The 115343-nt window shown below is 37.2% G+C and carries 98 protein-coding genes, 1 tRNA gene and 4 pseudogenes (2 of these 103 cut by a window edge); 45 read left to right on the forward strand and 58 right to left on the reverse strand.

The window, feature by feature from the left end; translation table 11 throughout:
* The 26 genes from H0S70_RS02875 to H0S70_RS03000 form a co-directional block, all read right to left on the reverse strand.
* On the reverse strand, window positions 1-391 hold the 5' portion of the coding sequence (locus H0S70_RS02875) for a response regulator (protein ID WP_055133018.1). 59 nt of this gene lie to the left of the window's left edge; the window shows 391 of its 450 coding nt (coding positions 1-391); it begins with the start codon at window positions 389-391; the stop codon falls past the left edge of the window.
* A gap of 274 nt (window positions 392-665) precedes the next feature.
* Window positions 666-965, reverse strand: coding sequence for a helix-turn-helix domain-containing protein (locus H0S70_RS02880; RefSeq protein WP_019974910.1), 300 nt, complete (start codon window positions 963-965; stop codon window positions 666-668).
* The gene (locus tag H0S70_RS02885; protein WP_188321641.1) at window positions 946-1257 is read right to left on the reverse strand and encodes a helix-turn-helix domain-containing protein; all 312 of its coding nucleotides are present in this window, start codon (window positions 1255-1257) and stop codon (window positions 946-948) included. The genes H0S70_RS02880 and H0S70_RS02885 overlap by 20 nt, the downstream gene beginning before the upstream one ends.
* A 170-nt stretch (window positions 1258-1427) precedes the next feature.
* Entirely contained in the window at window positions 1428-2717 is a 1290-nt protein-coding gene (locus H0S70_RS02890) for a hypothetical protein (protein WP_055133017.1), read from the reverse strand.
* An 84-nt stretch (window positions 2718-2801) separates the two neighbouring features.
* A complete protein-coding gene (locus H0S70_RS02895) occupies window positions 2802-3083 on the reverse strand; it encodes a hypothetical protein (protein ID WP_019974907.1) in 282 nt (93 codons plus the stop codon).
* 111 nt (window positions 3084-3194) lie between these two features.
* A complete protein-coding gene (locus H0S70_RS02900; RefSeq protein WP_034727225.1) occupies window positions 3195-3644 on the reverse strand; it encodes a DUF3872 domain-containing protein in 450 nt (149 codons plus the stop codon).
* A 12-nt stretch (window positions 3645-3656) separates the two neighbouring features.
* Window positions 3657-4217 (reverse strand): conjugal transfer protein TraO, encoded by a 561-nt coding sequence (locus H0S70_RS02905; protein ID WP_188321642.1) that lies wholly within the window; start codon window positions 4215-4217, stop codon window positions 3657-3659.
* Between the two features lie 21 nt (window positions 4218-4238).
* Window positions 4239-5132, reverse strand: a complete 894-nt coding sequence (gene traN, locus H0S70_RS02910; protein WP_055133015.1) for a conjugative transposon protein TraN — start codon at window positions 5130-5132, stop codon at window positions 4239-4241.
* 24 nt (window positions 5133-5156) lie between these two features.
* Window positions 5157-6491: a conjugative transposon protein TraM gene (gene traM, locus H0S70_RS02915; RefSeq protein ID WP_188321643.1), complete on the reverse strand. Its 1335-nt coding sequence runs from the start codon at window positions 6489-6491 to the stop codon at window positions 5157-5159.
* A complete protein-coding gene (locus H0S70_RS02920) occupies window positions 6478-6765 on the reverse strand; it encodes a hypothetical protein (RefSeq protein WP_019974903.1) in 288 nt (95 codons plus the stop codon). Before H0S70_RS02920 ends, traM begins: the two co-directional genes overlap by 14 nt.
* Before the next feature lie 19 nt (window positions 6766-6784).
* Entirely contained in the window at window positions 6785-7213 is a 429-nt protein-coding gene (locus H0S70_RS02925; RefSeq protein WP_188321644.1) for a hypothetical protein, read from the reverse strand.
* Between the two features lie 12 nt (window positions 7214-7225).
* Complete coding sequence (gene traK / locus H0S70_RS02930; protein WP_026357463.1) at window positions 7226-7849, reverse strand: conjugative transposon protein TraK; 624 nt, start codon at window positions 7847-7849, stop codon at window positions 7226-7228.
* Window positions 7850-7870: 21 nt separating this feature from the next.
* The gene (gene traJ, locus H0S70_RS02935) at window positions 7871-8866 is read right to left on the reverse strand and encodes a conjugative transposon protein TraJ (RefSeq protein ID WP_055133012.1); all 996 of its coding nucleotides are present in this window, start codon (window positions 8864-8866) and stop codon (window positions 7871-7873) included.
* 2 nt (window positions 8867-8868) lie between these two features.
* Window positions 8869-9501, reverse strand: a complete 633-nt coding sequence (locus H0S70_RS02940; RefSeq protein ID WP_019974899.1) for a DUF4141 domain-containing protein — start codon at window positions 9499-9501, stop codon at window positions 8869-8871.
* Between the two features lie 26 nt (window positions 9502-9527).
* Window positions 9528-12032, reverse strand: a complete 2505-nt coding sequence (locus H0S70_RS02945) for a TraG family conjugative transposon ATPase (protein ID WP_188321645.1) — start codon at window positions 12030-12032, stop codon at window positions 9528-9530.
* Window positions 12029-12358: a DUF4133 domain-containing protein gene (locus H0S70_RS02950; protein ID WP_072885918.1), complete on the reverse strand. Its 330-nt coding sequence runs from the start codon at window positions 12356-12358 to the stop codon at window positions 12029-12031. The genes H0S70_RS02945 and H0S70_RS02950 overlap by 4 nt, the downstream gene beginning before the upstream one ends.
* An 11-nt stretch (window positions 12359-12369) precedes the next feature.
* Window positions 12370-12675 carry a DUF4134 domain-containing protein gene (locus tag H0S70_RS02955; protein ID WP_002979435.1) on the reverse strand — a complete coding sequence of 102 codons (306 nt, stop codon included), beginning with the start codon at window positions 12673-12675 and terminating at the stop codon, window positions 12370-12372.
* Between the two features lie 225 nt (window positions 12676-12900).
* Window positions 12901-14742 (reverse strand): Eco57I restriction-modification methylase domain-containing protein, encoded by a 1842-nt coding sequence (locus H0S70_RS02960; RefSeq protein WP_188321646.1) that lies wholly within the window; start codon window positions 14740-14742, stop codon window positions 12901-12903.
* Between the two features lie 2 nt (window positions 14743-14744).
* The gene (locus tag H0S70_RS02965) at window positions 14745-15311 is read right to left on the reverse strand and encodes an HNH endonuclease family protein (protein WP_188321647.1); all 567 of its coding nucleotides are present in this window, start codon (window positions 15309-15311) and stop codon (window positions 14745-14747) included.
* A complete protein-coding gene (locus tag H0S70_RS02970) occupies window positions 15301-15969 on the reverse strand; it encodes a response regulator (protein ID WP_188321648.1) in 669 nt (222 codons plus the stop codon). The genes H0S70_RS02965 and H0S70_RS02970 overlap by 11 nt, the downstream gene beginning before the upstream one ends.
* A 3-nt stretch (window positions 15970-15972) precedes the next feature.
* A complete protein-coding gene (locus tag H0S70_RS02975; protein WP_188321649.1) occupies window positions 15973-18585 on the reverse strand; it encodes an ATP-binding protein in 2613 nt (870 codons plus the stop codon).
* A gap of 4 nt (window positions 18586-18589) precedes the next feature.
* A complete protein-coding gene (locus H0S70_RS02980) occupies window positions 18590-18790 on the reverse strand; it encodes a helix-turn-helix transcriptional regulator (protein ID WP_026712923.1) in 201 nt (66 codons plus the stop codon).
* Between the two features lie 211 nt (window positions 18791-19001).
* Window positions 19002-20357: a hypothetical protein gene (locus tag H0S70_RS02985; RefSeq protein WP_188321650.1), complete on the reverse strand. Its 1356-nt coding sequence runs from the start codon at window positions 20355-20357 to the stop codon at window positions 19002-19004.
* Between the two features lie 30 nt (window positions 20358-20387).
* Window positions 20388-21023 (reverse strand): conjugal transfer protein TraD, encoded by a 636-nt coding sequence (locus H0S70_RS02990; protein ID WP_188321651.1) that lies wholly within the window; start codon window positions 21021-21023, stop codon window positions 20388-20390.
* Between the two features lie 10 nt (window positions 21024-21033).
* The gene (locus tag H0S70_RS02995) at window positions 21034-21471 is read right to left on the reverse strand and encodes a DUF3408 domain-containing protein (RefSeq protein ID WP_188321652.1); all 438 of its coding nucleotides are present in this window, start codon (window positions 21469-21471) and stop codon (window positions 21034-21036) included.
* A 4-nt stretch (window positions 21472-21475) separates the two neighbouring features.
* On the reverse strand, window positions 21476-22243 hold the full coding sequence (locus H0S70_RS03000; protein WP_188321653.1) for a ParA family protein: 768 nt from the start codon (window positions 22241-22243) through the stop codon (window positions 21476-21478).
* A 14-nt stretch (window positions 22244-22257) separates the two neighbouring features.
* Here H0S70_RS03000 and H0S70_RS14415 point away from each other — a divergent pair, with 14 nt between their 5' ends.
* The 5 genes from H0S70_RS14415 to H0S70_RS03020 all read left to right on the forward strand — a co-directional run bounded on the left by H0S70_RS14415 (window position 22258) and on the right by H0S70_RS03020 (window position 28297).
* Window positions 22258-22386, forward strand: a complete 129-nt coding sequence (locus tag H0S70_RS14415) for a hypothetical protein (protein ID WP_262891127.1) — start codon at window positions 22258-22260, stop codon at window positions 22384-22386.
* 588 nt (window positions 22387-22974) lie between these two features.
* Window positions 22975-23412, forward strand: coding sequence for a conjugal transfer protein MobA (mobA, locus tag H0S70_RS03005; RefSeq protein WP_115046945.1), 438 nt, complete (start codon window positions 22975-22977; stop codon window positions 23410-23412).
* A gap of 2 nt (window positions 23413-23414) precedes the next feature.
* Entirely contained in the window at window positions 23415-24701 is a 1287-nt protein-coding gene (gene mobB, locus H0S70_RS03010) for a conjugal transfer protein MobB (RefSeq protein ID WP_188321654.1), read from the forward strand.
* A 102-nt stretch (window positions 24702-24803) separates the two neighbouring features.
* The gene (mobC, locus tag H0S70_RS03015; RefSeq protein ID WP_188321655.1) at window positions 24804-26804 is read left to right on the forward strand and encodes a conjugal transfer protein MobC; all 2001 of its coding nucleotides are present in this window, start codon (window positions 24804-24806) and stop codon (window positions 26802-26804) included.
* 155 nt (window positions 26805-26959) lie between these two features.
* Window positions 26960-28297: a sigma-54-dependent transcriptional regulator gene (locus H0S70_RS03020; RefSeq protein WP_123247850.1), complete on the forward strand. Its 1338-nt coding sequence runs from the start codon at window positions 26960-26962 to the stop codon at window positions 28295-28297.
* A 4-nt stretch (window positions 28298-28301) separates the two neighbouring features.
* On the opposite strand, the gene H0S70_RS03025 is transcribed toward H0S70_RS03020, so the two are convergent.
* The 3 genes and pseudogenes from H0S70_RS03025 to nhaA form a co-directional block, all read right to left on the reverse strand.
* The gene (locus tag H0S70_RS03025; protein ID WP_123247849.1) at window positions 28302-28994 is read right to left on the reverse strand and encodes a potassium channel family protein; all 693 of its coding nucleotides are present in this window, start codon (window positions 28992-28994) and stop codon (window positions 28302-28304) included.
* Window positions 28995-29008: 14 nt separating this feature from the next.
* Window positions 29009-30748 (reverse strand): TrkH family potassium uptake protein, encoded by a 1740-nt coding sequence (locus tag H0S70_RS03030; protein WP_207895652.1) that lies wholly within the window; start codon window positions 30746-30748, stop codon window positions 29009-29011.
* Between the two features lie 26 nt (window positions 30749-30774).
* Window positions 30775-32098: pseudogene (gene nhaA, locus H0S70_RS03035) on the reverse strand (Na+/H+ antiporter NhaA).
* A gap of 564 nt (window positions 32099-32662) precedes the next feature.
* Between nhaA and H0S70_RS03040 the strand changes: the two are divergent.
* The 12 genes from H0S70_RS03040 to H0S70_RS03095 all read left to right on the forward strand — a co-directional run bounded on the left by H0S70_RS03040 (window position 32663) and on the right by H0S70_RS03095 (window position 43412).
* Entirely contained in the window at window positions 32663-33022 is a 360-nt protein-coding gene (locus tag H0S70_RS03040; protein WP_123247948.1) for a DUF7674 family protein, read from the forward strand.
* 7 nt (window positions 33023-33029) lie between these two features.
* Window positions 33030-33197: a hypothetical protein gene (locus tag H0S70_RS03045; protein ID WP_165352998.1), complete on the forward strand. Its 168-nt coding sequence runs from the start codon at window positions 33030-33032 to the stop codon at window positions 33195-33197.
* A 125-nt stretch (window positions 33198-33322) separates the two neighbouring features.
* Complete coding sequence (locus tag H0S70_RS03050; protein ID WP_129758660.1) at window positions 33323-33706, forward strand: DUF7674 family protein; 384 nt, start codon at window positions 33323-33325, stop codon at window positions 33704-33706.
* On the forward strand, window positions 33703-33780 hold the full coding sequence (gene kdpF, locus H0S70_RS14595; RefSeq protein WP_081623247.1) for a K(+)-transporting ATPase subunit F: 78 nt from the start codon (window positions 33703-33705) through the stop codon (window positions 33778-33780). Before H0S70_RS03050 ends, kdpF begins: the two co-directional genes overlap by 4 nt.
* Window positions 33781-33825: 45 nt before the next feature.
* The gene (locus tag H0S70_RS03060) at window positions 33826-34017 is read left to right on the forward strand and encodes a hypothetical protein (protein WP_188321656.1); all 192 of its coding nucleotides are present in this window, start codon (window positions 33826-33828) and stop codon (window positions 34015-34017) included.
* A 5-nt stretch (window positions 34018-34022) separates the two neighbouring features.
* Window positions 34023-35711 carry a potassium-transporting ATPase subunit KdpA gene (gene kdpA / locus H0S70_RS03065; protein WP_188321657.1) on the forward strand — a complete coding sequence of 563 codons (1689 nt, stop codon included), beginning with the start codon at window positions 34023-34025 and terminating at the stop codon, window positions 35709-35711.
* Window positions 35712-35731: 20 nt separating this feature from the next.
* Entirely contained in the window at window positions 35732-37741 is a 2010-nt protein-coding gene (gene kdpB / locus H0S70_RS03070) for a potassium-transporting ATPase subunit KdpB (protein ID WP_188321658.1), read from the forward strand.
* Window positions 37742-37763: 22 nt separating this feature from the next.
* Window positions 37764-38324, forward strand: a complete 561-nt coding sequence (locus tag H0S70_RS03075; protein ID WP_055041566.1) for a K(+)-transporting ATPase subunit C — start codon at window positions 37764-37766, stop codon at window positions 38322-38324.
* 183 nt (window positions 38325-38507) lie between these two features.
* Window positions 38508-39590 (forward strand): porin, encoded by a 1083-nt coding sequence (locus H0S70_RS03080; protein WP_188321659.1) that lies wholly within the window; start codon window positions 38508-38510, stop codon window positions 39588-39590.
* A 78-nt stretch (window positions 39591-39668) separates the two neighbouring features.
* Entirely contained in the window at window positions 39669-40790 is a 1122-nt protein-coding gene (locus H0S70_RS03085; RefSeq protein WP_123247943.1) for a sensor protein KdpD, read from the forward strand.
* Window position 40791: 1 nt separating this feature from the next.
* The gene (locus H0S70_RS03090) at window positions 40792-42528 is read left to right on the forward strand and encodes an ATP-binding protein (protein WP_188321660.1); all 1737 of its coding nucleotides are present in this window, start codon (window positions 40792-40794) and stop codon (window positions 42526-42528) included.
* A 38-nt stretch (window positions 42529-42566) separates the two neighbouring features.
* Window positions 42567-43412, forward strand: coding sequence for an RteC domain-containing protein (locus tag H0S70_RS03095; RefSeq protein ID WP_449506263.1), 846 nt, complete (start codon window positions 42567-42569; stop codon window positions 43410-43412).
* 16 nt (window positions 43413-43428) lie between these two features.
* On the opposite strand, the gene H0S70_RS03100 is transcribed toward H0S70_RS03095, so the two are convergent.
* Both H0S70_RS03100 and H0S70_RS03105 read right to left on the reverse strand, forming a co-directional pair.
* Window positions 43429-48840: an N-6 DNA methylase gene (locus tag H0S70_RS03100; protein WP_188321661.1), complete on the reverse strand. Its 5412-nt coding sequence runs from the start codon at window positions 48838-48840 to the stop codon at window positions 43429-43431.
* Window positions 48827-49264 carry a DUF1896 domain-containing protein gene (locus H0S70_RS03105; RefSeq protein WP_188321662.1) on the reverse strand — a complete coding sequence of 146 codons (438 nt, stop codon included), beginning with the start codon at window positions 49262-49264 and terminating at the stop codon, window positions 48827-48829. Before H0S70_RS03105 ends, H0S70_RS03100 begins: the two co-directional genes overlap by 14 nt.
* Window positions 49265-49446: 182 nt before the next feature.
* On the opposite strand from H0S70_RS03105, the gene H0S70_RS03110 reads away from it, so the two are divergent.
* Window positions 49447-51579 (forward strand): DUF262 domain-containing protein, encoded by a 2133-nt coding sequence (locus tag H0S70_RS03110; protein WP_112376288.1) that lies wholly within the window; start codon window positions 49447-49449, stop codon window positions 51577-51579.
* A gap of 21 nt (window positions 51580-51600) precedes the next feature.
* Window positions 51601-52359, forward strand: coding sequence for a Swt1 family HEPN domain-containing protein (locus H0S70_RS03115; RefSeq protein WP_188321663.1), 759 nt, complete (start codon window positions 51601-51603; stop codon window positions 52357-52359).
* Between the two features lie 80 nt (window positions 52360-52439).
* Here H0S70_RS03115 and H0S70_RS03120 read toward each other — a convergent pair whose 3' ends face one another.
* The 6 genes from H0S70_RS03120 to H0S70_RS03145 all read right to left on the reverse strand — a co-directional run bounded on the left by H0S70_RS03120 (window position 52440) and on the right by H0S70_RS03145 (window position 58587).
* A complete protein-coding gene (locus H0S70_RS03120) occupies window positions 52440-53153 on the reverse strand; it encodes an ORF6N domain-containing protein (protein ID WP_449506264.1) in 714 nt (237 codons plus the stop codon).
* Entirely contained in the window at window positions 53153-55237 is a 2085-nt protein-coding gene (locus tag H0S70_RS03125) for a type IA DNA topoisomerase (protein ID WP_188321664.1), read from the reverse strand. Before H0S70_RS03125 ends, H0S70_RS03120 begins: the two co-directional genes overlap by 1 nt.
* A gap of 6 nt (window positions 55238-55243) precedes the next feature.
* Window positions 55244-56719, reverse strand: a complete 1476-nt coding sequence (locus tag H0S70_RS03130) for a DUF3945 domain-containing protein (protein WP_188321665.1) — start codon at window positions 56717-56719, stop codon at window positions 55244-55246.
* Between the two features lie 84 nt (window positions 56720-56803).
* Window positions 56804-57112 (reverse strand): helix-turn-helix domain-containing protein, encoded by a 309-nt coding sequence (locus tag H0S70_RS03135; RefSeq protein ID WP_034871390.1) that lies wholly within the window; start codon window positions 57110-57112, stop codon window positions 56804-56806.
* 24 nt (window positions 57113-57136) lie between these two features.
* Window positions 57137-57490, reverse strand: a complete 354-nt coding sequence (locus tag H0S70_RS03140) for a helix-turn-helix domain-containing protein (protein WP_034871389.1) — start codon at window positions 57488-57490, stop codon at window positions 57137-57139.
* A 251-nt stretch (window positions 57491-57741) separates the two neighbouring features.
* Window positions 57742-58587 carry an RteC domain-containing protein gene (locus H0S70_RS03145; protein WP_188321666.1) on the reverse strand — a complete coding sequence of 282 codons (846 nt, stop codon included), beginning with the start codon at window positions 58585-58587 and terminating at the stop codon, window positions 57742-57744.
* 343 nt (window positions 58588-58930) lie between these two features.
* Here H0S70_RS03145 and prmA point away from each other — a divergent pair, with 343 nt between their 5' ends.
* Both prmA and H0S70_RS14420 read left to right on the forward strand, forming a co-directional pair.
* Window positions 58931-59758: a 50S ribosomal protein L11 methyltransferase gene (gene prmA / locus H0S70_RS03150; protein ID WP_123247896.1), complete on the forward strand. Its 828-nt coding sequence runs from the start codon at window positions 58931-58933 to the stop codon at window positions 59756-59758.
* Window positions 59759-59996: 238 nt separating this feature from the next.
* Window positions 59997-60122 (forward strand): hypothetical protein, encoded by a 126-nt coding sequence (locus H0S70_RS14420; RefSeq protein ID WP_262891128.1) that lies wholly within the window; start codon window positions 59997-59999, stop codon window positions 60120-60122.
* Window positions 60123-60129: 7 nt separating this feature from the next.
* Here the strand turns inward: H0S70_RS14420 and H0S70_RS03155 are convergent, their stop codons facing one another.
* Window positions 60130-61476: an IS5 family transposase gene (locus tag H0S70_RS03155; RefSeq protein ID WP_088263474.1), complete on the reverse strand. Its 1347-nt coding sequence runs from the start codon at window positions 61474-61476 to the stop codon at window positions 60130-60132.
* Window positions 61477-61595: 119 nt separating this feature from the next.
* On the opposite strand from H0S70_RS03155, the pseudogene H0S70_RS03160 reads away from it, so the two are divergent.
* The 6 genes and pseudogenes from H0S70_RS03160 to H0S70_RS14560 all read left to right on the forward strand — a co-directional run.
* Window positions 61596-62006 (forward strand): annotated as a pseudogene (locus H0S70_RS03160) (lipocalin family protein); the annotation flags it as partial.
* Between the two features lie 390 nt (window positions 62007-62396).
* Window positions 62397-63302: an IS1595 family transposase gene (locus H0S70_RS03165; protein ID WP_188321667.1), complete on the forward strand. Its 906-nt coding sequence runs from the start codon at window positions 62397-62399 to the stop codon at window positions 63300-63302.
* A 348-nt stretch (window positions 63303-63650) separates the two neighbouring features.
* Window positions 63651-64202 (forward strand): hypothetical protein, encoded by a 552-nt coding sequence (locus tag H0S70_RS03170; RefSeq protein WP_188321668.1) that lies wholly within the window; start codon window positions 63651-63653, stop codon window positions 64200-64202.
* Between the two features lie 3 nt (window positions 64203-64205).
* Window positions 64206-65564, forward strand: coding sequence for a Dyp-type peroxidase (locus tag H0S70_RS03175; RefSeq protein WP_188321669.1), 1359 nt, complete (start codon window positions 64206-64208; stop codon window positions 65562-65564).
* Between the two features lie 10 nt (window positions 65565-65574).
* Window positions 65575-66711 (forward strand): catalase family protein, encoded by a 1137-nt coding sequence (locus H0S70_RS03180; protein WP_188321670.1) that lies wholly within the window; start codon window positions 65575-65577, stop codon window positions 66709-66711.
* A 63-nt stretch (window positions 66712-66774) separates the two neighbouring features.
* Window positions 66775-68580 (forward strand): 3-hydroxyacyl-CoA dehydrogenase, encoded by a 1806-nt coding sequence (locus H0S70_RS14560; protein WP_188321671.1) that lies wholly within the window; start codon window positions 66775-66777, stop codon window positions 68578-68580.
* Window positions 68581-68655: 75 nt separating this feature from the next.
* Here H0S70_RS14560 and H0S70_RS03190 read toward each other — a convergent pair whose 3' ends face one another.
* Window positions 68656-69603, reverse strand: a complete 948-nt coding sequence (locus H0S70_RS03190) for an alpha/beta fold hydrolase (RefSeq protein WP_188321672.1) — start codon at window positions 69601-69603, stop codon at window positions 68656-68658.
* A gap of 179 nt (window positions 69604-69782) precedes the next feature.
* On the opposite strand from H0S70_RS03190, the gene H0S70_RS03195 reads away from it, so the two are divergent.
* Window positions 69783-69929: a hypothetical protein gene (locus H0S70_RS03195; protein WP_188321673.1), complete on the forward strand. Its 147-nt coding sequence runs from the start codon at window positions 69783-69785 to the stop codon at window positions 69927-69929.
* A 185-nt stretch (window positions 69930-70114) separates the two neighbouring features.
* Here H0S70_RS03195 and H0S70_RS03200 read toward each other — a convergent pair.
* Window positions 70115-70188 (reverse strand) — tRNA-Arg (locus tag H0S70_RS03200).
* A gap of 45 nt (window positions 70189-70233) precedes the next feature.
* Between H0S70_RS03200 and H0S70_RS03205 the strand changes: the two genes are divergently transcribed.
* Genes H0S70_RS03205 through H0S70_RS03215 form a run of 3 tightly spaced genes read left to right on the forward strand, consistent with a single transcriptional unit; the run spans window position 70234 to window position 74032 of the window.
* Window positions 70234-71280, forward strand: coding sequence for an ABC transporter substrate-binding protein (locus H0S70_RS03205; protein ID WP_188321674.1), 1047 nt, complete (start codon window positions 70234-70236; stop codon window positions 71278-71280).
* 52 nt (window positions 71281-71332) lie between these two features.
* Window positions 71333-71977, forward strand: a complete 645-nt coding sequence (gene mtgA, locus H0S70_RS03210) for a monofunctional biosynthetic peptidoglycan transglycosylase (RefSeq protein ID WP_031501899.1) — start codon at window positions 71333-71335, stop codon at window positions 71975-71977.
* Between the two features lie 18 nt (window positions 71978-71995).
* Window positions 71996-74032, forward strand: coding sequence for a recombinase (locus H0S70_RS03215; protein ID WP_123247517.1), 2037 nt, complete (start codon window positions 71996-71998; stop codon window positions 74030-74032).
* Here the strand turns inward: H0S70_RS03215 and H0S70_RS03220 are convergent.
* Genes H0S70_RS03220 through H0S70_RS03230 form a run of 3 tightly spaced genes read right to left on the reverse strand, consistent with a single transcriptional unit; the run spans window position 74010 to window position 76165 of the window.
* Window positions 74010-74300, reverse strand: a complete 291-nt coding sequence (locus H0S70_RS03220) for a hypothetical protein (protein WP_188321675.1) — start codon at window positions 74298-74300, stop codon at window positions 74010-74012. The genes H0S70_RS03215 and H0S70_RS03220 overlap by 23 nt on opposite strands.
* A 2-nt stretch (window positions 74301-74302) precedes the next feature.
* Complete coding sequence (gene recF, locus H0S70_RS03225) at window positions 74303-75406, reverse strand: DNA replication/repair protein RecF (RefSeq protein ID WP_188321676.1); 1104 nt, start codon at window positions 75404-75406, stop codon at window positions 74303-74305.
* Window positions 75407-75409: 3 nt separating this feature from the next.
* A complete protein-coding gene (locus H0S70_RS03230; RefSeq protein ID WP_188321677.1) occupies window positions 75410-76165 on the reverse strand; it encodes a UbiA prenyltransferase family protein in 756 nt (251 codons plus the stop codon).
* Window positions 76166-76226: 61 nt separating this feature from the next.
* On the opposite strand from H0S70_RS03230, the gene H0S70_RS03235 reads away from it, so the two are divergent.
* The 10 genes from H0S70_RS03235 (at window position 76227) to H0S70_RS03270 (ending at window position 89644) form a co-directional block, all read left to right on the forward strand.
* Complete coding sequence (locus H0S70_RS03235; RefSeq protein ID WP_188321678.1) at window positions 76227-82160, forward strand: alpha-2-macroglobulin family protein; 5934 nt, start codon at window positions 76227-76229, stop codon at window positions 82158-82160.
* A gap of 178 nt (window positions 82161-82338) precedes the next feature.
* Complete coding sequence (locus H0S70_RS03240) at window positions 82339-83985, forward strand: hypothetical protein (protein ID WP_188321679.1); 1647 nt, start codon at window positions 82339-82341, stop codon at window positions 83983-83985.
* 192 nt (window positions 83986-84177) lie between these two features.
* Window positions 84178-84870 (forward strand): TolC family protein, encoded by a 693-nt coding sequence (locus H0S70_RS14085; RefSeq protein WP_228453775.1) that lies wholly within the window; start codon window positions 84178-84180, stop codon window positions 84868-84870.
* Complete coding sequence (locus H0S70_RS14090) at window positions 84864-85586, forward strand: TolC family protein (protein WP_228453776.1); 723 nt, start codon at window positions 84864-84866, stop codon at window positions 85584-85586. The genes H0S70_RS14085 and H0S70_RS14090 overlap by 7 nt, the downstream gene beginning before the upstream one ends.
* Before the next feature lie 36 nt (window positions 85587-85622).
* Window positions 85623-86045 carry a biotin/lipoyl-binding protein gene (locus tag H0S70_RS14565; RefSeq protein WP_317173166.1) on the forward strand — a complete coding sequence of 141 codons (423 nt, stop codon included), beginning with the start codon at window positions 85623-85625 and terminating at the stop codon, window positions 86043-86045.
* Window positions 86046-86105: 60 nt separating this feature from the next.
* Window positions 86106-86582 (forward strand): HlyD family secretion protein, encoded by a 477-nt coding sequence (locus H0S70_RS14570; RefSeq protein ID WP_317173167.1) that lies wholly within the window; start codon window positions 86106-86108, stop codon window positions 86580-86582.
* Between the two features lie 146 nt (window positions 86583-86728).
* Window positions 86729-87934 carry an ABC transporter permease gene (locus tag H0S70_RS03255; RefSeq protein WP_188321680.1) on the forward strand — a complete coding sequence of 402 codons (1206 nt, stop codon included), beginning with the start codon at window positions 86729-86731 and terminating at the stop codon, window positions 87932-87934.
* Window positions 87935-88016: 82 nt separating this feature from the next.
* Window positions 88017-88577 (forward strand): Crp/Fnr family transcriptional regulator, encoded by a 561-nt coding sequence (locus H0S70_RS03260; RefSeq protein ID WP_188321681.1) that lies wholly within the window; start codon window positions 88017-88019, stop codon window positions 88575-88577.
* A gap of 107 nt (window positions 88578-88684) precedes the next feature.
* Window positions 88685-89140 (forward strand): DUF1569 domain-containing protein, encoded by a 456-nt coding sequence (locus tag H0S70_RS03265; RefSeq protein WP_188321682.1) that lies wholly within the window; start codon window positions 88685-88687, stop codon window positions 89138-89140.
* A gap of 36 nt (window positions 89141-89176) precedes the next feature.
* A complete protein-coding gene (locus tag H0S70_RS03270) occupies window positions 89177-89644 on the forward strand; it encodes a hypothetical protein (protein WP_188321683.1) in 468 nt (155 codons plus the stop codon).
* A 238-nt stretch (window positions 89645-89882) separates the two neighbouring features.
* Here the strand turns inward: H0S70_RS03270 and pcaF are convergent, their stop codons facing one another.
* From pcaF to H0S70_RS03285, 3 genes and pseudogenes are all read right to left on the reverse strand, one after another.
* Window positions 89883-91100: a 3-oxoadipyl-CoA thiolase gene (gene pcaF, locus H0S70_RS03275; RefSeq protein ID WP_188321684.1), complete on the reverse strand. Its 1218-nt coding sequence runs from the start codon at window positions 91098-91100 to the stop codon at window positions 89883-89885.
* Window positions 91101-91398: 298 nt separating this feature from the next.
* A pseudogene (locus H0S70_RS03280) lies at window positions 91399-92401 on the reverse strand (alpha/beta fold hydrolase).
* A 69-nt stretch (window positions 92402-92470) separates the two neighbouring features.
* The gene (locus H0S70_RS03285; protein WP_188321685.1) at window positions 92471-93583 is read right to left on the reverse strand and encodes an MBL fold metallo-hydrolase; all 1113 of its coding nucleotides are present in this window, start codon (window positions 93581-93583) and stop codon (window positions 92471-92473) included.
* A gap of 210 nt (window positions 93584-93793) precedes the next feature.
* Here H0S70_RS03285 and H0S70_RS03290 point away from each other — a divergent pair, with 210 nt between their 5' ends.
* The 3 genes from H0S70_RS03290 to H0S70_RS03300 all read left to right on the forward strand — a co-directional run bounded on the left by H0S70_RS03290 (window position 93794) and on the right by H0S70_RS03300 (window position 99458).
* Entirely contained in the window at window positions 93794-94177 is a 384-nt protein-coding gene (locus tag H0S70_RS03290; RefSeq protein WP_228453827.1) for an SRPBCC family protein, read from the forward strand.
* Between the two features lie 163 nt (window positions 94178-94340).
* Entirely contained in the window at window positions 94341-98993 is a 4653-nt protein-coding gene (dnaE, locus tag H0S70_RS03295) for a DNA polymerase III subunit alpha (protein WP_188321686.1), read from the forward strand.
* 105 nt (window positions 98994-99098) lie between these two features.
* The gene (locus H0S70_RS03300) at window positions 99099-99458 is read left to right on the forward strand and encodes a hypothetical protein (protein ID WP_228453778.1); all 360 of its coding nucleotides are present in this window, start codon (window positions 99099-99101) and stop codon (window positions 99456-99458) included.
* A 99-nt stretch (window positions 99459-99557) separates the two neighbouring features.
* Here the strand turns inward: H0S70_RS03300 and H0S70_RS03305 are convergent, their stop codons facing one another.
* Window positions 99558-100460, reverse strand: coding sequence for a magnesium transporter CorA family protein (locus tag H0S70_RS03305; RefSeq protein WP_188321687.1), 903 nt, complete (start codon window positions 100458-100460; stop codon window positions 99558-99560).
* 92 nt (window positions 100461-100552) lie between these two features.
* Between H0S70_RS03305 and H0S70_RS03310 the strand changes: the two genes are divergently transcribed.
* A complete protein-coding gene (locus H0S70_RS03310; protein WP_188321688.1) occupies window positions 100553-101575 on the forward strand; it encodes a 3-oxoacyl-ACP synthase III family protein in 1023 nt (340 codons plus the stop codon).
* 77 nt (window positions 101576-101652) lie between these two features.
* Here H0S70_RS03310 and H0S70_RS03315 read toward each other — a convergent pair whose 3' ends face one another.
* From H0S70_RS03315 to H0S70_RS03365, 11 genes and pseudogenes are all read right to left on the reverse strand, one after another.
* Window positions 101653-102495, reverse strand: a complete 843-nt coding sequence (locus H0S70_RS03315; protein WP_188321689.1) for an isoaspartyl peptidase/L-asparaginase — start codon at window positions 102493-102495, stop codon at window positions 101653-101655.
* Between the two features lie 15 nt (window positions 102496-102510).
* Complete coding sequence (locus tag H0S70_RS03320; protein WP_188321690.1) at window positions 102511-103395, reverse strand: cyanophycinase; 885 nt, start codon at window positions 103393-103395, stop codon at window positions 102511-102513.
* Window positions 103396-103962: 567 nt separating this feature from the next.
* Entirely contained in the window at window positions 103963-104232 is a 270-nt protein-coding gene (gene rpsO / locus H0S70_RS03325; protein WP_123247884.1) for a 30S ribosomal protein S15, read from the reverse strand.
* 85 nt (window positions 104233-104317) lie between these two features.
* The gene (gene thrC, locus H0S70_RS03330) at window positions 104318-105625 is read right to left on the reverse strand and encodes a threonine synthase (protein WP_188321691.1); all 1308 of its coding nucleotides are present in this window, start codon (window positions 105623-105625) and stop codon (window positions 104318-104320) included.
* A gap of 62 nt (window positions 105626-105687) precedes the next feature.
* On the reverse strand, window positions 105688-106614 hold the full coding sequence (locus H0S70_RS03335) for a homoserine kinase (RefSeq protein WP_188321692.1): 927 nt from the start codon (window positions 106612-106614) through the stop codon (window positions 105688-105690).
* A gap of 82 nt (window positions 106615-106696) precedes the next feature.
* Complete coding sequence (gene thrA / locus H0S70_RS03340; RefSeq protein ID WP_188321693.1) at window positions 106697-109141, reverse strand: bifunctional aspartate kinase/homoserine dehydrogenase I; 2445 nt, start codon at window positions 109139-109141, stop codon at window positions 106697-106699.
* Window positions 109142-109270: 129 nt separating this feature from the next.
* Window positions 109271-110504 (reverse strand): annotated as a pseudogene (locus H0S70_RS03345) (IS3 family transposase).
* A gap of 131 nt (window positions 110505-110635) precedes the next feature.
* The gene (typA, locus tag H0S70_RS03350) at window positions 110636-112441 is read right to left on the reverse strand and encodes a translational GTPase TypA (protein ID WP_188321694.1); all 1806 of its coding nucleotides are present in this window, start codon (window positions 112439-112441) and stop codon (window positions 110636-110638) included.
* Between the two features lie 308 nt (window positions 112442-112749).
* Entirely contained in the window at window positions 112750-112986 is a 237-nt protein-coding gene (locus tag H0S70_RS03355) for a YdcH family protein (RefSeq protein WP_031502583.1), read from the reverse strand.
* An 89-nt stretch (window positions 112987-113075) separates the two neighbouring features.
* Entirely contained in the window at window positions 113076-113939 is an 864-nt protein-coding gene (locus tag H0S70_RS03360) for a GLPGLI family protein (RefSeq protein ID WP_188321695.1), read from the reverse strand.
* A 67-nt stretch (window positions 113940-114006) separates the two neighbouring features.
* On the reverse strand, window positions 114007-115343 hold the 3' portion of the coding sequence (locus H0S70_RS03365; RefSeq protein ID WP_188321696.1) for a M56 family metallopeptidase. 481 nt of this gene lie beyond the right edge of the window; only the last 1337 of its 1818 coding nucleotides appear in the window; the start codon falls outside the window, past its right edge; it ends in the stop codon at window positions 114007-114009.

Below are 115343 nucleotides of genomic sequence, written 5' to 3' on the forward strand. Positions count from 1 at the left end.
CGCCATTGGTAACAACATCAATAGCTTTTTTAAAATCGTCCGTATCGCTACCAATGAGCAAATAACCTGTAAAACCAATTTCCAAAAGAGGTTTTACGGCTTTTTCTGCATCAATATCATTATGTGCAATCAGGTTAATGGTTGGATATTGTGTTCTCAATTCTTGAAGCTGTGCCAGCACATTCTTATTGTAAAAATCAAGGTCAATAATACAAACGTTGGGGAGTGTTTTTAATGCTGATAATTGGGATAGTCCGTCTTCAATGTTTTCAGAGCGGAACGATACTTCAATTCCTGAAGCAGCGAGGTCGTTGCAGGTCAAATCCAAAATCGGGCTTTTATCATTGATAAAGGCGAGGGTAATTTTTTTTTGTGCTGTACCAGTTTCCATATCATTACTTTTTTGAGTTGATGTAGCCCTGCACAAAAAAAAGAAGCGCAGGCAACCACACTTACCGATACTGAGGCACTGGTACGCCTTAATCCCCGAATAAGCGAGCGCCCACGCCTATGACGTGAGCGTTCTTACTTATTGTCTTGGGGATACAAAAAATTACCAGTTTTCAGTACCAAGACCTAAAGCAAAAACACTTTAAGTATTGTTATATTTTACATAGCAAATATACTAAAGTCCTTCCGTTGAAACATAGTCAGAACAAAATTAATTACAAGCAATGTCTGTCATTGGCTATATAGTTCTGTTCTAAGACGGTCAGAATATCACTTTCCTTATAGATTATCTTGCCCCCAATTTGTATAAACGGCAGGATATTATCGTCACGGTATTGCTGTAAAGTCCGTTTGCTGATATGGAGCAGCTTGCATACATCTTCGCCCGACAAGTATATTTCTCCGTTCATTACAGGACGGTAGTTTTTCAATATTTCTTCAATACGGTTTCTCAACTGCATTATCATTTCCTGATGGGCGATGATTTCTTCCGTTTCATTCGTCAGTAAATCTATTGTCGTTGGTATTGTACGGCTGTCCGGCTTCGAGTAAAGCCTGTACGTCCGAGCGTTTATAATAATTCTTGCGGTTCAGTATGGAATATGGCAATAAGCCTTTGTCCTTATAGGTCTGCAAAGTCCGTTTGGTAATGTTCATCATCAAACACACTTCCTGGTTGTCGAGCCATTGCTCTTCTTTGAAAATCGGCGTGTATTTCCGTACAGCATTTTCGGTCATTTCCAAAATTTCCCTTAGCTCATTTTTCATTCCGTCCAATGCGGATTTTTGTATTGCGATAACTTCCATTTTTTGCTCATTTTTTCTGTGGAAGTCGAAGATATTAAGGGGTGTTACAGGGTTGGAAAATGTAGTATTGATTGGCGTTGAAAGGTAGTGTTTGGCGGTTTACTACCTCAGTAAACAAAAAATCGGATAACCTTTTGGCTATCCGATTTGATATTGCTTATTCACAATATTTAAGCAAAGTATTTTTTTAATTTCTCTGGTATCTCTACATTATCAGTTTGCAAAATATTTTTATATTCAATGGTAATGGTACTACCATCAATAAATATATTATTAAATCTTTCCAATAACCAATCAGAATTATCTCGTTGATTATAGTGCTCAACTAATCTCATAATTATATCCTTATCGGACGGGCAATTTTTGATTATTCCGGAAATAATATCAGCTCTATCGTTTACCCATAAATATGACTTATACCCAATAAAACTAATGTTGTTTAAAATCACTTGTTTAAAAGTATCTAAGATGCCATTTCCTGATAATATCTGATGCTCATTGATGGTTGGAGAATATTCTCTTATAGCATTTAATATAGTTTTATTTGCTTCTGCTATTTCATTTTGTGGGATTAAACCATTTCTTAAAAAAGAAGTATATAATCCTAAAATGTTGTTGCAAGAAGTTAATTGTGTTTTCCAAAATTTTCGGACTTCTTCCTCATTAAAATTAAAGCTCAAAATTTTATCAGGATGGTTCGACAGAAAGTCTTTTAAATAATACTTATTGGCTTTGACAATAGCAATCAAACTATCGTTTACAAAACCTTTATTTACCTCTAAACTTTTACTAATTAGTTCCTGTTTCCTTATAGATAAGTCGAAATCCCATTCTCCATTATTTAATAATGCTTCCCAAAAATGTTTCAATTTTGACCTTTCTACTGAAAATTCAATCTCTTGAATTAATGGAGAAATGTCTTTATCCGGTGGAGTAATAGTTGGGTCAAAATGTTTATGAATTTTATTTATCAGAGATTGCATTCCACCCTCTATTGTTATTTTGGACATATTACTCTCTATAAATGCCCAAAAAGCCTCAATATGAAAAGTGTCTATAATATTATCCTTGTAATGAGCGCAGTCATTCCTTCTATCTTTCCAATATTTTATTTGTAATCGTAGATTGTCATTAAGGTTAAATATTGGGTCTTTAGTGCGTTCTTTTGTAGTCTGGTCAGTTTTTTCTTGTTGTTGAGTTGCATCAAATACACTTGCTTCCCACAAGTCTTCATTTTGTAATTTTGAGATTATTTTGTCCCATTCCCCTTGGGGAAATAAGTTTGGTTTAGTTCCTCCAATTATTCTTTCCTTCAGTATCGTCAGAAAAGCCAAATATGAAAATAATAATGAGGCTCTATTCGCTCCAGCTTTATAGCAAGTAACGGCATCTGTAAATAGTACATTTACATCTTCTGAAAAATTATTATTATCAATCCAATTTTCAATTCGTAGTTTCATTCAAATTATATTTTGCCTAAAGCTGTTTAAGATACTACAAAATTATACAAATATCTTAAGTGGCAACTTGAATGAGCAGATTGATTATCGAGGGTTTTGTATCTCCACTTTTTGCAGTTCCTTTTCCTTTTTCATTTGGCTGTAAGTCCATATACAGACAATACCGACAACAATTAAAGCATAGGCAATCCATTTGCCGATACGTTCTATAAAACGGGTAAATACAGATGCTTCAAAACTCGAAAATCCCTCTGCACCCATACCATTACGCCTGTAAAATTTCCTGCGGTTTATCCAATAAATAAGCACTATCGCAATAACGATAACAATAATACCAAACACCAATTGAGCCGTAACTGTATCCATACCCGTTAAGATTATAATTCAAGTAAATTTAAACAAAAAACAACGTACACCGAAAGCTGAAAAGCAAAAAACCGACCTGTAACAGTCGGTTTTGCTTTTATATAAGTAGCATTAATCACTACTGTTGAACTGAAAGCTCAACTGCTTTTCGTTACCGAAGTTATCCGAAATCCAAACCTCAAAGGATTGTGATACGGTAGATGACGAAGTGTAATACAACCGGAACTGCTCCGTTGGCAACGAATACAAATCGTTTGGCAAATACGGTGGTTCGTCATAATACCGCAATGTGCCTTGACCGTCAAATTGGAAGTAGCGGAGAAAATATTGCGTATTGCTGTAATTGCCTGTTCGCTGTATGGTAATCCGTATCTCTACGGTCTGCCCACTGGCAACATCTTTGGGTACAGGCATTACTTTGACCTCAAAAGGGAAATCGTTCTGTATTTCGAGTTCATCGTCTTTGCTACAAGATACCAACGTAACCGAAGCTGTGAGGATTGCCAAGAGTACATATATTGAGCTTAATCCTATCCTGAATTTATTGAATATTGCTATCATTGTTTTTACGTTTTAAAAATTAAACCTTAATCCCACGCCTGCGGACGGTCGGAACTGTTCCAAGTCTGTACCCCACAAAACCTTTGTACGCCCTTGCAGGACTAACACAAAACGGTCGGACAGGTACGTTTCAAATGTGAGCCGTCCACCAGCTCCGTAGATAAAATTATCCTCGCTCAAAATTTTTGCTCCGTCATACAACATTGCTTCGCCACGGTTGATACTTTCGTAACCGACTACACCTGTTATTCCGAAGTTCAGCGTGATGTTCTTACGGGCATCGCCCAAGAGGAAGAAGCTGTAACCGCCCTCTGCGGTATAAGTTTCCTGCGGTATGCGGAGGTCTTTATAATCGTGGTATTGATGAGTGTATTCCAACGCCCAAAGCTGATAGTTACCATTTTTGCCGTTTACGGTCATTGCTACATTGATATAATAATCGTTACCGATTTTATCATTGGACAGCACACCCGTACTCACTTCCAATCCTTTCTGTTTAGGTAACATTCTTTGTGCCTGTGTGACCGTGATGGCCATAAAGATGAGCATCACGGTATAGATATACTTTTTCATATTATTTACTTTAAAAGGTTATTAAAATTTCAGGTGCATATCGTTAATCAAACGGGCTTTGATTAAGTCGGAATTTTCTATCTGGAGCGTTTGATGCCTGCCTCCGTTTTTCTCGAAAATCTCAATCAGCAGTACCTTGTCATCGGCAATGGTAAATTGGTCTAACAGGAAGACGTTTTGTTCGATTGTTTTTCCGGCAATGTCGTCCAGTGGCTTGTAAGTCCTAAGCGGTATCATCGGGCGTTCCTGTACTACGGTACGTTTGGCTACCTTTTTATCCACTACCTTGAAATTCACAAAATCAATCTGAAATGGCACATTGGTACGGTTTCTCAATTCCGTATGGAAATAGTATTTGCCGTTGTGTATGTAAATGCCTTTGAGGATAAACTGAATACCGAAGCTCTTAGCCCCGATATGCTTTACAATACGTTTGTCTTTCTTGTAAATCGTTTCCAACAGCAAGCCTGCCAATGACGGAGAATTGTTGCCCAATTCTTCAAAAAGCACATCGTTACCATTGGCTTTATCTACTGCCTTTTGCATCGTGAGCAGGTCATAGCTCATTGCCTCCGGATAGGAACTGTAATACACATTGAAGCTGTAAAAACGCCCGTCATTGGTAATGACAGAAAAATTGGTTTCGGGTTCAAAATCCCTTACCGATGCTTTTACACGCAACACGTTTTCCGCATCTTCCGCTTTCCCTGCAATCAGGTATTCGCTACCCAAATCCACGTAACGAATGGCAGTCGGGAAAATCAGGTGCGAAGTTTTATCGTAGGTCACTTCCATTTTATACGGTTCTATCTTGCCCAATGCAAGTTTAGTTCTTGCACTATCCTGTGCGTAAGACTGTACGGCAAAGCCGAGTATCAGGGCAAATGCCCAAAAGATTTTTAAATGATTTTTCATTGTTTTATTTATTTGAGTTCAACATTATTTTTTAGATACAAGGAAGACCTGATGCCCTGCTTTCAGCGTAACTTTCGGTGTGCGTACCTTTTTAGCGAAATAGCCCGAAATGCCTTGTACCACGCCACGGCTTAAATCAGCAGCAACCTGTTGTCCGGCATTCTGCGTGAGCATTATGCTTGTTCCCGATTGCTGGCTCATATTGCCAGCCATTTCAGTAAGGGCATTCATTTCGGGCGAATACGGAACGTACAAGCCTTGTTGTCCGTCCAAATCATAAATGGTTATATCAACCGGAATGATGTTGCCCTCTAATTCTACGGAGGTAATCTTTAGCTGTAATCGACCTCCCTGAAATTTGGCATTAGCCGTTACGATAGTTCCCTTTGGAATGGTACGTTGAGGCGTTTGGGCAGGCTCTAATAAACGCAACCTTACCCCTGTTTCGCCGATAACCGTTTGCGCATCATGTACACAGGCTTTGATACTGTTTTTCGGTTGTACCACCTGCTCAACAGAACCAGCAGTATAAAACCCTCGGTTTCTTGTTTCGCTCCAATCGGCTAAAAAGGCACTGTCCGTAGGCTCACGATACAAAGCGGAAACGGTGTTCTTTCTTGTAGGTGTGAATGCCACAAAATGCTCCTTTTGAGTTGAACCTGCGGTAGCCGTACCTGCATCCTTAGCAGGTGGAACTTCTGTCGAATTTGTACCCGTTGGCAGATACTTTGCCGCCATCTGGTAGGATTTCTCCATTAGGGCAAGCTGGTCATCAACGGTTACAGATTTAGGCACATCTTTCTCGGCTAATTGTTCTTTTAGTTCGTCCAATTGCCTGCGGAGTTCTGTTGTTTCAGAGTTGTTATCCTGATAAAATGAACCCAATGTGCTTTGTGCATTGCGGTAACTGCTCAATGCCGGATTGCCGTTTCTGCCCGAACCTCTGCCACCGCCATAGCTGTTGCTTTCGTCTTCTTCGGGAAATTCATCATTAGGCTCTTTTTTGTCTTCAGTATTCCAATAGTCAGAAAGCGTGGTAAGTGCATTGCGTTTTTCTTGCTCTTTGCGTTCCAGCATTTCCAACTCATAAGCCTTGCCTTTGTCGGCAGGCATTCCTGCTCCGGTAGCCTCTGGTACTGCATCGTTCAGCCCGATGTTCTCGATTTCCTTTTTGTCTGCGGATGGTTTAAATATGAGGTACATACAACCTACGAAGACAATTCCCATTAAGCCAAAGATGAGCGGCTTTTTGAGCTTTTCGGCTTTGTTCTGTGTACCGTCTTGCGGTACATCAGCGGTTGCTGCCTGGTTCCCTTCCGTTACCCGAACAACCGACTTTTTGTTCTCATTTTCTTTCATAAATCTTGTTTTTTAGAATTGTTGATAATGTGTCCTGCAATCTTGCAGGGCTTTCACTTTTTTTGAGGACAGGGTTTTCGATATGCTCAATGACCATATCGTTACCCGACTTTGAGGTATCGTACCATACTTTGCAAATGACCCCTGCCGTAAGCAGTAGATACCCCACAAAAAAGTAAAGTGTGTATTGGTGCTGTTTCCGCAAGGGCAATGCCCGCCAGCGTTCGTCCAGCTTGTCAAAGTACCTGTCCATATTTGCTCTTAGTTTTTTCATAACCTTACTGTTTCTGTTGTTATAGCTTGAAACGCTTAGGACTTTGACCTGCCTTTTGCTTCGGTTCTTCATTGACCAAAGCGACTGCCTCAACCTCTTTGGGTGCGGATATTACAGACAGGTTTGTCAGTTCCGATTTTTTCAGCAGTTGCCCAAATTGGTCTTTCCTTGTAACCTCCATTCTGTTGAGCGAGAATTTGCCGTTCAGGTATTTTACCCACATACTGCATTCTACACTTGGCTTGTCTTCGCCCGACCATTGCAGGTAGCCCGTCAGCAACAAGTCCTGTTTAGGCAAACTATCTGTACCTTTTTGGCAGTTTTCGAGGTATTCGCCGATACTTTTCTTCAACTTTCCGGCATACGCTCCCTGCGTATGGAAATAGCCGTTATATCCTTTATCGGTAAGGATTTTTGCAAACGTGTTTAAATCTGATAATGCTTCCATAAGATTGTTTTTTTAGCGTTCGATAACTTCTATATCCCTGTTTTCTATCACTGCAAACTTTTCGATGTTGAAGCCTTGCGGGTTGTTGTCCGAACGGACAGAGTTCACGAGATAGCAGGAAGTAATCAGGTTACGCCTGGTCACGTTGCTCGAACGGATAATGAATTGTTTGGCGTAAGTACGCACCGCATACGGATAGGTGTCGAAATTGCACACGACACTATCCACCTCAATGCGTTGCTGTACATTCCCCGAAATAATCCTGCTGTAATAACCCTTTTCCGACAGGTCTTTGTAATAATCAAAAGCTGATTTATCGGCAAGGTTGAATGCCCTGCTCATATTGCTTTCGATAGCGTTCTTGTCGGGAGCAAGCGTAAAAAAGAGCTCGTGAAAACGTCTGACGTGCTCCCTTGCTTCCACAGGTCGGTTGATACTTGCATCTTGCGATAAGGCAAGCATCAACGATTTTCCATTATCCAGCACATAGATTTTTTGGCGTTGTTCGTCTGCAAAGCTGTAAGATTTCCAAAGTGAAAATCCTACCACGCTTAGGCAGAGAACGGCAAATACAATGGCATACAGCCGTATTTGCCTAAAACTGTTTTCGATATTTCTTAATGTTTTAAATTCCATTTTTAAATGATTTGATTGTTTTTATTTCCCCATTAACCTGCCACCGATATTTCCAACAGCCGAACCTGTTCCTGCTCCGGCGATATTTCCGGTTTTCATTGCCGCTTGGTTTACGTTACGGGTAAAGTTTCCTGCACCGCCTGCCTGAATAATCCAGCCTGTTACCGTTGGGATAGTGAAGTAACCCACGATACCGATTATCATAAAGATGATGTACACGGTATTGGATGTGTCGGGTATATAGGTCGGGTCGGCAAGCATTGCTATATCCTTTTCGATAATGAGGGATTGTATTTTGGCAAGCATAGAGCTGAACAGGTCTGCCACGGGCAACCACAGGTAAACGCTGACGTATCGGGTCAGCCATTGCGTGAGCGTGGACTGAAAACCGTCCCACACGCTTATCGCAAAGGCTATCGGCCCGAGTATGGACAGGACGATGAGAAAGAACGTCCTTATGGTATCAATAACCAAAGCTGCCGCCTGAAACAGTACCTCTAACAGATTGCGAAACCAATTCTTAATAGCTTGTTCGGTTTGGTAGGCAAACCTATCCATATACATTCCCGACATCGTAATCAAATCGCCGGGCGACCAGCCCAATTCTTCGAGCTTTTTATCAAATTCCTCATTTGATACGAGATAGGCTGTTTCAGGATTTCGTAGCATAGCTTCCCGTTCCAACAGGTCTTTTTTCGCCTGCAAATCGTTGAGGTCAAGCACCTGATTTTCGAGGATTGTGTGAGTACCCTGTACCACCGGACTTAACACGGCATTGATTGTTCCCAATACGATAGTTGGGAAAAACATAATGCAAAGCCCCAAAGCGAAAGGACGGAGCAAGGGGTACATATCAATGGGTTCAGCCCTGCTCAAAGCCTGCCATACTTTTATGGCAACATAGAACAAAGCCCCCAATCCGGCTATCCCTTTAGCCACTGCCGCCATATCGGCGGACAGTGGGAGCATCTCATCATATAATGAGCGTAGGACTTCGTGAAGATTTTGAAATTCCATAACTACCAGTATTTTTGGTTAGGAGTTCCATAGAGGTCAAGCACTCTTTTGGTATTGTTCTGCTTTTTTGCTCTTAGAATACTTACAGAGATATTCTTATTGGTATAGTAGCGTACCAAGCTGTGGTATTCCTTTACTTCTTTGTACACTCTATCAATAATATCCATACGCTCTTTGTCGTTCAGCGAAAGGCTTGATGAGGTTACAATCTGTTTGAGTTCTTTCAGCAGTTCGGTACTTTCATTCAGCAATGCCGAATAACCATTGCTGATAGCTGCCAATTCCTGTGCAGAAAAATTCGGGTCGTTCATCATCTTACCGAAGTTGGTAACATACATTTCGGATACGTCACCGACAAGCAATACAGTCTGCTGTACCTTACGTGCATCTTTTACAAGATTATTTACAGCTTGTAGCTTGTCGTAATACTCCTTACCCTGTTTATACACCTTTTCCACTTCCTTGAAATTTTTAATTACATTGGATACCGTGGAAGAAGTCTGTACGATTTCATTCGCACTGTTGAGAATACCCGATGCCAGATTTGTGGGGTCGGTTACTACCCATTGTGCTTTTGCGGACGGTGCTACGGCGAGCATTAGTGCCGTACACACCATAAAAAGGAACTTTTTCATTTTTATGAATTTTAAAATGTTAATGACTATTGATTTGCTTTGTCACGCCTTTGCATTGCGATATGCTTAATGGCGAGTTCTACGTTACCGTCCAATTCGGAAGCTAATTGCATTACCTCCATTTTTTCGGTTTCTTCTGTCGTGTATGCGAGGTATTCCTCCAAACTAACTTCGGTGGCATAGACTGCCGAGTTCGTACCACCTAAGCCAATCCAAACCTCTTTGTACAGTCGGCTTGCATCGTTGTTCATATTGATTGAAAGTACCTGACCTTTTTCCTTATCTGTAAGCCCCAACATTGCCTGTATGTCATCGAATTTATTCATATACTTACGCTGGTCTAAGAGGATTTTACAGTCGGAATTGTTGATGATACTTTCTTTTACAATGGGCGACTGGATAATATCATCTACCTCTTGCGTAACGACAATCGCCTCTCCGAAGAATTTGCGGACGGTTTTAAATAAATATTTTATATATTCCGCCATTCCTTCTTTGGCAATCGCTTTCCACGCTTCTTCAATCAGGATGAGTTTTCGGATACCTTTCAGCCTCCGCATCTTGTTGATAAAAACTTCCATAATGATGATTGTGACTATGGGAAAGAGGATTTTGTGGTCTTTAATCGCATCAATTTCAAACACGATAAAGCGTTTGGAAAGCAGGTCTAACTGCTTATCGGAGTTCAACAGATAATCGTACTCTCCGCCTTTATAGTAGGGTTCGAGAACGTTTAAAAAATTTGCTATGTCAAAGTCTTTTTCCCTTACCTGTTTTTCTTCGAGTACCTTGCGGTAATCGCCTTTGACATACTCGTAGAAACCGTTAAATGATGGGTAAACATCGTCCGTTTTGATACGTTCGATATAGCCGCTTACGGCATTGGAAAGAGCAACCTCTTCAGAACGGGTTGGCGGTTCATCATCACGTTTCCAGAGTGTCAGTATCAAAGTCTTGACACTTTCCCGCTTCTCAATGTCGAACACGCCATCATCGGTATAGAAAGGGTTAAAGGCAATGGGATTGTCTTCGGTGTATGTAAAATACACGCCGTCTTCGCCTTTGGTCTTTCCTTTGATGAGTTCGCATAAGCCCTGATAACTATTCCCTGTATCCACCAACAGGACGTGAGCACCCTGTTCGTAGTATTGCCTTACCATATGATTTGTGAAGAACGATTTTCCCGAACCCGATGGCCCCAAAATGAATTTGTTGCGGTTCGTGATGATACCACGCTTCATAGGCAGGTCGGAAATATCCAAATGGATAGGTTTTCCTGTAAGCCTGTCAGCCATCTTGATACCGAACGGCGAGGGCGAATTGTGGTAGTTGGTTTCTTCCGTAAAGAAGCACAATGCAGGCTCAATGAACGTGTAAAAACTTTCTTCGCTCGGAAAGTCGCCTGCATTGCCCGGCATTCCTGCCCAGTACAAGGTAGCCACATCCGTAGTGTTGTGCCGGGGTTTACACTCCATCAGTGCCAATGCACTACCGCAATCGTTCTTTAGCTGTTTCAGTTCCGCAGGGTCTTCCGACCACGCCATAATGTTGAAGTGCGCACGGATGGAGGACAGCCCGAAGCTGTGGGCTTCGTTCAGGTACTTTTCTATCCACTCTTTGTTGATTTGATTGGCACGGCTGTACCTTGCCAGTGAGTGCATATTCCGTGCGGACTTCTCGAACTTTTGAAGGTTGTCTTCGCTGTTATCCAAAAAAATGTACTGGTTGTAGATGTGGTTGCAGCTTAACAGCAAACCCACAGGTGCAGCGAATGACAGGCGACAGTCGCTACGGTCGGTTGATAGCTTTTCAAAACGGGTATCTGCTGATACTGTTCCGGGCAGGTCGTCCGTATCGGAAAGCGTGTGCAGGCTTAACCTTTTGTTGCCGATGCGTACCTCTTCGTTTCCGAGTGCGATGTCCTGCATTGGTGTTGCGGCTCCCTTCGATAACGTGAGGTACTGTTCCAGTAATCCCTGTGTATTGTCCGTTCCGATAATGTCCTCTTCGGTCAAACGTTGCAGGCTTACAAAACCGCTATCGTTTACGATACGTTCAAACTGGGCGACCGCCTCCATAAAGCGGTGTATCGTTTCCTTGTTCCTGATTTCCTTTGGTATCAGCGTACCTTTGCAAAGCGAACTGAAGTTGCTTTGCATCCGTATTCTTTCCTTAGTGGTCTTCGTAAGGAACAGGTAGCAATAATGGTTCAGGAACGGTCGCTCGTTGAAATGGCGTTGATAAGACTTTGATAAAAAGCTCTGGTCTTCCTTTGCCAAATCGGGCGCATAGCTTTCCTTGATGTACCAATCCTGTTTGTGAATGACCGTAAAATCAGGCAGGGTTTTAATCGCTTTATGCCAGGCGGAATGTATGGCTTCGTATTCCGCAGAAGCGACTGTGAACAGTTCCGGCAAACGCACTTCAAAGCAAGCGGTAATGTCCGCATCTTTGGATAAGATGCAGTTGTTCTCTACTGCCAGCAACGGAAATTTGTTTTCCAGTGTGGTGGTCTTTGCTACATTTCTCATACGGCATTCTGTTTAGGTGTGAATTTTAAATAGCGGTGTACAGGCTTGCGGCAGATGATGTAGCGGGGATGCCTTTTATTGCCTGCAATTTTCATCAGCCCGTGTTCGCCGTACTTCCTGTTCAGCGAAAAGGTCTGCCATACGATGAGCGAAGCACCGCCTGCTCCGAGGAACAGGCAGATGTAAGAGTTTACGCCTGCCATATACAGTATCATCACGAGGATAAGCGTACCGAGCAGCCCGCCTGCGAAAATGAACAGGTATTGTGCTTTCAGCCCTTTAAATTCCACCGTCCTGCCGATGCCTTTGTTGATATTGTAATTCATAAGGCAAAGGATTAAAGGAAGAATGAACGCAGGATAGTAGCGGCAACAATCAGGAAGATACACGCACCGAACCACGAAGCTGCGGTCTTACTCGTGTCGGGGTCGCCGGAACTGAATTTGTTGTACACCTTAACGCCCCCGATTAACCCGACGACTGCACCGATGGCGTAGATTAACTGCGTTGCGGGGTCGAAATAACTTGTTACCATTTGGGTAGCCTCGTTGATACCTGCCGAGCCGTTTCCCTGTGCGAACGCACCAATTCCTGACAGCATTGCCACGGCTGCCAGTAAAACTTTTTTTCTCTGTTTTTCCATAATTGAAACACATTAATTTGTTACTGTTTATCCCGCACTTTGCGAGCTTTCGGGACAAATGTCTTATGGAAAAAGAGGCGTTACCGTAAAGTGGCAGTCAAAGGAAGTGTTTGGCTGTGAGTGGCGTGGTTGAGGATGCTTAAGCATAAAAAAAACGCCAAACATTTTACTGTTTGGCGTTTAAATATTTTTGAAATTACATTGAATATTCTTCTGTAAATCTATTTACAATCTGATGTCGTAATAATCTTCTAAAAATTCATCAATATTTATTTGATTCTGCTCATTTATTAAAAAGTCAACCTCATCTTGGCTAAAATCTGGAATTCCAAAATTTTTAATGTAAGTTCCATTTAAAGAATAATAATCTGAGGAATACGGTTTGCTGGTGGTCTTAATGTAATACCAAAACAAACGTGATTCTAAAATTTTCTTAACAAATTGCATTTCTTCCTCTGAATGTCCTATGATCGCTTGACCATTGTAAAACATCAAGTCATCATCATTACTAATTAAGTAGCTTGGTATTCTGTCTGAAAATTTAGGAAAAAATAATTTATTTCCAACTTTTTCCAAGGATTGCGTCCTTCCAAAAGCAAACCATTTCTCGTATTTTCCTTTCCCTTTATCTCTCTCAGCTAAAATTTTCTTTTTTACTTGAAGATATTCAAAAGCTTTGGGAAATTGTTCTCTTAATAAATCTTCCTCAATGGCTTTCGGTTTTATATCGTTATTATACGGAAATAAGACTTTTTCTCTTACAGCATCAAAATTGATATCTCTGCTCAATTTATTTGAATTCAAAATATCTTTACATAAGGCTTTTTCAATTGGATAAAGACTTCCGTTCTGAAGATAAAAAAAATCATCATCTTCTGCTACAGGCTTAAAAATATAAATATCATTTTTCAAGGTGGCAATACCATGTCTTGTTTTAAATCTCTCTCCAAACGGAGTTCCAATTGCTTCAATACGAGATATTAGTTCATTGTCATTGAGATTCCAGCCCTTTTTAGCATCAAGATTTCCGTAGTTGATCCTACTGTATTGATTTCTGTTGGTTGGTAATTCTTTATTAGCAGATTTATAATATTCGATGTAGTTCTGTTCTGCTTTTTCTAGAAAGCAGACGCAAGTGTAAGTACTCTTAGATTTAAAAACCTGTAGAGTCCCAAAGTCGATAATTCTTATTTTGGCTCTATTTTCTTCAAAATAAGTCCTTAAAGCTCTACCATTTAAACTTTTGAAAAAAGTGTTCATTGTAATATATCCAAGAATACCATTTTCTGCAAGGTTTTCATAACCAATTTGAAAGAAAGGAATATATAAATCGGGATTACCCGAAGTACTAACTATCCAATTTTTAATATTCTCTTTAGCTTCTATATCTAAGTTGCGTGCTGACACATACGGAGGATTTCCAACAATAATTTCAAATCCCTGAAAATCTTCATATATGTTGTTCCAATTAAAAACTAGAGCATCTCCAGTATGTATATTAAATTGAAACTCTTCCACATCTTCACCTTCTGACAAAGCCAATAAACTTAATAGGAGTTTACTTCGCGTAACTGAATATTCTTGTATGTCTAAGCCAAAAATTTGATTTTGAAAAATATGTTGATAGCTATTACCTGTTCGTCTTTTTAGTTCTCTTGCAGCTGTATATAAAAACCCAGAGCAACCACAGGAGATGTCTGCTATTTTAGCGTTCTCAATTCTATTACCTTCTCTACGGAAAGATTGAGCAATAATGTATTCTCTGATTTCGGAAGGTGTATATATTGCACCGTTGATTACTCTGTCAGAAGGGGAAATAACAAATTCAAAAAGCTCTATTAATGCCTCATTATCAAAATTTTGAATTTCTTTTTGTAGTACAATTATGAATTCATTTAGATTTTTGAATTCATTTTCCCTATCATCATTTATTACATAGTTATTAATGAAACGATTATTTAAAACTCGAATATTATTAATACTCAAGTATGCAGAAATGATAAGCCTATCCACATCAAACGGTAGGGTGGAGTAAGATTTTAGATATTTAAATATTTGCGTTTTCAATACTATTGGGCAGATTTTAAATATTTTAAGTAGATAGTAAATTCTTCGGCTAATTCGCTGTGAACAATTCTTAAATCATTTTTTATTTTGATATTCTTTGGATTATTAATCTGTTCTTGGAGTTTCAACAGCCTTTCCCAAATTTCATCCAATTTCCAAATGAACTTATATCTAGACAAATTCAACTGTAACTTTGAAAACATATATTTTGCTTCCTTGGAAGTGTCTTTTGGTATAATCGAACCGTCAACATCTCTTTCGAAGTGATCGTTAAAATCTATATTACATGGATCTATGTAATCTCCTTCATCATCTGATTTGAGAATGTTTACATAAGAACAGCAGTAAACCAGGTTTGAATAATCTGTCGCTAATGCAGGATTTTTTGAAAATGGCTTAAAGTGATCAATATGAAATGTATTCTTACCACCAAACCAAAAATCTGGACAATCTGTATAACCACATCTTGAATTAAAATCAATTGCCAAATAGGATTTAAAGCTTCTATAACTTGCATAAGTTTTTGTACAAGTTCTTTTAGGACTGAGCTGTCTAAAATTACTTGCCATCTTCATCTAACTTTTTTAATAGTTGGTCAACCTTATTCAAAATATTGTCAAGCCTATTAGAATTTGAAAGAGTTTTAAATTCAGAGGGAATTACACTTCTGCCATCAATCGACTTTTCTAAAAAGTCATCGAGTTCTATGATTCTACTTTCAATTGTAATATCTGCATCACCTTTTTTCATAACTTCTATTAGTCCAGCTAATTCTCTCTTGTAACTTTCAATTCGATTTCTGTAATGTTCAATTTGACTTATAACTCTATCAAGAAATTTTGCTTTTGCATTACCTTCTTCTTTATTGTAAAGTATATTTTTGACATAAACAATATTTACATCATTACTATTGTTAACTGCTTCGTCATCTAAGGCTGTCAAAACAAAGCTTGGAAAGTAATTGCGAATGCTTTGAAATTCTTCAACTAAATCAACGCCATTGTAAGGCACATTATATTTAATATCTGTTTTAAGTTCATTAAGCCTGTAGTCTGAGATTATGGCGTCTGGAGCAGTTTTAATTATTTTCTCAATCATTTCCTCTAAATCAGCTAAAGGGAACATTGTTATAGGTTCCAGTTTAGCTTTTAAAGGAGATTTTTCAACAAACTCTTCGAAGTCTTCCAGTGTATCTTTTTCTTCGTCGATAAACAATATTTTGTACATATTTTATCTTTTATATTTAATCGGAAAGGTGATTTTTAACCCAAAACCTATTTCTGGATATAACTGGGTTACCTTTCCGTCATTTTCATCTACAATAGATTTGACCAACCACATACCTAATCCGGTACCTTCTTCTTCCCCAGTTTGTTTATTTCTTCTTGTTGTGAAAAGTGGCTCGAAAATTTTTTCAGGATCAGAAATGTCTGGAGATAATCCAGGGCCATTATCATGATAATCAATAACTATCTCTTTAGAATTGCTAAAAACTTTTATTTTAACAATTCTTTCTCTTTCATCTTTTGAAATAATAAAAGCATCAATAGAATTAACCAATATATTGTTAAAAATGCTATCGATATCTATTTCAAATACCCTCATGTCTAATTCTTCAATTTCAGAAGTATCTAACAATATACCTCTATCATCAAATACCGTACTCCAGTCATTTTTTAGATTTTCAAAGTATGGTTTTAAAAATAATTGTTTTCTTTTTCTTTTGTCTTTTCTAGTAGCACCTAACGAAAAATTTAACCAATTTTGAAGTTTAGTATCTTGTTTTTTTATCCGCTCCAATTGTTTGAAGGGATTTTTACTATCTCTTAAATTTGCATATTCTTCTTCTGTTATTTTTTCAAGCATCAAGTCTTTCAGCTTATCTGTTCTTGAAGCTAAAACATCATTTAACTTGCTTAAGTCATGGCTGAAGGATGCTAGAACAATCCCGCTACTTGCTAAAGCTCGAAGCATCTTCTGTTCTTCTTTCAGCTTTTCAATTTCTTCATCTTTTCTGTCTAACTCACCAGCTAAAATTTCTTTTTCTTTGTCGGATTCGGATTCTTCCCGTGCTTCTTCTCCTTGAGGATTTGCATTATTAGAATCGTTAGTCTTTTGTTCTTTTTTTGCTCTGCTCTTTGCTAAGATATCATTTTTTAATTTTTCAGCTTTTTGACGGTCTCTTTCTGGGCCATAAATAAAATCGTCATACTCTGACATTTCCCTAGCAATGTAAGCTCGATCTTTTTCAAATTCTGCGATTATCTCTGTTATTAACAGTGAGAATATCTGAAATATTTTGTTTTCCTGTAGTCCTTCACGGCTAGACTTATCTTCAAAATTTAGATTGGTCAATCTTGATATATTTATTGCACCTGCAACATTATCAGGTTCTACTCTGTATCCTCCTTCTTTTTTTGCGACACTTGCAGGACTTTGGGTTTTTCGACTACCTAGACCAAGCCAATCAAAAGCAACGTTTTTTACTTCTCCATATGGTCTAACTCTAAAATTATCTCTAACTAACTTAATACCTCCAAATTTATTAAGCCAGTCTTTTCTACTGTTTGACATAAAGTTCTTGTTGAAAAACTTTTTAGCATCAATTGAATTAGATTGTCTTTTTAGAAAGTAGAACGTAAAATTAAATATGCCGATACTCTCAAAAATATTGTCCTCATCTACTGCTCCAAAACCTTTAAGCAACTGGTTAAATGAAGTTTCCTTTTCCCAATACCCCCTTAGGAAATCAGTTCTTCTATAGTTTTCCTTTTGCATAGCTGCTCTCTCAAAGAATGCATTAGGAATTAACTCAACATTATACTCGTTTCTATAAATTTTAATCTTTATATTTTGATTTTCATCAGCTGTAGCGACAAGTTTATAATCAAAATCATCACAAACTGAACCTAAAACTTCTCCATATTTGTGAGGTGTTAAAGAACTGAAAACAAAAATTTCAAAACCGCCTGCTTCTTTTGGCGGAACTAATACTTCTAAATCAGAAAAAACTTGTTCTACAAAAAAATCTTCCCAGTTATCACGTAACTCTGTGATCTTTAAGATTGTACCATATTTAAAATCTTTTTCAGATTCTATTTTATTTAAATCAGTTTCAGGAATCTTTTTTAAAACTTCCTCTTTAATTGAATCCGTTTGTAAGCCTGTCAATATCGCACCAACTTTATCGATGGTTTTAAAATCCCCTTCGAAGTCTTCCCAATTTACAACCCAGTTATATCCTTTGTTATTGGTTTCCTTACCATCAATATCAGTATCTGCTTTGTGAATTTCAGGTGCTGGATTAAATATAGTAGTCATTTCACATTTACTACCTAATTTATCTAATGCAAATCTTCCAATTCCTTTTGCACCTGATTTTACTCTTCCATTTTTTGTAAAGACTTCATTTGCTTTATTATCTGTGCCAATTGTCATCCAGTGATCACGAATGATATTTTGAGTCATTCCTTCACCAAAATCAATAATATAAAGTGCTGACAATTTTGAAATAGAATTTCTGAAAGAAGATTTTTTTTCTTCTGATAATTCTGTTTTTATTGTATATACATCTTCATTTTTTAAATAGATTTCATTTAAAGATTCCGTCGATAATCCTAGTTTAAGTAAACCCCTGAAATGTGTTTCATCTATTTCTGGTAGCAGAGTTGAAAATTTATTATCAAAGTAAACAATACAGACTTTACTATCCGCATCATAAGCGTTTTTTACAAGTTCGATAATAGCTCCTTTAGAGCTTGCTACATTCTCCCGTCCAATTAATCTTGCTGTTCTTGCAGATACTTTAAATGGGATAATATTATTATTGTTTTCTTCTCCCATTTATTTAATCATTGAAAAGGTTGGTTAGTTTAACGTCTAAGCTATCTGCAATTTTGACAAAAGTTTTAATAGGTGGTTGCACCTCATTAGTACACCATCTCGAAATAGTTGCTTCGTTTTTTCCTAATTTTTCTGCTAACCATTTACTACTTACATTCTTCTCTGCAAGCACAACTTTCAACCTATTAATTGCTTTTTTGCTCATAAAAATTGCATATTGTGTAAAGATATTGATTTTTTTAGTCTTTCTAACATACATCAAATTTTATTTCAACACAGAAAAAAGTGAGTTTGTGTGAGCAAACTCACTAATATAAAAATCTCTCCAATCACTTATCCGCAAAGTAGAAAAACTAGCTCCCTTTTAGTGAAAAGTCTATTGTGGAACAGCTTAGCTATTCTTTTACATAGTGGATTTACATTCTGCGACCTTTTCTTTTATTTACTGTACTTTCTTCCTCTGGCTTTGGGCTAATGGTTGATTTTTGCTTTGCCTTCATCTCTTGTACATTGTTACGTTTTACAGTTTCCGCAAAACGGGTCTGATGCCACGGTATTACTTTGGCTTCAAATTGCAGTTGCACTCCATGTTTTTTTAAATAGTCCGAAGTATTCAGGTCACTTGTCTTATTCTGCCCAATTGGGTCAAGGGTACGTTTGCCGGGAATTTGTACAACAATAAGGTCTTTGGGAATCTCCTTGACATTGAGGCTCACTTCCTGAAAGGTATGTGTCCCTTGATTGTACGGAATTGTATAGGTGTCGTCTTTGTACGAATAATAATGTTTGAGTTCGGAAAAGATGATGCCCCGTGACCAGATATCATCTTTAGGGTGCAATTTGTCATTGAATAAGTCAATATAGAAGGTATGCCCCGCAATATCTATTGTTGGAATAATACCTTTGTAAGCAATTTTATCGAACACATCCTGATCAACCATTAGTTTGAAATCGTCCATTCCCGCCATAATATCTTCGGAAATATTATATTTCTTTGACATCCCAGTTGGGTCGAGTTTTACAAAGTCGGGTATCTCTGCTAGTTTTGCTCCTGGTTCGGCATATTTCGTCAAGCCCTTTGTGTTTGGGCTGTACCAAAATCTGTAGCCCTGTACTGCTTTTTCTTCCATGTCGGATAGAGAAATTACATTTTTCGGATTGGCTTTTTGACGGAGTTCCAACTGATTGACATCGACGATAAATTCTGTTCCGAATACTTTATATGTCGGAAGTACCCTTTGTGTATCGGTTGGTATCTTATACAGATTGTCCTTTGGCTGGTTGACAATATATTCTTCTTTTGGATTTAGCTGTTCGGCAACATTACGTTTTATATGCTCAATCACATTGGTATCTACCCACGGCAGGGTACGCGCTTCAAAGTGCATTTGTTTCACATCCTGATCAGTTAGGCTATTACCATGCTTTCTATTCCATCCCACTATATCCAATTCATACTGATTGGGAAACTGCACTATGATAATATCAGTAGGCAGTTCGGTCATTTTAGAAACATCGTCCTGCTGAAATTCGCGTTTTGTTGGATTATAGGGAATAACAAATGCCCGTCTGTCTCGGTCATAATAATCTTTTATTTCAGTAAAGTCTATGCCTTTGGATATAAAGTCGTCCTTTGGCCGTAGTTTGTTCATGCGTAAATCCACGTAGAATGTATGACCTGCAATATCAAGTGTAGGTAGCATGCCTTTATTCAAACGCAGGTCAAGCAAACTGCCCGGTTCTATATTGGTATTAGGCAATCCATTTTCCATATTTTCTTATTTTAAAAGACAAAGGGAAGTCTATACAAACTCCCCAATGTCAAAATCATTCAAATCATTTTTCCGCAAAGTGGAAGAACCGGCTTCCGTTTCAGATGAAAGAGTCCTATCCAAAAGCTCGGCAATTTTTTGGGAGGCACCCACGATGGAATTTTCCAGCAGGCTGAATAATTCAGTACCCTGCAATCTTTGAACTATCGCTACCGCTTTTTCCTTTTGAGATTGTTCCAAATTTTCTTTTTGAAGCAAAACACCTACGGAGCTTAGTTCTTCATAGGTAACCCCTTGGGCAAGACTGTCATCGCCACCGGATATTCCGTACCTGTTCCATTCGTCTTCCTCTTCCTCCAAATCAGGCATATTACTGAAAACTTCGTCCAGCTCTTCCTGCGGAATTTGAATACCTACGTTTTCATTTTCGTCGTATTCTATGTCTAAATTATCAGGATTTATTTCGTCTTCTTCAATTTGGCTTTCATTGGTAGTGTTTGGCACTAAATGGCTTCTTACTGGCTTAGGCTTACCCATAATATCGGGAAGATTTGGATTAATTTTTCCTTGTGTCGGTTTTTGTTCCGACCTTTTTTTGATGATGATTTTATCCTGTACGAGCAAGAAAATTACAATCAGCAAGCATATCACAATTACTATTTCCATAATCAAATGTTTAAAAAATGGGTTTAAACTTTTCGTTGAAATCATCTGTGATTGCTTTTTCAAACATTTCAAAATGATGCTCCAGTATATTATCGAGGTAGGCATAAAGCGGTATCTCATCTTTACCAATGACTTGCACAATTCGGGATAACCGTTCGTGGTATTCCTGCCGGATATAAATGCTTTTATCTCCACGTTTCGTCATCGAATGGGTTTTCAAAAAATGGTCGCCATAACTTCCGTCAAGATTTTTCTTTGTGCGGTTTCGTTCTTTTTGTACAGGTTTTAGCGATGATAATTCTTCCTGTTTTACGTTTTCCTTTTCTGGTTCTTCGATAGGTTCTGGAGGAAGTTGTATGCCGTCTTTTTTAATGCCATCAACCATTAGGTTCATCATCAACTCTTCGTTGATTTCCGGTGTGACTTTTCTTTTATTATCTTTTTCCATACAGCTATAATTGAATGATTTTTAAAAATTCGTTGATGAACAAATCTAACTGACAAGCTTTCATCAAACGTTCATCAGGTGGCATTACGGTAGAACGAAATACGGTTTTGCTGTCCACTTCGCTTTCTTTGCGAAAACGAGTACTGTTCTTCACTTGGCTTTGCATCAGACTTAATCCCAGTTGCTCGATGAGTTGGTTGTACAGGCCATACAAAGGCGTACTTTCTCTGCCATCTACTTGGTTCCAAAAGAGATTAATGGTTTTTATGGAAGTTTCGCCTTTTTTCATAATCACATCCTGTAAAAGCTGCGTGAAGATGAGCGTACTTTCTATTACCACACGGTCTGCTGTGATTGGCGTAAAAATGTGGTGCATTCCTGCCAACGCTTTCAGAATACCAGGCGTGTTAACGGTTCCAGGCAGATCAAAGAATACTACATCAAGCGGTATGAAAGAAGCGTTTACAAATTCGTGAGCCGCTTCCAATACGCTGTCCGCTTTGTACTGCATAATTGGATAAGCTTTTTTGTTGATAGTGGTAAATTGTTTGTACGCCAGCTTTTTTAATGCTTCATTTTCCATTACCATTGCCAGATCCCTTGTCTTCATTTTCATCAAACTATGTTGAGGAAAATCCGCATCAAATACGGCTACGTTGTAGCCTAATCGATAATGCATCGCACTGGCAATAAGTGCTGTAAATGTACTTTTGCCTACACCGCCTTTTTGAGATGAAAAGGCAATAAACAGAGGTTTCTTTTTTGTGTCCATATTTTAAAAATTTAATGTTTCTACTTATTTGCAGTCCTGCGGACAATCAGTCAGGCATTCCTGCTTTCGTTCAGGCTTCCTTGCAGGATAACCAACATGCTTTCTTGGCTGAACTCTTGATTTCCTGCTTGTCTGCGATATAGCAGGACGGTACTCATTCCTGAATGCTGTCAGGCAGGATAACCGTCATTCTTGCGTTCCTATAATCCTGCATTCAGGAAAGTAATCTTGATTGATTACAAGCCGTCACGCTATCATTCTTTCATCCTTGCAATCCTGCCGTCAGGATTGCAGGATTGTTTGCATTCTTGAATGCTGTCAATCTATCATCCCTGATTGAGTTCCTGCCATCATTCAAACACAAAGAACCAATCAATTGCATTCGATTGTATGCCTGTAGCAGTGTTTGGCGGTCAGAGGCAGTGTTTGGCACTGCTATGCAGTACAATGCTTTCGTAAACAGGGCTTTACTTTGTACAATGATTTTTATTAATGGATTTACGCAAAAGTTTTTTGACAAATCGGAGGGTAACGGGAACGGCATCGAGCCGTTTTTCCCTGTTACGTTTAATCCGTCCCGCAGGGCGGATTTTTGTGTTCAACAGAACACGGCAAGTTGTGTTTTGAGGCACTCGAAACCGAGTTAGTGCCTCAAAACAACTTGCCCTTTGCAGGGGGCAGAAAACGCTCTCCGAAGTCGAGGTTTTGTGTGGATTAAAAATGGATTTGTGATGAACGAGAACAGTAACAGCAAACAGAATAAGGGCGGACGGACACCAAAAACCGACCCAAGTATCCACCGCCACGTCTTTCGTCTTACTGATGAAGAAAATGCCAAACTTTTATCGCTTTTTGAAGCATCGGGAATGCCTAACAAAGCAAAGTTTATCATTTCCCTGTTGTTTGGCAAGGAAATGAAATCGGTTAAAATTGATAAAGGAACAGTTGATTTTTATATGAGATTAACCTCGTTTCATAGTCAGTTTCGTTCTGTGGGTGTCAATTACAACCAAATAGTGAAGCTTTTATACAAGAATTTTTCCGAGAAAAAAGCCGCAGCATTCCTCTATAAATTAGAAAAACAGACGGCTGAAATGGCGATGCTATGCCAAAAAATCATTCAGTTAACCGAAGAATTTGAAGCAAAACATTTGAAAAAACAGCTGTAAAAATGATAGCAAAAATCGGAAGAAGCGGAAATTTATACGGAGCATTGGCGTACAATCAGCTCAAAGTGGAGAATGAAAACGGACAGATTTTGTTTGCAAACAAGATGATTGAAACCGCTAAAGGTCATTATTCCGTTGCACAATTAGCCCAATCTTTTGCTCCTTACCTGATAGCCAACCGCAATACCGAGAAACCTACTTTGCATATTTCTCTCAATCCCGACCCGAAAGATAAGGTAAGCGATGATCGGTATAGGGAAATGGCAGAAGAATATATGCGGGAAATGGGTTACGGCGACCAGCCTTTTGTGGTATTCAAACATGCCGATATTGACCGTAGCCATATTCATATCGTATCGGTTTGCGTGGACGAAGAAGGCAAAAAGATTTCGGACAAATTCGAAAAAATGAGGTCTATGAATATTTGCCGTGAACTAGAAAGAAAACACGGATTGATACCCGCAACTGATAAAGAACACAAGCAGAGCGAAAAGATTTTCCGTCCTGTTAATTACAAAGCTGGAGATGTAAAAAGCCAAATCGCTTCAGTAGTTCGACATCTACCTAATTATTATAAATTTCAGACTTTGGGCGAATATAATGCCTTGCTTTCTCTATTTAATGTTACCATTGAAAAAGTGGAGGGCGAATTACAGGGGCAACTAAGGCAGGGTTTATTGTACATTCCGTTAAATGAAAAAGGGGAAAGAGCCGGACATCCGTTCAAAGCTTCACTTTTCGGAAAAAACGCTGGAATTCCTGCTCTGGAGTTGCATTTTGAGAAAAGCAAAGAGGTTTTAAAAGACCACCCGACAAAGCCCACCATAAAAGATGCCGTTACTATTGCCCTGCAAACCACAAGTGATGAGCCAGCTTTTAAAAAACAGTTAGGCGAACAGGGCATTAACGTTGTGGTTCGTAGAAATGACACAGGACGTATTTATGGTATCACATTTATAGACCACAATTCTAAAAGTGTTTGGAACGGTTCACGTTTAAGCAAGGAACTTTCTGCAAATACCTTTAATGAGTATTGGAATAATAATATCAAATCCGGGATTAAAGAGCCAGTTGAACTACAATCGAAAATATCAAAACCAAATGATGTAGATCTTTCTGCGGAAGAACCTCATCATTTGTTCGACTTCTTAACTACGGAAAAGCACGAAGACGGTTTGATTGAAGCGTTAGGCGGCTTACTTCCCGAAGCCCGGGGCGAAGATTATGAGGAACAGGATTTTGCCAATAAAATGAAGAAAAAAAGGAAACGTCAAGGAGGTCAGCGATAACAATCAGACAAATACTGCCACACAAAGCCACTGGCTACCACATTTTTATAGCCGCTATATAGAGCCTTTAAATTCACGCCCAAACATTAAAAAATTAAAATAATGCAGGGAGAAGACGATTTAAGAGGTTTAGCCAAAATAATGGCTTTTATGAGGGCAGTAAGTATTCTTTTGGTACTGATGCACCTTTATTGGTTTTGCTACGGTTTCTTTATAGAACGTGGCTGGACGTTGGAAGTAATCAACAAAATATTAGGCAACTTCGATAGAACAGCAGGTTTGTTTTCACATACTTTATATACTAAAATCTTTGCTTTGGTATTGCTTGCTTTAAGTTGTTTAGGAACGAAAGGCGTAAAGAATGAGAAGATAACTTGGTCTAAAATCTATGTGGCTTTGTGCGTTGGCTTTGTCTTGTTCTTTCTGAACTTTCCGTTATTAAAGTTACCTCTAATTACTGCTACATTTCTTTATATTCTTACCACAGGTTTAGGTTATGTTGCTTTAATGGTAGCCGGAGTTTGGATGAGCCGATTGCTTCGTACTAATCTTATGGATGATGTATTCAATAATGAAAATGAGAGTTTTCAGCAGGAAACCAAGCTGATGGAAAACGAATATTCTGTCAATCTTCCTACCAAGTTTTATTATAAAAATAAGTGGAATGACGGTTGGATTAACATCGTCAATCCTTTCAGAGCAACGATTGTTTTAGGAACACCTGGTTCCGGTAAATCTTATGCAATTGTAAACAACTATATTAAACAGCAGATTGAGAAAGGCTTCTCAATGTACATCTACGATTTCAAGTTTGACGACCTATCTACCATTGCATACAACCATTTATTGAAGCATCGGGATAAATACAAAGTTCAGCCGAAATTTTATGTGATAAATTTTGACGACCCACGCAAGAGCCACCGTTGTAATCCTTTGAACCCCGACTTTATGACGGACATTTCGGATGCTTATGAAGCGGCTTATACTATAATGCTTAACCTCAATCGAAGCTGGATACAGAAGCAAGGGGATTTTTTCGTGGAAAGTCCAATTATCCTATTAGCTGCCATTATTTGGTATCTGAAAATCTATGAGAACGGTAAGTATTGTACATTCCCACACGCCATTGAATTACTGAATAAGAAATACGCAGACGTGTTTACTATTTTAACCTCATATCCCGATTTGGAAAATTATCTATCTCCATTTATGGATGCTTGGCAATCAGGAGCGCAAGACCAATTACAGGGACAGATTGCATCGGCAAAAATTCCGTTATCGAGAATGATTAGCCCACAATTGTATTGGGTAATGACCGGGGATGATTTTTCATTGGACATCAACAATCCTAAAGAGCCTAAAATTTTGTGTGTAGGGAATAATCCCGACCGACAAAATATCTACTCCGCAGCATTGGGTTTGTACAATTCACGGATTGTAAAGCTCATCAACAAAAAAGGGCAATTAAAGAGTTCGGTAATCATAGATGAGCTGCCCACGATTTATTTCAGGGGACTGGATAATCTTATTGCAACTGCCCGTAGCAATAAGGTAGCGGTATGCTTGGGATTTCAGGATTTTTCGCAATTAACAAGGGATTACGGCGATAAAGAGAGCAAGGTAATTCAGAATACAGTAGGTAATATTTTCAGTGGGCAGGTTGTTGGCGAAACGGCAAAAAGCCTTTCGGAACGCTTTGGAAAAGTATTGCAGAAACGCCAAAGTATGACGATTAACCGCAACGATAAATCTACCTCCATATCGACACAGTTAGACAGCCTTATTCCTGCATCGAAAATTTCAACGCTTACACAAGGTATGTTTGTCGGTTCTGTATCGGATAACTTCGATGAACGTATCGAGCAGAAAATATTTCACGCTGAAATTGTAGTGGACAATGAAAAGGTTGCTGCCGAAACTAAAGTCTATCAGAAGATACCGCAAATCTTATCCTTTGTTGACGAGAGTGGAACAGATAATATGAAACAGGAAATTGAAGCGAATTACAGGCAGATAAAAAAAGATATTGAACTGATAATTGAAAATGAACTGACACGTATAAACAGTGACCCAGATTTACAACATTTGTTACAGCGGGGGTAGTTTTCCAATACCCACCTGAAAGACGGTCTTACAGTTGAATGAGTTTATTGTCCGATATCAGCCAAGCTGGGAAAGATTATTTTTATTCATTTAGTGGTAGAATCATTAGAACAGACATAATATTTAGTAAATTTGTTGTTCTAATTGGCTAAGAAGTGGAGAAAGTATTGATAATAGATGACGAAGAGAAGTTGAGAAACCTCCTTTCAAAGATTATTAGTTTTGAAGGTTTTGAAGTTTTTCAGGCGTCTAACATAAAATCGGGATTGCAACGATTAGAGGTGGAGGAAATAGACGTAGTGATATGCGACGTTAAGCTCCCTGATGGTAGTGGTGTAGATACTGCTAAAGTTATCAAAGAAAAATATCCTGCAGTAGAAGTTATTCTGTTGACGGCGTTTGGCAATATTCCTGATGGTGTAAGGGCGATTAAAAACGGTGCCTTCGACTATATCACAAAAGGAGATGACAACAATAAAATCATCCCGCTTCTATATAAAGCCAGTGAAAAGGTAGCATTAAATAAAAGAGTCCAACAATTAGAAAAGCAGTTGGGTGAAAAATATTCATTTGATAAAATTATCGGTACATCAAAGCCAATTTTAAAAGCAATTGAATTAGCAAAGAAGGTTGCTCCAAAAGATACAACAGTATTGTTAACCGGAGAAACAGGTACGGGTAAGGAGGTTTTTGCACAGGCCATTCATCAAGGTAGTTCAAGAGCCACCCAAAATTTTGTTGCGATAAACTGTTCCGCTTTTAGCAAAGAGCTCTTAGAAAACGAATTATTTGGTCATAAAGCGGGTTCATTTACCGGAGCTACCAAAGACCAAAAAGGGCTTTTTGAGGAAGCACACAACGGGACTATATTTTTGGATGAGATTGGAGAAATGGCAATGGACTTGCAAGCCAAAATTTTACGTGTATTGGAAACAGGTGAGTTTTTACGTGTTGGTGATGCAAAACCCATCAAAGTTAATGTCCGTATCATAGCCGCTACCAACCGAAATCTGGAAAATGAGATTGAGTTAGGTCATTTCAGGAGTGATTTGTTTTACAGACTTTCTGTATTTTGCATTCAGCTCCCATCTTTGAGAGAACGTATAAAAGACATCAAATTGTTGGCACAATATTATGCAGATCTTTTTGCTCTCAAATCCAATAGAAAACCTTTAACCTTATCGGAAGATTATATTACAGCGTTGGAAAATAATCCTTGGAAGGGAAATATCAGAGAGTTGAAAAACGTGATCGAAAGAAGTGTAATTCTGGTAGATTCTGACATATTAGATCGGGATACTTTGCCTGTCGACCTGCAATATGCCAAATCCAATACACAGCAACTATCTGCGTTTTCTATGGCCAGTGCCGAAAAGTTACACATTCAAAAAATACTCAATCATACAGACGGCAATAAAGCAGAAACAGCCCGATTGTTAGAAATTGGAGTGGCAACATTATATAGAAAAATGGAACAATACAAAATCAAGTGAAGTCTTATTCTAATTTCCCCTTAGCGAATTTCTGTAAATCTTCGTTGGCTCCATAAATCACGATGATATCATCCCGCTGAAGCATCGTAGTGGGTTCGGGAATTCCCTGTACATTGGGCACTTTTTTGCTTTTGCCTAAAAAACTCTTTTCTTGCGTATCTCGAATAATGGTAAGAATCAAGACATTGTGATATTCTCTGAATTTGACTTCCTCAATCGTTTTGCCAACATATTTTTCAGGTACCACAATCTCTACGATGCTGAAATTCTTGTTTAGCTCAAAAGAATCTACCACACCTTTCAAACATAGCTTTTTAGCCCAACGCTCAGCAGTTTCTTCTTCAGGACGTACAATTTCATTCACCCCGAGTGCCTGCAACACATTCTCGTGCAATGGATTTATGGAACGACTGATTAATCTTTTGACCCCTAAATTTTTAAAGTGTGCCGTTACCATGATGTTAGCACCTTCGTCTTCCCCGATACAAACCATCACGACATCGGTATTCTTCAATGGAAGGTGTGTTATAGCTGACTGATCGGTTGCGTTCATACAGATAGTATGAGATAACTTATCCTTTAGTGCAACTACCTTTTCATCTCGTGAATCCACTCCGATTACTTCGTTTCCTTGTTGGGTTAGCTTCTCGGCCAATGAACCTCCAAAGTTTCCCAAGCCTATAATTATAAATTTCATTCTAAATCTTCTTTTTAGTTGATTAATATTTCATCCGATGGATAATGATAATTCGCTTGCTTAACCTTCTTAAAAAAGGCAATAAGAATGGTTAGCATACTTACTCTGCCTATTAACATCGTAGCCAAAAGCACCATTTTGCTCTCGTTACTCAAGTCTCCTGTTATCCCCAAACTAAGCCCAACAGTGCTGTAAGCGGAAAAGCTTTCAAATGCAATATCTAATAGCGGAATATGATTGTCGTAATGAGAGATCAGAAAAACGCTAGAACCAATCACCAATAATGATAGACTCATCACAGCAAAAGCCCTTCTTACGGAAATGTCTGCCACTTCTCGTCGGAAAATTTCGATTTTACGTTTACCTTTTGCAAGACTCAAATAATTTAATGTGGCAATTGCAAATGTACTTGTTTTAATACCTCCACCGGTTGAGGCAGGAGATGCACCGACCCACATTAAGAAAATGATGATAATGATAGAAGAAAAATGCATTTGGCTAAAGTCTATGGAATTAAAACCTGCCGTTCTAGGGGTCGTTGCTGCGAACAGTGCAGTGATAATTTTTCCAACCCCTGCATGATTACCCAAAACATTATAATATTCCTTGATGTAGATAATAACGGTTCCTAAAACAATCAGGATGCCCGTGGTTAGTAAATTTATTTTATTGCTCAAGGTCAAAATCCATGGACGGTAGTTGTTCTTCTTTTCTACAAACCAAAGAATATATCTTGCTATCAGATGTTTTATATATCTTACGGAATTTATCACGATTGGAAACCCTAATCCACCGAATACAAATATCACAACAATAATAAACTGTAGAGGATAATTATAGACATAACTTGTTTCCATCATTCCATTGGGCAAGGTTGAAAATCCTGCATTGCAGAAAGCGGAAATAGAATGAAAAACGGAAAAATATATTCTTTCCGAAAAGGATGGAATTAGGGCTTTATCTAAATTGAAGAAAATGAGTACTGCTCCAATAAATTCTATCAAAAAAGTAATGGTCAAAATCCTTTTTACAGTTGTAAAAACCTCGCCAATCTTCTCAGAATTAGTCATATCACTTAATGCCAACTGGTTTTCGTAGGTTGATCCACCTTTAAAGAAATAACTAAAGTAGCTCGCAAAGGTTAGAATACCCAAACCACCTGCTTGTATCAATAGCATGATTAATGTTTGACCAAGTGGAGTGAAAAAACTGCTCGTATCCACCACGATTAGCCCTGTTACACACACCGCACTGGTAGAAGTGAATAAGGCATCTACAAAATTTATCCCTCCATAAGTTGCTTTAGGAAGCATTAATAATAAAGCACCTATGACGATTAATCCCATAAAGCTGATGATAAATAACTGAGCAGGATTCAGTAAAGAACGCTTATAGCTTAACCGTGGGCGGGTAAATTCTCGAATCAGTTTTAATATAACAGCCCATCTTATCCAGTGAGTTATCTCTGATATTCCCTCATTTGATAATTGTTTGTACAAACAATAAAGCACAAACAAAACACTCAGCCCGTCAAAAATAAAAACACTTAATATGAACTCTTTACGATGATAGTAGTATTTCAGGACGGTATAAAAAATACCAATGATCAATACAAACAGATATAATGAGATGATGCCTAATTGTAAGGCTGGATTGAGTACAAAACCGTAATCAGCTATAAGTGCTGTAAGTGCTACCAGGTGCAATACAACAATGAGTTGTTGAATCCATTTGGCATATAAAAACTCTTTCATTTATGTTCTGTCCAGACTATAAGTTATTATTTGCTTTGCTTGCTCAAAACATAATTCCCCAACACACCTCCGATAATAGATGCTGCAAAAATTCCTATTTTGGCCTGTGTCATATATTCTTCATGCGAAAAAGCTAATGAAGTCACAAATAATGACATGGTAAATCCAATAGAAGCAAGCAAACCTAAACCAAACAAATTTCTTAGATTCATTCCTTCGGGGAAAGGAGCTACTTTCAATTTCACCAACAGCCATGTAAAACCGACCACGCCAACCACTTTCCCTACCAACAAACCTAAAGCAACTCCCAAAGCCACATTGGTACTAAACAAATGCTCCATATCTATAGCCAATGAAACACCTGCATTTGCCAGTGCAAATACCGGAATAATAATAAATGTAACCATCGGGTGCATGGCATGTTCCAATCTTTGAAGTGGAGGAGTCGCCGCTACCGTACTGTTTTGGATTTCTTCGAGAACATGCAACTGTTCATTTGTCAACATAGGCTTGCTATTGTCAGGATCTATTCCTTTAAACTTATCCAACAAACGTTGAATATTATTACTGAATATTTTTTCATTGATTTTTACATCCGCCGGAATAGTAAATGCCGCCAAAACCGCTGCAATCGTGGCATGTACACCAGATAACAAAAATGTAGTCCAAACACCACCAATACCTAAAATAGCGTAGAACAAAATACTCCTCACTCCCATTTTATTACCGATGTACATTGTCAACAGTACTAACGCCCCAATAACGAGATGGAACATAGAGATATCTGAAGTATAGAAAAAAGCAATGACCAGCACGGCTCCCAAATCATCAACGATAGCCAAAGCGGTCAAAAAAAACTTTTAGGGTCAGTGGAATTCTGCTGCCTAATAAGTAAAGTACCCCCAAAGCAAAAGCAATATCGGTCGCCATAGGGATTCCCCAGCCACTGTGCACTTATCCGCTTGGGTTTAAAAACAGATATATTGCAGCAGGTACTGCCATTCCACCAAATGCAGCAGCAATAGGCAACAATGCTTTACGTGGATTCGATAACTCGCCCCCAACAATCTCTCTTTTTAGTTCCAAGCCGACCACAAAGAAAAATATAGCCATCAGACCATCATTGATCCAGTGATGCAGGTTATACTCAAAATAAGTATTTCCGTCTAACTGAAAACCAAACCTGTGTTCGAGAATATGGTGATATTCTTCTGCTAAAGGTGAGTTTGCTAATATCAAAGCATTGACTACACTAATACCTAATACGATTCCACCTGCTTTTTCATTCTTAATAAAGCTCTGTATAGGCGATACAATTTTTTCAATAGGCGTTCTTTTTACTTTATTCATCTTTTATGATTACCCCTCTATTTTATGCTGAAAATGACTTAGAAACCAGTCATTTTTCGATTTTGTAAAGTACAAAAATATAAAATTCAAAACGATTCTCCTTACTAATCAAGGCAATATCGCTCAGCCTAGACTGGATACCTTTTATCATAAATTGACACGGTAGTATCATTATGAGAATGACCCTATCATTATGAGAAGGTTTTTCGTGAGAAAGAATTAAAAGAAATCAAATAATAACCTCATTTACAGTATCTTAACTCAAGTGGGTTTTCACTGGAATAAATTTTGGCACAGGGTATACAAAAGAAATTAAAAATGAGGAAAAGAAATGTCAAATGGAAACAGCAGAAAGAGCCTCCTTCGTTTCCAAAATGGCTAAAATCATACCACTTATTGCTTTTTGCCTTTATTGTGGTCATGATTTTTGGAGCAATTATGAAGCACATTAGTACCACTTAAAAATAGATAAAAATGATAACAATAGTTTTAGTACTCGCAGGTTTAGCCTGTTTCGGTCTGTTCATTAAGTCAATTGACTTCTTTGAGAAAATCTAAAATAAAATGAAAACAAAAATCATAAATACGATACAACAATGGGCTCCTGAAGCCGCAAGACTCATTCCTGATTTGGATACTTTGGACGATTCTATCGCAGACTATCTGTTACTGCATAAACTGGCAGAAGTTTGTTCCCAAAAAATAGGTTCTGGATTAGAAGATGAATTAGAGCGTGTTCAAGAGATAGCCAAAGTTATAAATCTTTTGTATCAAGGAGGAAATCAATACACGCGGAATGCCATTGAAAATGAGTTTCTGACAGCGCTATCTTTTGAAGAAAGCCCAGGAAGCCTAAAAAAACATATGGATTTATTTCCGATCGAATTACGGAAAGGGTATATCAAAACCATTTTAGAAAACTAATTAAGTAATGAAAGTTTTAAAAGAAAAAACACATTGGTCGGCTAAAATAAAAAAAGCAGTATTAGCAATCTTATTGTTTGTCCTGTTTGCCGTATGCGTAAAGCTTGGCGGATTCGCAGGTCTTTTGATCGGCTTTGTATTTTTCTTTTTATTCTTTCAATTAATAAGCAGATGAAAAAAGAACGAAAATCAAATAGGGAAATAGTTACGGATATATTGGCAAAAGTACTTTTAGCTTTTATTGTCTTCTGTATTTTCTATGGGATGTTCTCCAGTAAATAAAAAGAAGTTTTTAAATCAATGAACGAAATAAATGAAAACACAGCCAGTACTTATCTGGCACATCACTACGGTGAAATTAAAGAAGAAATCAATGAACTATCCATGCGAAAAAATTTTGCAGGAATATTTCAGGCAATCGTCAACCACATCAATCTCTTGCTTTCCAAAGGACAGATAGAGAAAATTGGGGTAAAGATTAAGTTCATCGGTTGGCTTCATAAAAGAGGAAATGAGTATGTACAATACATCATTGAAAATTTGTTTGTGCGCTCTTTTGAAGGAATGAAAAGACGTTGCACTACAGAACAATGGATTTATATGTACCAGCTCATTCCCAATAACCTGAAGCATGTTTATCAGCTTCAGAACACAAATTATTTAACACAAAAAACAAGTCTATGACAGCATTATTCATAGTAGCCATAGGTGTATTTGTCTATATATGCTACGTATTGCTCAAACCAGAAAAATTTTAAAACGCTTCAGCAGATGAAGAAAGATACAAAAGGAAAAATCAAGGAATGGGTATCCATCATATTCTGGAAACTGTTCTTCATTTCGATCATTTATCTGGCTTTTCTAAAAATTCAAATATTGCTATGAAAAAGATACTTACTGAAATGAAAGATGTAGCCCGAATTGCTTTGATATTCCTGATTGTATTAGCATTGGTCAGGCTGTTCGGATGGATGTTTAAAACCATATTTAATTAATAAAAATGAATACAGAAATTTTAGGAATAATCGTAATGTTTACCCTGTCGATATTGCTTGCAATACCCTACGGTAAATACATTGCAAAAGTTTATGGCGGTGAAAAAACGCTGCTCGATCCGATTTTTAATCCGATAGAGCGAATCTTTTACAAAATAAGCGGTATCAATCCGCAAACAGAAATGAACTGGAAACAGCAGATGGTAGCCATGATCACGATCAATATGGTGTGGTTCCTGTTGGGAATGGTTGTTCTAATGACTCAGGGAAGCCTCCCGCTTAATCCGGATAACAATCCAAGTATGTCCGCAGACCTTGCATTCAATACCGTGATATCATTTGTGGTAAACTGTAATCTGCAACACTATTCCGGGGAATCAGGATTAAGTTATCTTGGACAATACTGGTTAATGTTCTTACAGTTCGTAAGTGCCGGAACTGGTATGGCTGCCGCAGTAGTGCTATTTAGAGCATTCAGAGACAAATCATCTGAAACCTTGGGGAATTTTTACAGCAATTTTATAAAATCATGTACACGTATTTTATTACCTGTATCATTTGTGATTGCCATAATTCTTGCATTCGATGGAGTTCCGATGACTTTTGAAGGTAAAGACGCTATTACCACTTTACAAGGTGATTCTGTGGAAGTATCAAGAGGACCCGCAGCAGCATTTGTGCCTATTAAACACGTAGGAACCAACGGAGGTGGATTCTTTGGAGTGAATTCTGCCCATCCGTTTGAAAACCCATCTTATCTGTCCAATATGGTCGAAATGGTGGCTCAGCTGATTGTACCCTTGGCTATGATCTTTGCCTTTGGTTATTTTACCAGAAGAAGAAAACTATCGTGGATGATATTTGGTGTAATGACAGTAGGTTTTTTAATGCTGGCCATTCCAAATATCAATATGGAAATGAATGGCAATCCCGCAATTGCAGCCATGGGTATAGACAATTCCTTGGGGGCTATGGAAGGAAAGGAAATTCGATTAGGAGCTCCTGCATCTGGCTTTTGGAGCATTGTCACCACTGTAATCTCTACTGGATCAGTAAACTCTATGCACGATAGCTCAATGGCATTGTCAGGCATGAATGAGCTATTAGCAATGATGATCAATGCGTTTTACGGAGGAGTCGGTGTAGGAATACTTAACTTCTTTATTTTTATCATTCTTGCTGTATTTATCAGTGGATTGATGGTAGGAAGAACACCAGAATTCTTAGGTAAAAAAGTGGAAGCTAGGGAAATGAAAATAGCCATGATTATTGCCTTGCTTCATCCTTTCCTGATATTAGTAGGAACAGCATTAGCCGCTGCATCACCACAATATACTATGGACTCTCTAAATAACCCGGGATTTCACGGATTGAGTGAAATGCTATACGAGTTCACTTCGTCATCTGCCAATAATGGTAGTGGTTTTGAAGGATTGGGAGATAATACACCTTGGTGGAATATCAGCACCGGATTTGTGCTTATCCTTTCACGATTCCTACCGATCATAGGTCCGGTAGCCATTGCAGGCTTGTTAGCTCAAAAGAAATTTATACCAGAGGGAGACGGAACCCTGAAAACCGATACGGCAACTTTCGGACTAATGGTATTCGCTGTAATCGCAATCGTAGCTGCCTTAGCATTCTTCCCGGTATTGGCATTAGGTCCTATTGCAGAGTACTTTTCACTTTATTAAACTGATTAAAGAATTTAGAAATGAACAATAATACATCATTGTTTCAAAAAGATATGGTTCAGGAAGCACTGAAACAATCTTTTGTGAAACTCAATCCGAAAACCATGTTCCGTAATCCGGTCATGTTTACTGTATGGATCGGTACTTTGGTTATGCTAGCCGTGAGTTTATGGACGTTGGCAGGAGCTCAGGGACAAGGAAGTTTTGGTTATAATTTTACCGTCTTTATTATCCTTTTGCTTACCCTGTTATTTGCCAATTTTGCCGAGGCAATTGCTGAAGCAAGAGGTAAAGCACAAGCAGATAGTTTGCGTAAGACAAGAGAGGAAACTCCTGCAAGATTAAAAAATGGGAAAATGATCTCCTCTGCTCAATTACAAAAAGGTGATGTTTTCATCTGTGAAGCTGGCGACATCATTCCTTCTGATGGGGAAATTATTGAAGGCTTAGCGACCATCGATGAAAGTGCAATTACCGGAGAATCTGCTCCTGTGATTCGTGAAGCAGGTGGCGACAAAAGTTCTGTTACCGGTGGTACCAAAGTTTTGTCCGATAAAATCGTGGTGCAGGTAACAACGCAACCGGGCGAAAGCTTCCTGGACAAGATGATTGCCTTGGTAGAAGGTGCAGCCCGACAAAAAACACCAAATGAAATTGCTTTAACCATTTTGTTAGCAGGATTTACACTTGTGTTTATCATTGTCTGTGTGACGCTTAAGCCATTTGCTGATTATGCAAATGTGGGGATTACCATTGCTTCTTTTATCTCTTTATTTGTATGTCTTATCCCGACTACCATTGGAGGATTGTTGTCTGCAATCGGTATTGCAGGGATGGACAGAGCATTGAGAGCCAATGTTATTACAAAAAGTGGTAAAGCGGTAGAAACCGCAGGTGATATCGATGTGTTGCTGTTGGATAAAACCGGTACGATTACTATTGGTAACCGTAAAGCCACCCATTTTCACCCTGCTAATGGCATTGACGAGAAAAAACTTATAAAAGCAGCTGTACTAAGTTCCATGGCTGATGAAACTCCCGAAGGAAAATCTATCATTGAATTAGCAGGAATCAATCCGTTAAGTTATGAAGTTAGAAATCCTCAATTCATCAAGTTTACAGCTGAAACAAGAAGTTCAGGAATTGATTATGAAAATACACGTATTCGAAAAGGTGCAACCGATGCAATAAAAAATCTGGTTACAAAAGCAGGTAATAATTTCCCAAAAGAGATTGAAGAAAGAGTGAAAGCCATATCCTCTAATGGAGGTACGCCGTTGGTCGTATCAGAGAATGAAATCGCATTGGGTGTAATTGAGCTACAGGACATCATCAAACCGGGTATTCAAGAACGTTTCGAACGGCTGCGTAAAATGGGTATCAAAACCGTCATGGTAACGGGCGACAATCCTTTGACTGCTAAATTTATCGCTGAGAAGGCAGGTGTGGACGATTTCATCGCAGAAGCAAAACCCGAAGACAAGATGAATTACATCAAAAAAGAACAGTCGGAAGGTCGCTTGGTCGCTATGATGGGTGATGGAACAAACGATGCTCCGGCTTTAGCACAAGCTGATGTGGGTGTAGCAATGAATTCTGGTACTCAGGCAGCAAAAGAAGCAGGAAACATGGTCGATCTGGATAACGATCCGACCAAATTGATTGAAGTCGTAGAAATCGGAAAACAATTGCTGATGACCCGTGGTACATTGACTACTTTCAGTATTGCGAATGATGTGGCTAAGTATTTTGCCATCATTCCAGCACTGTTCATCACAGCGATTCCTGCATTGCAAGGACTGAATATTATGAATTTACACAGTCCGGAAAGTGCAATACTATCAGCTGTAATTTTCAACGCAATCATCATTCCGATGTTGATTCCATTAGCATTGAAAGGTGTAGCTTACAAACCTATTGGAGCAAGTGCATTACTTCGAAGAAACCTGTTCATTTATGGTTTAGGCGGTGTACTGATACCTTTTGTAGGAATCAAGCTGATAGATATGCTTATATCCGTTTTCTTTTAATCCTTTATAAAATTTAGATAAAATGAAAAAACATATTTTGCCCGCAATAAAATTGACTGCTGTTATGATCCTGTTTTTTACAGTCATTTACCCACTTGCAGTCTGGGGTATCGCACAGTTTGCTCCTAATGCTGGAAAAGGAGAAATTATAGAACACAACGGAAAGAAACATTATGTCAATATTGGTCAGTCTTTCACAGAGGATAAGTATTTCTGGTCAAGACCATCGGCCGTAGATTACAATGCTGCTGGTTCAGGAGGTAGTAACAAAGGTCCTTCTAATGAGGAATATTTAGCAGAGGTTCAGGCACGAATTGATACTTTTTTAGTACATAATCCCGGAATTGATAAATCTGAAATACCTGTTGACTTAGTTACTGCCAGCGGAAGTGGATTGGATCCGAACTTTTCCGTTCAGGCTGCCAAGGTACAGGTAGCACGAATCGCTGAAACAAGGGGGATTGATGAGGTTAAATTGAATCAATTAATTGATGAACAAACCGAAAAACCTTTGTGGGGCATGTTTGGTCCCGAAAAGATCAATGTACTTAAATTAAATATCGCTCTGGATCAACTTAAATAAGTAATTCCTAAAAAAACTTACAGGTTTTCAAATGTGTGTGTAGCCATTGAAAATGCCTTGTAGGAGTAATTCAATAAACAGTAAAATTTTAATAATTCAAAAATGAAACCATCATGATTTATTCAACCACACAGGGAGGATAAATCTGATAGCTTCATCACGTTTAAAAATCAAATTAATAAGATGAAAAAAATAATTATGTTCTCAGCGATCCTGCTGGGAGCTACAGGAAGTGTATGTGCACAGGAAACTGAAAAAAAGGCTTTAACGATCAGTGGATATGCAGAAGTATATTATCAGCAGGATTTCAATAATCCAAAGTCGAATTCGAGACCCGGATTTGTATATAGCCATAACCGCAACAATGAAGTAAGCCTGAACTTAGGTTTCATTAAAGCTGCTTATGAAACAGACCGTATGCGGTCTAACCTGGCTCTTGGAGTAGGTTCTTATATGAATGCGAATTATGCCGCTGAGGAAGGCGTACTCAAAAATATTTATGAAGCGAATATTGGGGTGAAGCTATCTAAAACGAAGAATGTATGGTTGGATGCAGGTATCTTACCATCCCACATTGGTTTTGAAAGTGCCATCGGGGCAGACTGCTTTACACTGACCAGAAGTATGATGGCAGATAATTCGCCCTATTTTGAAACCGGGGCTAAGTTGTCGTATGCTACCGATAATGGTAAATGGAATATGGCTTTTTTAGTGATGAACAGTTGGCAAAGAATACAACGGGTTGAAGGCAATAGCACACCAGCTTTTGGTCATCAATTAACTTACCGTCCTTCAGATAAAATGACTTTAAACAGTAGTTCTTTCATAGGCAACGACTTCCCTGATGAAGAGCGTAAGATGCGTTACTTCCACAATCTGTATGGGCAGTTTCAAATCAGCAATCAATTTGCATTGATCGCTGGCTTTGATATCGGAGCACAACAAAAAGAAAAAGCAAGTGATGACTACGATACATGGTATACGCCTGTACTGATTGCAAAATACAGCCCGACTGAAAAAGTAAATATCGCTGCAAGAGGAGAATATTACCAGGATAAGAATGGCGTTATCATCAATTCGGGAACGGAAAACGGATTTCAAACATTTGGGGCTTCAATAAACGTTGATTATCAAATTCTGCCTAATTTGGTATGGAGAACAGAAGTTAAAAGCTTAAATAGTAAAGATGCCATTTTCTTAAACAGAGATGACAATATGAAAAAAGACAACGTTATGGCGGTTACATCGCTGGCGATACGTTTCTAAATATTTCCATTTACTAATGATTCCCCTGGACAATTTGTCTAAGGGGAATTTGTAAATTTATATAAGCAAACAGATTGTATGGACGAAAGAAAAAGTGCAGAACATTTTTTAGACCTCATTCAGAAATCCCGAAGAGGAAAATTCAAGCTCTATATCGGGATGAGTGCTGGTGTGGGTAAAACCTATAGAATGTTACAGGAAGCACATACGCTATTGCGAAACGGTATCGATGTGAAAATCGGATATATCGAAACACACAAAAGACCAGAGACCCATGCTTTGTTGGATGGGCTTCCGGTCATTCCACGCAGAAAACTTTTCTATAAGGGGAAAGAATTAGAGGAACTGGATCTGCAAGCCATTATAAACCTTCGTCCAGAAGTTGTGATTGTTGATGAATTGGCTCATACCAATATTGAAGGTAGCAATAACGAAAAGCGATGGCAGGACGTACTCGATATTTTAGATGCCGGGATTAATGTAATCAGTGCAGTAAATATTCAACACATTGAAAGTTTGAATGAAGAAGTGCGGGAAATTACAGGAATTGATGTACAGGAACGTATTCCCGACAGCGTAGTCGCTCAGGCTGATGAGGTGGTCAATATTGATCTTACAGCAGAAGATTTGATAGATCGTTTAAAAGCCGGAAAAATATATGAAAGCTCTAAAATAACAGCAGCACTTAATAATTTTTTTAAGAGTGAGCATATTTTGCAGCTTCGTGAGTTGGCGTTAAAGGAGGTAGCTTCGCAGGTGCAGCGAAAAGTAGAAACCGAAGTTGTACTTACAAGAAGCATCAAAAAGGAACGTTTCCTGGCCTGCATCAGTTCAAACGAAAAAACAGCCAAAAACGTTATTAGGAAAACGGCACGATTAGCTAATTATTACAACAGTAAATGGTATGTGATGTATGTGCAAATACCTAAAGAAAGCCCTGATAAAATTGCTCTGGATAAACAACGGCATTTGATTAATAATTTTAAATTAGCTACTGAATTAGGAGCAGAAATAATTAAGGTAAAGGCCAAAAACACCACTAAGGCAATCATCAAAGAGTGTGAAGATCGTAAGATAACTACGGTCTGTATCGGTAAACCACATTTAAACTTAGCTAAGATTATATTAGCAACTGACACATTTAATGCCTTACTGAACAAGCTGTCACAAGAAAATATTGATCTCGTAATACTATCATAAAATGAGAATTAAAGCAAAATTAACGGTTGGAGTTGGTGCTCTATTTTTACTGATACTGGCACTGGCAATTGTTAGTGGCTGGTATGTAAACCAACTGAAAAAAGACACTAATAATATCTTAGTTGCCAATTACAATACCTTACAGTATGCCCGCAACATGCTGTTGTCTTTGGAAGATGTTCGTTCAGACAAATCCGCTGTAGATACTTTTCAAAAAAATCTCGATCTGCAAAAGCAGAATGTAACTGAGATTGGAGAAATCGAAGCTACCAATCTTATCGTTAAACATTTTAAAGATTTAAAAGAAAACCCCGAAGATTCTATAGTTATATCATCCATAAGGAAAGACATCACGGAGTTAATGCGTCTGAATATGGAGGCGATCAACCGAAAAAGTGATATAGCCGATGATACAGCTCAAAAAGCAATTGTCATCATTTCAGTTACTGGTTCACTTTGCTTCCTGATTGCATTTATTTTACTGGTCAATTTGCCTTCTAATATAGCCAACCCGATTAAGGAATTAACCGATAGTATAAAAGAAATAGCCGGGCAGAATTATAAAAAGAGGGTGCATTTTGAAAGCCATAATGAGTTTGGTGACTTGGCAAAATCATTCAATACGATGGCGGAGAAGCTGGAAGAATATTCCGAGAGTAAGCTCGATAAAATCCTAAAAGGTAAAAAACGAATTGAAACGTTAATTGATAATCTTCATGATCCAGTTATCGGTATCGATGAAAACAAAAAAGTGCTTTTCGCTAATGAAGAGGCATTAAATATTTGCGGTCTAAAAAAAGAAGAGTTCATTGGCAAACAAATACAGGATATAGCCGTTACCAATGATTTAATTAGAAATATCATTAAGGATATTTTTCTTCTTAAGTCCGAAAATGCTAAATCCGAACAATTAAAGATTTATGCCGACAGAAAGGAAAGCTATTTTGAGAAAGAGGTTGTTGACATCAATATCGTTCCAACCGGAGAAGCGGATAGTGAATTTATCGGTCAGGTTATTCTTCTGAGAAATATCACACCATTTAAAGAGCTGGATCTGGCAAAGACCAATTTTATGGGAACTGTTTCCCATGAATTTAAAACACCTATTTCGTCGATGCAATTAGGTATTCAAATTCTTGAGAATGAAAAGACAGGTCACTTAAATGAGGAACAAAAAGGATTAATTAATGGTATAAAGGACGATGCTGACAGGCTTTTACGAATTACCGGAGAGTTATTAAACATCGCACAGGTTGAAAGTGGTGCTATTCAAGTAAACTTAATTAGTTCAGAAATTAAGCCCATGATTGAGTATGCTGTAAATGCCAATAAATCTGCTGCTGATCACAAGAATATTAAAATCGATGTTGATATAGATAATAATGCACTCGTTGCTGCCGATAGTGAAAAAACGGCATGGGCTCTTACCAATCTCATCTCCAATGCCGTTCGGTATTCGTATGAGAATGCAACGATTTTTGTTAAAGCCGAAAAAGAAAACGATCAGATAAAATTTTCCGTCACCGACACAGGGCAGGGAATACAACCTCAATTTCTGGATAAAATATTTGAACGCTATTTCCGTATTCCCGGTACTAAAAAAGAAGGTACAGGATTAGGATTAAGTATCAGCAAAGAGTTTATTGAAGCTCAGGGAGGAAGAATCTGGGTAGAGAGTGAATATGGTGCTGGAAGCACATTCTATTTTACGCTCAATATCTTTAATATTAATCAATAAATTTCAACGTGTCTGGGCTGTAATAGCAAAAGCTCGTCTTGAAAAATCACACATACTTCCTAATGCATAAATTTTATAAGGATAAGCTACGAGAACTTGACAATAGGTTAGAAGAACTTAAGGTCGAATTTGACGAACCTATTCAATTAGCAGAAACAGCTGTCAATCTCATACTAAGTTACCTTAAAGACATAAAACTATATGTTGTGGGTAAGGGGTTTGATGAAGAAAAAGATGAAATAATTTTTTTTAAGAAATTGAAACCGAATATTGTAGCCAAATTAATTTTTTACAATGCCATATACAAAATTGAAACCAGGAAGCCCTATGGCAGTGGAAAAAACATAAAAAAATACATTGATATTGAACTGAACAAACTTAAAAGGTTCTTTGACAACAACCTTGAATTTTATAAGTATTATAGAACAAACAGCACTTATCTTGACCATAAATATTTTTTGCGGGGTAAATATGATATTAAATTAAGCTTAGATACTTTTTATTTTGAAGCTGACCATAGTTTTTCTACTTCTCATGATTATAAAGTAGCTAAGATTATTGCCAATGATTTGATACAGGTTTATCTTGAGGATCAGTTAAATCTTGGCCATCAGAAAAATGGATACGATAGGTCTTCATTGAATTGGACAGAAAGCAAAACAGCATTAACCGAATTGATTTACGCACTGCATTCGCAGGGTGCATTTGGCAATTCAGATATAGTGGCCATCGCCAAAACATTTGAAAGTACATTCAATATCAGTTTGGGAGATTTTTATCATACGTTTATGGAACTTAAATCGCGAAAAATAAACCGGACAAAATTTCTTGACAGCTTACGGGATGCATTGATTAGAAAAATGGAAGAACAGGAAGAAATGTAGCGGATACTTTTACATATTATAATACCCCACGGGGTAAGTGAATACCTTTCGTCCGTACAATATTCTCCGAAATGTTTGGAGCTTCTTTCTGTTTTTCGACCTGTTTAGGTGTTTCTTCTTTAGCTTCAGGCGTTATAGACAACTGTATCTTCCGTTCAATGGCAGCCAATTCCGTTTTGAGTTCACTCAATCGGTTTTCCTTAGACCACGTACCATTAACCACTTCCTGAAGAACAGGTAAATCTTTTTGTGTTTCCGCAATTTTCTTTTGCTCCTGTTCGATATAGCCGGGCAATTTCTCCAGTGCATTAAGGAAGTTCATAGCCGCCAGCTTCTCATCTTTAGCAATTAAACCGTTGTTGTAGGTATATTTGATATTGCACTCTCCCTGCACTAAAAAGCGGTTTACCCGTATATCCACGCCCTCCTTTTCGGACATTTCGGTTTTTACCAACAGCGTAAATCCGTACAAACTACCGATTTCTTCATACTGACCTCCGGTGCGGGCTTTGTCCGCAAGCTGGTTGAGCTTTGCACCGATTTGTTTAATATCCGCATTGGGCGGTAAACCGTCCAACTGTACAGGATTTGCAATTGTACCATCCGAACGTTTTTGAATACGCCCTTGTAGATTATTCCAATCAAGGCTCATACGGTCAAAGCGGGATTGGGCTTTATCAAGTTCAGCCGTATAGTCTTCCAATTTGTACTTCGCACTATACTTTGAACGGTTGAACGCCTGTTTTTCGCTTTCTAACCCCGCAATCTGTTTTTCTAATTTAGCTTTATCCAACAGGTCGGTATTTCCTGATAGGATAGCCACATATTCCGAAAAATTCATTCCCGATTTTTCGTCCATACTGCCCTCGTCAATGGTTCGTTTGCCGAGATTGTTGTTTTTCAATTGGTCTATGAATAGTTGTTTATTGTATAGTAGGTTAAACTTATAGCTGTCCAATGATTTTTCTACGGCATAAATGATTACATCTACTTTATTACCTGCGAAGAACTTGGCAATTTCATTGCCTTTGCGAACAGCTCTGCCGTCCCTTTGGGCAAGGTCACTTGGTCGCCACGGTGTATCCAAATGGTGAACAGCAACGGCTCTTTTTTGTGCGTTAACTCCTGTGCCCAACATACTTGTAGAACCGAAAAGTATGCGGATTTTACCTTCATTCATTCCTTTGATAAGCTCTTTGCGTTGCTTGTCATTTTTTGCTTCCTGAATAAAACGTACTTCGTTCGCAGGGATACCGTGGTCTTCCACAAGCTTGCGTTTGATTTCGGAATACACATTCCATTCGCCTGGCTTGTAGGTTCCCAAATCGGAGAAAACAAACTGCGTTCCTTTTTGTGCATTATATTGGTTGTAATATTTAGCAATGTTGTCCGCACAATGCGAAGCCTTATTGTCGGGGTGGTCATCATACGCACCGCTTACCATCCGCATATCCAAAGACATCTTACGGGCATAATCAGTAGCGATGAGCATTTTTGCCTTTTCTTCAGATGGAGATAAAGGAGCTCTTCCTAATAAAGAAGCATTTCCCGATTTGGCAAATTCCATTAGTTTTTGAATAAACACTTCCTGATCGGGTGTAGGTGGTATGTTATATAATACCTCATTCTTGTTAGGGCGGTCAATGCCTATATCCTTAGCCGTTCGGTAATCCGTTATTTCTGAATAGAATTGCGCCAACTCCGGCACTTTGATAAAATAGCGGAAACGTTCTTTTGCAACAATATTATTGGCAACCGAAAATTCATAATCGGTTGTTTTCCTTGCGTAAATAGCAGCCCAGGCATCAAAAGAATGAATGCCCTGTTTTTCCATTGCTCTTGGTCTGAGGTATTTGAATAATAGGTACAGTTCGGTTAACGAATTACTGATGGTCGTTCCCGAAAGAAAGGTTGCTCCCATATCCGCATTGATACGTTCCTGAATGGTACGAATAGCAAATAGTAGGTTGATTGCCTTTTGGCTTCCGTCCACATTACCCAATCCTGCTACTCTTGAATGCCTTGTATTGAACATCAGGTTTTTGAATTGATGACTTTCATCCACAAATAAATGGTCTATACCCATCATCTTAAAATCTACCACATCATCTTTACGATTTTCAATATCGTGTTGCAGGGTTTTGAGTTTGACTTCGAGGTTTTCTTTTCGCTTGATTACACCGGCAAGCATTCCTCTGGTCACTTCCTTGCCTTGCGATTGCAGGGCATCAAGGTTACGCTCTACGCTGTCCAATTCAATTTCTAAGATTTCCTTCTGAATTTCGGGAGATTGCGGTATCATTCCAAATTGGTCGTGTGTGAGAATAACACAATCCCAATCGTTGTTTTTAATGTCGCCAAAAATACGTTGGCGTTTTTGGGGTGTAAAATCTTCTTTGCCCGGAAACAATATTTTTGCGTGTGGATAAGCGGTGCGGTAAGCTTCGGCAATTTCGTGGACATTGCTTTTTAGCCCGATAATCATAGGTTTATGAGCCAACCCTAAACGCTTCATTTCCTGTGCTGCCGTACACATTACGAGCGTCTTTCCTGCACCTACTTCGTGGTCGCAGATTGCACCGTTGTTCAGCTTTATCATCCAAACCGTGTCCTTTTGGCTGGAATACAAATCTTCAATTCCGAGTGCTTTGCGGTCTAACCCAGGAAAGTTCTGGTGAGTTCCGTCGTAATTCGGACGGACAAAGCAGTTAAACGTGTCGTTGTATTTGTCGGTAAGCCTTGTTTTAAATTCATCATTTTGGGCATGAAGCCAGTCTGTAAAAGCGGTACGGATTTCATCAATCTTCGTATTCGCCATTTGTATGGCTTCCATATCCCGTACCTTGACCTCTTGATCGCCAACCATCACTTTTTTGGTAATATCAGGCGTAGTATTGACAAGGGCGTGTTTGAGCAAAGCAATCCCGTCAAACGTCCGACTTTCGGCTTTTACTGCGTATTTATCCCATATATGAACATTCTTTTGTTTACAGATTACAGAAAAATCATCAGAACTCTCCGAGTAATGAATGTTTACCTCCGTATCAAAAAGATGTGAAGCAAACCGGCCATAAATACCAGTGGGTATCCAACGTTCGCCGAGGTTAAAATCCAATTCTTCAAATTCAATTCTTCTTGGTCGGGCTTCTTGCAAAACGGTAAGGCTTGATTTGGCTTCGATATCATTGGGATTGTTTTCAATGTAGTTCTGTACCTCTTGGGCTTTTTCCACTACGTTACCAGCAACCCATCGCTCAGATATTTCATATTCCTTTTGTAATGGATTATAGAAGATACGACCGTGTAAGGCTTCTTTCAAAGCATCGTCATTCATACCGCTGATTTCGGACATATAATCCAAATCCACGCTACCGTATTTATTCAAAGAAGCCGCTAAAGCTTCTTCGGGATTGTCCGTTGTTATGGTTAAGGTAGAAAAACTTACAGGGCGACTGAATATATCGGCCTTGTGTACCACGCCACCAACCACACGTTCCAGATAAGGTATTTCCTTTCCGGAACTATCCGTTTTGATGAGCTTGATATTATCGGCACTGTTGAGGTTTCCGTGCCTTTTGACAAAGGCATCGTATAATTGATTAAGATTTTCTCTTTCTTCTTTATGTTCGGTCTGAAGCTTCGCCTCCTTATTGTAAAGATCTTGGTAAACATCACGTACAGCAATGTAGGCTTCTGTTCTTGCTTTCTGCAAGGTCGGTAATTGCAAAGGGTGGAATACTGCCGTACCGTCTGATGTATCTACATTTTGCAGATGACCGACCCAACCTTTATCCAATACAAGGCAATCGTTTCTGTGGAATGATTTTAATTGTTCACCATACGGAGCTGGTTCAGGAATGTTGTCGGCATCGGCTGGCTTATCAGCTTGGCCATTCCCATTGAGACCCGAAAACAGGTCGCCGATGGCTTCCTGTTTTTCGCCATTGTTAGATGGGCTTCCGTTGGTAGTTCTATTGGTAATCGGAGGTGCATAAGGTTGCTGTATCGCACTACTGAACAGGTCAGGTTGGCGACCCATTGCACCTCTTCTTTTATTGGTGCTTTGCCTTTTAACTTGTGTTGTTCTTTTAGGTGGAGCAGTAACCATTACAGGCTCGTCCGAATTTTCAAATAGGTCGAAAATGCTTAATTGTTTTAATTCCTGCGGGTTTTCCCGATTGATTATAGGAACAGATAAAGATTGTATTTCCGGTTGAATGGTTACAGGTTCGATAACCGTTGGCTCAATCGGAATTTGTATTAAAGGTTCATCGTTCCGTTCGCTTTTGAACAAACCTAAATTCAGGTGCTTTCCAAAATCGTCGGAAAGCATTTTTTTGAGGTCTTTGGCAATTCCGGCAACGCCGTCTTTGTGCGTATAAATTAATGCTGGTTTTCCATAAGGGTCGGTATCTAATTTGCGGTCTGTATGTACAATTCTTGTGCTGTCCTGAAAAAAAGCATTACCAGGCGTATTGTATTCTGTTTGCTTGCTCTGACAAAAGAGTTCTTCCGCTTCTGTCAGATTTTGTTTTGCCGTATTTTTTTGAAGGATAATCAAATCACTGCCAACTTCCGTTCCTGCATATTCCGTAAACAAATTGTTGGACAATCTGACCAACGAAACCAAATTGTTATCCTGCATTAATGCCCTGCGTATCGGTTCGTTCTTTGGGCTATTTAAAATTCCTTGTGAAGTAATGTAAACTAACAAACCTCCCTCACGGAGCATATCAGCACCCTTTAGAAAGAAGTAATTGTGTATGCTTCGGGCTGCCTGTACTTTTGCACTGTCCTTGCTTCGGGAATAGGATAAATCAAAGACGGAAGTATCGCCGAACGGTATATTACTGGCGATTACATCATAGCTGTTTTGTTCCTTTTCGGGTATTTCCTCAAAACCACTTATACGAATATTGCTATCGGGATAAAGCTGTTTTAAAATCTTACCTGTCAGCAAATCCTTTTCATAAGCGGTAACACTTTGTTGGTTTTCCGAAAAGGATTGTATGAATGAGCCGATACCTGCGGAGGGTTCAAGGAATTTATCAATATTCAGACCGCTTTCACGCAAGGTTGCGGAAATCGCATCTATTACCTGTGGCGGTGTATAAAAAGCCGTCAATACAGAACTTTTCATACTGTCCACATACCTGCGGTATTGTTTCTCGTCTTCGGAATTTTCTTTGAGTAGCTGGTGGAGTTCCTGCGTAATCGGAAAAAAGTCGTGTTCGGTCTTTCTCCAATGATTGATGTCTATTTCATTCGCTATTGGGTTCAGAACGAATTTAAGACCGCCAAATCCGCTGTATTGCATCATTAGCAGTCTTTCGCCTACGGTGGCTTGTCGTTTCTCCTTTTCAAGTTTAAAAGCAATTCGTAGGGCATCAATGTTCTGTTGGAGATGTTGGCGTTTACTGAAGCCCATTTTCGGCTATCCATATTGCGATGGTTCCGGTTATTTCGGTATAGAGCAGGTCGTACTCTGTCTTATAAGCGAAATCATCGGTTAGTTGGTAGCCAGAGAAAACAGGCTCACAAACCGGGAACATTTTCAGGGCGAACGATCGCAGTTCCTCATCTGCCATTATGGTATCAAACTCATTGCATACCACTTGAAACACAGTGTCAAATTTGGAGAAGTGCAAGCCCTCAAACAGAATATAGTTGGCTATTTCATTACATTTTCCAATGCTATTTCCTGATTGAAAAGCACCTTCGTAAGCGTTGGTAGCCCACGAGGAACGTTGCTCAATAAATTTTTGGTCGTTTGCTTTTTCGGGGAAGCTGGTGTTTAATAATTCTTGCAGTCGTAATCTGAAATACGATAGGTCTTTTTGTTGTGTATTCATACTATATTTTTGTTTTGAATTTTACTTGAAACTCAAAATTATAGCAGTAGATAAGAGCCTTTAAAAATGTGGCAGGGTTTGGCTTTGAGAGGCGGGATTTGTCGTAAGGAAATTAATAACCGGGGATTTAATTTGTATTTTTGAGCTATCAAAGCAAACAATTAATCGACAGACTATAAATAATGAATGAATTAGAACCCCTAAAAAGTATTTTTAAAGACAGAATATTTAAAATTCCTGATTACCAGCGTGGCTATGCTTGGACGACACGACAATTAAAAGATTTTTGGGAGGATTTGGTTAATCTTCCAACTGATAGGTTTCATTATACAGGACTACTCTCTTTAAAAAAAGTAGATAAAAACATTTGGAGTAGTTGGAATGACGAACGTTGGCTAATCGAAGATAGAGGTTTTAAACCTTTTCATATTGTTGATGGGCAACAACGCCTGACAACATTTGTAATTTTTATACAAGCTATTTCGGAACAACTCAAAGCTATTCCTGAAAACAAGGATAAAAAGGACGAAGAAATTTATCTTGGTTCTTTCAGCCTAAAAGCAATTAAGGAAGAATATTTGGTAATTGAAAAACCCCCACAATTCATTATCAAAACATACAAGTTTGGATACGAGGTTGATAATCCAAGTTTCAAATTTCTACGACATAAAATTTTTTTAGAACCCAATAGCGGAACAATTCAGGAAACTTTTTATACACTCAACCTTGAAAATGCCAAACGCTTTTTCAAAGAAAATCTGCAAAATTATTTTGATAAATATGGTTTGAGTGAAATTGAAGCGTTGTTCAAAAAGGTCACACAGAATATGATGTTTAATGTCTATGAAATAAGTGATGACTTTGATGTTTTCGTTGCATTTGAAACGATGAATAATCGTGGAAAAAAGTTATCAAATTTGGAGCTTCTTAAAAATCGACTGATTTACTTAACCACTTTATATGATGAAAAAGAGTTAAAAAATGATGAACGGATTTCTTTGCGTGAGAAAATCAATGATGCGTGGAAAGAAGTCTATTACCAACTTGGAAGAAACAAAAAAAATCCACTCAACGATGATGATTTTTTAGTTGCTCATTGGATTATGTATTTTCAATACACAAGGGAAAAAGGCGACGATTACATAAGGTTTTTATTAGAACAGAAGTTTACACCACAAAATATTTATGCTAAAACTGAAGTAAGACTTAGTTCCATACAGGAATTTGAAGAAGTTAGAGAAGATGAAGATACCGACCAAGAAGAAGTTGAGGCAAATGGAGAAGAAGAAATAATAGTGATGCGTTCCCAACTTTCTCCAAAAGAAATTGAAGATTATGTAAACAGTTTAAAATCTGCTGCCGTTCACTGGTATAATACGCACAATCCGGTAAACAACTCAGACCTAACTGCACAAGAAAGCCTTTGGATAGACCGATTGAATAGAATTGGTATAATTTATTTCCGTCCGCTTGTAACCGTAGCTTTTTTAAACAAGGATATTAATTCGGATAAGCGAGTTCAATTACTTAAAGCAATTGAACGTTTTATATTTATTACGTTCAGGCTTAGTCGAGCTTTTTCGACATATAGAAATAGTGAATTTTATCGTGCAGCAAGACAGTTGCGAAACGGAGAATTGACAATCGACAGTATTATTCAACGATTGAATGATAGAATGAGTTACTGTTTTTATACACCTGAAAATTCCGAAGAAACCTATTTCGATTATACATATTTCCAAAAATTTATTGATAAGAAATTCAAAAGCGGAGGTGGGTTTTATTACTGGAATGGGCTTCGGTATTTCTTATATGAATATGAAATGGAAAAAGTAAGACAAAGAGGAAGCCAAAAGATTGATTGGAAGTTATTTGTAAAAAGTGAAAAAGACAAAGTTTCTATTGAACATATTTATCCTCAAACTCCCACACATAAAAGTTGGAAAGATAGTTTCAAAGGCTACAAAAAATCACAGATACCTTTTTTTCAAGGAAGTTTAGGAAATCTTTTGCCATTATCACAAAGTATAAATTCAAGCCTACAAAATGATTGCTTTGATGACAAGAAGAATGCAAAATATAATGACAAAAAAGAAAAAATAAGACAAGGTTATTCTGATGGTTCACATTCTGAAATCGAAGTTTCAGGATATGATTTTTGGAACTCTGATACTATCCTTGATAGAGGCACTAAATTATTGGAATTTATGGAACAGCGTTGGGACTTAAAGTTTGAAGATGAAACTGCCAAAGCAGAATTATTATTCCTTGATTTTATGCTCCAAGAAGAAGAGCCACAGAGTAGAGAAGAATAACCAATAGAAATATTAATCTAAATGAATTATACAGAAAACATTAAACGTTTAAAAATATTACTTACAGGAGCATCCACCGATGTTACTATAACAAGTGAAAATGAAGCAGAATATAAAAGTTTAAAAAATGAACTGAATAAGTCTGCTAAGTTCAAAACTAACCAACCAAAAGAATTTAAAATCTGTGTTACACTTCAGGAATTTAGGAGAGAAATGCAAGCCAAAGGTGGATATGCAGAACGAAGAAAATACATTAATCAGATATTCTATCCTCTAATTTCGGATGAAAATTCCTTATTGGATAGTATAGAGGAAATACAACAAAATGTAAACTTTGGTCATTTAAACCTTTTACCCCAAGATATACAACAGAAAGGGCGAGAAATGTCGGAAGTTTATTTGTATTTATATTGTATTGAAAATTCTTTAAGAATATTTATTGAAGAAATAATGAAAACAGAAACAGTAAATATTCCCAGAAAAGTACAAGACACAATAGATAAATTGAAGAAAAGCGAACAAGAGAGTAAATATTTACCCATACGAGGTAATAGTGATTTGTTTTATTGCGACTTTATAGAGTTAGGGAAAATAATAGTTGGAAATTGGATAATTTTTGGAAAATATTTCCCTAAACAGAATGAACATTGGTTGAATGTAATGGTTGATGAATTATACAAGATACGGTGTTTAGTTGCTCACAATAGTTACGTTGGTAATGATGAACGTGATGCACTAAAAGTTTATTATAAGAGTATTACAGCCCAATTACAATTATAGTATAGATTAGACAACAAACCCTCTGATAATTCAGAGGGTTTGTTTATTGGTTGTGTAAGTTTTGGAGCATTCTGCCAACCTCAATATCCATTCTCGAAAAGGCAAACCATTTTTTGCCCAGGTCTTTCAGTGATGCTTTTGGTATAAATTGTTGCGGTTACATTGTCGCTTCGCTTGCCCAATAAGGTCAATACGGTATCATCCACATAATTATCCAGCAGGATAATGGAGCTTTTGGTACTTCGAATAATATCGGAAACAAAGGCATAGGCATCAAAAACCTGCCCGTTGTAGAAAATACCTTTTTCACTGTGGAGCTTGTCGCTTTCCAAAGCCTTAAAAATCTCTTCAAATTTTTGGTCGGCTTCTAATTGCTTTAATTCAATATTATCCAAACGATGAAACAAAGCGGCATTGCTGATAAGCATTCTACGCATTTCTACAAAGGCTTCCATAATTTCAACACTGACTTTAACCGCTATATCCGAACGGAGTATAGCAGAAGCCATTGCGACCCCTTGTTCGGTAAAAACATAAAGCAAATAACGTCTTCCGCCGTAGCTCAAACTTGAGGTTCCAATTTGGAACCTCAAGTTTTCAACTTCCTCTTCGGTCAGTTGAAAGCAGAAAGAAACGGGAAACCTTTCAATATTTCTTTTTACGGCTTTGTTAAGGTTCTTTGTTTCCACCTGATATAAGGAAGCGAGGTCGCTATCCAACATCACTTGCTTGCCACGTATGGTATAAATCAGGTTCTTGATTTCCATTGGGCTAATGGTAGGTTTATTTTCCATTACTTTTTGTAGCTTTTATTTTTATCAAACTCAAAAGAGGTTGTACAATCCTCTTTCAATACGATATACGCATTGAATTTCTTACCTGCCTTGCTTTTCATTCCTTTGATGAGTGAAGTTTTCCCTTTGCCGACAAGACTTTCAATATCGGCTATGCCGATTTGTACGCCACACACATTGCGGAACTGTACCCAATTACAAACCTCATCGGGACACTTCACGATTTTATCACGGATAATGAGTTGTTGGATTTTGCATTTCGGGCAAACCAATTTAGGCAGGTTGTTTTGGGCAATGGAAGTTTGTAGTAATTCATTGGTAATAGATGAAGCATAATTTTCCATTTCCTTTTGAAATGCCCCTGCATCCGCTTCGTTGTTCTCGATTTTCTGCAATGCGAGTTCCCATTCGGCAGTCATTGCCACGTCCGCAATTTTCCGTTCTTTAACCAATTCATACACTTGCAATCCCTTTTCGGTAGGGATTAAGGATTTCTTTTCTCGTTGGATATAGTTACGGGCAAATAGGGTTTCGATTATTGCGGCTCTTGTAGCCGGAGTACCGATACCGATATTTTGCAGGGCTTTCCGTTCGTCTTCATTTTCGATTTCCTTTCCGGCACTTTCCATAGCCGACAAAAGCCCTGCTTCGGTATAAAGCACAGGCGGTTTGGTTTTCTTTTCGAGAACGGAGGCTTCTTTTATTTTGAGTTCATCGCCTTTTTTCAGTTCAGGCAAATCCTGTACAGGTTCGGTATCATCATCGGAGAAACTGCCTTTGATGGAACGCCAGCCCGCTTCTTTAACCTTACAACCCTTAGCGGTAAAATCGTAATGTAATACCTGCAAAGCAATATCAGTTATTTCTTTGATGCAGGCGTGTGAAAGGGCTTCGAGCAACCGAAAGGCAATCATATCATAAACGGCATTTTCCTTTGCGTTTAGTGCTGACGGGATTTTGTCTGTAATCAATAGTCCGTGGTGGTCAGTAACACGCAAATCGTTCACGATACGTTTATTGAAACGACCCCATTTCATTTTGGTTACGGCTTGCTTGCAGGTTTCCCTGTCCTGTAAAGCCCTCACAAGATTGGGAATTTCTGCCCACATATCTTCAGGGATGTATTTGCTTCCGGTACGTGGGTAAGTGATAAACTTCTTTTCGTAAAGGCTTTGGGCAATATTGAGGGTTTCTTCGGCTGAAAGGTTCAATTTTTTGTTGGCTTCCTTTTGCAATCCGGTAAGGTCAAACAATAAAGGTGGTTGCTCTGTAACACTTTTGGTTTCTACCGATGTAACCGTTGCCGTTTCACTTCGCTGAATGGCTTTCAGCGTATCATCGGCAAGTTTTTGGTCTTCCCATTTGGTTTTGGAAAGGCTTTTAAAATCTATCAACTCTTTGTTATGTAATAACTGTATCTGCCAATATTTCTTTACCGAGAAATTTTTGTTTTCCAAATAGCGTTTGCATATCAAAGCCAGTGTGGGTGTTTGCACTCTTCCGAGGGAATAGATGCCATTGCCTGCGGCAATGCTCAACGCCTGGGTAGCATTGATGCCTACCAGCCAATCGGCACGGCTTCTGCCTTGTGCTGCCTGATATAATCCGTCAAATGCTGCCCCGTCTTTCAGGTTATCAAAACCCTGTTTGATGGCTTTTTCGGTAAGCGAGCTTATCCAAAGGCGTTCAAAGGGCTTGTTGCATTTAAGGTATTCGTAGATATAGCGAAATATCAATTCGCCCTCACGTCCTGCATCGGTAGCAACAATAATGCTATCACTTTGCTTAAAGAGCTGTTCGATAACTTTCAGTTGCTTTAATGCACCTGTATCGGCGGTATAGCCTTTGTCTTTTTTTACTTTCCGGACGGTCAGCAAAAATGGGTTGGGCAATATCGGCAATGCTGTTTTGTCAAATCCCGAAATCCCGTAATCTTTGGGCATTCCCAATCCTATCAGATGTCCGAATGCCCACGTAACAAAATAGCCATTCCCTGTCAGGTAGCCGTCCTTTTTATTGGATGCTCCCACAAGTCCGGCTATTTCCCTTGCTACGATTGGTTTTTCTGCAATGATTGTTTTCATACTTGATTACCTTTTTACGCCTTTGGATTTTGCAGGAGCTTTCGGCTTTTCCTGTTGTTCCTGCTGTTGTTTGTTTTTCGGTCTTTGTTGCCCCGACTTCAAAGGCTCTTTGATGTTTTTGGTCGCTTCGTTGGTTTTGCCCTCTGAATTGACGGCAGTTTGTGTTTTATGGGCTTCGATAGGTTTTGCCTGTGCCTTAACTTGGCTTGGAAAGGCAAAATCAGTTTTTCCGGTTTCTTTGTTGAAAGTGATATAACCCTGATACGGTTGTCCTTTCTTATCTTTCAATCCGTCAATGTAAACGGTTTGCCCGGCTTTGAAATCCTTATGCTGCTCATCGGTCAGTTCTTTGCCCCTGAATGTTTTTGGAGCTTCCTGCGGCTGGCTTTGCTGATTGCTTTGTCCGTTGTTTTGAGTTTGCCCATTGCTTTGGGTCTGCCTGTTGGAGTTATTGCGGTCAAACAGGAACTCAACATAACGCTTGTCTGCATTGAACTGTACCGTTGCCGAAAACTCCGTTCCTTTGGTGGAAATCATACCCTCTAACTTTAGTGGTTTACCCTCCATTAAAGTTTGCTTTTGCTCATCGTTCAGTTTCACGCCTTTAATTTCATTGGGAATTTTTATGAAATCCGTCCGCAACGCAATTACATCATTTGTCAGCCTGTCTATACTGATAATCGACGGCATCAGTTCGCCCGTTTTGGTGTTGGTCAGGTTAACTACACGCCCCATATTGCCTGTTTCGAGCAGGTTTTTTTTGTCCTCATCCGTAAACTTGTGTCCGAAAAATTCAAAATGCAGGTTGGGTTCTTTTTTGATGCCGTGTATTCCTACTACAACTTTTCCGTCTTCGGCTTGCTGTAAAGACAGGCGGGCATCCGTGCGGAGAATAGTACCACCGAGGTTAACGCCAATCGGTAAGAGTTCATTAGTTTTATAACCTTTCAATAAAGGTTCAAGCAGGTTTCTCTTTTCAAGATATTCCTTACTTAATCCGAGATTGTTCATTGTGTCCCAATCAATCTGCTCCGGCTTGTAGCGGTATTCGCTCGCTTCCGGTGTTGTTTGTGTTGTTGCCATATTATTTTGATTTTCTTGTTTTTTATCCTGTTGCGGTTCTGTTTTTACTTCGTGTTCTTTCATCACTTTTTCTCCTTCGGGAGTGGGCTTATCAACCTGCTTTTGCATTTCCTGTACTTTTTCAACTGCGACAGGTGCAGGCACTTTAAAGAATGAAAAATTGGTAGGGTTCTTTAGCTGGCTGAAAAAATTGGAGAAGAAGTTCGAAAAGAAATCACCACTTTTGTCCACACGCATAAACTGGTTTTGGTTTTTCTTCGTGGGATCAACAGTTTCCATTTTCCCGTTTTCGTCTATACTCTTTACGGCTTGGATTTTCATTTTTTCTTTATCCAGCACCAGCAATATGTCCGATAACTGTTCGGGCATTTCCTGCTTATTTGTTGTTTCTTCACTCATAGTCTGAAAATTTTAAAATTCAATGCCGAATGTAAAGGAAGCCTTCACTGAATTGCATTACTTGGCACTCAAAGGCAGTGTTTGTCACTTATTGACGTTCATCTTAATTGTGGGTGGGTTAAAGCTATCTCTGATGAATTGATGAACATCAGACAATTTGTAATAAAGCTTTCCACTAATAGTATAATAGGGCAGTTTGCCGATGGAGCGATACCGTTGCAGGGAACGGTTGCTGATTTTCAGCATCTGAAGTAAATCCTGGTTATCGAGCAGTTCCTCGCCATCTATGCTATTACGTTTCTTCTGTAAATCATCTATATTATCGCCCAGCATATCAAGACGTCCCATTAAGCGTTCCATCCACGCCAAAAATTCCATTCTGTCAATATTCATAATGATATTTTTAAGGGTTCATACCTATTTTTTATCTGTCTTTAGCTTTCTGCCTTTTTCTATATAGCTTTTACCTTTTGCCATAAGCTCCTGTACAAATTCCTCACTACTCTGTATGGCGTTGGCATTAAGCATATCTTTTATGGATCCCATGGTGTAGAAATATTGACCGTAGATTTTTGAATAACTAATCTCGCCTTTGGTTCTCATACGCCATAAGGTTTTTTCGCTGATATGCAGGTATTGGCATACCTCGTGGTTATTGAGCCACAGGTCATCATAGCTTTTATCTTCCTGTCTTTTCAAATAGTCGGCAATGGCATTGATACGGCTATTTAGCTGTATCCACACGTCTTCTTCGATGGTTATTATTTTCATTGCATAGCTTTTTAAAGTTCACTATGCAAAATTGTGAAAGGTGGCAGTGTTTGTCAGCCAAGCCTTGCCAATTGGTTTGTCTGTTTTTTTAAAATTTTTACAATTAGGGAAAACCCTTGTTTAACAAGGTTTTTATGGGATTTTGGATATTTTGTAATGAAGTTTTGAGAGCATTTGCCAATTGGCAGATATGGGCAAAGAAAAAAGCAGTACGTTTTGGTACTGCTTTCAAACGGTTATTTTTGATATAGCTAAAGGTCTTTATCCATATATTCTTCGAGGGATATTTTAAGCTGGTCTAAAAATGCAGTTCTTGAACCTGCTCTTGTTTTCATTCGGTGGAAAGAATGATGAATATCATTTAAGGGAGTTCGGAATAGCACTTGAAAAATCAAAGCTAATTTTCGGATGCCTATTTTTCCGTATGCAATGGAATTTGAAGCATACAGAGCGTATATCAGTTCGATAAGTGCATTTTGAGAATTGGTCCACGAAATATCCTTGTTTGCATCTAAATTTTGTAGTATTGTATCGGGATTTTCTTCAGGATTTATTTTGGTAAGAGTGTAAGTATAAAGTAGTTCATTGGCAATAATATGTGCTATTTTGTTGTCGTAATATGTGGAGAAGCTAAGGTCAATTTCAAATACGCCACTCTTTAATCCATCGTGATAGTTAATCTTTCCTAGCCTGAAATAAGTGTGATCACGGTCGGTTCTGCCAGCACGGTAATATCTGTAGAAATCTTCATTGCAAATACTTTCTTTATATTCTAACTTGAGATTTTTTAAAACATTTTCATAATAACTTTGATGTATTTTACCATTACTCACGGGACAGGTAGTTTCTATCCGAAATACTTTATTGTAATAAATAAGTTTTCCAAGGATTTGCGGTTTAACATTCTTAAAGAAATCAACCTCTTGATCTTCATTTAAAAATCCAACTTGCAATACTTCAGTTTTAATAGCACACAACATTTCATTTAGAAACAAAGTCATTTGATATGCTTCATCAGATGACCGTATCATTTGAGAAGAAATTTTGTCCTCCTTATGCCGAATTTCTGATAATATTTTACTCAATATAATTTCCATAGCATAGATGTTTTTAAAGTTTGCAGAATTTTATTCAGAACTCATCTAGTTCTTGGTATGCCAAAATTTGGAAATAATATTGAAACCAACACCACAGGTTTACCACAGTGGGGGAATTTTCTTAAAGGTTTTTCTGGTTTGATAACAAACAAAAAGGGCAAAGACACAATGCACTTTACCCTTTTATTTTTATATTTGCAGTAATGATTTACAAGGTAATTAAGTGAAAGCAAGTGCAGTAAGCACCATTACTAAATCGTTACCGATAGGTTTTCCTGTTTTTGTAAACTACTCTTTATTAGCTGTTTTTAGCTATATTAATCTTTTTTACAAAAAAATTAAAATGAATAATTACTTAGAATTCAACTTCAAAATATCGCCTTTGCAACCTTGGAACGAAATCCTGATGGCCGAACTTATCGAGATCGGTTTCGACAGTTTCACTGAGGAACACGACGGAATTTTGGCATATATTCCAAAAGATCTTTTCAACGAAAATGACTTAAAGCAAATTCATCTCATTCAAAATCCGGAAATCAGTATTTCCTATACTTACCAAGAAATGCCCAATATCAACTGGAACGAAGAGTGGGAAAAGAATTTTGATCCGATCAATGTAGAAAATCAGGTTTCCATTCGCGCGGAGTTTCATGAAAATCAGAATCTCCCGCACGAAATCATTATCCAGCCGAAAATGTCTTTCGGAACGGGACATCACGCGACAACGTATTTGATGATTCAACAAATGCTTGATATGGATTTCGAGAACAAAACCGTACTCGATATGGGTTGCGGAACCTCGGTTCTTGCGATTTTTGCAAAGCAGAAAGGCGCGGGAAAAACCGTTGCCATTGATATTGATGAATGGTCGGTAGAAAATTCAAAAGAAAATGCCGTACGAAATAATGTAGAATTGGAGATTTCTCAAGGAACTGCCGATAACTTAGGCAACGAAAATTTCGATATTATTCTGGCCAATATCAACAGGAATATTCTAATTTCCGACATTCCGACCTACGTTTCCGTGTTGAACGATGGGGGACAACTCTTACTTTCCGGGTTGTGTTTCTTCGATGTGGATGATATTTTGGAAGTTTGCACCGAACAAAAATTGACTTTAAAAAGAAAACTTCAGCGGGAAGAATGGGTTTCCTTACTTCTTGAAAAATAGTAGCATCCGTCTCAACATTGAGGCGGTTTTTTTTTAGAATATTTAGCGACATCTACTTTTGTCTAAAAATTACGGTTCTTTTTAATGTTGCTTAGATAAATCTTAAGTAAGAAGCGCACTGATTTTATAGAACCTTCGATCTTATTTCCTTAAAACAAGTAGATAAAGAATATTTTATGTTGAACAAACAAGTTAAAAGCATAGTTTTTGCTATAATGCAATCATCAAAATTAAATTTATGAAGATTTCTAAGATTATTATTCTTCCACTAGCAGTTTTTGCAGGAATTTTCCTGCTCTATTCTTGTAAAACAGGGATGCCGGATGGAGCAGTTCCTATAAAAAATTTCGTTGCCGATAAATAGTCGTTCCTTAACAATATAAATATTTTCTTTTTATTGTGAAAAAATATGCAGCAAAGAGGAAATTCTGCAAAGAAAAATATAGCCAACGAAGATTGGCTTTAAGAATCTCCATCATTTTCTTCATATTCCAGGCAGTTGCTGCTAGGAAGGCATTGATTTGAGGCCCCGTTTCTCCCATAAAGTAATTTTTAGCCAGCCTGAAATCAGTTTTTAAATGTCCGATGATAGGCTCTATGGCAGCTCTGGTTCTGAATTTTTTGCGCTTTGTTTGTTTCTGGTAGAGGGTGTCTTTTTTTCTCGGTGGACCTGGAATGGAGATTTTCACTCCTTTTATTTCCGATTTCCCTTTTCCGCCACGGTCGTAAACCAGTTCTTTGGGAAGGGGTTGGCCACCTGTTTCCATTTGTTCCAAAAGTGGTTCAATGGTGTGACCATCATAAGGGGTTTGTAAAAATGCTTTAATTGCGAGAATGATTTTTTTTCCTTTATTAGCGGTGGTGATCAAGCCCACTTTATTCCCGAATTCGTATTGTTTATGCGCTTTTCCTTTGGCGATGCATTGGGTAAAAGGTTTGTGCAGGCTGTAAATTTTATCGGTACCTTTTCTTTCCTGAGTGACGGCTTTGGAGTAAAGAGCGAGTAAATCTTTGTAGAATTCTTTTTGTTCAGGAGTAAAGTTGCGCTCCAGTTCGCGTACCATCCTCAGGGCAATAGTCTTTAATCGTCTTGCAGATTTTCTTGCTCCTTTGGCTCGCTTAGGATGTTTGCCATTATAGGTGTCACGAACCAATTGTTTACTGACTTTCGTGTAGCGTTGTCTTTGTTTTATGCCTTCTTTTTCGGCTATTTTGTTGCAATAATCAATTACTTTCTTGCACAATTTTGCATCGGTGGGAAAAGTGGTATTATTCTCCTGAACAGTAGTGTCTGATAAAACAAAGTTCGAGGTCTTCGTCTTTACATCGTGCATCCTTACGCTGTAGGCGAAGATTTTCTCAATTCCCTTCTCGCCAATTCTTTTTCGGAAATGAACCAAATTGCTCGGGTCACACGGAAACTCGTGTTCAAAGAAAACCCTGCCACAAAAATATTGCATGTAAGGATTCATAATCCAGGCTTTTTCTAAAGTCTCATCGCCCAAATTGTAAAGGTGTTTCAGAAGCAGACAGCCCACCATAAACCGGATCGGATGGCTTGCGTTTCCTTTCTTGGAATATAGGGAGGCGAATTCTTTTTCAAAATAATTCCAATCAACTTTTTCTGCAAGCAAAACAAGTTCGTGCGTATTATCAATAAAATCTATCAACATAGGACGGAATAATTCTGGCAGTTTCTCTGGATTTTTTCCCAACATATTTGCAAGGTTTTAAGGCTCTAAGATACAAAAGCCTGCAAGAAAACACAAGTGAAATATTGATTAAAACACTAATATTCAATATGTTAAACACATTTTAAGGAGCGACTAAATACCTCGGAAAATGGTACGAAATCGCACGTTTCGATTTTCGTTTTGAGCGAGGTTTGGATAATACAACCGCCCAATATTCCTTGAATCCAGATGGCAGCATCAAAGTGGTTAATCGTGGATATAAAACCGCCGAAAATGAATGGAAAGAAGCCGTTGGTGAAGCTCGGTTCTTGGAGAATCCATCTGTTGGCCGTTTGAAAGTTTCTTTTTTTAAGCCGTTTTGGGGAGCGTATAATATTCTATCGATTGATGGAGATTACCAATACGCGCTGGTTGCGGGCGATAATCTGAAGTACCTTTGGATTCTTTCACGTGAGCAAACGATTCCTGATGAAATCAGAGAGAAATACCTTTCTTTAGCAAAAAAACTAGGTTACAAAACAGAAAATCTCATTTGGCCAAAACACGACAGATAATTCAAAACAAAAGAAAGTGGAGTGGTTTTTTCACTATTGTTTATACCTATTATCCTCCAAAAACGTAGGCATGATACAAAAGTTTCATCAGGAAGAAACTCGAGTATTATCAGCATGAAATCCATGTTTCATAGGCATGAAACTAGAGTCGCAATTTTTTGACCAAAATCACCCAAAATGAGGAACAGAAATATAAAGGTGTAAGGAAAAAAATAGGCACTTTTACTTCTTGAAAAATAGAAAAAACCTGCTTCGAGCAGGTTTTTTTTGCTTTGGATAGAATTAAATATGAATAGTTTTTTTTTGAATATTAAAATAAATAAAAACATTATATGAATATCCGTAATTTATCATAATTTTTGTATATTTGTAGTAATCAAACAATTAGATATGAATTTATTCAGTTTTTCAGCACATTTTGGGACAGAAGATGATTGTATAAATCATTTTAAATCTGAGAGAGATAAAATAGGACTCACGTGCAAATGTGGAAGCACAGAACATTTTTGGATAAAGAGCAGATTAAGTTATGAATGCAAAAAATGCAGAAGTCGAACTTCTTTGAAAAGCGGAACCATCATGGAAAATTCGAATTTGTCTTTTCTCATTTGGTACAAAACCATGTTTTTGATGAGTGTTACCAAGAAAGGATTTTCAGCCAAAGAAATCCAAAAACAATTGGGATTAAAGAGATATGAACCAGTTTGGGCAATGGTTCATAAGTTGAGAAAAGCCATGGGAAATCGAGATGCAAAATACACTTTGGAAGGAATGATAGAATTTGACGAAGCCTATTTTACAGTAGAATCTAGCGAAATAGAGCAGAAAAAAGGAATTCGTGGAAAAGGTTCAGTTGGGAAACAAAATGTAGCGATGATAGCAGAATCAACACCGTTAGAAGATATTGATACTGGAAAAAAAGAAAAACATGTTCGCTTCTTTAAAGCGAAGGTTTTAGATGGACACAGTGGAGAAGAAATCAATGAAGCCATTAAAGAATCTATAGATAATCAGAGTATTGTTTTTACAGATAAAAACACTTCTTATGTGGATATTTCAGATTTTGTAGAGCTTCATATTATGGAAAAAAGTTCAAAAGAAACTACCGAAGAAACTTTAAAATGGGTTCATATTGCCATTAGCAACGCCAAAAGAAATTTGTTGGGCAATTACCACAAAATAAAAAGAAAGTATCTTCAACTCTATCTCAACGAATTCATCTACAAGCTAAATCGAAGATATTTTGGAGATAGACTCTTTGAAAGGCTTATTATTGCTAACATTACAGGATTATGATTAAAAACGGATAATCAATTTAAATTTATACAATTTATCAAATATAAACCAGATTAGCACAAAAGTAATTTCCTAGTTTTTTAATTTCGTTAATTCAAATATATAATTGACAATTTTTGTTATCATGATTATTATTTTAAGAATGAAAAATATGGAGAGGAATTTTTTGTCTTTGAAAGACTGTCAATTGAAGTATTTTAATAAAGCTTAAAAATTCATAGTTTCAGTAGATAAAATACGAATTTCGGTACATTACGATAGATTGCTATGGCATAACATTTGTACTATTCTCCTCAAAATTATTGTTGATTTACAAAACAATATAAATCATTAATCAAAATCTTAATTATGAGTTTCATAGACAAAGTAAAATTGGCTGCCGAGTTAGCAAAGGCGAATTTCAGTGAAGGTATCGATGATGGTTATGACCATTCCACTACATCTGCCGGAAAAAAAGGGTTAAGATCCGGTCGTGTATCTGAGTTAACTGCGATGGCAGACCTAAAACCCGGAGGTGCAGAAAATCTCAGAACCATAATGGAAATTGCAGGCGGAGATCTGAAAGGTGCAACCAAAGTAGGAACGCTGCATGATCTTCGTATAGTTTTGTTTGATAACGATACCAAGATTCTTTTCTGCACGGCTTACGATGGTGATTGGGATGCTTATATTGATGATTTCGCTACAAAAATTCCACAGCTGATGGACATCATTTTCGGGAATATAGAAGGATGGCCAGGCATAAAAAACCCAAGTGTAAAACAGTTCATTCTAGACCATCAGATTACCGCGACAGGTTGGTATGTAGGTGTTCCGCATCTTACGGTGAATGATATAAGGAGAAATGATAAAATCATTAAAGGACTGAATAAGGCAATTGACGAAGCAAATAAAATCTAATCTATGGCACTGGAATTTTTAAAGCGGATTTTTAATCCCAATAAAGTAGAAATTGAGCTGAATGAAATACAGGCCTTAATTCTCAGAAGCCGACCTATACCATATTTCGGAACAGTGGGTATTATTGAAATCAAAGATGCTGTGGCAGCCAGACAAATGCTCCAAAAACTCTTGCCGATTGTGAGTTCTGCGGAAGACTGGCATAAGAATGAAGGCGCATCGGTTACTTTGACATTCACTTATAAAGGTCTGGAAAAAATCGGTGTCCCTCAAGAGTCACTCGATACTTTTCCCGAATCCTTCAAGGAAGGAATGGCAGAACGTTCCCGGTTTCTGTATGACATTGGAGTCAATGACCCTAAAAACTGGGAAAAGGTTTTTAGAAGATCACATATTCACATCGCAGCGGCAATTATCGCCAACAATGAAGAGGCGTGGAAAAGCAAGCTGGAGGAATTTCGTTCTAAATTGACGAATAACAGCGGCGTAGAAGTAATAATGAGCCACGATTTCGCCGTATCTGAAGAGGTAAAAAATGTATTCGGATTCAGGGATGGCATCAGCAATCCGGAGATTGAAGGCAGTGGGATAGATATGCCGCCCGGATTTGATCGTCCACTTAAAGCAGGCGAATTTATAATGGGCTATCCTGGAGAAGCAGGCTTCATAAAGCCATTTCCACAACCTGAAGTTTTAGGAAAGAACGGTTCTTTTATGGTTTTCAGAAAGTACCAGAGCCAAGTGGCAGAATTTAATCAATTCGTTAAAGAAAATTCTTCTTCGCCGGAAGAGGGAGAGCTCTTGGCTGCTAAAATGGTAGGTCGCTGGCGAAGTGGTGCACCTTTGGTTTTAGCTCCCGAAAAGGATGATAAATCGCTAGGAGATGATATGCAAAAAAACAATGATTTTTCTTTCAAGAATGATGAGTACGGTAAAAAGTGTCCGTTCAGTTCGCATATCCGCAGGATGAACCCAAGAGATTCCAAATCTTTTGTTTTGGAGGATGAACGTTTGCACAGGATTATCAGAAAAAGTGTAACTTTTGGCGACATTGTTCCGCCGGAGGTAACCAAAAATGACGGTAAGGAACGTGGACAGTATTTTATTGGCATTAGTGCCGATGCAATGGGAACACTGGAATTTCTTCAAAAACAATGGGCAAACGATGGTAACGCCCAAAATCTGGGAACAGAAAAAGATCCTATGATCGGTGTACAGGACGAAGACGCACTATTTTCTGTACCTGGAGAACCCCTCATCAAAAGATACCGTGGTTTGCAGACCTACAACATCGTGAAAGGCGGCGAATATTGTTTTATCCCAAGCATTTCTGCTTTAAAATGGATTAGCGAATTAAAATAAAAAAAGCACTATGGAAGAATACATCAAGTACAGTTACGAAGTGGAAGAAATTCCAGAAAATTTCGATGAGTATATTACCACCATTAATAACGATATCCGCGAATACATCAAAAATACGCCAAACCTAAGCAGGGCGACCCATCATACAAGAGATGCGCACGCCAATGGCTATGCAGTGCTGAAAGCAGAGGTTGAAATTTTGGATAATCTGCCCGAAGAACTGGCGCAGGGCATTTATGCGAAACCCGGAAAACACCAGGCAGCAGTTCGCTTTTCCAATGGTTCGTCCAGAGTTTTGCCCGATAAACTAAGCGGTAATGCACAAGGATTTGCTTTAAAGATTTTTGGGATAGATGGCAAAAAATTATCTCCCGGAGAGGAAGATTCTACGAATGTTGATTTCAACCTGATTAATAATCCGGTGTTTTTCTGCAACTCTGCAGAACATTATGTTTTCATTTCAAAGCTGTTTTTAAAGCTAAATGATTTCTTTGAAAAGGGGGCCTTGGGAAAATTGGAATTTGCCACACTTTGGGTCACCGAAAATAAAAAAGCATTTCCAAATTTTGAGGCTTTGAAGGAATTGGGCGCTCTTAAAACTTTTGAAAAAATCCCTTCCATCAACAGTTTTCTTTATGAATTTTACAGTATGGGAGCGGTACGCCACGGTGATTATATCGCCAAAGTAAGAGTGATCCCAACTGAGCAGACCAAGAACGCCATCACGCAAAAAGATATTGATCTAGACAGCGCAGAATGGCCGTACAGAAAAGGAATTATCAAAGAAATAGCTCAAAAAAACCTTACGTTTGAGTTGCAAATACAACTTTGCAAAAACCTGAAAGAAATGCCTGTGAATGACCTTACAAAAGAATGGTCGCAGGAATTATCACCATTCCGTACGGTGGCAAAAATCACAATACCAAAACAAACGGTTCCTGAGGATGGTAATTTTGAAATTATGGAAAATCTGTCGTTTACACCGTTCAGAACCATCGAAGAGAATTCACCGATTGGAAATTTACAGCGTTCACGGCAGTCAGCGTATGTAACATCTTCAACCTCAAGACACGAGCTAAACCACAAAAAACGTAAAGAACCAAAGAATTTGGAGGAAGCATTCAGTCCGGAGTTTTATCAATTTTAATTGAAAATGAAGATTGCTGAGTCCTAGTTCAGTAAATTTTATTACCAAAAATCAACCAAAATTATGAGCAAAATAAAAAATGTAACGGTAGCTGGAAGTGGTGTTTTAGGATTCCAAATTGCTTTTCAAACTGCAATTCACGGATTTGAAACCACTGTTTACGATATCAGTGATGAGGTGTTGGAAAAGGCGAAAGCAAAGTTCGAGGGCTTGGCCGAAAGTCATAAAAAGGATCTTGGCGCCACCGAAGAACAAATTACAAAAGCCAGGGAAAGACTGCACTATTCATCCGATTTGGCATTTGCCGTGAAAGATGCCGATCTTTTGATAGAAGCAGTGCCAGAAGATATTAAAATAAAAACGGAATTTTATAAGCAACTCTCCGCAATTGCACCGGAGAAAACCATTTTTGTAAGTAATTCATCCACCTTGTTGCCAAGTCAGTTTGCTGAGGTGACAGGAAGACCGGCTCAATACCTTAACCTGCATTTTGCCAATCAAATATGGTTGCGAAATACGGCGGAAATTATGCCACATCCAGGAACCGACGAAAAAATAACCGAGGAAATAGTCGATTTTTCAAAGGCGATAGGGATGGTGCCTATTTTGGTAAAAAAAGAAGTTCCAGGTTATGTGCTCAATTCTTTATTAAATCCATTTCTGAATGCCGGAATGCAGCTTTGGATTGGCGATTATGCTACGCCAGAAACCATAGACAAAACCTGGATGCTGGGAACAGGTTCGCCTTACGGACCAATGGCTTTGTATGATATTATCGGATTGACGACACCATACAACATTTACAAACTGCAAGTAGAGAAGGGCAAAACAGATGATAAGATTGTTCTGGATAAACTTAAATCAACTTTCATCGACCAAAATAAACTGGGAATTTCTACTGGCGAAGGCTTTTACAAATATCCAAATCCTTCGTGGCAAAGTCCAGATTTTTTGAAAGTGCCGGAAGCCGATTTATCTAAAATCGATATCAAAAATGTTGTGGTGGCTGGAAGTGGCATTCTCGGTTTTCAGATTGCGGTGCAGTGCGCTTATTTCGGCTATAAAGTCATGGTTTATGATGTTAATGATGAAGCTTTAAGTAAAGCCAAAAACCGTTTTGATGTCTTGGCTGAAGAATATAAAAAATACCTGAAAGCTGATGAAGGAAAAATCGAAAATACCAAAAATAATCTCACTTATTCGACAGATTTGAAAGCTTCTTTACAGGATGCTGATTTATTGATAGAAGCCGTACCGGAAAGCATCGATATCAAAAAAGATTTCTGGGAAAAAGCTTCTGAGCACGCGCCGGAAAAAACCATTTTCGCGAGCAACTCGTCCACACTTTTGCCGAGCAGATTAAGCACATTTACCGATCGTCCGGAAAAATTCATCCATTTACATTTTGCCAATCATATAATGGTTCGTAATACGGCAGAAATAATGGGTTCTGATCAAACCGACCCAACGGTTTATAACGAGATTGTAGAGTTTGCAAAATCCATTGCTATGCTTCCCGTGGAACTGAAGAAGGAAAAATCGGGCTACGTTCTGGATTCTTTGTTGATTCCGCTTTTGGTGGCTGGTCTTGCGCTGTGGGCGAATGACGTTGCCGATCCTGCAACAATCGATAAAACCTGGAGAATAGCAACAGGTGCTCCTTTTGGACCGATGGCCATTTTAGATTTGAATGGGATGAACACCAATTACAACATCTTAAAAGAAATCCCGGGAGAATTAACACAGAAAATAGCAGAAAAGCTAAAAACCGAACTTATCGACAAAGGAAAACTTGGTCAGCAATCCGGCGAAGGTTTTTACAAATATCCTGATCCGGAATGGCAAAGCAAGGATTTTTTGAAAGCTTAATAAATGCTAAATTTCCATTATAAACTAAGTATTTTAATTATTAATCAATTATTTTTAATTAAAATACTTTTTTGGTTATGATATTTTTTCATAGAGCCAATCTTTTATACTTTCATAGACAGATTCTTTAATATCTTCATTAAGTATTTCGTGCCGCATAGCAGGATAAATTTTTGCATTAACATCTGTAAATCCATCTTTTTGCATTTGTGTTACCGTTTTTTCAACACCTTTTCCGAAGTTTCCTATCGGATCATCAGCTCCGCTTACAAAAAGAAAGGGAAATTCTTTTGGTATTTTTTCTGCCCATTTTCTTTCCGTTGCCTGTTGGTTTAGAGAAACTAATGCGTAAAAACCATTATTGGTAAAAGGTACTCCGCATAGGCTGTCCCGGCAAAATGATTCACGGTTGGATTTGCTGAGGCTCAGCCAACTGGTAAGGTCGCCATCTTTCTCGCCTTTAAAATGTTGATTATTAATTTTTGTAAAAGTTTGGTTGATGAATTTGCTCCTGTGTTTTGGGGCAATAATATTGTTAATGGACAGGAAAAATTTAGCCAAACCGATTCCGTTGATTTTTCCTCCCGTTCCCACGATGACCGCGCCCTTAAAATCAGCTTCCTGATTCTGAAGTAAGCATCTTGCAATGAAAGACCCCATAGAATGACCTAGTAAAAAGTGAGAAATTTTAGGGTAGTTGTTTTCTAAAAATGCTGCCATCGTTGCGGCATCGTCTATCAGTTGCTGCTTGGGATTTTCTTTTTGAAAATAGCCAAGTTCTTCCCGATTTTTCGCCGTTTTTCCGTGTCCGAGATGGTCATATAATAGAACTGCAAAACCGTTGTTCGCCAGATATTCTGCAAAATTTTTATAACGACCGCTATGCTCCTGCATCCCGTGTAGTATAAGAACAGTAGCCTTTGGAGGTTCATTTATTGGTTCAAATAATTCATAAAAAAGTTGGTGCGTACCTGAGTTGGCAATTTTTTGCCTTTTTATATAGCCTGATGTATGTTTTGCCATAGTCGGTTGGTTTTGTACAAAGATAAATATTCTGCCTTTGCGAAAGGAAGAATCGAATAAAGTTAGAAAAATGGGTTATTGCAGTCAATCTCTTTTATAGATTTAATAGAGATGCGTATTAGCACGAAAAAACTTAGACAAATTCTTTGCCACATACATCACAGGTTGGTCATAAAAAAATGAGCTTTAAGCGAATCACCAATGTTAATATTGCCAAATCATTTGTCTTTTTTATCTTCATCGATGAGGACAACGACATCCAAAAAAATTTTGATGGTTCGTTATTTAATGAATTAATGGAGGCAGAAATAAGTTTTGACTTATGATATTTTTAATCAGGGATTCAGGCAAGTGCGTATTTTTTGTGTTTAGAGTATCAAATTAAAAAAAATAATAAAATATTAAACAATCCACTTGTTCTCGTCTGCATTTTTCCACACTTTTCTGACGATCTACGAGAGAAATAAAAAAAACCGACAAAGAAGTGGAAAATCTTCAAATGTCGGTTTTGTGACCTCGACAGGATTCAAACCTGTAACCTTCTGAGCCGTAATCAGATGCGCTATTCAGTTGCGCCACGAGGCCGTTTTTAGGTTTGCAAATATAACACTTTTTTGTTTTCTTTGGGAAATGAAAACCACTTTTTTTTACATTTTATCAATTTTTGTTTTATTTTCCTGTAAAAAACAGGAAGTTACCACTCCGGAAAATTGGCAATCAATTTCCGAAAATGTGCGTTTTAAAGACGACGGCACAATTTATCAGCTGAAATCTGGTAAATTTAATTATCAATTTGCTCAATCGAAGCTTCCATTCAAAAAGGTAATTCTGTTAAATGCAAGTTTGGTGGGATATTTCACCGAATTGGGTTTGGAACAATCGATTATCGGAATTTCCAGTCCGGAATATGTATATTCCAACAAAGTCCGAAATTTAGTGGAGAGCGGAAAAATCCAGAATATGGGTAATGAGCAGAAATACGATCTCGAGAAAATTATCGCGCTGAAACCCGATGCGATTTTCACCAATTATATTTCAAGTTTTGACAATACTTATGATTTAATCAGGAAAAATGGGATTGAAATTATTTTTCTTGATGAATATTTGGAACAAAACCCTTTAGAAAAATCAAAATATCTTTTGGTTTTCGGAAAACTTTTTAATAAAGAGAAATTGGCTTATGAAAGGTTTAATGAAATTCAAAACAATTACCAAACATTAAAAAAAACTGCTGAAAATTCCACGAAAAAACCATTGGTTTTAGCCAATGAAATGTATGGGAATCAGTGGTTTCTTCCGGGCGGTAAAACCAACTTAGCACAATTCATCAAGGATGCTAATGCACAATATATTTACTCAGAAAATACCGATTCTAAAGCCGTTCCGATGAGTTTTGAAGAGGTTTTTGCGAAATCTGAAAAGGCGGAATATTGGATCAATATCGGAAATCATCAAACCAAAAAAGAGCTTTTGCAGATTAATCCCAATTATGCGAAAATGAAGGTTTACAATGAAGGAAAATTGTACACCATCGCCGGAAAAGAAAATGGCAAAGCCAACGATTATTTCGAAAGTGGATCGGTTCGCGCCGATTGGGTGCTGAAAGATTATATTAAAATTTTTCATCCGGAGTTGTTTCCAGCATATAATTTAACTTTTATGAAAGAATTAAAGTAAATTATATTTCTATTTTTGCAGCAGAAACAAAGACTTGTAGAACGAATTAATTATGTGGACGAAAATTAAAAAACTGATTTACATTATTATCCTCGCAAATATTCTTTTTATTGTTTGGGGAAAATTTTTCAATCCGCCTTTTACCATTACTCAAATCGGTGGCTTATTGGAATATGGCAAGCTGAAACGCGATTATATTTCCTATAATGAAATGGGAAATAATGTGAAAAAAGCAGTGTTAGCTTCGGAAGATCAAAGTTTTTTCAGCCACAATGGTTTCGATTATAAAGCGATTGAAAAGGCGATGAAACATAATGAACAGGGCAAAAAACTGCGTGGTGGAAGTACCATTTCGCAGCAAACCGCGAAAAATATTTTTCTTTGGCAGGGTAGGAGCTGGTTTCGCAAAGGACTGGAAGCAGTTTACACCTTCATTATTGAGCTTGTTTGGGGCAAAGATGTGATACTCGAGCGTTACTTAAATTCCATTGAAATGGGGCAAGGTGTGTTCGGTGTGGAAGCTGCTTCGCAGTATTATTTTAATAAAAGTTCAGCTAATTTAACCAAGAGCGAAGCCGCATGGATTGCCACAATTCTTCCGAATCCGAAAAAATACGACCCGAAAAATCCATCAGCATATCTTAATAAAAAGCATCGATGGATTATGCGCCAAATGAATCATGTAAGTTTGAAATAATTTATCTTTGTACGGAATATGCCATTTTACCGACAAAATAAGATAAGTTTTAATGAAACACTAGTCAAGTATTTCAGTTTCCGAAATGAAACGAAATCCTTGGAGCCGCTTTCTGAGTTGATGCTCAGTTTGCGAAAATCAGATTTTGAGGAAATTCTGGATTTTCTAAGAAATTCTCCAGAAATTGCGGAAAATTTGGGGTATTACTTTCATCAAATTTTCGAGGGGAAACCTTTCAACCTTTCACTTACTGAAGCCAATATTTTATCAGAAAACGCTTTTTTTCCGGAATTTAAAAAGAGAATACTTAATCAGATTTTGCCCGCCGTAGAAAACGAAAATACGGTGTGGTTTCTGGTCGATTTCACTTCGGTACGGCCAACCAAGGATTTGGAATATTTGAGAAATCTTAAGGAAAATCAGTTGGACGAGTTTTTTACGCTCACAGGAATTGATCGTTTTATTACCTATCCAAAAGTCAAGCACGAACTTTTATTCTCGATGAATATTTTGGCGTGGCGCGTCATCGGAAATGCGATGGATGTAGAAGTCGTAAATATGGCTCCGCAATACCGAAAGTTCGATAATCCTTTTCTGGCTTTACAGGATGAATTGGATATTTTGAATAGTAACTACAAGCAAAATCCTGATTTTTTTCTTACTTCCAAAGATGTTCATTATAAACAAATAAAAGTCTATCTTCAGCAGTGTTTCGACTTTGTCACTTTAGCGTTCAAAAACTCGGCTAAGTATGGAATTTCCAGCAAAATTAATCAGTCATTGCTCAAAATTAGGCAACAACTTGAAAGAATGGCGGATATTCTGAATGTGATGGTGATGGATGATGAGAAAGATGCGTTGATTAAGTCTAAACAGTTGTTTTTTAATATATTACAATACAAATCTCACAAAAACAATATTCGTGATTTGGTGGACGATAGTACCACCTTAATATCGCATTTAATCACAAATCATACCGCAGAAACTGGTGCACATTACATTACCTCGACCAAAAAAGATTATGTAAAAATGTTCCTAAAATCTAGTGGTGGAGGGATCATAGTTGGTTGTTTGGTGGTGCTGAAATTGTTTTACGGCTCGCTTCCCGGAAGCGATTTTTCCCATGCGATTTTATATGCAACCAATTATGCGATGGGTTTCATCATGATTTATTTGATGGGTTTTACTCTGGCAACCAAACAGCCAGCGATGACGGCGGCTACCATGGCGAAAGTACTTTCTGAAGGTGAAAACACCAAAAGAAATTACCGAGATTTCGCGCATCTGGTTTCCAAATTGTTCCGGTCGCAGTTTATTGCTTTTATTGGAAATGTGGTGTGGGCTTTTCCTGTTTCATTAGCGATTATTTATGGTTTGGATGTACTTTTTCAGCAGAATTTTGCTGCGGAAAAAGCCACGAAAATTTTGCAAGATCACGATCCTTTTCAGTCGAAGGCTATTTTCCATGCTTGTATCGCAGGATTTTTTCTTTTTATTTCAGGGATTATCTCTGGAAACGTGGGCAACAGCTCAGTCTTTTATCATATTCCAAAAAGAATTGCCAAAAATCCTTTTCTCAATTATTTTCTTGGTGAAAGAGTGTCCAAAAACCTTTCAGATTTTTATGCACGAAATTGGGCGGGAATCATCTCTAATTTCTGGTTTGGCGTTTTCCTGGGAATGACGGGACCTATTGGGATTTTCCTTGGTTTAGATCTGGATATTCGTCACATTACTTTCGCTGCAGGAAATGTCGCTCTAGGTTTTTATGGCAAAGGATTTTCGGTTGACGCTTACACGTTTTGGATTTCAATTTTCACCGTTTTTCTCATCGGATTTTTCAACTTTTTGGTGAGCTTTGGGTTGTCGATGATATTGGCATTCCGTTCTAGAAAAGTGAATTTGGGTGAATTAAAAGAAATTTACAAAGAAATTTTCCGATATTTTATGAAAAACCCGCTGAGATTCTTCTTCCCGATTCGCTCCGCCGTTTTGGATATTCGCGCGAAAGAAATGGTGGAAAATACGGTGTCTACAAAATCTGAAGATCATTAAAATTTTCTTCGCCAAATTTTTCCTGGAACTTCGTCAGAAAGAAAGTTTTTCGCATTCGGAAATCGTTTTTCAACAGCGGTGATTTTATTTTGATTTCTAAGGTTTTCTTATGAAGATTCACCGATTCTATTTCACGAAAAAGAGCCTCACTAAGGTATTCTTGCAGGAAATCTTTCACTTCGAAAGCCAAAAGTTTCTCTTCGAAACCATAGATTTTCGCAAATGATTTCACCAATTCCGAAGACTGAAATTCTCTTTTCTTTTTCATGATTAAATTTCAAAAATTTTCGATTCTTCGTTGATGTTTTTCACCAGTTTCTCGGTTCTTTTTTTGCTTGTATCGGTAATGAAAATTTGTCCGAAATGCTCCTGATTTACCAAATCAATCAATTGGGAAACGCGCGTATCATCCAGTTTATCGAAAATATCGTCGAGCAGCAAAATAGCTGTTTTCCCGGTTAATTCTTTAACCCGGTTCATTTGTGAAAGTTTCAAAGCGATTAAAAAAGATTTCTGCTGACCTTGGCTTCCAACTTTTTTGATGGAATTTCCGTTCATTTCAAAAAGCAGATCGTCCTTGTGAATTCCTTTGGAAGTGTATGTTAGAATTCGGTCTTTTTCTAGGCTTTCCTTTAAAATTTGTCGGAATATTTCTTCGGGTTTTTCTGTCTGCAAATCATCAAGAAGATGGGATTGATAAACTACGGTCACCTTTTCATTTCCTTTGGAAATAATTTCGTAATAACTTTGAATCAAAGGTAAAATAGAGTCTGTAAACTCCTTTCTTTTCTCAAAAATTTTGGTTCCGTATTTAATTAAAGGCTCGTTATAAATTTCCAGACTTTCCGCATCGAAGGAGCGGTTTTTAGAGAAATTTTTTAGCAAAGCATTTCGCTGTTGAACGGTTTTTTGATATTGAATTAAACTGAATAGATATTCCGAATCGGTTTGCGAAATCATCGAATCTAAAAACTTTCTTCGACTTTCCCCGGAATCAGAAATCAAATTAGAATCGTAGGGCGAAATTATCACACTTGGCAAAAATCCGATGTGATCGGCAATTCTATCGTATGATTTATCGTTTTTCTTAATGATTTTTTTAGAATCTTTCGGAAGTTGAATTTTCAAAATATTTTCCTTTTCACCATCGAAAATTTCACCTTCAATGGTAAAGAAATCTTCATCGGTCCTGATATTGTTCAGATCCGTATTCGCCAAGAAACTTTTCGCTACGGAAAGGTAATGCAACGCATCGAGCACATTGGTTTTTCCTGCACCGTTGTTTCCTACAAAGCAATTGATTTGCGAAGAAAATTCAAAAAATTTCTCGGCATGATTTTTAAAATTTATTAAATGAAGTTTTTGGATAACCATTTGTCAAAAATACTTCATTAAAATCAGAAATAAAAGTGGCAAGCCGGAACACGTTTCCACACCGAACGAAAAGTAAGCATCCGGCTTTTGAGTTTCAGAAAAATAAATAAAAAGAAAAGTAATGACAGAAGTAAGGAAAAAAGCAATGGCGAATAGGATTTTAAGTGAAAAAATCGCAATCAACAAACTGAGAAAAATTAGAAAATAGGCGAGAAATTTGGTTTTTTCAACACCGATTAAAATCGGAAAGGTGATGACTTGATCGTCTTTCATATCGCGGATGTCAAATGGTAAAACCAGCGCCGTAACAAACAATAAACTAATAAAAAAAATCTCGGGATTAAATTCGGGTACGATAAGCCAAGAATTAATTAAAGCCCAGGTTAAACCTACGTAGAAAACCTTTAACAATGGGATTTTCCGGATATAATTTTCTAAAAAAGATGTATTATAAAGCAAACCTAAAATTACAATTAAAAACCATTTTAGAAGCCGAATTTCATTGTGATTCAATAAAATAAGAACCGCTGAAACAATGCCACAACATATATTGAAAACCAATATTTTCCAATAATAACGATGATGCTGATATTTCGTGTACAAGTAACCGCTGAAAAAAGTAATGAAAATGAGGATTACCGTTGGCAATCGGAACAAATTTTGCTCGAACATGAAAAACAGAGCCAATGCAGTTCCCATCAAAGAAACATAAATCTGGCTATCGATCACATATTTTTTCAGTAAATTTAGAAACTGCATTGATGCAAATTTAACCAATAATTTCTTTCGCCATCCTAAAGCTAGTTTAGCACCATTTTTTATGAAAAATCTCACCAAAATTTTCAGTCTTTTTCTTTTGATGATTTTCTTTGCGCCTCTTTTTGGGCAAAAATATTACGATGATCAGTGGAAAAAAGTAAGCGATAATTACAAAACCGGAAAGTACAAATCCAACCTTCCCATTATTTTAGAAATTCAAAAACAAGCCATGAAAGATGAAAACATCAACCAATTGATCCGCTCGCTGAAAGCGGAATTCAGTATTTCCAACCAAACGTACGATGATGGTGACAACGATGCTACGAGCCGTTTTTTCAAGAAACTTTCAACATTTGGGGAAACACTGAAAGGTGATCAGAAATTGGTTTTTCAGGTTTTATTGGGGGAGTTCTTTTGGGATTATTACCAAAATAATTCTTGGGAAATCAACCAAAGAACGAATTTCGATAACCAAGATTTTGCACAAATAGAAACCTGGAGCAAACTGGATTTTAAAAATTTTTTAATTAAAAATTTTTCGATTTTAAATGCGGAAAAAGATTATTTAAAGAAAATAAAAACTTCTGATATCAAAGAAATTTTCGAAAATAAAAATGATTTGGAATATTTTCCGACCTTATTTGACTGGAGTTTTTCTAATGAAATTGAATTTCTTAAAAACACTGATCTTTTCACTCCGAACGAATTAAAGCAAAATCAAACCAGAATTTTATCGAATTATGAGGAATTGATTTTAAATAATTCTGGGAATTCAAAACTCTATTTCCAGCATAAGAAACTGAATGATCAATGCAGATTTACGAACTGCAAAGACCGACTTTTGCAGTTGCAAAACCTTGCGAAATCCAATATTGATGGGGATTACAAATTAATGATTATTGCGGATATTGTGGATCTTTTAACTGCAGATAAAAAATTTGCAGAAGCGCTGCAATGGATTGAAAATGGAAAAAAACAATATCCAAAATCGCAGTTCTTTAACAATCTGGAAAACAGAAAAAATCAGATTCTCAATCCTACTTTAGCCATAAAATATGAGAAACATACGCAGGCAAATTTGCCAATTCATCTGGTTGCCCAAGCGAAGAATGTTGATCAGTTTTCATTAAATATTTATGAGGTGAAAGATGACGTAACAAATTTCTTGAAATATGTTTCGAATTCTTATGATAAAAATATTTTTTCAACGATCAAGAAAACATTGGTAAGAAAAGAAACTTTCAAACTTCCGAACTTGAATGATTTCCAAAATCACCAAACTTCATTAGAAATAAAGCCACTTCCGTCGGGGATTTATGTGGTGGAATATGTTGTAGAAAACGGAATTCGAGAGCATTTTTACTTTATTGCGACTTCTTCTAGATTGATTTATGACCAAAAAGATGACAGAAAATCCATTGAAGATCGCCTAAAATTAGTCAATCGCGAAAACGGAAAACCGATTTCTAATGAAGGTTTGAAAATCTTCGAATATTCTCGTGGAAAAACCGTCAATACCTATAATATTAATTCCGATAATGCTGCGAATTTCAAATTTCCGGTTTCTAAAGATAAAGATTATTACCGCTATTTTTTGGTACAACAACCGAAATCCAACGATTTCAATTTGATTCAAACTTATGGAAATCAATATTATGGAGAAAATAAAATTGATGATCGCGAACAGGCACAGATTTTCCTTGACCGTGCGATTTACAGACCGGGACAAACTGTTTATTTTAAAGTAATTGCCACTGCTTTCAACGGAGAATCCAAAAAAGAAAATGTAGTTTCCAAATCTAAACTCAATATTATTTTAAATGATGCTAACGGTGAAGAATTGAATAAACAGCAATTGGTTACCAATGAATTTGGTTCTGTTAATGGAAGTTTCACCTTGCCTCAAGGTAAACTGAATGGTGAATTCAGCATTGAGGTGGATAATGATGATGAAGATTCGGACTACCTAATCGATGGAATGAAATATTTCAGGGTTGAAGAATACAAAAGGCCGAAATTTGAAGTCACTTTCGAACCAGTGAAAGATGAATATAAGTACGGGGAAACCATTGAACTGAAAGGAAAAGCAATGATGTTTTCCGGAATTCCATTGAGTAATGCTAACGTAAATTATGAAATTAAGAAACAGAATATTCGTTGGAGATATTTCTGGTGGTATCCGCGCGGAAACGATAATGAGAATTCTATTCTGGGCGAAGTAAAAACCAATGAAAAAGGTGAATTCATTATAAAAGTTGATCTGAAAAAAGATGAAACTTTAGAAGGAATCCAGATTGATAATTATCAAATCAATGCTTCGGTAACGGATATTAACGGAGAAACGCAATCGGAAACAACCAACGTGAAAGTGGCTTCGGTTTCACACTACATCAAAGTGGATGATGTGAAAGATACATTTGCCGGTGAAAATTTGAAAATTAAGGTTGAAACCAAAAATTACAATGACCAGAATTTAAAAAAATCATATCAGGTAAAATTGTCGAAACTACAACCGAAAGAAAGAATTTTCCGAAGCAATTTCGAGAATGAAATTCAGGATTTACCGCAACTTTCGAAGGCAGAATTTATCCAAAAATTCCCGCATGATTATTTTGACAAATCGGAGAAAGAAAATAGAGTAGAAAAAGTAATTTTTGAAAAAAATCAAGAACCGAAAACCGATACTTCGGAATCAAAAAATCTTGATTCTAGTGTCTTGAATCTTGGCTCTTTATCAGCAGGAAAATATAAACTTGAACTCTTTAATATCGAAGGAAAAGACACGATAAAAACCGAAAAAACTTTCGAAGTTTTCGATAAAAGATTCCTCACCGATTCTCAAAAACCTTTCCTGAAAATCATTCAGCCAAAATTGGAATTTCACCGAAATGAAAAGGCGACTATCTACGCTTATTCGGCAATTCCAAATGCGTTGGTCAACATTTATGTGCAGAATGGAAATGGAAAGACGGTAACCGAACAGAAAACTTTCAAAAATGGAGTTTTAGAATATGAATTGGCTTTCCCGAAAGACGAAAACATCGATCAGATCAATGTTCAGTTTCAGTTGGTAGCTTTCAACGATGTGCAAACCGAATCGGTGAATCTGAAAATTAAGTCTGATAAAAAACCTTTGCGGATTGAAACGGTGACTTTCCGCGATAAACTGCAACCTGGTTCAAAAGAAAAATGGACGGTAAAAATTCTCGGGGAAGATAAAGAGAAAATCAATGCTGAAGTTTTGGCCAATATGTACGACAAATCTTTGGATCAGTTTGCGGTGAACAATTATTCTTGGCAACAACTTTACCAAAAATATTTCATTATGAATTCTTATGGAATCAATGAAAATTTGGCGCAGGAATTTTACAACAGACGCGTTCCGTATTTAAAGCAGAAAAGTGTGAATTTCCCTAACTTTAATTGGTTCGATGGTGGAATTTATGGTATTTCGAGAATAAGACCGCAGGTGGAATCCGTGTCAGTTCTGCGAAATCAAGAAGGTGCAAAAGACGCTTCATATGCTCCACCACCACCACCAGCTACAAGGGCTACCGCGAAAATGGAAACATTGGAAAGTGTTGTTCCTGAACCTGTAAAGGCTCCAAGAATTGACCCAGAGTCATCTTCTACAGAAAATTTAGAAAAAATCCCAGTCCGTCAAAACCTGAACGAAACCGCATTTTTCTATCCAAATTTAATGACGGATAAAGACGGAAATGTCACCTTTGAGTTTACTTCTCCAGAAGCTTTAACACAATGGAAATTGATGTTTCTAGCGCATACCAAAGATGCCAGAGCAGCAGTTTTAGAAAAAGAAGTCGTGACGCAGAAGGAATTTTCTGTAACGCCGAATTATCCGAGATTTTTGCGTGAAGGCGACGAATTGAATCTGCAATCGAAACTTTCTAGTTTGGTGGATAAAAAACTCGCTGGAACTGCGCAATTACAGATTTTAGATGCTTTTACAAACGAAGATATTTCCGGTAAATTTGGTTTAAATGAAACTCAGAAATCTTTTGAATTAAAAGAATTGGGAAATTCGGTGATCAACTGGAAACTGAAAGTTCCGAAGGATGTTTCTTCAATGATCATTAAAGTCGTTGCTAAAGCCGGTAATTATTCGGATGGCGAACAAAAAGCAATTGCCGTTTTGCCGAACAGAATGTTGGTAACCGACGCCGTTCCTGTTTTTGTGAAAGAAGGACAAACCAAAACTTTTGTTTTAGAGAATTTGAAAAATAATACTTCTAAGACCGCAACCAATGTTGCTAATACATTAGAATTAACGACCAATCCGATTTGGGAAGTGATTTTTGCATTGCCAAGTCTTAAAAATGATAACAATCTTTCTGCTGATGTAGTTTTTAATAAATGGTTTGCCGATGTTTTGGCGTCTGAAATTTTCAAAGCCAATCCGAAGTTGAAAATAGTTTTTGAGGAATATCAATCTAAAGGTTTATTGAATTCAAATCTTGAGAAAAATCAGGAGCTGAAACAATTATTGCTAGAAGAAACGCCTTGGGTTTTGGATGCTAAAAACGAAACCGAACAAATGGCAAAATTGGCAAGATTGTTCGATGCGAATAATATGCGAAATTCCATCAACGATGATTGGAGCGAACTGAAAAAATTGCAAAATCCTGATGGTGGTTTTTCGTGGTACGCTGGTTACCCGAGTTCATATTATAACACTTTGTACATTTTGAAAAATTTAGGCAGAATTAATGAATGGTTGAAAGGAAATTTAGCAGATTATCAATCTACCGAACAAAAACAAATGGTTTCTCAATTGGTGAAATATGTCGACAATGAAGTAAGCAGATTTTATGAAGTAAAAAAAGAAAATGTTTGGAGCAATTATGTCTTAGATTATTTGGATACTCGTCATTATTGGGAAAAAGAATATCCGTTGAAAGGTGATGGCAAGAAAATGAAAGATTTAGTGATTTCAAAAGCTAAAACAGCTAAAATTACAGACTTTACGTTCTTCGGTTTACACAGAGCAGCATTGCTTTTTGATGCTTACAATTTAAAAGATGTTTCTAAAAAACTAATAACTTATCTTAAAGAGACTTCTGTACAAAGTGAAACTCAAGGGGTGTATTGGAAACAAAATCTCAATGATTGGGGTTGGTATTCTTCAAAAACAGTCAATCACGCTGGTGCTTTGGAAGCCTTCAATAAATTGACTTCTGATCAAAATTTTGTGGAAGAAATGAAAATATGGCTTATCACCCAAAAAGAAGTTTCAAATTGGGATACTTCCAGAAGTACTGCCGAAGTGATTTACACGATTCTTAATTCAGGTAAATCTTGGACTGCCGCTGAAACCAAAGGTTCGGCGATTGAAATGAGCAAATCTGATAAAGCCACCATCATTTGGGGCGGAAAAGAACTCACTAATCCTGATACAAAAGCGACTGGTTATTTGAAATCTGCGGTAAAATCGGATAAATTAGATAAAAATTTGGCAACTGTTACGATTACCAAACCAGGAGCTGGAATTGTGCAAGGTGGTTTATTCTGGCAATATTACGAGGATTTAGATAAAATTAAATCTTCTGAAACTTATATTTCCATCACCAAAGAATTGTACAAAAAAGTGAAAACCGTAAATGGTGAAGAATTGCAAAAAATTACAGAAAATGCTCCGCTAAAAATCGGCGATAAAGTAACGGTTAGAATGATTCTGAACACCGATAGAAATATGGAATTTATTCATTTGAAAGATATGAGAGCGGCAGGTTTTGAACCAGTTGATGTACTTTCTGGCTATCAATGGAAGAATAATTTGGGTTATTATCAAGTCACCAAAGATGCTTCCACTAATTTCTACATCGAATATATGCCGAAAGGAAAATACGTTTTCGGGTACGATTACATTTGTAATGCTGTCGGAACGTTCAGCAATGGAATTACGACGATGCAGAACTATTACGCTCCTCAAATGAATGCTCACACACAAGGAACGAAAGTTTCGATAACTGAATAATTTGTAATTCTAAAAATATCAATAAAGTCGGGCTTTTTGCTTGACTTTTTTTTTAAAACTTAATCCTTGAAGGATTTTAAATAATTCAAGGATTGCCAGAAATAATGCTTTTCAAATTTTTTTATTAAAATTTTCTTATGATAAAATATAGTTTTTTACCTTTGAAAAAAAGCCGGGAATGCTCAATATTATAGATTTAGAAAGTCAGTTTTCAAAGCAAAAAATTAATAAAGCTAAAAAACTTTCTTTACGAGAGATTGAAGAAGATAAAAAAAACAATTTCATTTGTTTTATAGATGAAGGCGAGGAAAGCTATGATGTGCAAATTTCTATTAATGAAAAATTAGAAATCATAGATTCTTCTTGTGATTGTTCAGATCAAGGTTTTTGTAATCATTTATTAGCTTTGGCAATACATATTTTTGAAATAAAGAATAATAAACCAACCAAAAAAACAAAATTAAAAGCAAAAAAAATTTCGGAAGCAGAATTAGCAATAGAAAATCTAAATTCTGAAGAAATTAAAGGGTGGATTTTAGAATTTTTCAAAAAAAATAAAGAGGCAGAAATTCAATTTTTATTAGAATTTGGAGAAAAAAAGACTGATTTTTCTGATTTTGAAATCAAGAGTATTATTGACAAAAGCATACAATCTGTAGTAGGAAAAAAGAAAAATATTACCGCACCAGAAATTAAAAAAATAGTAGATATTCTCACGAAAAGTTTGGAGCCTGTAGAAGAATTTATATGGCAGAATATTGCAAAAAATATTGCTTTGGAAACGTACAATCTCATCTGTGATCATTTAATGAGTTTTCAAGTGAATATTTATACTACCAGCAATAGAATTGAGAGTTTTATAGATAAATTTAGGACGAAATTTGCCATCAATTTCAATCAAATAAAAGATCAATTGGTATGGGAAATATTGGCACAGGAATATTGGAATTATTATTTGAAAGGCACAGGAAGTATTCCGCATACTTTATACCATTTGTTGTTTGATATTTATAAATATGCAGATACTCCTCAGAAAAAATTTATAGCAAAATTAGTAAAAGAGCAAATCGAAATTTGGATTAAAAATGATGTGGGATTACGAACGGAACTTCGAGAACATTTGTTGGATATTATGATAGAGAATGAGATGTTTTTGTCTGTAAAATCCTATTTTCCTATTGCTTTTTACAAAAATTCTTATAATATTAAAATTTTAAATGAATTATTGAAATTTGATAAAAATCTAGTCGAAAAATATTGTAATGAGATTATCAACAGAAATTCTAATGAAAAATACAATTATCCTTACTACGAAATTTTAGAAAAATTGTATCTTGAAAATAATGATTTAGGAAAGTTAGCAATTATTAAAAAATTAAAATTTCAAGGGAACCCTACTGTAGAAGATTATATTTTTATTGAGCAAAATGAAACAGATAATGGCGAATTTAAAAAATTCAGAACCAAGATTTTAGCAATTTTGCGTAGAAGTTTTTACCAATATCCCGAAAATGCAGAAATATATTTTCAGATTTTAGAATACGAAAAAAACTATACTAAAATGCTAGATGTGATAGATGAAAACCTTCCTACATTTGTTATTAATCAATACTCTGAAAAACTTTATTTAATTGATAAAGAAAAATTTTTAGTTAAGGTAAGTCGAAGATCTAGTTGGAATTCTGTAGGAAGTGAAGATGAAAAATTGGCAGATTTTTTAGTTTCAAAATACGATAATGCTCATCTAAAATCATATTTTAGTAAAAATTCATTTGGATTTGGTAGCTATAGCTTTTCTTCAATGGTTCTAAAAAAATTGAAATAAAAATTGAAAATGAAACATCAATAGAGTCGGGCTTTAGCCCAACTTTTTTAGTTGAAAATTTCAAGGCTTTAGCCAAAACATAAATCTATAACTCGCCCACAAATTTTTTGTGGGCGATTTTATTTTTTGACGAATGTCAAAGGAATATTTTTTCAATCGTCGCAACTTTGCATCTGTAAACAAACATTAAAAATGAAAAACTATAAAACATTAATTTTTACAGCAATGATGGGCTTTCCTTTGTCCTTCTCTGCGCAAACAGCTCCTTCACTCAAGGAATTGGTAGACGCAGCGATGAGTAAAGATGCTGCCATAGAACAACAAAACTTAGAGTCTAAAGCAAATGGATTAGACCAACAAAAATTAAAAGACATTTTCTTACCCAAAGTTGAAATTTCAGGAAAAGGAGAATATTTAAATGCTACGGCAAAATTCCTTTCACCAGAAATTGCCATTCCTGCGATTAAACCTATTTTTCCGGGTGCTGTTTTTCCAGAAGGAACTTTTAACAATAATTTTACTTTGTCGGGTTTTAATGCAGCCGCAAAAGTTGAAGCAAAAGCGCTTCTTTATTCTGGCGGAAAAGTAAAATATCTGAAACAAGCTTTGACCGAGAAAAATAATGCGACTCAAGCTTTACAAGTCAAAAATCAAGACGAAGTCATTACTCAAATTTCTAAAGCGTATGATCAGTTTGCATTGGTAGCAGAGTCGAAAAATGTGTTGGACGAAAGCAAAAAACGTCTCGATGCCAATAGAAAAACTGCTGAAAAAGCTCTTGGTTATGGCTTAATCACCCCTTACGATTACAAAAAAATAGAATTGGCACAAGCTACCTTAAATTCTAAAATGGTAGAATACGAAGGCAAAAAAGAGAGTTGCTGATAACCCAATTGCATCTTTTAACAGGAATTGATAAAGAGCGAATTGCCCTGATCAACCCGAATTTAGAAAAAATTGAGTATTTGGTAACCGATGAAAGCATCGACAACAGAGCGGAACTGAAAGCTTTGGATTTCGGAATGAAAGCGATTGATGCGAAAATAAAAGCAGAAAAAACGTGGTGGATTCCGAAGGTTCAAGCCATGACTTCGCTTTCCTACATGGGATTTTATAGTACCAATATTTCTTCTTCTAAAGCATTGATGCCGGTAACTGGTGCAAAGTTAGATTATGACTTGACGAATCGTAATTTACTGCCAATTTTTCAAGCGGGAATTGGTTTTAAATGGGATGTTTTTGATGGAAATGAAGGAAAGCATGAAGTAGAAAAAGCAAAAATAGAAAGAGAAATTTTAGAAAGTAAAAAATCTGATGCCGAAAGAAAATTGCAGCTCAATTTAGCCAATAATCAAACCAATTATAACATCGCAAATGCCCAAGTTGATCTAAAAGCGACGGCGAAACAAATTGCTAAAAATGCATTGACACAAGCCGAAAAAGAATTCAGATATGGTTTGATTAAAGCAACCCAATTAATTGAAGCGGAAAACGATTTGGAAGTTGCAGAACTAGACTATCAAACCGCTATCTTCAACCAAAGAAGGGCAGCGATTGAACTGATGAAGTCCACACAAAATTTAAACTTAGAAAAACTATAAAACGATAAACATTAATCAATTAAATATTTTAATCCAATGAAAAACTATATTGCAATATCTTTATTTTTAGTAACCCTACTTTCTCTCGGAGCTTGTAAAAATGAAACTCCACAACAATTAACCGAAGGTAAAACCAAAAAAGAAATTGTTTCTTTTGCGCCAAAAGTTACCGGTAGAATTTTAAAAATTTATGTAGAAGAAGGACAAACGGTAAAAGCAGGAGATACCCTCGCAATGTTAGACGTGCCGGAAGTTACCGCGAAAATTGCTCAAGCAAAGGGAGCAACTGCCGCTGCTGCCGCACAAGCACAGATGGCGAAAAATGGAGCAACTGCAGACCAACTTCGTCAGTTACGAGCCAAACAAAAGGGTTTAGCAGAACAATATCAGTATGCCCAAAAATCTTTTAGAAGAGCCCACAATATGTATAAAGACAGTTTGCTTTCTCCACAAAATTAAGATGAGGCTTTCGCAAAATTACAAGGCGCAAAAGCTCAATATGAAGCTGCAAACGCAGAATTGCACGATGTAGAAATCGGTACAAGATTAGAAAAAATAGAAATGGCGATAGGTCAAGAAAACCAAGCGAGAGGTGTTCTTCAGGAAGCTAATGTTGCCTATTCTGAAAGATATATTATCGCAACCAATGATATGGAAATTGAAACCATTTCTTTAAATGTAGGCGAATTGGCAACTGCAGGTTATGCGTTATTTAACGGCTACATTCCGAACTCTACTTATTTCCGTTTTACCATTCCAGAAAGTAAAATTTCTAAATATCAAAAAGGAATGACCGTGAATATGAAATCTACATACGGAAATCAAGAGTTTTCAGGGAAAATAGTTTCTATCAAGCAATTGACAAAATATGCAGATATTACCACTGCTTTCCCAGATTATCAACCAGATGATGCGGTTTACGAAATTAAAGTAATTCCTACAGATAGAGCAAAAGTGAATAATATTTTGGTGAATTCTAGCGTAACTTTAAAATAATCTTAACTAAAAACCGCAAAAGCTCCAAAAGAAATGTTTGAAAATAAGCAATTCAAAAGTAAAAAAAGTTTTTTTTCTTTTGGAAAACTTTAAAACGGAAAAGCTTTTGTCTCTTTTGTGGTTAAAAAAAATAAAATTTAGAAAAAATGAAACAGTTAAGATACCTTTTAAAAAGAGAGTTTCATTTGTTCTTCACGAACAAAACAATGCTTTCTGTATTTTTTATGGCGCCCATTTTCTACGCGCTTTTGTTAGGTTTTACCTACGAAAAGGGAAAAGTAACGGATATTCCCGTGATTGTGATTAATCATGACCAAACTCCTTTGTCTAATCAAATTGTTGACATGTTAGAGGATAATCAAACGCTTAAAGTACTGAATTATGTAGAAGAACCAGCGATTTTGAAAGATGAGGTCATTAAAACAGAAGCAGGAGCAGTGGTAATTATTCCAGAGCGTTTCGAAGCCAATATACTGCAAAAGAAATATCCAGAAATTAACGTTTATCTCAATACTTCGAATGTGTTGACAGCTAATTTCGCTTCAAAAGCGATTCAACTTACCTTGGGAACTTTTTCTGCAGGTGCCGAAATGAAAGCTTTGCAAAAAAAAGGAATGAATGCGGACCAAGCCAAAGCCAATATAGAACCCTTTAAAGCGAATTATATTACGCTTTTTAACACCACGAGTAATTACCTGATTTTTATGTGGCCTGCAATGATGGCGGTAGTTTTACAACAGGTAATTCTTTTGGCAATGGCGGTTACGTTTTCAGAAGAATTTAAAAGGGATTCCTTTATTAAGGATTTTGCAGGGAAACACAAATATGCGATTTTGGTAATGGCGATTAAATGTTTACCTGTTTGGATTTTCTCCAATTTTAATATTTTGGTTTTTTACTTATGCAGTTTGTATTTTAAAATTCCAGCTCCCGAAAACGTGATGAATTTCTTTTTGGTTACTTCAATTTTTGTAGTAGCAGCAACCAATTTAGGCGTTTTAGTAAGTATATTAGTTCCAGATTCTTTGAAGGCGACGCAGATTTTAATGGTAATTGCTTCGCCTGCTTTCATCATCAGTGGGTTTACCTGGCCTAGCTATGCGATGCCGGATTTCATTACTTACTTTACTAAAATTATTCCTTTAACTCCATATTTGGAAGCGCTGAAAATTATGGTGGTAGAAAAAGGTTCCGATTATTTAACCCAAAAATATTTCTGGCACTTATTTATTCTAGCTTGGATATACTTCATTTTGGGATGGATTGCACTGAAAATCAAAATTAAAATGCTGTTCAAAGAATATAATCTCTCCGAAGATTACGAAGAGGAAAGTTTCGATAATTCAATATAGTTTTTTTTTAATGTTTAAAAGAAGGCGTTGCAGTTTACTGAAACGTCTTTTTTTGTTTACTTTTGTAGGAAATTCAGTCTTCATGAAACTAATTCAAGAACTTAATAAGCACATTAAGGTAAATGCAGAAATAGAACGTTTTTTAAATGAAGAATGTGAAACAAAAGTCTTTGAAAAAGGAGAAATATTGAGCAAGCAGAATCAATACAATCATACTGTTTTCTTTGTAGAGGAAGGCTTGCTGAGAATGTTTTACTACGAAAACGGAAAAGATATCACCACCAATTTTTATTCTGAGGGAAAGATTACCGCTAATATTGATACGCTTTTCAAGAACCAACCTACTCGAAATAACATAGAAACGTTAGAAAAATCGGTAATTACCACTTGTAATTTCAATAAATTAGAGGAACTATGTTCGGTTTCGCTTACTGCGGCAAATTTCAGCAGATATATTTTAGGAAACTTAATGATAGAAATGTCTCGCAGAATTTCGTCGCTGCAATATATGACGGCAAAAGAAAAGTATATCCAACTTTTAGAAGAAAATCCCGACATTATTCTCAGAGCTCCACTCGGAATGATTGCCTCATATTTAGGCATTTCTCAGGAGACTTTAAGCCGAATTAGAAGTGACATTTAAATTTAAAAGCTGTTTTTATTTCCTAAATTTTATCAAATTTTTAATGTTGTTTTGGCTGACGTTTTAGAAATATCAATTAATTTTATCTTTCTCTTAAAATAAGATCCATGCAAAATATATTTGATGCAAAAGTTGCGCAAGAATACATCAACAGAATCAATAATTTAACACCAGAAACCCAAGGAAAATGGGGCAAAATGAGCGTTGATCAGGTTTTGGCGCATCTTAATGTTGCCTACGAAACGATTTACGAACCCGAAAAACATCTGAAACCGGGGTTCATCGCAGGATTTTTACTGAAAAATTTCGTGAAAGCAAAAACCGTGAACGAACTTCCTTATAAACAAAATCTACCAACCGGTCCAATGTTCATCATTAAAGGAAATAAAAACTTTGATGAAGAAAAAAAACGATTGATTGGTTTCATCCAAAAAACTCAGCAGTTGGGAAGTACCGCTTTTGATGGGAAAAAGTCGCATTCTTTTGGTAAACTTACGGCTCAGGAATGGAATAACATGCTGGCGAAACACCTGAACCATCACTTGGAACAATTTGGCGTTTAAATTTAGCAATCACAAGAAACTGAAACATCCATTACCATGAAAAAAATACTTTACCTTTTATTGCTTATCAGCGCTCTTGCTTCTGCTCAAATGCCGAATATTTCTACGGTTTGGCTGAATAATTCAATGCCATACACCGGAACCATTGGTGATCAAAAAGAAGTGATGAAAATAATGGTAGAAATTTCGGAACAGAACCGAAAAAATGATCAGGAATATTTCCTTTCCGGCTATTCTGTGGTGGAAAATACAAATACAAAATTTGAAGGAAAACTGAAAATAACGAAATACAAAAACGGGAAAAAACGGAGCAGCATTTTCGGTGAATACCAATTTGCGGAAGAACCCAATGGCAAACATTCCGGAATTCTGAAAGGCAAGTTTATTTACACCTTCATGTGGAATGCGAAAACCCAAAAAATCGAAAAACAATACCTTCAGTTTATTGGTGATTGGGCAAGCTACGATGGAAGTTTAACTTATAAAACCAACTGGAAAAACTAATCATCGTAACCAGATAAATTGCTGTTTTTTGGTTTAATTTTTTTAAAAAAGTGCTTTGGTTATGTTTGAGAAAATCTTGAAACGGACGATATCTCTTTTAATATAGGAGCAGACTTAAACTTGGAATTTTTAGAAAACCCATCTCGGAATCTTTAATTTCTATCCAAAAAAGATGGCATTAAACAAAAAAACTGCTGATTTTTCGGCAGTTTTTTATTTTTTTTTAAAAGACCTTAATTCAAGCATTTGGATTCTCCAAAATCACCGCATAACCTTGTCCAACGCCGACACACATTGTTGCCAATGCATATTTTTTGCCGTTTTTCTGCAGTTCCAATGCTGCGGAATAAGTTATTCGTGATCCACTCATTCCCAGTGGATGCCCCAATGCGATAGCGCCGCCGTTTACATTCACTCTTGCATCGTCATTCGCAATTCCGAGTTCTTTCAAACACGCAATGCTTTGTGCGGCAAAGGCTTCATTAAGTTCAATAATATCAATTTGATCTAACGTTAAACCAGCTCTTTTCAAAGCTAATTTTGTCGCGTCAACCGGACCAATTCCCATGATTCTCGGTTCTACACCGACTACAGCAGAACACACGATTTTCGCCAAGGGTTTTAAACCATAATTATTCACCGCATCTCCTGAAGCGATGATCATTGCAGCAGCTCCATCGTTCAGTCCGGAAGCATTTCCTGCTGTTACCGTTCCGTTTTCTTTCACGAATGCAGGTTTAAGTTTTCCTAAAATTTCTAAGCTACTATTCGGTTTGATGAATTCGTCTTTGTTTACCAGAATCGGGTCGCCTTTTCTTTGTGGAATTTGGATGTCGGAAATTTCCTCCGCCAATCTCCCGGATTCCTGTGCTTTTTTGGCTTTCATTTGAGAATTCAAGGCAAATTCATCCTGTTCCTCTCTCGTGATTTTATACATTTCAGCGAGGTTTTCAGCGGTTTTTCCCATCGCTTCTACGCCGTATGTTTTTTCCATTTCCGGATTTATAAAACGCCATCCGAAGCTGGAATCGTACATTTTCTGATCGGTTGCGAAGCCGCTCTCCGCCTTTGAAATCACATACGGACCCCTCGACATTCCTTCCACGCCTCCCGCGATGAAAAGATCGCCTTCACCGGATTTTATCGCCCGCATCGCCTGTGCCACCGCACTCATTCCCGAAGCGCAAAGTCGGTTCACCGTTTCTCCCGGCACACTTTGCGGTAGTCCGGCCAAAAGCAGGGCCATTCTTGCGATATTTCGGTTGTCTTCCCCGGCTTGGTTGGCGCATCCGATAATCACATCATCTATTTTGTCCAAAGGCAATTCCGGATTTTTTGCAATAAGATTTTTGATGACGGAAGCTATTAAATCATCGGTTCTCACGGCGGCGAGGCTGCCTTTGAAGTTTCCGATTGCACTGCGCGTTCCGTCTATAATATATGCTTCTTTGCTCATTTTAAATTCATTTTTTTAAGAGTAAAAAGATACGCTTTTTATTTATTTTTCATAAACGTCCTCTTGTTTTTGCCGAATCTCAGTATTATTATTTTAAAATTTGCTTTGGTAAAAACTTAATGTGGAACAAAGAAATGATGGTAACCAATAAACCAATGAGGAGGCAGTCCGCTGAAAGATTAAAAAGCATTCGATAGGTAATTTACTACCATCATCGCATTTTTCAATCAATAACAATCGGTGAAAACAGAAAATTTCGGAATAGGGAAAATTATTTTCTTTAAAAAATTATAGAATATTAAGGAACAAATTCCAGCAAAGGAACTATGAAACGATCAAAAACCTCGATATGTGGCGAATGTCCCACATTTTCTAGCTCCACCAATTTTGAATTTTTGATTTTCTTTTGGGTTTCTTTTCCTAAATTTTGGTAAAGTCCCATCAGAGGTTGTAATTCTTTCGGTGCATTTGCCTTTCCAATTGCTGTTCTGTCGCGTGTTCCTATAATAAGTAGAGTGGGAGCGATGATGTTTTCAAAGTCGTAAACTACGGGTTGCGTATACACCATATCGGTCGTAAGTGCTGCATTCCATGAGGTTTTCGCGAAATCCGGATGAATCGTCCACCCTGCGAGTAAATTCAACCATTTGTCGTATTCAGGTTTCCATTTTCCGTCGTAATAAAATTTTAACTGATATTCTTTATAGGACTGATAGGTATTTTTCAGTTCGGAAGCGTAGAGTTTATCGATGTTTTGATAAGGTGAAAATTTCCGGTAATCTTCCAGACCTATTGGGTTTTCCAAAATCAGCTTTTCGATGTTGTCGGGATACATCACGGCCATTTTCGTGGCGAGCATTCCACCCATCGAATGTCCTAAAAGAATGAATTTATCTATTTTCAAATCATCCAGAATAGTTTTTGTATTCTCTGCCAATTGCTGAAAACTGAACTGATACTGCTGGGGTTTTGATGATTTTCCGAAACCGATCTGATCCGGCATAATCACCCTGAAACCTTCTTTTAAAAGTACTTTTGCAGTTTGCTCGAAATAATATCCGTTAAAATTTTTACCGTGAAGCAAAACGATGGTTTTACCGTTTGCTTTCGCAGGTTTGGCATCCATGAAAGCCATTTTCAAATCCTGTCCCTGTGTTTTCAATATTTTAAACTGAACTAGAAAAAGGGTAGTGAACCGTAGACAGTTCCGCATCTAAAGCCTCAATTTTTGGCTGAATTTGCGCATTGAAAAATGTACTGAAAATCAAGAAAATGGAAGAAAAAATCGATGCTAATTTCATTTCTAAAAGGTTTTTCTCAAAAGTACAAAATTAAAAGAGTCGTTCGCGACTCTTTATTTTATCTGTTTATTAATAGGATTTCCACCACTGGTCATAGTTTTCATCATCATTCAGATAATTTGTTTTTTCGCCAATTTTCGGGGTGAGGATTCTCTTATTTTCGATATTAAATTCCATTATTTTTTCATGTGGTTCCTTCCATGGATGTGTTGCCAGAGCGAATTTCGAGTTGTGTACCGGAATCAATCTTTTGGCGTTGAGATCTTCCATCGCCTTGATGTTTTCTCCGGGCATCATGTGGATGTATCGCCAATCTTTGTTGTATTGTCCGTTTTCAAGAATTGCCAAATCAAAACTTCGGTATTTCTCCCCAATTTTTTTAAAATGATCATCGTAACCGCTGTCGCCACCGATATACACTCTTTGGTTTGGTGTTTCAAATACAAAACTTGCCCAAATCGCCTGATCGCGCTTTAAACCCCGCCCGGAAAAATGCCTGGCCGGTTCACAATATACTTTGAATCCACTTCCCAAATCAGCACTTTCTTTCCAATCCAGTTCGATGATTTTTTTTGGATCATAATTCCAGAATTCCAAGTGTTCGGCGGTTCCGAGCCCGGTAATTACGTGCTTTACCTTTGGACGCAGTTTTTTCACGGTTTCGTAATCCAAATGATCCCAATGATCGTGAGTGATAATCAAATAATCCAATTCCGGAAAGTCATTTGAGGTATAAAGGTCTGTTCCTTCGAAAGCCTTTGCGGTAAAAGATATGGGCGACGCATTACCGCTGAAAACGGGATCCACGAGGATTTTTTTACCGTCAATTTGTAGGAAATAGGAGGAATGTCCCATCCAGATGAACACATTTTCGTTGGGATCCAAAGATTTCAAATCTGTCTTCTCAAACTTAAAAGCTTGTTGCGGAATTTTATTGGGAGATTTCCCGAAAAGAAAGCGGAACATTACCTCCGGCATCGAGGTATCTTCTGCCAATTGCGGAGTAGGGTTCAGGTTGTCGAAACGCCCGTTTTTATAATGAGGAGATTTTAAAATTCTTTGCAATCGTTCACCGGAAGGCGCTTTCCCGAATTGGGGATGACGAAGAAAAAGAAAAGCCGACAATGCCACAATTCCGATGAGAATGAGAAATAGGATCATGATTTTTTTTAATAAAAGCATTTTTACAAATTTATTTGCACTGTAGAATGAGACGAACAATTGCAAATTTTACTTTAAAATTGCGATCAAATGTAGATTAAAATTCAGAAATGAGCTAAATCATCCTAATATTTTTTATTCTTATTCAATAATTTCAGTAACTTTATTACAATCAAAAAATTCAATGTTATTCACGAAAATGTAACTGTAAAGCAAAGAGTAAATGCCCCTATCGAAAAGGTTTGGAATGCTTTGACCGATAAAGCGCAGATGAAAGAATGGTATTTTGATATTTCCGATTTTGAACTCGGGATTCACAATGAACTCAATTTTTTTGAGCCGGGCGATGAAAAAAAATACCATCATCACGGAGAAATTCTGGAACTGATTCCGAATGAAAAATTGAAGCACACTTGGTCTTATCCGGAATTTTCTAAAGAAAAAACCATCGTAAAATGGGAATTAGAAAAAGACGGAGACGAAACCATTGTCACCATAACCCATAAAGGTTTGGAGAATTTTGCTCATCTTGGAAAAGATTTTCAAAAAGAAAGTTTCCAGCAAGGTTGGAACGAAATTCTAGGAGAAATTTTAAAAGAATTTATTGAAAATTAATTTTTAGGTTCGATTAAATTTCACACGCTTTTTAGAGATGCTGCTCCATTTTTCGCGCAGCTTTTTTTGTGAAGTCTTTATTAATTTGATAGTTTGAATTTTCCTCAGATGCAAATTTTATTTAAAGAAATTTTACCTTAATTTTACCAAAATTCTCTACTTCATGTATCTAGTTTTCGACACAGAAACCACAGGTTTACCTAAAAATTTCAATGCACCATTAACCGATTCTGACAATTGGCCGAGAATGGTGCAAATCGCATGGCAACTGCATGCGCAAGATGGTACATTGCTTGAAAATCAGGATTATATCATAAAACCTGAAGGGTATGATATTCCCTTTAATGCTACTAGAATTCATGGAATTTCAACCAAAATGGCGAATGAAGAAGGTAGAGATTTGGCTGAAGTTTTGGAAGAATTTAAAGATGTTCTTCAAAAAGCAAAAGTAGTTGCCGGTCACAATATCGATTTCGATTACAACATCGTTGGTGCCGAATTTTTTCGAAAAGACATGGATAATGTTTTAGCGAAAATTCCTTCGGCAGATACCATGGAACTCGGTACGGAATTTTGTCAGTTGGGAGGTGGAAAAAACGGCAGATACAAATCTCCGAAATTGGTAGAATTATTCGAAAAACTATACGGAGAGCAGTTTGATGAAGCGCACAATGCTGCGGCAGACGTGAATGCAACTGCGCAAGTTTTTTTCGAAATGATGCGAAAAGATTTAATTTCGGCAGAAAAACTTCTTATTTCTGATGCCGAATTGCAGGAATTTATCAATAATCACCCGAATCCTTTTCCGCCTTTTGGGATTATTATTCGGAGACAAGTTGCGGACTCTAAAAAGAAGAAAAAAGTAGATTTCGGTTCCTTTGATGAAATTGAAATTGGAGATTATTTTAATTTTCATAATCATAGTATTTATTCATCGTTGCAGGCTTCTTCACATATTTCAGACTTGGTAGATAAAGCAATTCGAAATGATTTTGCCGCCGCAGGTTTGGTGGATTTGGGAAATATGATGGGTGCTTTTAAATTTGTTTCTGAAGTCGAAAAAGCCAATGGAAACATCAAAAAAGCATACCAAGAATATCTTGATAAAAAACTAAAAGCAGATGAAGACGGTGTAGAGTTTAATGAAGTTGAACCTAGGAAAACACCATTAATTCCAATTATCGGTTGCGAATTTTATATCTCTGATCGGCCAGAGCAAAAACAGTTCACCAAAGATGATCCCGATCGAAGAACGAATGTTGTATTGCTGGCAAAAAACTTCAAAGGTTACAAAAATCTGGCAAAACTTTCGAGTTTAGGCTATGTTAATGGTTTCTATTTTGGAGTTCCTAGGATTTCCAGAAAAATGATCGCAGAGTATAAAGAAGATTTAATTGCTTTCACAGCGGGAACTTCAGGAGATATTCCCAGCACGATATTGGAATTTGGTGAGCAAAAAGGGGAAGAAATATTCAAATGGTGGAAAGATACTTTTGGTGATGATTTTTATGTACAACTTCAGAACCATCAAGTGGAAGAAGAAGAGCATTTGAATGAAGTTTTATTGGAATTTGCCGAAAAATATGAAGTGAAAATTCTTGCTCAAAACGAAACGTTCTACACCGAAAAATCCGATGCGAATATCCAGGATATTTTATATTGTATAAAAGATGGTGAAAAGTTGTCTTCGCCTGTAGGAAAAGGTTTTGGTAAGAGAAGAGGTTTGCCGAACAGTGAATATTATATTAAAGATTCCGATGATCTTCGGCAGGCTTTCATCCAGTTCCCCGATGCATTTGAAGCGTACACGGAATTGCTGGCGAAATTTGAACCCTATACTCTTAAAAGAGATGTTTTGTTGCCGGAATTCGATATTCCTAAGGAATTTTTAAGTGAAGAAGACAAAATTGATGGCGGGAAACGGGGCGAAAATGCTTATTTAAGACATTTAACCTATGACGGAGCCAAGAAAAAATACGAAGAAATTACTGATGAGATCAGGGATCGTTTAGATTTCGAACTTGAAGTTATTGCAAAAACCGGATACCCAGGATATTTTCTTATCGTGCAGGATTTCTGTAACGAAGCTCGAAAAATGGGTGTTTGGGTAGGTCCCGGACGTGGTTCTGCAGCGGGATCTGCTGTAGCTTATTGTACCGGAATCACCAATGTGGATCCTATTAAGTATGATTTGCTATTTGAGCGTTTTCTTAATCCGGAAAGGATTTCCATGCCCGATATCGATATCGATTTCGATGATGAAGGTCGAGATAAAATCATCAAATGGGTGGTTGAAAAATATGGTAAAGCGAATGTTGCACAAATCATAACTTATTCGATTCTCGGTGGGAAATCTGCCATAAAAGATGCCGGAAGAGTACTGGATGTTTCGATTCCGGAAACCAATAATATTGCGAAATTAGTGCCTTCCACACCCGGAATGAATATTGCAAAAGCACTTTCGAAATTCGACAAATTAAATCCGGAAGACAAAGTGCTCGCACAAGAAATGAAAGACATTTTAGAGAATCCCAATGATGAACGATTTCAAGTTCTTTCTGCGGCACAAAGAATGGAAGGTTGCATCAGAAATACCGGGATTCACGCGTGCGGAGTAATCATTACCCCGGAAGACATTTCCAATTTGGTTCCTATTACCATTGCAGCGAAGGATCCTGATATTTTGGTTTCTCAGTTCGATAACTCGGTGGCGGAAAGTGCTGGTTTGCTGAAAATGGATTTCCTTGGTTTGCGAACTCTTACCATCATCAAACATGCGATCCGATTGATCAAACAAAGGCATAATGTTGATATCGATCCAGATTTAATTCCTTTGGATGATTTGAAAACTTTTCAGTTGTTTCAAGAAGGTAGAACCGTCGGGATTTTTCAATATGAAAGTCCAGGAATGCAAAAGTACATGCGCGAACTGAAACCGACAAAGTTTGCGGATTTAATCGCCATGAACGCACTTTATCGTCCGGGTCCAATTAAGTATATTCCAAATTTTATCAACCGAAAAAATGGTCTCGAAGAAACGGTTTACGATTTAGAAGAAACCAAAGAATACCTTGAAGAAACCTACGGAATTACCGTTTATCAGGAGCAGGTAATGCTTTTGTCCCAAAAATTGGCCAATTTTACCAAAGGTGAAGCTGATACACTGCGAAAAGCGATGGGTAAAAAGCAAAAAGATGTTCTTGATAAAATGTACCCGAAATTTATTGAAGGTGGAGAAAAAAACAACCTCGATGTCGATAAACTCAATAAAATTTGGAAAGACTGGGAAGCTTTTGCAGAATATGCTTTCAACAAATCGCACTCGACTTGTTACGCGCTAATCGCCTATCATACCGCTTATCTTAAAGCCAATTATCCGGCAGAATATATGGCGAGTGTGATGACCAATAACCTGAATAACACCAAGCAAATCACCATGTTCATGGAAGATTGCAAAGGGATAGGAGTCGATGTTTTGGGTCCGTCAGTGAATGAATCGCAATACGAATTTGCGGTGAATGACAAAGGCCAAATTCGTTTCGGTTTGGGCGCGATCAAAGGAATCGGTGAAGGACCGAGTGAAGCGATTGTACAGGCTAGAACTTCAGGAAGATTTACCAATATTTATGATTTTTTCGAGAAAGTTCCTTCATCACAAATCAATAAAAGAGTAGTGGAAAGTTTGGTGATTGCCGGAGCTTTTGATGAGGTTGATCGCTATCATCGTGCACAATATTTTGACATTGATATTTCCGGAAGAACCAATCTGGAAAGGCTTTTGAGATACGGACAAAGTTTTCAAGATAGCAAAAATGAAATCGAAAATTCTCTTTTTGCAGATTTCGCTGAAGAAGTGAAAATTGAACCACCGAAAATCAATCCGGCTCCCGAATGGCAAAATATGCACATGCTGAACAAAGAAAAAGAAATTATTGGATTTTACCTTTCTGCGCATCCTTTGGATGAATATAAATATCAGTTCAAATTCATGCAGGGCGCACTCAGCAAAAAAGAAATTCTGGAATCTAAAAAAGAAGATGAAATCGAATTAGAAAAAGTAATTGTACCAATCGATATCGCTGATGTTGCCGATGAAGACGATGGTTTGCTTGATATGGTGAGTGATATTTTGGACGGTGAAGAAGAAATGTTGATGGAAGATGCACCTAAAAAAGCCGAACCAAAAGGAAATTTCAACTTTTTAAATTTAGATGAAGTAGATGCTTTTAAAGACACTGTTGCCAATCAGCAACCCGATCTTTTCAATAATGATAAGCTCAATTGGAAAGAAAAACAGGCCATGAAAAACAATACACCGGAATACATGGTCGCAGGTTTGGTTACCGAATATGTCGTGAAAGACGGAAAAAACAGTGGCGAAAAGATCGCCTTTATCACTTTGGAAGATTACAGCGGTAGTTACAGCTTCCGGCTTGGAGATCGCGATTATATGAGACTTCGCGACCGAATTGATGTGCAGCGTTTTGTGATTTTCAAAATAAAATTTGCGGTGTTAAACGATGGCAGAGTTTTCGTCAACGTGAGTGAAGTGATCGATTTAAAAGATGCTTTTGAAAAATTTGCTAAGAAAATGACCATCGTCATCGATATTAATGATTTAAGGAGAGAAGATATTTTATTCTTCAAAGAAAATTTCTTAGAAAATGAAGGCGAACAAAAACTCAATTTCCTGGTGAAAAACCCTGAAGATCAATCCAATATTGAGCTGATGGCGATGCGTTCGCAAGTTAATATCAATGGTGAATTGCTCGAAGTGATTCACAAACTACATAAATATGAGGTGTTCTTAAACTAGAAATAAAACACGAAAATTGATTAAAGTCCGAAATTCTTAATTACCTCGCTTTCACTAAGTACGCTAAAAGGGAAAGAAATTGGTCAGGGAGCGGCTTTCACAGGAATGATGCGCCAGTTGGGAGGTTCATTTGGTATTGTAGCAATTACCACTTTCATTTCCAACCAAAATTCCATTCATCGGGAAAATATTGCACAGCATTTAGATGCCAACAGTTTTGATGTTCAGCAGAGAGTGGCCGCTTTGAAAGCAAGTTTTATGGCAAAAAGTTTTTCACCCGATGTTGCTTTGCAATCTGCCTATAAACTGCTCGATTTGAATGTGCTGAAACAAGCATCAGTACTGTCTTACATGGATGTTTTTCTATATCTCGGATTGTTGTTTTTGGTTTGTATTCCTTTCGTTTTATTCGTGAAAGAAAGAAAAGGCAGGGAACCAATCGACCTTGGCGATGCAATGCATTAATGATAAAATAGTTTTTTAATAGTTAGTTTTTATTTAAAAGCGGTTTTAGACTAGATTCTAAAACCGCTTTTTTTATTTAAAATTAACAAAAGTCTTTATTTACCAGCGCTTTTTTCTTACATAAATGAAAGTAAGCAACGCAATGAAAGCCATCACTCCAAGCGTAATAAAATAACCAAGCGGTTGACGAAGTTCCGGCATATTTTCGAAATTCATTCCATAAATTCCCGCAATAAAAGTAATCGGGAAAAAATACATGGAGTAGATCGCAAGTACCTTCATCACTTGGTTGGCGCGTTGGTCGCTCATCGCGAGATACATCGAAATCAAGTTGGTCACCTGCGAATTGAGGTGTTCGAAATCGGCAATTACATCTTTATGTTTGTCTTTCAAATCGGTAATTTGGGCTTCTCCGAGTTCCAATGTTTTAAATTTATCAATCCAATCAGCGGAAATATTCAAGATTCGGGCATTCAGTCCCGATTTTCTTTTCAGTTTATACAATCGGCGAATTTGGTTTGGGCTGTTCGTGTTTTTCAGGAAGATTTCATTCTCGATATTATCCATCGTTTCCATCAGGTTTTGCGACTCGTCGTCGAAGGATTTCATCACTTTCAAAGCCAAACTCAAAGCAATCCTTTCCGAATTGATGTCTTGGTTTTCCGGAAGTAGAATTTCTTTTTTTAATTCATAAATACTGCGATTCTTCATCCGGTGAATGGTAATGATAATATTTCCAATCAGAAAAACCCCCAGTTTAGTAGAGATATCGCTGATGGTATTCAGGTGAGACCTTTCCAATTCAGTATTTTCGCGCATCAGAAAAAATTTCACATCATCATCCTGTTCAAATTTCGGGAGATGGTTTGGGTCTATCGTGTCTTCCAAAAGTAGTTGATTGATTTTATATCTTTCATGTAAAAAAAGCAAATCTTCCGGAGTCGGAGCTTCCACATCAATCCATTCGCAATGGTCGTTTCGGTAAATAATTTCTATTGGCATTCAACAAATTTAACAATATTTTCAATGTAAAAATTAAAGCTTTATTTGATATTTTAAATAAAATTTATCTTTGCCAAAATTTAATGTATTTCATGACTAAAAGTATTATCAAAGGAATTGGGCACTATGTTCCGGAAAACGTAGTCACTAATGACGATTTGTCCAAACTGATGAACACCAATGATGAGTGGATCACCGAAAGAACCGGCATCAAAGAAAGACATCACCGAAAAAACCGAAACGATTCCGAAGAAACTACCGCGTTTCTAGCCTTTAAAGCATCGGAAAAAGCCCTGAAAATGGCCGGTTTATCTGCCAAAGATATCGATTATATAGTATTTGCGACCCTTTCACCTGATTATTATTTCCCGGGATGTGGCGTTTTGCTTCAAGAAATGCTCGGTTGCGATACCATCGGAGCGTTGGATGTAAGAAATCAATGTTCCGGATTTGTGTATGCGATGAGTGTTGCAAATGCTTTCATTAAATCTAAAATGTACAAAAATATCTTGGTTGTAGGTGCGGAAGTCCATTCTTTCGGATTGGATTTTTCCGATGCGGGTCGTGGTGTTTCTGTAATTTTTGGAGATGGAGCAGGAGCGGTGATTTTGTCCGCCTCTGAAGATGAAAATGCAGGGGATATTTTGAGTACAAACATGCATTCTGAAGGGAAATATGCAGATGAATTGTGTACAAAATTCCCCGGTTCAAAGTACGGATGGAGCGACAGAATGCGTCTGGAACCTGAAAACGTAACCGATGCTGAAATTTATCCGGTGATGAATGGAAATTTCGTGTTCAAACATGCGGTGACCAGATTCCCGGAAACCATGTTGGAAGCGTTAAATACTGCTGGAAAAACGTTGGAAGATTTAGATATGTTCATTCCACACCAAGCGAATTTGAGAATTGCCCAGTTTGTACAACAAAAAATGGGACTTCCGGAAGATAAAGTTTTCAATAATATTCAGAAATACGGAAATACCACAGCTGCATCAATCCCAATTGCATTGAGCGAAGCCATCGAACAAGGGAAAGTAAAGAGAGGTGATTTAGTACTTCTTTCTGCTTTTGGTAGTGGACTTACTTGGGGTTCGGTATTGTTTGAATTTTAATTAAATTGGATCAAAGAAAAACCACTTTCATTTTCTGGAAGTGGTTTTTTTATTTAAAGTAAAATTCTGAATTTCTACTAATCGAAAACTTCAAAATCAATTCCGTCGAAACTTGCAAAAACCATGGTAGGATAAGAATCTTGGTGGAAAAAATTCCCTGATTGATCGATCGCGATGGCTCCTGCAAATCCGTCGATTTCCTTTAATTCTTGAAAAGTCTTTTCAAATGCTTTTTCTATTGACATTCCATCCGAAACTCGAGTCACAATTTTTGCCGCGGTAGCATTGCTCACGATGTCTTCGCCAACTCCGGTGCAGCTCACCGCGCAGTGTTGATTGGCAAAATTCCCGGCAACGGTCGCTGAATCGGATATTCTGCCAACGATTTCAAAACCTTTTCCTCCGGTAGATGTTGCCGCAGCCAATTTTCCGTTGTTGTCAAGGGCAACACAACCTACGGTTCCTTTTCCGCCATTTTTCAGTTTGGCTTCGTATTCTTTTCTGCGTTGAGGAATTTCGGTAGAAAAATCTTCAAAACCATGTTCCAGTGCGTATTTTTTAGCACCTTCACCTCCTAAAACACGATCTTGTTCTTTCATTAGAACCTGTGCAACTTTAATCGGATTTTTTACGTTTTCTATATTGATCACTCCCGAAAATTTCTGGGTTTCTCCGTTCATTAATGAAGCACTCATCCGAATTTTTCCGTCACTTTGGATTTGTGAACCAATTCCGGCATTGAACAACGGATCGTCTTCCAACAAAGAAACTGTATAAACCACCGTTTCTTCAGCAGAATGATTTTGCAAGAATTCAAATCCTTTCGTTGCGATTTCTTTCAGGGAATTTTGTTTGGCAACTTTCACCTCATGGCTTTGGTCGCTTTCGGAAAAAAATCCGCCGTGGATGATAATCTTCATCTTGTGTCTTTTGGTTTAAACGTGTGGAATAGGGTTGTACTGGGAATTCACGATGGTAAGATCTTTCGATTTCAGATCATAAATATCGTTTTGTGACATCACGTGTACGATTAAATTATCAATAGAAATTGGCTGACCAAGGTTGATATTGGTAAGGTTGGTGTCTTTGATGAACCTGCCATCGACCAAAATAACCAAACCGGAACCAATCGCAGTCATGATATCGCCATGAATGAAAAGTCCGGTGTCTTCACCAAGACCGATCCCCAAAGTTCGAGGATTGTTCACGACCGCCTGAAACAACCTTCCGATTCTTCCGCGTTGTACAAAATGCGTATCTACAATTACATTTTCGATGAAACCTAAACCTTGGGTGGTTTTTATTTCACCTTTAAGCAAAGCTTCAGAACTGGAACCTTGGTAAATCATATTTTCCGACGCAGCGGCTGCACCGGCGGAAGTTCCTGCGTAAATGAAATCTTGTTCCTGATATTTTAAAAGAATCACATCGTGAAAGCGGGTTCCGCCCAAAATTGAAGTCAATCTCAGTTGATCACCTCCTGTGAACAAAACCACATCCGCGGCGTTGGTTCTGGCTACGATGGCGTCGCTGTTGGCTTGTTCACGGTTTTGAATGTCTAATATATTTACATTTTTTGAACCTAAAAATTCAAAAGCTTTCTTGTATTCCGGGCCTACAATCTGAGGGATTTGTGAGGCGGTGGTGATGATTTCGATGATTGAATTTTCTTTCAGGCGCGACTCTTCGATGATTTTTCTTAGGATTCCACGTTCGAAGAAATTGAGATTTTTCTCTACATTTTGGTCGTAATCGGTTTCTGAGAAACTGCCTTTGTTCACGGCACCACCGATAATTACTAATTTTCCAACTGCTTTCATAGTTTGCAAATTTAAAAAAAATATGTAACATAAGGCGGGAAGTGTTAACTGAAAGTTAACGAATTAGCGGAAGTTTTGCTAAATAACGGACTTAGAAGAGAAGTGAATTTACGAAAAAGGAAAGTAAATTGTAGGTTGATTTTGATGATTGTTGTTAGCAAAATTCAACGAAATGTTTTCACTAAGAAAAGCTTTCTTCAATATTTGAATATCTTGGAAAAATCCACAAAAATAAATTTTGCCCAAAAACCAAATAAACCGAAAAAATAATACAGATTAATCAATAATTTATAATGTTGTCATGTATAGGTATCTTAAAACGGGTCAAAGTCGTGTCTCCTTCGAATCTCTTTCGCTCTAACTCCAATATAAGTCCATTATAAGTCCAATATAAGTCCAATAGATTATTAGAGAAACAATAGAGTTATAATAGATTTATATTGCTTTTACTTCGAACTTAACTCCTAGTTGATATTGATCTTACTGCTCTTTTGTAATGAGAAATATTGAGAAACAAAAAAAAGCAACCCAAATTGAGTTGCTTTAATTTTTTGCGTGAGCTTAGGATTATTTTCTAATTCCTAATTCAGCGATGATTGCTCTATATCTGTTGATATCTTTTTTCTTCAAATAATCTAAAAGAGCTTTTCTTTTACCTACTAATTTCACTAGAGATCTTTCTGTGTTGAAATCGTGACGATTAGTTTTCAAGTGCTGAGTCAAGTGGTTGATTCTAAATGTGAATAGAGCAACCTGTCCTTCAGCAGTTCCTGTGTCTTGTGCAGATTTTCCGTGTTTTGCGAAGATTTCTGCTTTCTTTTCTGATGTTAAATACATTCCAATATTATTTAAATGATTATTATGTAACGAGGTGCAAAGATAAGATTTATTTCCGGATTAGAAACTGTAAATCAAAAAATTATCATTTCTCCTGTATCAGATAGTTTTTCACAGCTTCAAAATCAACAGGAAACTCTACAGATTTCTTTTCTCTTTTATTAAAAGCTTCCAATTTTTCAGGAATTTCAATTTGCTCTTTCAGAACATCTTCTACCACTTCAACAAATTTCGCAGGATGAGCAGTTTCCAACAAAACACCAACAAAATCTTCATTTATTTTGTCACTCTGAGCTTGTCGAAGAGCCTGAAGTCCAAGATATGCAACTGCACCGTGTGGGTCAAGCGTGTAATTAAAATCTTTTTTTACTTCTTGCATTGCTTTTTTGGTTGCTTCATCGGAGAAAGAGTAAGATTCAATCTCTTTTTTAAATTCTGAAACATCATTATTGAACAAGCTTTTCATTCGTTCAAAATTACTTGGATTTCCTACGTCCATTGCATTGCTGATGGTTTGTTTCGAAGGTTTTGATTCGTAATTCCCAGTTTCTAAAAACTTCGGGACTACATCATTTTCATTAGTTGAAGCTACAAAATGATGAATTGGCAATCCCATTTTCTTAGCAAAAAGTCCCGCTGTTAAATTTCCAAAATTTCCACTTGGAACCGAGAAAACAATCGGTTTTTTCAATTTTTGCAATTGTGCAAATGCCCAGAAATAATAAAATGATTGAGGAATTAATCTCGCAATATTGATACTATTTGCTGATGTCAAAGTGAATTTCTGATTCAATTCTTCGTCGGACAAAATCTGTTTTGCCAAAGCTTGACAATCGTCAAAAGTTCCGTCTATTTCCAAAGCTTTGATATTTCCGCCCCAAGTTGTCAGTTGTTTTTCCTGCAACGGACTCACTTTTCCTTTTGGATAAAGAATATAAACTTCAATTCCTTGAACTCCGAAAAATCCTGACGCAACCGCACTTCCTGTATCGCCGGATGTTGCAGCAATCACTTTCATTGGTTTTCCTCCAGAGAAATAAGACATCATTCTTGCCATAAATCTCGCTCCAACATCTTTGAAAGCCATCGTTGGACCGTGGAATAATTCTAATGAATAAATATTCTCCGAAATTTTGATGGCAGGAATTTCGAAGTTCAAAACCTCATCTATGATTTCTTTTAGGTTTTCATCCGAAATTGATTCGCCGAGAAATTCTTTCGCTACTCGAAACCCGATTTCCTGTAAACTAAGATTGGGTAGATTTTCAAAAAATTCCGAATCTAACTGCGGAATATATTCCGGCATAAAAAGTCCGCCGTCATCTGCCAAACCTTTTAAAATGGCTGTTTTTATATTAGTTGCTTGTTTTTGTCTTGTTGATATGTATTTCATTTTGTTGATAGTTGTTATTTGTCGGTTGACAGTCTTTCCTCTTTGTTCTTTATTCTTTTATCTTAAAGAACTCTCGCTCCTTCATCATTGATTTTCGTTACAAAAGCTTCGCTTTCTATATTTTTTTGATTGAGTAATTCTTTGATTTTGAATGAAATTTCTTCCGCTGTTTCTTTCTTTTCGCACAAAGCAAAAACCGACGGACCAGAACCAGAAATCCCGAAACCAATCGCACCGTTATCTAAAGCCAGTTGTTTCATCTCATAAAAATTTGGAATCAACATTGCGCGAACCGGCTCTATGATGACATCTTCCATACTTCGGCTAACCAAATCCAAATCGCCAGTACAAAATCCCGCAACCAAACCTGCGACATTTCCCCATTGCTGAACCGCAGATTTGAGACTGATTCTTTCTTTGATGATTTTCCTTGCCTCGCCTGTCGGAACATCCACGTGCGGATGAACTGAAACTACCGACAAATCTTTTGGATAAGGCAGTTTGATTGCGTCTAAAGGTTCATAACTTCTTACCAAAACCAAACCTCCCAAAAGCGCCGGCGCAACATTGTCTGCGTGTGCATTTCCGCAGGCAATTCTCTCGCCTTCCATCGCCAATGGCAACAATTCTTGTTTTGTGTATGGTTTTCCCATCAACTCATTGATTGCAACCAAAGCCGCAACGCTACTCGCTGCGCTAGAACCCATTCCGCTGTTGAGTGGCATTTTTTTATATAATTCGATATCAATTCCTTGATTCGAATTGATTTTTTCCAGAAATAATCTAATGACGTGCGAAACGACATTTTTATTAGGGTCTTTCGGAAGTTTACCGTTATCGCCTTCGATTTTTGTAATGACGATTTGATTGGAATCGTTCTTTTTCAAGATAATTTCATCGCCGGGTTCTTGTATAGCAAAACCGAGAACGTCGTAACCACAAACGACATTAGCAACTGTAGCCGGAGCAAAAACTTTTATAGAATCCATTTTTAATTATTAATTGTTAATGGTAAATTGTTAATTGATTGGTGTTAAAAATTAATCATTGATAATTAATCATTAACAATTATTATTGAGCTGTAACTCTTACTAAATCTGCAAAAACTCCAGCGGCTGTAACTTCTGCACCTGCGCCCGGACCTTTTACAACCAAAGGTGTATTTTTATATCTTGAAGTTGTAAACGAAATGATATTATCACTTCCCGACAATCCGAAAAACGGATGATTAGCATCTACAATCTGAACTTCTATGTTGATTTTTCCATCTTCAAGAACACCAATTAATCTCAATTTTCTTCCGGAATTTTCTGCTTCATTTTTGAATGATGAAAAGTAAGGTTCGTGTTTTTCCAGCTCTTCGTAGAAGGCAGGAATTGATTCTGCTTTGAGACAAGCTTCCGGAAGGAAATCTTTGATATTAACATTTGACATTTCCAACGGCAATCCGATTTCTCTTCCAAGAATCAGCATTTTTCGAGAGAAATCCATTCCGTTCAAATCATCTCTCGGGTCTGGTTCTGTATAACCTAATTCCTGAGCAGTTCTTACAACTTCTGCAAAAGTATTATCGCCAACATAATTATTGAAAATGTAAGAAATTGTTCCCGATAAAATTGCTTCGATTTTCAGAATTTCGTCACCGGAAATCCAAAGGTCATTTAAGGTTTTGATAATTGGAAGACCAGCTCCAACGTTAGTCTCATATAAGAAACTCACATTGTTCTTTTTTGCCAATCTTTTGAACTTACTGTATTGTTCGTAAGACGAAGAATTTCCTTTTTTGTTACAAGTTACAATTGAGATATTATTATTGAATAACAATGAATATTCTGCAACAACATCTTCGCTGGAAGTATTGTCTACAAAAACCAAATTAGGTAAATTTTTACTTGAAATAGAATTTATAAATTCTTTCAAATCTGATTTTTGTAAATTAGTATTAAAGTTATTATTTAAATCAAAATCAGATTCAGGATTATCGAAAATTTTCATTTCCCGACTGTTAGTAATTCCTACAACATTGATTTTAATCTGATGATTTTCTTCGAGATTTCTCTGTTCTCTTTCCAATTGTCGGAACAATTCTTTCCCGATATTTCCTGTTCCTGCAAACATCACATTGAAGGTTTTAACCGGTGAAAGTAACAACGAATCGTGAACAACATTCAGTGCTTTTGAAAGTTCATTTCTTTCAATCACAGCAGAAATATTGAGCTCGGATGAACCTTGCGCAATGGCAATAATATTGATTCCGTTCTTGCCCAAAGCACTAAAAAACTTCCCGCTTATTCCTCTCGTTTTTTTCATATTCTCGCCAACGACAGAAAGAATACTTAGCTCATTATCGAACTGCGGTTCATCTATTTTGTTGGAATTAATTTCAAAATCAAATTCTTCATAGATTGCTGTTTTCGCTTTTTTCTCATCATCAAAAGCAACGACAAACGAAATACTATGTTCAGAACTTGCCTGCGTAATGAGGATTACATTGACCTCATATTTCGCCAAGGCATTGAACAATCTTCCACTGAAACCTTTCATTCCGATCATCCCGTTTCCGGTAATATTAATCAAACAAGTTTTCTCGATAGAGACAATTCCTTTGATAAGACCTTTTGTAATTTCGGATTTTTGATGAATCAAAGTTCCGGGGTTTTCTGGCTTGAATGTATTTTTAATATAAATAGGAATTTGACTTTCGATAGCAGGAATCATCGTTGGAGGATAAATCACTTTTGCACCGAAATACGACATTTCCATTGCTTCCTGGTAACTCAATTCAGATTGAGAAAATGCATTTTTAACCAATCTTGGATCAGCCGTTAAGAAACCGTCAACATCTGTCCAAATCTGTATTTCGTCAGCTTTTAAACCTGAACCTAAAATTGCGGCGGTGTAATCAGAACCTCCTCTTCCCAAAGTTGTGGTTTCATCATTTTTATCTTTTGCGATAAAACCTGTTACCACATAAATTTGATTTTCCAGTTTCCAGTTTTTAAGGTTTTCATTGGTTTTTTTAGAATCGACATTCGCATTTCCGAAGTGAGAATCTGTTGCAATTAACTTTCTTGAATCTTGGAAAACTGCAGGAAAACCTTCAGATTGAAGAAAAGCAGAAACAATCTTGCTCGACATCTGTTCTCCATAAGAAAGCAGTCTATCTTTGATTCTGTCTGATAATTCACCTAGATTTTTAACGCTGAATAAAACATCTTCAATCTCATTGAAACTTACTTTTACCATCATTAATAATGGATTCTGTGCCGTTCTTGGCAACAATTCTGAAATAATCTGATAATGCTTTTCTTCAGCCGCTTTCAAGATTTCAGAAAAATCGTTTTGTATTAACGCTTTTTGTGACGCCGATAAAAGCGCATTCGTGATTCCTGACAAAGCGGAACAAACAACGATTAAAGGTTTGTCTTTATTAAATTCTTTCTCAATGATTGATTTTACATTTCTCAATGCTTCTACACTTCCAACCGAAGTTCCCCCAAATTTTAAAATTTTCATTATTTGATATTCTTATTTTTTAAACACTTAGACTCCGCTCAGTGTGACAATTCTAATACTAAATGCTTGTCAGGCTGAGCCTGTCGAAGCCATTATGACTAGTCCTAAAATAGGTTTACAAGTTTTTAATTAAAATATTAATCCGGAAGATTTTGATTTTCCGGATTTTTTGTGGATTGTTTCCGGAGTTTTCATCTTCAGACTAAGATGTGGTCTTTTGTTGTTGTAAATATAAATACTTTCTTTCACCATTTGTTTTAAATCCTGAATGTTTTTGCATTTATAAATTAAAAATTCTTGTTTCAATATTCCATTGATTCTTTCTGCTAAAGCATTTTGCTAGCAATCATAGCCATCTGTCATTGTGAGGGTATTATTTTGTTTTCAACAAGTGCTTTCTGATACACTTCGGAACAATATTGCAATCCTCTGTCTGAGTGATGAATAAGCGGAAGATGAGTTGTCCTGTTTCTCACGGCCATTTTCAGAGCTTTCACTACATTTTCAGCATTCATATTTTCACTTAGCTCGTAACCCATTATTTTTCTGCTGTAAGCATCCGTAACCAAGGATAAATAACAGACACTCGTCTTGGTTTTCACATAAGTGATATCACTTACAAATACCTGTTCTTTTCTTTTGAGACAAGTCGATTTCAAAAGATTGGGGTGTTTTCTGAGCCAATGCTTTGAAAAAGTGGTTCTTGTATATCTTTTCTTATGATAAATAAGAAGGTTTTCTCTTCGCAAATAATTGAACAGCGCATCTCTGCCTATTTTTATGTTTTCAAGCCAGAACTTATTTTTAAGCAAATAATAAAGTTTTCTTGTTCCTATTCTGGGCTGTTCAAAACGAATCTCCTCAACAAATTGTTTAACTTTCTCCAATTCTTTTTCCCGAACACATAATCTTTGGCGCTGCTGGTAAATGGCTTGTCTGCTTATCCCAAACAATCTGCAGATTTTGGATAAACTCAATCCTTTTTCTTGGAGTTGTCTGACTGTTTGGGCGTAAACTTTTTTCGAATCTGTGTGCCGTATTGCTTGTCGGAGATATAAATCATCATATTGAGAACTTTGGTTTTCAGTTTCTCATCAGCTAATTCTTTCTCTAATCTTTTAATCTTTTCGGCGGGTGTTTCTTTGGATTGTAACATGGTATGAATGGTGGGTTTGCTCCAATCTAAATTACCATATTTTCTGAGCCAAACCAAAACGGTGCTTCTACCTTGGATACCGTAATGTTGTTGCGCCTGTTTGTAAGTGAATTCGCCCTTTTCTACACGACTAACAATACCTAATTTAAAAGCCATTGTGTAATCTTTTTGTGTACGCTTTTCTACTGTATTTTCTCGATTTTCCATAATAAGTCTATTTTGTGTAAACTTATTTTAGGACGAGACATAATGCACGAAAAAAGCCCCAAATAATTTGAGGCTTTTGTGTTTCGTTGTCAGCGCTGTTTGGGCTTCTTACGTTGTATGTTTTCGGAGGATTATCCTTTTGCTCCTCTTTCGATACGTTTTCTGTCGTTTTCGCTAAGAACTTTTTTACGCATACGGATGAAGTTTGGAGTTACCTCGATTGCTTCGTCAGCTTGGATGTATTCCATACATTCTTCAAGTGAGAATTGGATTTTCGGAGCGATGCTGCCGTCTTTATCTTTTCCGGAAGCACGCATGTTGTTCAGCTGTTTTGCTTCAACGATGTTTACTACCAAATCTCCTGGTTTATTTTGTTCCCCGATAATCATTCCTTCATAAATTTCCTCGCCCGGATCCACAAAGAATTTACCTCTGTCTTGCAATTTAGCGATAGAATATTCGGTAGCAGGACCTTGGCTTTTACTTACCAAAACACCCACCAATCTTCCGGGAATAGCTCCTTTGAAAGGTTTGTAATCTACGAAACGGTGTGCCATAATAGCTTCTCCGGCAGTAGCGGTAAGCATCTGGGAACGCAATCCGATCAGTCCTCTGGAAGGAATTTCGAATTCCATGTGTTGCATTTCACCTTTGGTTTCCATAATGTGGAGGTCACCTTTTCTCTGAGTAGCCAAATCGATTACTCGGGAAGCGTATTCTTCTGGTACATCAACAACCATTGATTCATAAGGCTCACATTTCACTCCGTCGATTTCTCTTAGGATAACTTGTGGTTGCCCGATGGTCATTTCATAACCTTCTCTTCTCATAGTTTCAATTAAAACCGAAAGGTGAAGGATACCACGACCGAAAACTAGGAAAGTATTGGCATCATCGGTAGGTTCTACTCTTAATGCAAGGTTTTTCTCTAATTCTTTGGTTAATCTTTCTTTCAGGTGGTTTGAAGTTACATATTTCCCATCTTTCCCGAAGAAAGGGGAGTTGTTGATGGAGAATGTCATGTTCAATGTAGGTTCGTCGATCGCTGTTCTTGGCAACGGATCTGGGTTTTCTAAATCTACAAAAGAATCCCCGATTTGGAATTTGTCGAAACCTACGATGGCGCAGATGTCTCCAGCTTTCACTTCCTGAACTTTCTTTTTACCAAGACCTTCGAAAACGTATAATTCTTTTACTTTTCCTTTGATGATGTTGCCGTCTTCCTGAGCCAAACCAATCCATTCTGATTCTTTTACAGAACCTTGGGTAATTTTTCCGATTGCAATTCTTCCTAAGAAAGAAGAGAAATCTAAAGAAGTAATCTGCATTCTTAGTGGTCCTTCTTTCGCATCTGGAGCAGGAACATGTTCTAAGATTCCGTCTAATAAAGGAAAAATGTTATCGGTTTCTTCTAATGATGTGTTGAACCAGCCTTGTTTAGATGATCCGTAGAATGTTGGGAAATCCAATTGCTCTTCGGTAGCGTCCAAGTTGAAGAATAAATCGAATACTTGGTCATGAACTTCATCCGGACGACAGTTTGGTTTATCAACTTTATTGATCACTACTACTGGTCTTAAACCTAATTCCAAAGCTTTCTGCAATACAAAACGAGTTTGTGGCATTGGTCCTTCGAAGGCATCTACAAGAAGTAAAACTCCATCGGCCATTTTCAAAACTCTTTCAACCTCACCACCGAAATCGGCGTGGCCCGGAGTATCGATTACATTGATTTTAGTGTCTTTGTATGTTACCGAGATATTTTTAGATAAAATGGTAATTCCTCTTTCTCGCTCAAGGTCGTTGTTGTCCATAATCAGGTCTCCTGATTCTTGGTTTTCGCGTAGAACACTTGTAGCGTGGATGATTTTGTCAACCAATGTCGTCTTGCCGTGGTCAACGTGCGCAATAATTGCGATATTTCTAATGTTTTGCATAATCGTTTTTTGACGGTGCAAAAGTAAACTTTTTTAGCGGATAATTTGCAAAGTGATGTAGAATTAACAGAATTTAATGCTAAAAATTATAGAAAATGGAAATTCATTTTGATTTGAAACCCAAAGTCTTCCCGAAAATCGAATTTACCAACTTAAAATGAAAGATTTTCACAACAAAAAAGCGACTCACTTCGCCGCTTTTGGATTGCTGGACAATCTCTTTATAATAAGTGAAAACACTTTTTATTGAATCGGTAAATTATTTGATAATCAAAGTGTTAATTTGATTTTTGCTAAAGGTTTATCAATTAATTGCTTCTAAGGAAAACATACAAATCGTCCTTCAAATGCATCCTTTTTTTGCGCAAATCGGTGAGGTGTTCGTCGGTGGTGTGGTTTTGTTCGCCTTCTTCGTAATGCTGAATGAGCGCGTTCACTTCTTCATAATTCACATACATCTTCCTGAAATTTTCGTCATCCAGCTTTAATTGATTGATTTTCTCTTCCAGTTCAGGGAATTCGTGGGTGAGGTTGTGATTTTCCATGACTTTAAATTTTTATGGATTTTTGATAGATTAAAGTTAAGGAAAATATCTTTCAATGATGATATGAAAATTGTCAGTAAAATAAAAGATTACTGCAACAAATCGAGTTCGATAAGGTTGTTATCTTTCGCATTGTTGGCTTTCGCGTTTTGCTCTTTGTTTTTAATCATTTCGGCGGTACTGATTTTGTTTCCGTTAGGATCGGTCAATTGAATGATTGCTCCATTTGCGATCGCTTGTTTCATTACTTTTGACGGATCATTTCGGTTTTCCAAAAAGATTTTTCTGTACTGCTTCTGATTGATTTCAATTTCTTTATTTTTTCCGATAAATTCAGAAGTTTTTTCGGGATTAGGCGTGAATTTAGAAACTCCGATGAGTTCAAATTGATGCGTTTTGGTGCGGTCTTCAAGTTTTACAATTAATCCTGGCAAACCGTGAAATTTATATGGACCGTCTTGGAAAGGCAATTCCGTGGAAAACCAAGCTACCCATTGTCTTCCCGCAAATTCGGATGTTGCTTTTTGTGCATTAAATTCTCCGATTTTTTGTTGGTCGGGCAGTATTTTCCAAACGATTTTTCGGTCGTCTGTAACTTTATAAGAATCGATTCCAATGTTTAGAGAGGAGAATATTTTAAAATCAGGGTATGTTTTTAAGATTTTGTATTTCACGCTTCCTTTTCTTTGCGACATTATTTTCGCATCCACATTCATGGAGCCGGTCGTTTTAATTTGATTTTCGAAATAGGCATTCATGATGGAATCCGAAACGTACACATCGCGACTATAAAAAACGGAACCTTCTTTCACAATATCAAGATTCATCAGTTCTTTGGTGATTTCTTGTTTGGTCAAAGTGTCTTTTACAAATTGGTATTGATAGCTGAATCGTTGGTTTTGAGCAATAAAAAGATTGCTTATCAAAACAAAGAGTGCAATGTATTTTTTCATAGTTGATTTTCATTAAAGATAGAAAAAATGCCATCATTTTTAAATAAAAATCTGGCATTTTGGTGGATTATTTTTTGGTGGTGATGCGGATTTCTGCGTTGGTGTTTCCGTGGAATCCTTTTTTGAAGACTTCCATTTTATCGATTTTTTCTGGCGGAAATTGATCCATTTCAGTTTTGCTCACCGGTTTTCCATCGATGAAGATTTTGATGTTGTCATCCGTCAAAATGTTTCCGTTTTTGTTCTGATTATTAAGAACGATAATTCTCGAATTGGCTTGTTCGGCAGCGATTTTTGCTTTGGCTTCCGCATCAGCAATTTTCTTTTTGAATTCCGGGGAATTGATCATCTTTTCGGCTTCTTTCGCACGTTTTTCGGCTTCTTTTATTTTTCTTTTAAATTCCGGTGAATTCCATTTTTTCTCCGCTTCTTTCATTTTAAGTTCAGCGTCCATCATTTTCTTTTTAAATTCAGGTGAATTGAATTTTTTCTCCGCTTCTTTTGCGCGTTCTTCTGCATCTTTTATTTTTAATTTAAACGCATCAGAGTTGTAATAATCATCCATTTTAGCGTAAAGTTGATCCAGTTCTATAAATTTCAGTTCGATCACTTTTTGGTTGTTTTTGAATTCTTCGGTGTCGAAGATTTCACTGATTTTCCCATCCAATACTTTCATTTCCTTTTCAAGATCTTTAAATCTTGGGCTTTCGAAATCTTTTTTCATGGAAAGTTTTTGCAATTCTTCCGATTTTGCTCGCATTTCCTTGCTGATTTTCAGGCCTTCTTCGTTCTTTTTAAGCATCAATTCTTTGTAAGGTTCCATCAGCTTTTGCTTTTGAGCAATTTTATCCTGAATCTTTTTCAAAGCAGTTTCGTTTAAAGAATCGTTGTCGGTGAATAATTCCGGATTTTCCTTCTGAATCTCGGTTCCGTCGGTTCCTTGTGCAGCGTCTTTCGGAGTGATCGTATCTTTTTTAATCTCGGCAACCATTTGTTCGATTTCCAAATTGGTTTTGGTGATTTCTTTGTTTTTCGCATTAATCATATAGATGAAAGCGAGCGCAAATAGAAGTGGCAATGCAAGTATTCTCCGCGCATAACTGTATTTTGTTTTTGATTTTTTAAGCATTGTTAATCTTTTTTTGAGGTTAGAATTAAGAAACGGACTGGTTGCGGGTAACTGTGTTCCGGAAAAGTGACTCGCCAAAAGCATCTGCGCAAATGCTTTCGTGTCCGAATTTTTAATGGCTTTTTTATCGGCCAAATATTCGTGTATTAAAATGATTTCTTTTTTGATGAGATGAAAAACGGGATTCCACCAAAACACAGCGGTTACCATCTCGGTGAAAATTTTGTCTCGCGAATGTTTCTGTTCGATGTGTACCATTTCATGCTTCAGAATTT

It is taken from the genome of Chryseobacterium manosquense, assembly GCF_014623485.1.
In the GTDB taxonomy this organism is placed as follows: domain Bacteria; phylum Bacteroidota; class Bacteroidia; order Flavobacteriales; family Weeksellaceae; genus Kaistella; species Kaistella haifensis.

What these genes read in the sequence shown, in the direction of transcription:
- H0S70_RS02885 (WP_188321641.1), bottom strand. Translation starts at nt 1,257, where the DNA reads ATGGAAGTTATCGCAATACAAAAATCCGCATTGGACGGAATGAAAAAT.
- H0S70_RS02890 (WP_055133017.1), bottom strand. Translation starts at nt 2,717, where the DNA reads ATGAAACTACGAATTGAAAATTGGATTGATAATAATAATTTTTCAGAA.
- H0S70_RS02895 (WP_019974907.1), bottom strand. Translation starts at nt 3,083, where the DNA reads ATGGATACAGTTACGGCTCAATTGGTGTTTGGTATTATTGTTATCGTT.
- H0S70_RS02900 (WP_034727225.1), bottom strand. Translation starts at nt 3,644, where the DNA reads ATGATAGCAATATTCAATAAATTCAGGATAGGATTAAGCTCAATATAT.
- H0S70_RS02905 (WP_188321642.1), bottom strand. Translation starts at nt 4,217, where the DNA reads ATGAAAAAGTATATCTATACCGTGATGCTCATCTTTATGGCCATCACG.
- traN (WP_055133015.1), bottom strand. Translation starts at nt 5,132, where the DNA reads ATGAAAAATCATTTAAAAATCTTTTGGGCATTTGCCCTGATACTCGGC.
- traM (WP_188321643.1), bottom strand. Translation starts at nt 6,491, where the DNA reads ATGAAAGAAAATGAGAACAAAAAGTCGGTTGTTCGGGTAACGGAAGGG.
- H0S70_RS02920 (WP_019974903.1), bottom strand. Translation starts at nt 6,765, where the DNA reads ATGAAAAAACTAAGAGCAAATATGGACAGGTACTTTGACAAGCTGGAC.
- H0S70_RS02925 (WP_188321644.1), bottom strand. Translation starts at nt 7,213, where the DNA reads ATGGAAGCATTATCAGATTTAAACACGTTTGCAAAAATCCTTACCGAT.
- traK (WP_026357463.1), bottom strand. Translation starts at nt 7,849, where the DNA reads ATGGAATTTAAAACATTAAGAAATATCGAAAACAGTTTTAGGCAAATA.
- traJ (WP_055133012.1), bottom strand. Translation starts at nt 8,866, where the DNA reads ATGGAATTTCAAAATCTTCACGAAGTCCTACGCTCATTATATGATGAG.
- H0S70_RS02940 (WP_019974899.1), bottom strand. Translation starts at nt 9,501, where the DNA reads ATGAAAAAGTTCCTTTTTATGGTGTGTACGGCACTAATGCTCGCCGTA.
- H0S70_RS02945 (WP_188321645.1), bottom strand. Translation starts at nt 12,032, where the DNA reads ATGAGAAATGTAGCAAAGACCACCACACTGGAAAACAAATTTCCGTTG.
- H0S70_RS02950 (WP_072885918.1), bottom strand. Translation starts at nt 12,358, where the DNA reads ATGAATTACAATATCAACAAAGGCATCGGCAGGACGGTGGAATTTAAA.
- H0S70_RS02955 (WP_002979435.1), bottom strand. Translation starts at nt 12,675, where the DNA reads ATGGAAAAACAGAGAAAAAAAGTTTTACTGGCAGCCGTGGCAATGCTG.
- H0S70_RS02965 (WP_188321647.1), bottom strand. Translation starts at nt 15,311, where the DNA reads ATGGCAAGTAATTTTAGACAGCTCAGTCCTAAAAGAACTTGTACAAAA.
- H0S70_RS02970 (WP_188321648.1), bottom strand. Translation starts at nt 15,969, where the DNA reads ATGTACAAAATATTGTTTATCGACGAAGAAAAAGATACACTGGAAGAC.
- H0S70_RS02975 (WP_188321649.1), bottom strand. Translation starts at nt 18,585, where the DNA reads ATGGGAGAAGAAAACAATAATAATATTATCCCATTTAAAGTATCTGCA.
- H0S70_RS02980 (WP_026712923.1), bottom strand. Translation starts at nt 18,790, where the DNA reads ATGAGCAAAAAAGCAATTAATAGGTTGAAAGTTGTGCTTGCAGAGAAG.
- H0S70_RS02985 (WP_188321650.1), bottom strand. Translation starts at nt 20,357, where the DNA reads ATGGAAAATGGATTGCCTAATACCAATATAGAACCGGGCAGTTTGCTT.
- H0S70_RS02990 (WP_188321651.1), bottom strand. Translation starts at nt 21,023, where the DNA reads ATGGAAATAGTAATTGTGATATGCTTGCTGATTGTAATTTTCTTGCTC.
- H0S70_RS02995 (WP_188321652.1), bottom strand. Translation starts at nt 21,471, where the DNA reads ATGGAAAAAGATAATAAAAGAAAAGTCACACCGGAAATCAACGAAGAG.
- H0S70_RS03000 (WP_188321653.1), bottom strand. Translation starts at nt 22,243, where the DNA reads ATGGACACAAAAAAGAAACCTCTGTTTATTGCCTTTTCATCTCAAAAA.
- H0S70_RS14415 (WP_262891127.1), top strand. Translation starts at nt 22,258, where the DNA reads ATGTTTCTACTTATTTGCAGTCCTGCGGACAATCAGTCAGGCATTCCT.
- mobA (WP_115046945.1), top strand. Translation starts at nt 22,975, where the DNA reads ATGAACGAGAACAGTAACAGCAAACAGAATAAGGGCGGACGGACACCA.
- mobB (WP_188321654.1), top strand. Translation starts at nt 23,415, where the DNA reads ATGATAGCAAAAATCGGAAGAAGCGGAAATTTATACGGAGCATTGGCG.
- mobC (WP_188321655.1), top strand. Translation starts at nt 24,804, where the DNA reads ATGCAGGGAGAAGACGATTTAAGAGGTTTAGCCAAAATAATGGCTTTT.
- H0S70_RS03025 (WP_123247849.1), bottom strand. Translation starts at nt 28,994, where the DNA reads ATGAAATTTATAATTATAGGCTTGGGAAACTTTGGAGGTTCATTGGCC.
- H0S70_RS03030 (WP_207895652.1), bottom strand. Translation starts at nt 30,748, where the DNA reads ATGAAAGAGTTTTTATATGCCAAATGGATTCAACAACTCATTGTTGTA.
- H0S70_RS03040 (WP_123247948.1), top strand. Translation starts at nt 32,663, where the DNA reads ATGAAAACAAAAATCATAAATACGATACAACAATGGGCTCCTGAAGCC.
- H0S70_RS03045 (WP_165352998.1), top strand. Translation starts at nt 33,030, where the DNA reads ATGAAAGTTTTAAAAGAAAAAACACATTGGTCGGCTAAAATAAAAAAA.
- H0S70_RS03050 (WP_129758660.1), top strand. Translation starts at nt 33,323, where the DNA reads ATGAACGAAATAAATGAAAACACAGCCAGTACTTATCTGGCACATCAC.
- kdpF (WP_081623247.1), top strand. Translation starts at nt 33,703, where the DNA reads ATGACAGCATTATTCATAGTAGCCATAGGTGTATTTGTCTATATATGC.
- H0S70_RS03060 (WP_188321656.1), top strand. Translation starts at nt 33,826, where the DNA reads ATGGGTATCCATCATATTCTGGAAACTGTTCTTCATTTCGATCATTTA.
- kdpA (WP_188321657.1), top strand. Translation starts at nt 34,023, where the DNA reads ATGAATACAGAAATTTTAGGAATAATCGTAATGTTTACCCTGTCGATA.
- kdpB (WP_188321658.1), top strand. Translation starts at nt 35,732, where the DNA reads ATGAACAATAATACATCATTGTTTCAAAAAGATATGGTTCAGGAAGCA.
- H0S70_RS03075 (WP_055041566.1), top strand. Translation starts at nt 37,764, where the DNA reads ATGAAAAAACATATTTTGCCCGCAATAAAATTGACTGCTGTTATGATC.
- H0S70_RS03080 (WP_188321659.1), top strand. Translation starts at nt 38,508, where the DNA reads ATGAAAAAAATAATTATGTTCTCAGCGATCCTGCTGGGAGCTACAGGA.
- H0S70_RS03085 (WP_123247943.1), top strand. Translation starts at nt 39,669, where the DNA reads ATGGACGAAAGAAAAAGTGCAGAACATTTTTTAGACCTCATTCAGAAA.
- H0S70_RS03090 (WP_188321660.1), top strand. Translation starts at nt 40,792, where the DNA reads ATGAGAATTAAAGCAAAATTAACGGTTGGAGTTGGTGCTCTATTTTTA.
- H0S70_RS03100 (WP_188321661.1), bottom strand. Translation starts at nt 48,840, where the DNA reads ATGGGCTTCAGTAAACGCCAACATCTCCAACAGAACATTGATGCCCTA.
- H0S70_RS03105 (WP_188321662.1), bottom strand. Translation starts at nt 49,264, where the DNA reads ATGAATACACAACAAAAAGACCTATCGTATTTCAGATTACGACTGCAA.
- H0S70_RS03110 (WP_112376288.1), top strand. Translation starts at nt 49,447, where the DNA reads ATGAATGAATTAGAACCCCTAAAAAGTATTTTTAAAGACAGAATATTT.
- H0S70_RS03115 (WP_188321663.1), top strand. Translation starts at nt 51,601, where the DNA reads ATGAATTATACAGAAAACATTAAACGTTTAAAAATATTACTTACAGGA.
- H0S70_RS03120 (WP_449506264.1), bottom strand. Translation starts at nt 53,153, where the DNA reads ATGGAAAATAAACCTACCATTAGCCCAATGGAAATCAAGAACCTGATT.
- H0S70_RS03125 (WP_188321664.1), bottom strand. Translation starts at nt 55,237, where the DNA reads ATGAAAACAATCATTGCAGAAAAACCAATCGTAGCAAGGGAAATAGCC.
- H0S70_RS03130 (WP_188321665.1), bottom strand. Translation starts at nt 56,719, where the DNA reads ATGAGTGAAGAAACAACAAATAAGCAGGAAATGCCCGAACAGTTATCG.
- H0S70_RS03135 (WP_034871390.1), bottom strand. Translation starts at nt 57,112, where the DNA reads ATGAATATTGACAGAATGGAATTTTTGGCGTGGATGGAACGCTTAATG.
- H0S70_RS03140 (WP_034871389.1), bottom strand. Translation starts at nt 57,490, where the DNA reads ATGAAAATAATAACCATCGAAGAAGACGTGTGGATACAGCTAAATAGC.
- H0S70_RS03145 (WP_188321666.1), bottom strand. Translation starts at nt 58,587, where the DNA reads ATGGAAATTATATTGAGTAAAATATTATCAGAAATTCGGCATAAGGAG.
- prmA (WP_123247896.1), top strand. Translation starts at nt 58,931, where the DNA reads ATGAATAATTACTTAGAATTCAACTTCAAAATATCGCCTTTGCAACCT.
- H0S70_RS14420 (WP_262891128.1), top strand. Translation starts at nt 59,997, where the DNA reads ATGAAGATTTCTAAGATTATTATTCTTCCACTAGCAGTTTTTGCAGGA.
- H0S70_RS03155 (WP_088263474.1), bottom strand. Translation starts at nt 61,476, where the DNA reads ATGTTGGGAAAAAATCCAGAGAAACTGCCAGAATTATTCCGTCCTATG.
- H0S70_RS03165 (WP_188321667.1), top strand. Translation starts at nt 62,397, where the DNA reads ATGAATTTATTCAGTTTTTCAGCACATTTTGGGACAGAAGATGATTGT.
- H0S70_RS03170 (WP_188321668.1), top strand. Translation starts at nt 63,651, where the DNA reads ATGAGTTTCATAGACAAAGTAAAATTGGCTGCCGAGTTAGCAAAGGCG.
- H0S70_RS03175 (WP_188321669.1), top strand. Translation starts at nt 64,206, where the DNA reads ATGGCACTGGAATTTTTAAAGCGGATTTTTAATCCCAATAAAGTAGAA.
- H0S70_RS03180 (WP_188321670.1), top strand. Translation starts at nt 65,575, where the DNA reads ATGGAAGAATACATCAAGTACAGTTACGAAGTGGAAGAAATTCCAGAA.
- H0S70_RS14560 (WP_188321671.1), top strand. Translation starts at nt 66,775, where the DNA reads ATGAGCAAAATAAAAAATGTAACGGTAGCTGGAAGTGGTGTTTTAGGA.
- H0S70_RS03190 (WP_188321672.1), bottom strand. Translation starts at nt 69,603, where the DNA reads ATGGCAAAACATACATCAGGCTATATAAAAAGGCAAAAAATTGCCAAC.
- H0S70_RS03195 (WP_188321673.1), top strand. Translation starts at nt 69,783, where the DNA reads ATGAGCTTTAAGCGAATCACCAATGTTAATATTGCCAAATCATTTGTC.
- H0S70_RS03205 (WP_188321674.1), top strand. Translation starts at nt 70,234, where the DNA reads ATGAAAACCACTTTTTTTTACATTTTATCAATTTTTGTTTTATTTTCC.
- mtgA (WP_031501899.1), top strand. Translation starts at nt 71,333, where the DNA reads ATGTGGACGAAAATTAAAAAACTGATTTACATTATTATCCTCGCAAAT.
- H0S70_RS03215 (WP_123247517.1), top strand. Translation starts at nt 71,996, where the DNA reads ATGCCATTTTACCGACAAAATAAGATAAGTTTTAATGAAACACTAGTC.
- H0S70_RS03220 (WP_188321675.1), bottom strand. Translation starts at nt 74,300, where the DNA reads ATGAAAAAGAAAAGAGAATTTCAGTCTTCGGAATTGGTGAAATCATTT.
- recF (WP_188321676.1), bottom strand. Translation starts at nt 75,406, where the DNA reads ATGGTTATCCAAAAACTTCATTTAATAAATTTTAAAAATCATGCCGAG.
- H0S70_RS03230 (WP_188321677.1), bottom strand. Translation starts at nt 76,165, where the DNA reads ATGCAGTTTCTAAATTTACTGAAAAAATATGTGATCGATAGCCAGATT.
- H0S70_RS03235 (WP_188321678.1), top strand. Translation starts at nt 76,227, where the DNA reads ATGAAAAATCTCACCAAAATTTTCAGTCTTTTTCTTTTGATGATTTTC.
- H0S70_RS03240 (WP_188321679.1), top strand. Translation starts at nt 82,339, where the DNA reads ATGCTCAATATTATAGATTTAGAAAGTCAGTTTTCAAAGCAAAAAATT.
- H0S70_RS14085 (WP_228453775.1), top strand. Translation starts at nt 84,178, where the DNA reads ATGAAAAACTATAAAACATTAATTTTTACAGCAATGATGGGCTTTCCT.
- H0S70_RS14565 (WP_317173166.1), top strand. Translation starts at nt 85,623, where the DNA reads ATGAAAAACTATATTGCAATATCTTTATTTTTAGTAACCCTACTTTCT.
- H0S70_RS03255 (WP_188321680.1), top strand. Translation starts at nt 86,729, where the DNA reads ATGAAACAGTTAAGATACCTTTTAAAAAGAGAGTTTCATTTGTTCTTC.
- H0S70_RS03260 (WP_188321681.1), top strand. Translation starts at nt 88,017, where the DNA reads ATGAAACTAATTCAAGAACTTAATAAGCACATTAAGGTAAATGCAGAA.
- H0S70_RS03265 (WP_188321682.1), top strand. Translation starts at nt 88,685, where the DNA reads ATGCAAAATATATTTGATGCAAAAGTTGCGCAAGAATACATCAACAGA.
- H0S70_RS03270 (WP_188321683.1), top strand. Translation starts at nt 89,177, where the DNA reads ATGAAAAAAATACTTTACCTTTTATTGCTTATCAGCGCTCTTGCTTCT.
- pcaF (WP_188321684.1), bottom strand. Translation starts at nt 91,100, where the DNA reads ATGAGCAAAGAAGCATATATTATAGACGGAACGCGCAGTGCAATCGGA.
- H0S70_RS03285 (WP_188321685.1), bottom strand. Translation starts at nt 93,583, where the DNA reads ATGCTTTTATTAAAAAAAATCATGATCCTATTTCTCATTCTCATCGGA.
- dnaE (WP_188321686.1), top strand. Translation starts at nt 94,341, where the DNA reads ATGTATCTAGTTTTCGACACAGAAACCACAGGTTTACCTAAAAATTTC.
- H0S70_RS03300 (WP_228453778.1), top strand. Translation starts at nt 99,099, where the DNA reads ATGATGCGCCAGTTGGGAGGTTCATTTGGTATTGTAGCAATTACCACT.
- H0S70_RS03305 (WP_188321687.1), bottom strand. Translation starts at nt 100,460, where the DNA reads ATGCCAATAGAAATTATTTACCGAAACGACCATTGCGAATGGATTGAT.
- H0S70_RS03310 (WP_188321688.1), top strand. Translation starts at nt 100,553, where the DNA reads ATGACTAAAAGTATTATCAAAGGAATTGGGCACTATGTTCCGGAAAAC.
- H0S70_RS03315 (WP_188321689.1), bottom strand. Translation starts at nt 102,495, where the DNA reads ATGAAGATTATCATCCACGGCGGATTTTTTTCCGAAAGCGACCAAAGC.
- H0S70_RS03320 (WP_188321690.1), bottom strand. Translation starts at nt 103,395, where the DNA reads ATGAAAGCAGTTGGAAAATTAGTAATTATCGGTGGTGCCGTGAACAAA.
- rpsO (WP_123247884.1), bottom strand. Translation starts at nt 104,232, where the DNA reads ATGTATTTAACATCAGAAAAGAAAGCAGAAATCTTCGCAAAACACGGA.
- thrC (WP_188321691.1), bottom strand. Translation starts at nt 105,625, where the DNA reads ATGAAATACATATCAACAAGACAAAAACAAGCAACTAATATAAAAACA.
- H0S70_RS03335 (WP_188321692.1), bottom strand. Translation starts at nt 106,614, where the DNA reads ATGGATTCTATAAAAGTTTTTGCTCCGGCTACAGTTGCTAATGTCGTT.
- thrA (WP_188321693.1), bottom strand. Translation starts at nt 109,141, where the DNA reads ATGAAAATTTTAAAATTTGGGGGAACTTCGGTTGGAAGTGTAGAAGCA.
- typA (WP_188321694.1), bottom strand. Translation starts at nt 112,441, where the DNA reads ATGCAAAACATTAGAAATATCGCAATTATTGCGCACGTTGACCACGGC.
- H0S70_RS03355 (WP_031502583.1), bottom strand. Translation starts at nt 112,986, where the DNA reads ATGGAAAATCACAACCTCACCCACGAATTCCCTGAACTGGAAGAGAAA.
- H0S70_RS03360 (WP_188321695.1), bottom strand. Translation starts at nt 113,939, where the DNA reads ATGAAAAAATACATTGCACTCTTTGTTTTGATAAGCAATCTTTTTATT.